Raw genomic sequence first — 115,343 nt, 5'->3', positions numbered from 1 at the left:
GTGCCCTTTTTCAATGATAAGAAAATTTGTAAGTCCTAATCGTTGCATGGCAGAACCAAAACCGATTCCTGCAGCGCCTGCACCGATAATTATGGTTTGATAATGTTTCATGTCTTCTCCTTGACAAAAATAAATGTGTAAGATAAAATACTTAACCAGTTAACAACAATACAGTTTAACAAATAAAAGAGTGTTTGTAAAGAAAGGACTATTTGTGTTTTTACTATTATGTATTTTATCGATGTGGCTCATGATTTTTGGGGTTGCATTCTATTACTTTGGGTCGCTACATCAATCATTGACTTCAAGGATTATTTATCAGTTTGTACTTACTGTTTTGCTAACGACAACAGCTTGGTTCATGGGTGCCTATTTTTTAGCATTTGAAGGTCATTTTAAAACTGTCTTTCAATTCCAAGAAGCAGATGGTAAACAAATTGTAAATTGTTTATTTCAACTTTGTTTCGCCCTTTACGCAGTAGTAATGCTTATTGGGTCAATTATTGATAGAGTTCAGACGAAGCGACTTTTATTAGCTGTTGTTTCTTGGCTTTTCTTGGTGTATACGCCCTTAGCTTATTTAATTTGGAATTCAGAGGGTGTTTTTGCAAAGATGGGAGTACTTGATTTTTCAGGCGGAATGGTCGTTCATTTATCTGCAGGGCTTTCTTCGTATATTTTAGCTCATGTTATTGGCAAGAGTGAACATCAGCACAATAAGGTTAAAAATGATAGTCTCTTTTTAGGAATGATACTTATTACATTTGGTTGGTTTGGATTTAATATGGGTCCAGTTGGTGAGTGGAATTCACAAGCCATTATGATACTTTTAAATACTATATTTGCTATTATAGGTGGTGGTTTGGCGTGGACATTGGCTGCTAAGTGGAATGGTGAGGAAGAGAAAACAGGAAGCTTATTGAATGGCATTATTGTTGGTCTTGTGACGAGTACAGCAGGAGTTGGGTATCTCTTAACTTGGCAATTATTAGCTGTAACATTCTTTGCATCCCTCTTCACCTACTTTGTAACGGATTACGTTGCGAAAGCTTTTGCCATTGATGATGTCGTTTCCTCCTTTGGAATGAATGGTATTGGGGGATTGTTGGGAAGTTTAGGAGTTGGTCTCTTTAAATTATCACATATGCCAGTTCAACTGTTAGCATTAGCTACCACAATTCTTTTGTCAATTATAATGACCTATATCATATCTAAAGCGATTTTTAGAAAATAATAAATAAGGTTGAGATGTACATCTCAACCTTATTTATTATTTTAGCAAGGAGAGTGACTAAATCGAATTATTATCATTTTCTTACTAGACAGCAACTGTACAAGGTTCTGAAAGTTAGTTGATTATTAATGATAGTTAGCATTTTTTAAGAATTGGAATACTTTTAAAAGGTGATTGTTTTAATTAGTTATAGTTGTTATTAAAAATCGTCTAACAGCAAGCATAGTTATCGGTGTAATTTACTGAATTTTTATTCAAAAAAACTTGACTTATGTATAAAGATGATTTATACTTGTTCCTATCATAATAAAAGGAAGATAGTTTATGTCAAAAAAAATAATATTAGGAATTTTATCTCTTTTATCTGTCGTTACTTTGGTGGCGTGTGGTTCATCAGACAAACAGCTACAAGATAAAGTTGAGAAAAAAGGGAAGTTAGTTTTAGCGGTGAGTCCAGATTATGCTCCCTTTGAGTTTAAAGCGCTTGTTAATGGGAAAGATAAAGTTGTCGGCGCAGATATTGAGTTAGCTCAAGCTATTGCTGATGAGCTTCATGTCAAACTAGAGGTATCTCCTATGAGTTTTGACAATGTTTTATCAAGTTTACAAACAGGTAAGGCTGATATGGCTATTTCTGGATTATCATATACTAAAGAGCGTGCTAAAGTCTATGATTTTTCAAAACCTTATTACACTACAGAAAATGCGGTTCTTGTTAGGAAGTCTGATTTAGGAAAATATACTTCAATCGAAAGCCTTAAAGGTAAAAAAATAGCAGTACAAAAAGGAAGTATCGAAGAGGGAGTTTCTAAGAAATCATTCAAAAATTCTCACGTCGTGTCACTGACAGCGATGGGAGAAGCGATTAGTGAGTTAAAATCAGGCAAGGTAGAAGCTGTTGATTTAGAAAAACCCGTAGCTGAAGGTTACTTGGCCCAGAATCCAGACCTTGTTCTTGCTAAGTTTGCCCTTAAAACAGGAGAAGGGGATGCTAAGGCTGTAGCTTTACCTAAAGACAGTGGAAAAATGTTGAAGACTGTTAACAAAGTGATAAAGAGACTTGAAAAAGAAGATAAATATAAAGTTTATATTTCAGATGCGGCTAAATTAACTGGCAATCAAGTTGAATAATATTAAAAAGCCTAGTCATAGGCTTTTTTGGATGTTATAATATGGCTTGACTAAGAATAATAGCATAAAGGCAGAGGAATATATGGTTCAGGGTTCAATTAATATTGAAAAATATAAAGATTTGGCGCTCCAAAAACAAGGCGAGCATCGTAAATTTTTAGCAAGTTTAAAAAAGAAAGCTCCTAAAAACTTAGATAAAATAGTCCAACAGATACATCAAGAGGTTTTTCAAGAAATTGATTGTACAGCATGTGCTAATTGTTGTAAAACTTTGGGTCCTCTATTTACAGAAGCTGATATTTCTAGGATTTCTAAACATTTCCGGATGAAGTTATCGGCTTTTGAAGATTTATTTTTAGAAGTAGATGAAGATGGAGATAAAGTATTTAAAGCGATGCCTTGTCCGTTTTTAGGCGATGATAACTTATGTAGTATATACGATGTCAGACCTAAAGCTTGTCGTGAATTTCCACATACTGATCGTAAGAAAATCTATCAAATTAATAACTTAACGATAAAAAATACTCTTACTTGTCCAGCGGCATACCTTTTTGTGGAAAAATTGAAATCACGTATAGGGAAATAATAACCCAGAGAAAGTATCATAAAAATATTGACAATCTGCTTTTATTTGGGTATCCTAGTAAGTGAACGTGAAAATGTTACAATATCTTGAGGAGGTGAAACATATGTCAAAAACAGTAGTACGTAAAAACGAATCACTTGACGATGCACTTCGTCGTTTCAAACGTTCTGTGACTAAAGCTGGTACTCTTCAAGAATCACGTAAACGTGAATTCTACGAAAAACCTTCTGTAAAACGTAAACGTAAATCAGAAGCAGCTCGCAAACGTAAAAAATTCTAATTAGATAGAATATGAAAAAACAGTTCAGAATTGAGCTGTTTTTTCATATATTATAACTATAAGTTAATAAAAAAACTCGGTAATGAACTGCACCCCAAAAGTTAGACAAAAAATCTAACGATTGGGGTGCTTTTCTGATGAAATTAAGTTATGAAGATAAACTAGAAATATACGAGTTAAGAAAGATCGGGATGTCCTGGTCTCAGATTAGTCAACGATATGATGTTCGTATCTCGAATCTTAAATACATGATAAAACTCATGGATCGGTATGGTGTAGAAATCGTCGAAAAAGGTAGAAATGAGTATTATCCACCTGAATTAAAGCAGGAAATGATAGATAAAGTCTTGATTCATGGTTGTTCTCAACTCTCTGTTTCTCTTGATTATGCTCTCTCTAATTGTTCTATACTCACAAATTGGCTTTCCCAATTTAAGAAAAATGGTTATACTATTGTTGAGAAAACAAGAGGGAGACCGAGTAAAATGGGACGTAAGCGTAAGAAAACTTGGGAAGAAATGACAGAGCTCGAGCGACTTCAGGAAGAAAATGAGCGCTTGAGAACGGAGAATGCCTTTCTAAAAAAGTTGAGGGATTTGCGCTTGAGGGACGAAGCCTTACAGAGCGAACGGCAGAAACAATTAGAGAAATGGTCACAGGAGGATTCCGACTAGACCTCTTACTTGAGATAACTAAGATAGCTCGTGCAACTTACTATTATCAACTAAAGAAACTGAATAAACCAGATAAAGACAAAGCAATCAAATCTGACATTCAATCCATTTATGATGAACATAGAGGAAACTATGGCTATCGTCGGATTTATTTAGAACTGCGAAATCGTGGCTTTGTCATCAACCACAAAAGGGTGCAAGGCTTGATGAAAAGTATGGGCTTGACTGCTCGTATTCGTCGTAAGCGCAAGTATGCCTCTTACAAAGGTGAGGTTGGTAAGAAGGCTGATAACCTGATTCAACGCCAGTTTGAGGGGTCGAAGCCCTATGAGAAGTGCTATACCGATGTGACGGAGTTTGCTTTACCTGAAGGGAAACTTTATCTATCGCCTGTTCTTGATGGCTATAACAGTGAGATAATTGATTTTACCCTGTCTCGGTCTCCTGCCTTGAAACAGGTTCAAACCATGCTTGAGAGGGCTTTTCCTGCGGCTTCATACAGCGAAACCATTCTCCACAGCGACCAAGGCTGGCAGTACCAGCACAAGTCCTACCATCAATTTCTGGAGGACAAAGGCATTCGTCCTTCTATGTCACGGAAGGGGAACAGTCCTGACAACGGTATGATGGAATCTTTCTTTGGGATTCTAAAGTCTGAGATGTTCTATGGCTTGGAGAAGTCTTACAAATCACTTGATGACCTTGAGCAAGCTATCACAGATTACATTTTTTACTACAACAACAAGCGAATCAAAGCAAAACTAAAAGGACTTAGTCCTGTGCAATACAGAACTAAATCCTTCACTTAAAATAAATTGTCCAACTTTTGGGGGTCAGTACAGTAATCCGAGTCTTTTATTATTTGTTAGCGAGTAAGTCGCGGATTTCAGCAAGTAATTGCTCTTGTGTTGGTTCAACAACTTCAATAATTTCTTCTTCAGCAGGTTTCTTAGCCATAACCTTGTTAGCAGCTTTAACGATGAAGAATAAAGTAGTACCAACGATTAAGAAATTAATAACTGCACTTAAGAAATTACCGTAAGCAACACCATTCCATGAAAGCTGTGCGATATTTGAAACGCCAGCAGCTTTTAATACAGGATTAAGGATAAGCGGTGTAATAACGTCTTTAACAAGTGAAGTGATGATAGCATTAAAAGCTGCACCTAAAATAACAGCAACAGCAAGGTCTAAAACATTACCCTTAAATAAAAATTCTTTTAGTTCTTTAATCATGTGAACAAGCTCCTTAATATTATTTAATTCACGTTCATTATAGCAGATTTCTTTTGAGAAATCCAAGTAATAGGTTTCAAATTATCTGTAAATTTTTATATTAAATCAGTGAAGAAGAAATCCTTGAAAAAGCTTTTGAAAAAATTTACACAGAAAAGAAAAAATGATATAATCAAATGTAAAACTATAATGGGTTATTTCTGTGGAGGTCATGACTTGGCAATTGATAAAGAAAAAATTTCTGAAATCAAGAACAGTGTTAACATTGTTGATGTCATCGGTGAAGTTGTCGGTTTGACAAAAACAGGACGCAATCATCTTGGTTTATGCCCATTTCATAAAGAAAAAACGCCATCTTTTAATGTTATCGAAGATAGGCAGTTTTTTCATTGTTTTGGTTGTGGTCGCTCTGGTGATGTCTTTAAATTTGTGGAAGATTACCAACATATTAGTTTTTTAGATAGTGTACAAGTTCTAGCTGAACGTTCAGGAATACCTCTAGATACTAATTTTAAGGGGCAAGTTCCTAAAAAACCTAAAGCTAATCAGTCGCTTTTAGATATTCATAGAGTTGCTTCGGGATTTTACCATGCCTATTTAATGACAACTAATGATGGTGAACGCGCTAGACAATACCTTGCCGAGCGCGGAGTGACAGAGGACTTAATTAAACATTTTCAAATAGGATTATCGCCGGGAGGGCAGGATTTTCTATATCGTCGTCTGGCAAAAGAGTTTGATGAAAAAACTTTGATGTCTTCTGGTTTGTTCAATTATTCAGAAAATAGCAATCAGTTTTACGATTCATTTAATAATAGAATTATGTTTCCGTTAACTAATGATATTGGTGAAGTCATTGCGTTTTCAGGACGAGTTTGGACTCAAGAGGACATTGATAGAAAACAAGCTAAATATAAAAATTCTCGTGCCACCCCTATTTTTAATAAGTCTTACGAGCTTTACCATTTAGATAAAGCGCGTGCTGTAATTAATAAAGCACACGAAGTTTACCTAATGGAAGGCTTTATGGATGTTATTGCAGCTTATCGTGCAGGAATTGAGAATGTTGTTGCTTCTATGGGGACCGCTTTAACCAATGAACACGTTAGACACCTTAAAAGATTTACTAAGAAAGTTGTTCTGACTTATGATGGTGATAGAGCTGGTCAAAACGCAATTGACAAGTCTTTAGAACTGCTATCAGATATGACTGTTGATATCGTTAGGATACCTAATAAAATGGACCCTGATGAATTTCTACAAGCAAATTCAGCAGAAGATTTTAAACAACTCTTAGAAAATGGGCGCATCAGTAATACAGAGTTTTATATCCACTACTTAAAGCCTGAAAACACCGATAATTTACAATCTGAAATTGCTTATGTTGAAAAAATAGCGAAATTAATTGCTAAATCTCCATCGATAACAGCACAAAATTCATATATTACAAAAGTGGCTGAACTCTTGCCAGATTTTGATTATTTTCAAGTAGAACAATCGGTTAATAACGAACGATTGCATCATAGAAGTCAACAGCAAGCTTCATCTTCAGTACAAACAAGTGCTACAGTGCAATTACCACAGACAGGTAAGTTATCAGCTATCACTAAAACAGAAATGCAATTGTTTCATCGATTATTGAATCATCCCTACCTGTTAAATGAATTCCGTAATAGGGATAATTTTTATTTTGATACAACAGAAATACAAGTTTTATATGAGTTGCTAAAAGAAAGTGGTGAGATCACGTCTTATGATTTATCACAAGAAAGTGACAAAGTTAATCGTACTTATTATATAATTTTAGAGGAACAATTACCTGTAGAAGTATCTATTGGAGAGATTGAAGCCGTCGAAAAGGCACGTGACCGTTTATTGAAAGAACGTGATTTAAGAAAACAAAGCCAGTTAATTAGACAATCTAGTAATCAAGGTGATGAAGAAGGAGCCTTGGCTGCATTAGAAAATTTAATTGCTCAAAAAAGAAATATGGAATGAGGAACCTATGGCAGAGAAAAAAGGAAATACAACTTTTAATGTTCAAGTTGCGGATTTTATTCGCAATCATAAAAAACAAGGTACTGCAATTGATGATGAGGTAACAGAAAAACTTGTTATTCCTTTTGTTTTAGATGCAGATCAAATTGATGATTTGTTAGAACGATTGACAGACGGTGGCATTTCAATCACAGATAAAGAAGGCAATCCTTCAACAAAGTATGTGGTAGAAGGGCCAAAACCTGAAGAATTGACTGATGAAGAGCTCATAGGAAGTAATTCTGCTAAAGTCAATGACCCAGTACGTATGTACTTGAAGGAAATTGGTGTTGTTCCTCTTTTAACGAATGAAGAAGAAAAAGAATTGGCTGTTGCGGTTGCTGAGGGAGATTTAATGGCTAAACAACGTTTAGCTGAAGCAAACCTTCGTCTTGTTGTCTCAATTGCAAAACGTTATGTTGGACGTGGAATGCAATTTCTTGATTTAATTCAAGAGGGTAACATGGGGCTCATGAAAGCTGTTGATAAATTTGATTATTCAAAGGGATTCAAATTTTCAACTTATGCAACATGGTGGATTCGTCAAGCTATAACACGTGCAATTGCAGATCAAGCACGTACGATTCGTATTCCTGTTCATATGGTTGAAACGATTAATAAATTGGTCCGTGAACAACGTAATCTTCTTCAAGAACTTGGTCAAGATCCAACTCCTGAGCAAATCGCAGAACGCATGGATATGACACCAGATAAAGTACGTGAAATCCTAAAAATTGCTCAAGAGCCGGTATCGCTAGAAACGCCAATCGGTGAGGAAGATGATAGCCATTTGGGTGATTTCATTGAAGACGAAGTTATTGAAAATCCAGTAGATTATACTACACGTGTTGTTCTTCGTGAGCAATTAGATGAGGTTTTAGATACTCTTACTGACCGTGAAGAGAATGTTCTTCGTTTACGCTTTGGTCTTGACGATGGTAAAATGCGTACGTTAGAGGACGTAGGTAAAGTATTTAATGTTACTCGTGAGCGCATTCGTCAGATTGAAGCTAAAGCCCTTAGAAAACTTCGCCATCCTAGTCGTAGCAAGCAACTTAAAGATTTCATGGAAGATTGATTGCTTCTCGATAATCGTTTTTAGAATAGGAAGTTTAGTTTCTAATAAAAATGATTTGCAAAGGAGTTATCTTAAAGACGGTATTAATATTTTCAGAGAGGTATTATAATGTCAGAAGTAAAGCAATATAGCGAAGAAGAAGTTGGAAAAATAAAAGATCGTATCCTAGAAGCTTTGGAGATGGTTATCGATCCTGAATTGGGAATAGATATTGTTAACCTTGGGTTAATTTATGAGATTCGCTTTGAAGATAACGGTCGAACTGAAATTGATATGACTTTAACGACTATGGGATGCCCGTTAGCAGATTTATTGACAGATCAAATTCATGATGTTATGAAAACAGTCCCAGAGGTAACTGAAACCGAGGTGAAATTGGTATGGTACCCAGCCTGGTCTGTTGATAAGATGAGTCGTTATGCTCGTATCGCTTTGGGAATTCGTTCATAAGATAAAGAGTAAAGGGATGAAATATTCCCTTTTTTAGTGTACAATAAACGAAGAATTAAAAGTTAAACTTATTTTTAAAGGAGCAAGGAATGATTTTAATTACAGGGGCAAACGGGCAATTAGGTAGTGAATTACGTCACCTTTTAGACGAACGAACTCAAGAGTATGTTGCTGTTGATGTAGCTGAAATGGATATTACAAATGCCGAGATGGTGGACAAAGTCTTTGAAGAGGTGAAGCCATCTTTAGTTTACCATTGTGCAGCTTACACAGCTGTTGATGCGGCAGAAGATGAAGGAAAAGAGCTAGACTTTGCAATCAATGTCACTGGTACAGAGAATGTCGCTAAGGCTGCTGCTAAACATGATGCAACACTTGTTTACATTTCGACGGACTACGTGTTTGATGGTGAAAAACCAGTGGGGCAAGAATGGGAAGTAGATGATCTGCCTGATCCCAAAACAGAGTACGGTCGTACAAAACGTATGGGTGAAGAGTTAGTTGAAAAATATACTTCAAAATTCTATACCATTCGCACAGCGTGGGTATTTGGTAACTATGGTAAAAACTTTGTCTTTACGATGCAAAACCTTGCAAAAACACACAAAACTCTAACTGTTGTTAACGACCAACATGGACGACCAACATGGACACGTACTTTGGCTGAGTTTATGACTTATTTAGCTGAAAATCAAAAAGATTTTGGTTACTATCATTTATCAAATGATGCTAAAGAAGATACAACATGGTATGATTTTGCGGTTGAAATCTTAAAAGACACAGATGTGGAGGTTAAGCCTGTTGATTCTAGTCAATTCCCAGCAAAAGCAAAACGTCCTTTAAATTCAACTATGAGTTTGGAAAAAGCGAAAGCAACAGGATTTGTGATTCCTACTTGGCAAGATGCTTTAAAAGAGTTCTACAAGCAGGAAGTTAAAAAATAAGATCAAAACAAAGAGTAGTAAGGCTAGAGAATCCTTTTAGCTTACTGCTCTTTTTAGCTAACTTTTCTAATTTATGGTATAATTGTATGGATTGTTTAGCTAGAATGGAGAAGATGATGCAAGATGTTTTCATTATAGGAAGTAGAGGGTTGCCAGCTCGTTACGGTGGTTTTGAAACTTTTGTTTCAGAATTGATTAATCATCAAAAAAGTTCCGACATAAAATACCATGTTGCATGCCTTAGTGATAAAGAACATCATACTCATTTTAACTTTGCTGACGCTGATTGTTTTACTATAAATCCTCCCCAATTAGGGCCAGCACGTGTGATTGCTTATGATATTATGGCCATTAATTATGCCCTTGACTTGGTTAAGACACATGATTTAAAAGAGCCTATTTTTTATATTTTAGGAAATACAATTGGTGCCTTTATTTGGCATTTTGCCAATAAAATACATAAAGTCGGTGGCTTATTGTATGTTAATCCGGATGGTTTAGAGTGGAAGCGATCAAAGTGGTCTCGTCCCACACAGCGTTATTTAAAATACGCCGAAAAATGTATGACTAAAAATGCAGACCTAATTATTTCTGATAATATTGGTATTGAAAATTACATTCAATCTACCTACTCTAATGTGAAGACAAGGTTCATTGCTTACGGTACAGAGATTAATTCTAGGAAATTATCGTCAGATGATCCACGTGTCAAACAGTTGTTTAAAAAATGGAATATTAAGTCTAAGGGTTACTATCTAATCGTTGGTCGATTTGTCCCTGAAAACAATTATGAAACGGCTATTAGGGAGTTCATGGCTTCAGATACTAAGCGTGATTTAGTTATTATCTGTAACCATCAAAATAACCCCTACTTTGAAAAGTTGTCCTTAAAGACAAACCTTCAACAAGATAAAAGAGTTAAGTTTGTAGGTACGCTCTATGAAAAAGATCTGCTGGATTATGTTCGTCAACAAGCCTTTGCTTATATTCATGGGCATGAAGTTGGCGGTACTAATCCAGGACTGCTTGAGGCTTTAGCTAATACTGATTTGAATCTTGTTCTAGATGTTGATTTCAACAAATCAGTAGCAGGTCTCTCAAGTTTTTACTGGACTAAAAAAGAGGGGGATTTAGCTAAGCTTATTAACGATAGTGATCAACAACAGGATTTATCTACTTACGGTGATCGAGCAAAAGCCATTATTCAAGAAAACTATACTTGGAAAAAAATTGTTGAAGAATATGAGGATTTGTTTTTAAATGAAAGTTAATATTTTAATGGCCACCTACAATGGAGAGAAGTTTCTGGCGCAGCAAATCGAAAGTATCCAAAAGCAAACCTTTAAAGAGTGGAACCTCCTAATCAGAGATGATGGTTCAAGTGACAAGACATGTGATATTATTAGAAACTTTACTGCTAAAGATTCTCGAATTCGTTTCATTAATGAAAATGAGCACCATAATTTAGGAGTTATTAAATCATTTTTTACGCTAGTTAATTACGAAGTTGCAGATTTCTATTTTTTTAGTGATCAAGATGATGTATGGTTGCCAGAAAAGTTATCTGTAAGTTTAGAGGCAGCAAAGCATAAAGCATCTGATGTACCATTACTTGTTTATACTGATTTGAAAGTTGTTAATCAAGAATTAAATATTTTACAAGACAGCATGATTCGGGCTCAATCGCACCATGCCAATACGACATTATTACCAGAACTAACTGAGAATACTGTTACTGGTGGGACTATGATGATAAATCATGCATTAGCTGAGAAGTGGTTTACTCCTAATGATATCTTAATGCATGATTGGTTTTTAGCACTCTTAGCAGCAAGTTTAGGAGAAATCATTTATTTGGATTTACCAACTCAACTATACCGTCAACATGACAATAATGTTTTGGGGGCGAGGACAATGGATAAGAGATTTAAGATACTTCGTGAAGGTCCTAAATCTATATTTACAAGGTATTGGAAACTTATCCATGACTCACAAAAGCAAGCTTCCTTAATTGTTGATAAGTATGGTGATATTATGACAGCTAATGATCTTGAGCTCATTAAATGTTTTATAAAAATTGACAAACAGCCTTTTATGACAAGATTAAGGTGGTTATGGAAATATGGTTATAGCAAAAATCAATTTAAGCATCAAGTTGTGTTTAAATGGTTGATTGCAACAAATTATTACAATAAGAGATAAGATGATGAAAAAAATTTTACTAGTGATACCTGCTTATAATGAAGAAGGTAGTATTGCAAAGACAGTCCAGACTATTGTAGATTTTAAGGCGTCTCGCTCACTACCTTTTGAGCTGGATTATATTGTTATTAACGATGGGTCAACCGATGGTACTCCAGAGTTATTAGATAGATTGGGTTTAAATCATATTGACCTTGTTCAAAATCTAGGTATTGGTGGCTGTGTGCAGACAGGATACTTATACGCTAATCGTAATCATTACGATGTTGCCGTTCAATTTGATGGTGATGGTCAACATGATATTAGAAGCATTGAAGATGTTGTTATGCCAATCTTAAATGACGAAGCAGATTTTGTTATTGGTTCTCGCTTTGTTGATAAAAAACATCAAAATTTTCAATCGACAGCAATGAGGCGTCTTGGCATAAATTTAATATCTGCTGCTATAAAATTAACGACGGGACACAAAGTCTATGATACAACAAGTGGTTATAGGGCAGCCAACGCGGCGCTAATAGCTTATTTATCGTGTCATTATCCAGTACAATACCCAGAGCCTGAATCAACTGCTCGGATTTTGAAAAAAGGCTATCGTTTGAAGGAAGTCACAGCTAATATGTTTGAACGTGAGGCAGGTACTTCAAGTATAAGTTCCCTAAAATCGATTTTTTATATGACGGATGTTTTAACATCAATTATTATTGCAGGGTTTATTAAGGAGGATGATAAATGAGTTTAGCATTGCAAATTGAAATGTTTATTTTAGCCATTGTCCTACTTTATATGATTATAAGAATGGTTAATAAAAACACATTTTCTGTTAAACGTTCTTTACCTTGGCTATTAGTTGGTTTAATTCTAGTCTTTATTAGTGTATTTCCTGGGGTGGTCTCATTTATCGCTCATCACCTTGGATTCGCTTTAACGATGAATTTCTTGTTATTTGGTGCTATTTTATTTCTGTTTTGTTTAGAATTATTTGATACTAGTAGCAATACCAAAAGAGATGAGCAAATTAAACGCCTGATTCAAGAGGTTTCTTTGTTGAAAAAAGAGATAGAGGATAGCACTTTAGATGAGTAAAAAACATATTTTTATTTGTCTGTTTTTCATGCTTTTTTTAGTAGGTTGCCAAAATAATAAAAAAGTAAAAACAGATAAAAAAGTAGATATTACAGCTTATTATTATCATAATAATACCCCGCAATACAGTGTTCAGATTAATGCTATTCATTTACAAACAGCATTGGATAAAGTGAGGACGGGGGAGTTTGAGAGCAAAGACTTTACACACTATACTTTTGATAGTATCAAGCGGAAGTACCAAGTTAGTGGTAAAAAAGTCCTTATGGATAATAACTATAGATTTGGTTCTGGTATAAAAAATACTAGACAGGATGCTATTGCTATTGTAAGGTTACTGCTTGAAAAGAATAAAGATTATTTAATTTACATGAATGGCTTAGAAGAGCCAAGTGTTTTATATAATCCAGAAAATAAACGTTATAAGTTCACAAATAACAAAGGAAAAGCAATTGGTAATATTCCAGTTGGTTTAACTGCTTTTGAAAACAGCGCAGAAACTCAAGAATATGTGTTGAAAAATATTCAGAAAAACGAAACGATTTATCTTGGTAATACCCGAGTAGATAATCCTCGAGTAACTGTTAATAACAAAAAAAGAGATACTATAGGAGTTGAATACGGTAAACGTATTACTTATAGGATTCCAATTTATTCAAAGCAGCTGACTGTCAGAGTTAGCCCTAATTTTGTAGTAGATAGTACTAATTATAATTACCGACTTTCTCAAGCGCCTATTATTGCGGAAGAAGGTAAAGAGGGACGTTTGTATCCAATAGATAGCAGTATTAGTGTCGATGGTGATAAAATTGTTTTAAATAGTAGTGGTGATGAAACAGAGCAAAAAGAATTATTACAAAATAGCCTGTATAAACTTCACTCTATTGATAAGTTAGACTTTGATTTGACAAATGCTGATATTAAAGAGTTAGAGATTACAGGACATGTTGCTTCAAAAAGAGATTATAATTTGTCTGTTGCTCAGGAAAAGAAAGGCGTCATAGAGACTAAACGGAGTCTAATTTCTGTTGATAATCAAAAACAAGATCAAGGGATTTTTGTCGAGGATTCTAAAGGCTATATAAAGACACCTAGTTTGAGCAGTTATGGTATAAATTTTGCCATGTATGACGACAATCAAAATAGATTATTGCAAGGTTCAGAGTATATTTTAGGAAGATTGAATGCAGATAAAAAAGTATCTCTATATCAACCTAATGGCTTTTGGATAAATACTCAAAAAACGATTAAGAGTTTAAATAAAGAATATCTTAACCAAAATGCTTACCATATTAGAGGAAATAACATTATAGGTATTGATGGCTATTCAAATGACATAGACTTGAATCCTAGGTTATGGGCTTATAACTATAAAAAACAAGTGAAAAGTAACCAATCATTATTTAAATTACGAGGTTTGTCTAATAAGTATAAGTATTTCTTAATACAGACAAAATCTCCAAAAGGCTACTTACAAAGCAATAAACCATTTTATTTTACAGTAAATAAAGATAGTGTTTCTAAAGCACAATTTGGTAACTATAATATAAATGGTTATATAATGGACATGCAGTACAACAAACAAGAATACAATGCACTTGCAAACACTCCAAAAGGTCAAAAAACAAAGAAAACTTTCAAACCCATGACCCTAGTGATTCTTTTTGCAGTAGCTTTATTTATTTTCTATATTACAGCTATAAGATTTGTATTTAAAAGAATGTGAGTTAACTGTTAGACAGAGGTAATTATGAAAGAAATGACGGTCTCAGAAATAAGAGAAGTTCAACTTGAAATGTTAGCTTATATTGATAAAGTTGCGCGTGATAATAAAATTGAATATTCTTTAGGCGGAGGCAGCCTACTGGGAGCAATGAGACATAAAGGATTCATTCCATGGGATGACGATATTGATTTGATGCTAGAAAGAAGCCAGTATGAGCGTTTGATGAAAGCATTAGCTGATGCTAATAATAGCGATTTTAAATTGCTACATCATTCTGTTGAAAAAAATCTATGGCCATTTGCCAAGCTGTATCACACAAAGTCAATGTACTTAAGTAAAACAGATAGAATTCATCCTTGGACAGGGATTTTTATTGATATCTTCCCACTTGACCGATTACCAGAGAGTGCAGAAGAACGTCAAAGATTCTTTAAAAAAGTTCACTCTGCTGCTGCAAATTTGATGTGTACGACTTACCCCAATTTTGCTAGCGGTTCCCGAAAGCTTTATGCAAATGCAAGGCTAATTTTGGGGCTACCCCGATTCATCGCTTATCACGGCCAAGCTAAAAAACGTGCTGAAATTGTTGATCAAGTGATGGAAACATATAATAATCAAGAGGTTCCTTACATGGGTTATACCGATTCAAGATATCGCTTGAAAGAATATTTTCCAAGAGAAATTTTTTCTGAGTATGAAGATGTTATGTTTGAAAACATTAAAACCCGAAAAATTAAAAATGAGCATGCTTATCTGAATCAATTATATGGGGGTAGTTATATGGAATTACCTCCAGAAAGTAAGAGAGAAAGTCATAGTTATTACACTTGGTACTGGAAAGAAGGTTAATGATGAATATTGGAGTTATTTTTGCAGGTGGTGTTGGTCGTCGCATGAATACCAAAGGTAAACCAAAGCAATTCCTAGAAGTGCATGGTAAACCCATTATTGTACACACAATTGATATTTTCCAAAATACAGAAGCTATTGATGCTGTAGTAGTTGTCTGTGTATCAGACTGGCTAGATTATATGAATAATCTGGTAGAGCGTTTCAACCTTACGAAAGTAAAAGCAGTTGTTGCAGGTGGAGAAACTGGCCAAATGTCAATTTTTAAGGGGCTTGAAGCCGCTGAACAGCTGGCTACAGATGATGCCGTTGTTTTAATTCATGACGGAGTACGTCCATTGATTAATGAAGAAGTTATTAATGCTAATATACAGTCAGTAAAAGAAACAGGAAGTGCGGTAACTTCAGTTCGTGCTAAAGAGACAGTTGTTCTAGTCAATGATTCTTCTAAAATATCTGAAGTTGTTGATCGTACTCGTTCCTTCATTGCTAAAGCGCCACAAAGTTTTTATCTATCAGATATCCTTTCTGTTGAACGTGATGCCATTAGCAAAGGGATTACTGATGCAATTGATTCTAGTACTTTGATGGGTATGTACAATCGTGAACTCACTATTGTTGAGGGACCATATGAAAATATCAAGATAACAACACCAGATGATTTTTATATGTTTAAAGCTTTGTATGATGCTAGAGAAAATGAACAAATTTATGGGATGTAATGATGATTAAATTTAGTAATAAAATTGTACAAGAAGATTTAGCACTTATTAGTAACCAAAATTATATTAATTGGGAAAGAATTGCTAATAAAGGCGTTTTAATAAGTGGTTCTAATAGTATGTTAGCGAGTTATATGGTATTTTTACTAGCCTATCTCAATGAGACAAGAAATTACCAAACGCAAATTATTGCGACAGCTAGAAACATTGAAAAAGCCCGTGATAAATTTTCAGATTTAGTTGGGAAAGATTATTTCACCTTAATTCCTTATGATGTAGAAGAACGCCTAGAGTATGATGGAAAAGTGGATTACATTATCCATGCAGCAAGCAATGCTAGTCCAACTGCTATTTTGAGTAATCCTGTTAGCATCATAAAAGCTAATACAATTGGTACATTGAATTTATTAGACTTTGCAAAGGAAAAAACAATTGAAAACTTCTTGTTCTTATCAACGCGTGAAGTATATGGAACATCTATTAAAGAAGTGATTGATGAAGAAGCTTATGGTGGATTTGATATTTTAGCTACTAGAGCTTGTTACCCAGAAAGCAAACGTATGGCTGAAACTCTACTGCAAAGTTACTATGATCAATATAAGGTACCCTTTACTATTGCTCGTATTGCACATTCATTTGGTCCTGGTATGGAGCTTGGTAACGATGGTCGTATTATGAATGATCTTTTATCGAATGTCATTGATGGCAAAGATATCGTTTTAAAAAGTAGTGGTACAGCAGAGCGTGCTTTCTGTTATTTAGCAGATGCTGTATCAGGGTTATTTACTATTTTATTAAATGGTGAAGTTGGTCAAGCTTACAATGTAGCAAATGAAGATCAACCCATTATGATTAAGGATTTGGCACAAAAGTTAGTTGATCTCTTTTCTGATAAAAATATTTCAGTAGTATTCGATATTCCTAAAACTATGAGTGCAGGTTATAGCAAAATGGGGAGAACACGTCTCACTATGGCCAAATTAGAAGCGTTGGGATGGAAGCGAGAAGTTTCTCTTGAATCTGGAATATTAAAAACAGTACAAGCATTTGAGGAGTAATATGGTAAAGACAGCAGTTTTAATGGCGACATACAATGGCGAAAAATTTATATCTGAACAACTTGATTCAATTCGCCAACAGACATTAAAACCAGATTATGTATTATTGAGGGATGATTGTTCAACGGATGAAACAGTCAATGTCGTCAATAACTATATCGCAAAACATGAGTTAGAAGGCTGGAAAATTGTTAAAAACGACAAAAACTTAGGCTGGCGTTTAAATTTTCGTCAATTACTTATTGATGTGTTAGCCTATGAGGTTGACTATGTCTTTTTTAGTGATCAAGATGATATTTGGTATCTTGATAAAAACGAACGACAGTTTGCCATTATGTCAGATAACCCTCAAATTGAGGTTTTGAGTGCAGACGTTGATATCAAAACGATGTCTACAGAAGCCAGTGTTCCACATTTTCTAACTTTTTCTTCTAGTGATAGAATCAGTCAGTATCCTAAAGTATATGATTATCAAACATTCCGTCCCGGATGGACCATTGCTATGAAGAGAGATTTTGCGCAAGCTATCGCTGATAATTGGACTTTTGGAGCTAATATTTCGCACGATAATCTTATCGAGACAACTGCCAGTATTATTGGAAATGGTTATAACCTTAACGAAAGCGTAGGAGTTCATATTCGATATGGAGGAAACGCAAGTGGTAATAGCAAATTTGTTTTGAATTGGAAGTCGCCTAAAACACAACATATCACAGGATTAAAAACATTTGTTGATTTTTACGAAACCATGCAGAAGGTTGTCAACAAATATCAAAATGATGTCGCTTTAAATCAACGCTTAGCCTTTGAAAAAGAAAGATTGGAAGCTTCTAAATTGTCATTAATTCATAATAGTGCTTTTGTGATTAAAAATTGGCGACTCTATAACTCTAATAGTGGACGTATGAGAGATTTATTATTTGCGTTTAAAAAGTAAGGAATAATATGGTAAAAACAGCAGTTTTGATGGCAACATATAATGGTCAAGGTTTCATCCACGATCAGCTAGATTCAATTAGAAATCAAACGTTGAGACCAGACTATGTCTTAATGAGGGACGATGGCTCTACTGATGATACTGTAAAGGTGGTTGAAGACTATATAAAAGAGCACCGTTTAGATGGTTGGTCAATAACTAGTAATGATAAAAATTTAGGTTGGCGTTTAAATTTTCGTCAATTACTTATTGATGTGTTAGCCTATGAGGTTGACTATGTCTTTTTTAGTGATCAAGATGACACATGGTATCATCATAAAAATAAGATGCAAGTTGATATTATGGAAGAACGCCAAGATATAAACCTTCTTAGCGCCGATATTGATATCAAAAAGTTATCAGAAGAGGCTACTATTCCCAATAATTTTAAGTTCAATGGTGAGGAAACAATTTCTAAGTATCCATTAGACTTTTCATATCATAACTATCGTCAAGGTTGGACTTTTTGTTTACGCAAGTCGTTTGTTGATCAAGTAATGACTTTTTACAGTGATAATTTAATTTTGTCACATGATAATCTTTTTGCAGGGGTATCTGGTGTCATTGGTTCAGGTTACAATTTAAACAGAAGTGTTGGTGAACATAAGCGACATGCTGAGAATGCAAGTGGGAATATCTTGAATATGAGCTCAAGTTACGAAAGGCATTTACAAGAACTGTATTTTGTTTTGAGTTACTATATCATCCTTGTACCATTTTTAGAAAAAAGTAGCTCTAGTCAATTAAGGGAAGCTAAAGCTTATCTGGATTTTAATCAGCAACGTTATAAAAATGCTCAAAATAAAGATTTTGTAGCAATACTTAAACAAATGATGACTAAAAAACGGTTCTATGATAGCTTTTCAAATCGCATTCGTGACTTGGTGTTTTTATTAAAAGATATAAAAAGGAGTTAATATGAACCTCAAAAAAGTTCGTCTATTTGAAAAGTTTTTTCTAGACAAGAACTTGCATAAAACATATTTTATATTAGGCTTAACGATTACTATTGTATTGAGCCTATTAATGCCATTTTTCAATGAACCTGATGGACAATACCATTTAGCTGTGTCTGGTCGTATTTCAAATAACATTATTGATACTTCTTACTATGGAGAATATAATATTGATTCAGGTATGAGACGACAATCGACCTCCTATAGAGATGGTACTAGATTTGAAAAATACTATTTAAATAAAGCCAATTTTGTTGATGGTAATCATTTGCCTCGTGAGATAAACTATTCTAAACATAACTTTGTTTTTTGGGGTCATCTTGTGCCAGCAGTTGGCTTATTTTTAGGCAAATTTGTGTATCCTTCTATGGGGGTAATGATTACAGTAGCAAGGTTATTTAGTTCCTTTGTCTCAATCACCTTGGTTGCCCTCATTATCCGGTATGTGAAAAAAGGAAAGTTAATCTACTTTGCTATTTTCCTCAGTCCCGTAGTTCTAAATTCATTTGCTAGTCTATCTTATGACTCGACTGGATATATTGTATTTGGAGCATTTTTATCGCTTTTGATAAATCTTTTAGTTGATAAATCGTTGACTAAAAATCGTAGTATTGCTCTTATAGGATTGATTCTTTTAGTCATTGTTGCATGTAAGCAGAATTACTGGCTGTTTTTATTGCTAGTAATACCGGTATTATTGCAGGTTAACAATCCTAAATTAATGGGCTATAATCAGAAGCTATCACATTTATTTCAAGGTCTTAAATCTAAAAAGCTATTTTGGCTATGTCTAACCTTTTTGTCACTTGCTATAGTTTATGTTCTGACCGCAAGACATGGTGGTGTCCTTGCTGTTTTAAGACGTTATGTAATGACATTTGGCTATAATTATGCTGGTATCAATATTTTAAGTAATGACATTACTTCCTGGCTTGCCTCTCCATATCCAAGTCAGAATTTTATTCCCACTTGGGTATCATCAGTATGGTATCTCATGGTCTTTCTAGTATGGTTTTCTGAAGAAAAATTTGTTAAGTCAAAAAATATGGGATTTCTTTTCTTAGCTAGTTTCTTTGTGGGAATTCTTGGTGTCTTTTTTATCATGTTAGAATATCGTGGAGCGCCAACAAGCTACATTGAAGGAGTTCAAGGACGTTACTTTACTGTTACATTGCTTTTGGTACAAGTTTTTGCATCAAGTATTCCAGCGCGTCTAAATGAGGCAGGAAGGAAAGTGGTGCCGTATGCGTTAACTGGCTTGGTAATTGTATCAAATGCCTTATTGTTATTTGATACTGTTATTAGTTTAATTATGAGGAGAAACTAATGAAACTTTTGAAAAATATGTTTTATAATACCTCATACCAGTTATTGACTTTGTTGTTACCTTTAGTAACAGTTCCTTATGTTTCCCGTGTACTATCTCCTCAAGGCATCGGTATTAATGCCTATACGAGCTCCATTGTCATGTACTTTACTTTATTTGGTGCTTTAGGGATATCTTTGTACGGTAATCGTGAGATAGCTTTTGTGCAGTCAAATAAGTATAAGAGAAGTAAGATATTTTGGGAATTAGTTGTATTAAAACTTGCCTCTGTATCTATAGCAACGTTATTATTCTTTGGATTTGTCTTACTTACAAACGAATGGCAATTATTCTATTTAATTCAAGGTATTAATTTATTAGCGACTGCAACTGATATTTCGTGGTATTTTATTGGAGTTGAAGACTTTAAGATAATTGTCATTCGTAATACCATTGTTAAGCTTATTACAGTTGTTTTGACCTTCTTAGTTGTGAAGACGCCAGATGACCTAGCACTTTATATGTTTTTAATTGCATTTGCATCATTACTCGGAAATTTAACAGTCTGGCATCATTTAAAGCATGAAATCATCAAGATACCATTTAGTAGATTAGATATCTTAATACATCTAAGACCAACTTTAATGTTATTTTTACCCCAAATCACCATGCAGATTTATCTCTCTCTTAACAAGAGTATGCTGGGAGCAATGGATAGTGTGGTCAGTGCTGGATATTTTGATCAATCTGATAAAATTATTCGTATTTTATTTACCATTGTTTCAGCAATCGGAGGAGTTTTCTTACCAAGGCTCTCCAGTCTATTTTCTTCAGGAAAAGAAAAGCAAGCTAAGGCTTTACTTTTGAAACTTGTTGATTTAAGCAATGCTATCTCAATGTTAATGATTGCGGGAGTGGTAGGAGTTTCGTCGACATTTGCCGTCTTCTTTTTTGGGAAAGGGTATGAAGCTGTCGGTCCGCTAATGGCTGTTGAGTCTTTGATGATCATTTGCATTTCTTATGGTAACGCTTTAGGGACACAGTATCTACTGGCTTCAAGACGTACAAAAGCTTACACAATGTCTGCAGTTATTGGACTTGTGGCAAATGTTGTGCTTAATATACTTTTAATACCAATTTTAGGTGCTATGGGAGCTATTATCTCTACAGTTATTACTGAATTTATTGTCTCCCTCTATCAAGCTATCTCTTTAAGAGATGTATTTACTTTTAAAGAATTAACAAGAGGAATGCTGCGCTATTTAATTGCTGCTACTCTTAGTGGAGCTGTACTTTATTATATCAATACTCAAATGTCAGTATCATTGGTAAATTATGTCATTCAAAGTTTAGTAGCAGTAACTATCTATGTCGGTATCGTTTTTATAACCAAAGCACCAGTCATTCAGTTATTTAGAGATTTTAGAAAAGAGCATAGAACATGAAATATTTAGCGGGTATTGTCACCTTTAACCCCAATATTGAACGCTTAGATCAGAACATTCGAGCAATTTATCCTCAAGTAAGCCATATCTACATCGTAGATAATGGCTCGAAAAATAAGGAAGAAATTTCTCAATTAGTGGCCGATTATAATGAAGAGGGGCACCTAACTGTTGATTATTTAACAGAAAATAAAGGAATTGCATATGCTTTGAACTGTATCGGTCAATTTGCAGTAGCACAAGAATTTGATTGGTTCTTGACTTTAGATCAAGATTCGGTTGTCCTAGGTGATTTGATAGATAATTATGAAAATTACCTTCTTTTACCTAAGGTCGGTATGTTATCTTGTTTGTATCAAGATATGAACCGTGAAGATTTAGTTATGCAAGAATTTGACTATAAAGAAATTGAAGAGTGTATTACTTCGGCTGCTTTAATGAAAACGAGCGTTTTTGAAGAAACATCTGGCTTTGCAGAAGAGATGTTTATTGATTTTGTTGACTCTGAAATGAATTATCGTCTGTCAGAGATGGGATATAAGACTTATCAGGTTAATTTTATTGGTCTTTTACACGAAATTGGACACTCTTCACGAGTTAAAAAATTTGGCCATGTTTTTCATGTATTGAATCATTCACCATTTCGAAAATATTACATGATACGCAATGCGATTTATATTATAAAAAAATATGGTAAGAAGAAGCGGCACAAATATTTAGTATTTATGCGAAATGAATTTGTTCGAGTGTTGGTAGCAGAAGAGCAAAAGAGCAAAAAATTAGTTGCTATGATTAAAGGCTTAAAAGATGGCTTATTGATGAAAGTGGATAAATATGGAAAATAAGGTAAAAACAGTTGCTGTTTTCTCAGGATATTATCTACCCTTCCTCGGAGGTATTGAACGTTATACAGATAAAATGACAGCAGATTTGGTTAAGCGTGGCTACCGTGTTGTTATTGTAACAACTAATCATGATGATTTACCGATTATAGATGAAGACAAGGGTAGAAAAATTTACCGTTTACCGACCAAAAATATTGTCAAGCAGCGCTATCCTATTATTAACAAAAATCGAGAATACAACACGCTGATGAAACATGTTTCAGATGAAAATATTGATTTTGTGATTTGTAATACACGTTTTCAGTTAACAACGCTAGAAGGGCTATCTTTTGCAAAGAAGCACCGTTTACCTAGTATTGTTTTAGACCATGGGTCAAGTCATTTTTCTGTCAATAATCGTTTTTTAGATTTCTTTGGAGCTATCTATGAACATCTTCTCACAGCGCGTGTTAAGCACTATCGTCCAGATTTTTATGCGGTATCTAAGAGAAGCGTTGAGTGGTTAAAACATTTTAATATAGAAGCTAAAGGAGTTATTTATAATTCGGTATCTGAAAGTCTAGGTTCTGATTTTGCTGACACGGCTTACCTTGAAAAATCTGCTGATGATATTTTCATCACTTATGCTGGTAGAATTATTAAAGAAAAAGGCATTGAATTGCTCTTAGAAGCATTTTCGATGTCACAGTACTCTGAAAATGTTTATTTACAGATTGCAGGAGACGGACCTGAATTAGCACATTTGAAAGAGAAATATCAGTCCAAACAGATTAACTTTTTGGGGAAATTAAACTTTGAACAGACTATGTCTTTAATGGCACAGACAGATATCTTTGTTTACCCATCAATGTATCCAGAGGGATTACCAACCTCTATTTTAGAAGCTGGTCTACTTTCGAGTGCTATTATTGCAACAGATCGCGGTGGAACAGTTGAAGTTATTGATAGCCCTGAGTTAGGAATCATCATGGAAGAAAATACTCAGTCACTCCATGAATCTCTTGATTTATTAGTAAAAGATAAGGCATTAAGAGAGAAACTACAACAGAATATTGCTAAAAGAATTAAAGAACATTTCACATGGGAAAAAACAGTTGAAAAGTTGGATTATATTATTCAAAAAGAACTTAATCTGTAATAGATTATGTCACTAAATTGACGCTATTGTCCTATTGATTCTTTTGTTTTAAATAATAAAAAAAGCCATATATCAATTTGATATATGGCTTTTTAATGCCTAGAATTCGAGCTTTCAAAAAGAAAATGACTTCGATGAGATTTTTCAAAAAATTATCAAAAATGTTAATTTAGCATAGACTTTTTTGAGAAAAAACACAGGACAAAAAATGAGTTTAAAGGTTAGAACTTTGATATAATATCTAAACGATAATTTAAGGTTCAGTTAAGGAAGTAATCGCGATGGAAGATTTAAAAAAATTAAAAAGAAAAGACTTGCTAGAAATTATGTTAGAACAGCAACTTCTTATTGAAAAACAAGAGAAAGAGATTCAGCAACTTAAAGAAGCGCTAGATGATAAAAAAATCAAAATTAGCAAAGCTGGTTCTATTGCCGAAGCTTCCTTAATGCTTAGTGGTATTTTTGAGACTGCTCAGTTAGCTGCAGATACCTATTTAGAAAACGTAAAGAATTTAGTAGATAAGAGAGGCGTAGACAATGAAAAGACAGATTAGTTCAGATAAATTATCTCAAGAACTGGATCGCGTAACTTATCAGAAACGCTTTTGGAGTGTCATTAAAAATACCATATACATCTTGATGGCGGTTGCCTCAATAGCCATTTTAATTGCGGTTTTATGGTTGCCTGTATTAAGAATCTACGGACATTCAATGAATAAGACTTTAAGTGCAGGTGATGTAGTCTTTACAGTAAAAGGTTCAAATTTTAAAACTGGAGACGTTGTCGCGTTTTACTACAATAATAAGGTCCTAGTCAAGCGGGTTATTGCAGAGTCAGGAGACTGGGTTAATATTGATTCTCAAGGGGATGTTTACGTGAATCAACATAAGTTGAAAGAACCATATGTTATTCATAAAGCACTCGGTAATAGTAATATAAAATACCCATATCAAGTACCTGATAAAAAAATTTTTGTATTAGGAGACAACCGAAAAACTTCAATTGATTCTCGAAGTACTTCTGTAGGAGATGTTTCAGAAGAACAAATTGTAGGTAAAATTTCTTTCAGAATATGGCCTCTAGGTAAGATTAGTAGTATCAATTAAGGTTAGGGAGGATGCAAAAATGCTAAAGAAGTGTCAAACTTTTATAATCGAATCATTAAAAAAGAAAAAACACCCTAAAGAGTGGAAAATTATCATGTGGTCATTGATGATCCTAACAACTTTTTTAACGACTTATTTTTTAATTCTACCAGCAATAACAGTTGAAGAAACTAAGACAGATGATGTGGGGATTACTTTAGAAAATAAAAATTCTAGCCAGGTAACTTCATCAACATCTAGTTCTCAATCAAGTGTTGAGCAGAGCAAGCCCCAGACTCCTGCTTCTAGTGTAACAGAAACATCATCTTCTGAGGAAGCTGCTTATCGTGAAGAACCATTGATGTTTAGAGGTGCAGACTATACTGTAACAGTGACTTTGACCAAAGAAGCTAAGATTCCTAAAAATGCTGATTTAAAGGTGACGGAATTAAAAGACAATTCAGCTACTTTTAAAGATTATAAGAAAAAAGCATTGACAGAGGTTGCTAAACAAGATAGTGAAATCAAAAATTTCAAACTCTATGACATTACTATTGAGTCAAATGGTAAAGAAGCAGAACCCCAAGCTCCAGTAAAAGTAGAGGTTAACTATGATAAGCCATTAGAAGCTTCAGATGAAAACCTTAAAGTTGTTCACTTTAAAGATGATGGTCAAACAGAAGTATTAAAATCTAAAGATACTGCAGAAACTAAGAACACTAGCAGTGATGTTGCTTTTAAAACAGATTCATTCTCCATTTATGCAATTGTTCAAGAGGATAATACAGAAGTTCCTAGGTTAACTTACCATTTTCAAAATAATGACGGAACTGATTATGATTTCCTGACAGCTTCAGGTATGCAAGTTCATCATCAAATTATAAAAGATGGAGAATCTCTAGGAGAAGTTGGGATTCCGACGATTAAAGCAGGAGAGCATTTTAATGGTTGGTATACCTATGATCCTACTACTGGAAAGTATGGTGACCCTGTTAAATTTGGTGAGCCAATAACTGTAACTGAGACAAAAGAAATTTGTGTTCGTCCATTTATGAGTAAAGTGGCGACAGTAACTTTATATGATGATTCTGCTGGTAAAAGTATTTTGGAGCGTTATCAAGTACCATTGGATAGTTCAGGAAACGGAACCGCGGATTTAAGTTCATTTAAAGTTTCACCACCCACTTCAACATTGTTATTTGTAGGTTGGTCTAAAACTCAAAATGGAGCTCCACTTTCTGAATCAGAAATTCAAGCATTACCTGTATCTTCAGACATAAGTCTTTATCCTGTCTTTAAAGAATCGTACGGTGTTGAATTCAACACAGGCGACTTATCAACAGGAGTTACCTATATTGCACCTCGTCGTGTGTTAACAGGCCAACCTGCTTCGACAATTAAGCCTAATGATCCAACGAGGCCAGGTTATACTTTTGCAGGGTGGTACACAGCTGCTAGTGGTGGGGCAGCCTTTGATTTTAATCAAGTCTTGACCAAGGATACGACGCTATATGCACATTGGTCGCCCGCACAAACAACCTACACGATAAACTACTGGCAACAATCAGCAACGGATAATAAAAATGCTACTGATGCGCAAAAGACATATGAGTACGCAGGGCAAGTAACACGATCAGGCCTATCTTTATCTAATCAGACGCTAACACAACAAGATATTAATGATAAACTACCGACTGGCTTTAAAGTTAATAATACGAGGACAGAAACTTCTGTCATGATAAAAGACGATGGTTCAAGTGTTGTTAATGTTTATTATGATAGAAAACTCATCACAATAAAATTTGCAAAATATGGCGGATATTCCTTGCCAGAATATTACTATTCGTATAATTGGAGCTCTGATGCTGATACTTACACAGGACTTTACGGTACAACCTTGGCCGCTAATGGTTATCAATGGAAGACGGGTGCATGGGGTTATTTAGCCAATGTTGGAAATAACCAAGTTGGAACCTATGGGATGAGTTATTTGGGTGAGTTCATTTTACCTAATGATACCGTTGATTCAGATGTTATCAAACTCTTTCCAAAAGGGAATATAGTTCAAACTTATCGGTTCTTCAAACAAGGTTTGGATGGCACTTATTCTTTAGCAGATACCGGTGGAGGTGCTGGGGCAGATGAATTTACCTTTACAGAAAAATATCTAGGGTTTAATGTTAAATATTATCAACGTTTATATCCTGATAATTACCTTTTTGATCAGTACGCAAGTCAAACGAGTGCAGGAGTAAAAGTTCCTATTTCAGATGAATACTATGATAGATATGGTGCCTACCACAAAGATTATTTGAACTTAGTGGTATGGTATGAACGTAATTCATACAAGATTAAATATTTAGATCCGCTTGATAATACAGAGCTTCCTAATTTTCCAGTAAAGGATGTTCTATATGAGCAAAATTTGTCCTCTTATGCCCCCGATACGACAACTGTTCAACCTAAACCTAGTCGACCAGGGTATGTTTGGGATGGTAAATGGTATAAAGACCAAGCACAAACACAAGTATTTGACTTTAACACGACTATGCCTCCTCATGATGTTAAAGTCTATGCAGGTTGGCAAAAGGTAACATATCGTGTCAATATTGATCCAAACGGAGGCCGATTATCAAAAACAGATGATACCTATTTAGATTTGCATTATGGTGATCGTATTCCGGATTATACAGATATTACAAGGGATTATATCCAAGATCCTTCAGGTACATATTATTATAAGTATGATTCACGAGATAAAGATCCCGACTCAACTAAAGATGCCTATTATACGACAGATACTAGTCTCTCAAATGTTGATACAACAACTAAGTACAAGTACGTAAAAGACGCTTACAAATTAGTCGGTTGGTATTATGTTAATCCAGATGGTAGTATTAGACCTTATAACTTTTCAGGTGCTGTAACTCAAGATATCAATTTAAGAGCTATTTGGCGAAAGGCTGGAGATTATCATATTATATACAGCAATGATGCTGTTGGTACAGATGGAAAGCCAGCATTGGATGCTTCTGGTCAGCAATTACAAACAAGTAATGAGCCTACTGACCCTGATTCCTATGACGATGGCTCCCATTCAGCCTTACTGAGACGTCCGACAATGCCAGATGGCTATCGTTTCCGTGGCTGGTGGTACAATGGTAAAATTTATAACCCATATGATTCCATTGATATTGACGCCCATTTAGCAGATGCTAATAAAAATATCACCATAAAACCTGTCATTATTCCAGTAGGAGATATCAAATTAGAAGATACCTCCATCAAATACAATGGTAACGGTGGTACTAGAGTAGAAAATGGTAATGTGGTAACACAAGTGGAGACACCGCGTATGGAGTTGAATAGCACAACTACAATTCCTGAAAACCAATACTTTACAAGGACAGGTTACAACCTTATTGGTTGGCATCATGATAAGGATTTAGCTGATACAGGACGTGTGGAATTTACAGCAGGTCAATCAATAGGTATTGATAACAACCCTGATGCAACAAATACCTTATATGCTGTTTGGCAACCTAAAGAATACACCGTCAGAGTAAGTAAAACTGTCGTTGGACTAGATGAAGATAAGACGAAAGACTTCTTGTTTAATCCAAGTGAAACGTTGCAACAAGAGAATTTTCCGCTGAGAGATGGTCAGACTAAGGAATTTAAAGTACCTTATGGAACTTCTATATCAATAGATGAACAAGCCTACGATGAATTTAAAGTATCTGAGTCAATTACAGAAAAAAATCTAGCAACTGGTGAAGCTGATAAAACTTATGATGCTACCGGCTTACAATCCCTGACAGTTTCAGGAGACGTAGATATTAGCTTTACCAATACACGTATCAAGCAAAAAGTACGACTACAGAAAGTTAATGTCGAAAATGATAATAATTTTTTAGCAGGTGCAGTTTTTGATATTTATGAATCAGATGCTAATGGGAATAAAGCTTCACATCCTATGTATTCAGGGCTGGTGACAAACGATAAAGGCTTGTTATTAGTGGATGCTAATAACTACCTCAGTTTGCCAGTAGGAAAATACTACCTAACAGAGACAAAGGCCCCTCCAGGGTACCTACTACCTAAAAATGATATATCAGTATTAGTGATTTCTACGGGAGTTACCTTTGAACAAAATGGTAATAATGCGACACCAATAAAAGAGAATTTAGTGGATGGAAGTACAGTATATACTTTTAAAATTACTAACAGTAAAGGAACAGAATTGCCTAGTACTGGAGGTATTGGAACACACATTTATATCCTAGTTGGTTTAGCTTTAGCTCTACCATCAGGATTAATATTATACTATCGAAAAAAAATATGAATTAATCATTCATCAATATGATTTTAGGAGAAAGATTTCAATGAAAAAGAAAATGATTCAATCGCTGTTAGTGGCGAGTTTAGCATTTGGTATGGCTGTATCACCAGTTACGCCGATAGCTTTTGCCGCTGAGACAGGGACAATTACAGTTCAAGATACTCAAAAAGGCGCAACCTATAAAGCATATAAAGTTTTTGATGCAGAAATAGATAATGCAAATGTATCTGATTCGAATAAAGATGGAGCTTCTTATTTAATTCCTCAAGGTAAAGAAGCTGAGTATAAAGCTTCAACTGATTTTAATTCTCTTTTTACGACAACTACTAATGGAGGGAGAACATATGTAACTAAAAAAGATACTGCGTCAGCAAATGAGATTGCGACATGGGCTAAATCTATATCAGCTAATACTACACCAGTTTCCACTGTTACTGAGTCAAATAATGATGGTACTGAGGTTATTAATGTTTCCCAATATGGATATTATTATGTTTCTAGCACTGTTAATAATGGAGCTGTAATTATGGTTACATCTGTAACTCCAAATGCTACTATTCATGAAAAGAATACTGATGCGACATGGGGAGATGGTGGTGGAAAAACTGTAGATCAAAAAACGTACTCGGTTGGTGATACAGTCAAATATACTATTACTTATAAGAATGCAGTCAATTATCATGGTACAGAAAAAGTGTATCAATATGTTATAAAGGATACTATGCCATCTGCTTCTGTAGTTGATTTGAACGAAGGGTCTTATGAAGTAACTATTACTGATGGATCAGGGAATATTACAACTCTAACTCAAGGTTCGGAAAAAGCAACTGGGAAGTATAACCTGTTAGAGGAAAATAATAATTTCACGATTACTATTCCGTGGGCAGCTACCAATACTCCAACCGGAAATACTCAAAATGGAGCTAATGATGACTTTTTTTATAAGGGAATAAATACAATCACAGTCACTTATACAGGAGTATTAAAGAGTGGAGCTAAACCAGGTTCAGCTGATTTACCAGAAAATACAAACATTGCGACCATCAACCCCAATACTAGCAATGATGACCCAGGTCAAAAAGTAACAGTGAGGGATGGTCAAATTACTATAAAAAAAATTGATGGTTCCACAAAAGCTTCATTACAAGGTGCTATATTTGTTTTAAAGAATGCTACGGGTCAATTTCTAAACTTTAACGATACAAATAACGTTGAATGGGGCACAGAAGCTAATGCAACAGAATATACAACAGGAGCAGATGGTATAATTACCATTACAGGCTTGAAAGAAGGTACATACTATCTAGTTGAGAAAAAGGCTCCCTTAGGTTACAATTTGTTAGATAACTCTCAGAAGGTTATTTTAGGAGATGGAGCCACTGATACGACTAATTCAGATAACCTTTTAGTTAACCCAACTGTTGAAAATAACAAAGGTACTGAGTTGCCTTCAACAGGTGGTATTGGTACAACAATTTTCTACATTATAGGTGCAATTTTAGTAATAGGAGCAGGTATCGTGCTTGTTGCTCGTCGTCGTTTACGTTCTTAATAAGATGGGCTAGCAAAGTGGTACAGATTTAAAATATATGAAAAAAATAAGACAACATTTAGTATCCATTTTGCTTGTCACTATAATTGCAGTGGGGGTAGGCTTAATGGCTTATCCTTCACTTGCTAATTATTGGAATTCATTTCACCAATCTCGAGCGATTATGGATTACCAAGACCGCGTAACGCATATGGATGAAAACGATTATAAAAAAATTATTAACCGAGCCAAAGAATATAATAAGCAATTTAAAACTTCAGGAATGAAGTGGCACATGACTAGCCAAGAGCGTTTGGATTATAATTCACAACTGGCTATCGATAAAACGGGTAATATGGGTTATATTTCAATTCCAAAGATAAACATAAAATTACCACTTTATCATGGTACAAGTGAAAAAGTGCTTCAAACTTCTATTGGTCATTTAGAAGGAAGTAGTCTTCCAATTGGAGGAGACTCAACTCATTCTATTTTATCAGGACATAGAGGTTTACCCTCTTCAAGGCTTTTTTCTGATTTGGATAAGTTAAAAGTTGGAGACCACTGGACAGTCAGTATCTTAAATGAAACATATACTTATCAAGTGGATCAAATCAGAACAGTTAAACCGGATGATTTGAGGGATTTACAAATTGTTAAAGGTAAAGACTACCAAACTTTGGTGACGTGTACACCATATGGCGTTAATACCCATCGGTTACTAGTGAGAGGACATCGTGTACCAAACGATAATGGTAACGCTTTGGTAGTAGCAGAGGCAATACAAATAGAGCCTATTTATATCGCACCATTTATCGCTATTTTCCTTACTTTGATTTTACTTTTAATCTCTTTAGAAGTAACTAGGAGAGCACGTCAACGTAAGAAAATTTTAAAACAAGCAATGAGAAAGGAAGAGAACAATGATTTATAAAAAGATCCTAAAGATAACTCTTCTCTTATTATTTAGTCTAAGTACTCAACTTGTGTCTGCTGATACCAATGATCAGATGAAAACGGGTTCTATTACTATACAAAATAAGTATAATAATCAAGGTATCGCTGGCGGTAATTTACTTGTTTACCAAGTAGCACAAGCTAAAGATGTTGATGGTAATCAAGTTTTTACTCTAACTACCCCATTTCAAGGTATTGGAATAAAAGACGATGATCTAACACAAGTAAACCTTGATAGTAACCAAGCCAAATACGTCAATCTACTAACAAAAGCTGTTCATAAAACTCAACCTTTACAAACGTTTGATAATTTACCGGCTGAAGGTATTGTTGCGAACAATCTTCCTCAAGGGATTTATCTATTTATTCAGACTAAAACGGCTCAAGGTTATGAACTAATGTCTCCCTTTATACTATCAATACCTAAGGATGGGAAGTACGATATTACAGCATTTGAGAAAATGAGCCCTTTAAATGCTAAACCTAAAAAAGAAGAGACAATTACTCCTACAGTAACACATCAGACAAAGGGAAAGCTTCCGTTTACTGGACAAGTATGGTGGCCAATACCTATACTAATTATGTCAGGACTTCTGTGTTTAATAATAGCTTTAAAATGGAGAAGAAGACGTGATTAGAAGATATTCAGCAAATTTTTTAGCTATACTCGGAATTATTCTGGTAAGTTCTGGAATCTATTGGGGTTGGTATAATATTAATCAGGCGCATCAAGCTGATTTAACTTCTCAGCATATTGTCAAGGTGCTTGATAAATCTATTACGCATCAAGTAAAGGGTTCAGAAAATGGAGAATTACCTGTAAAAAAGTTGGATAAAACAGATTACTTGGGAACTCTGGATATTCCGAACTTAAAACTGCATTTACCGGTAGCTGCTAATTATAGTTTTGAACAACTGTCTAAGACGCCTACAAGGTATTATGGTTCTTATTTAACTAATAACATGGTGATTTGTGCGCATAATTTTCCTTATCATTTTGATGCTTTAAAAAATGTAGATATGGGAACGGATGTTTATTTTACAACTACAACAGGGCAAATCTATCACTACAAAATCGGTAATAGAGAAATTATTGAACCAACAGCGATTGAAAAAGTTTATAAAACTGCCACATCAGACAATGATTGGGACTTAAGCTTGTTTACTTGTACAAAGGCAGGAGTAGCTAGAGTATTAGTGCGCTGTCAATTAATTGATGTTAAAAATTAATATTATACAATCTACTACTAATTAGTGATTAAAAAACTTGCAATTGCAAGTTTTTTTTGTTATGCTATAGGTGTCTTCAGGGCAGGGTGTAATTCCCGACCGGCGGTAATCGCTTCCAACTTATTTGTCAGTTGTGAAGCATCAGTCCGCGAGCGAAAGCTGATGTGGTGAGATTCCACAACCGACAGTAAAGTCTGGATGGGAGAAGACAAAGGTTTTTTTCGCGTACCTACGCTTACCTTTGGAGCTTCTTTCAATTTATTTAAATTGGAGGAATTTTTTTATGACAAATACACGTAAAATGGTGACAATCGCCATTCTTTCTGCCTTATCTTTTGTATTGATGATGGTTTCATTTCCATTAATACCAGGAGCAGAATTTTTAAAGGTTGATTTTTCAATCCTTCCGATGTTAGTTGCTTTTATTTTATTTGATTTGAAATCAAGTTATGGTGTACTCTTATTAAGATCACTTTTAAAAGTTATACTTGCTAATCGTGGTCCAGAAACCTTTATCGGTTTACCGATGAATATGGTTGCTCTAGCTCTATTTTTAGCAAGTTTCGCTATTTTCTGGAAAAATAGAGAGAGTGCAAAAGATTTTATTAAAGCTAGTTTATTTGGTACAGTTAGCTTGACTGTATCTATGGTAGCTCTCAACTATGTCTTTGCGATTCCTTTGTATGCTATATTTGCTAACTTTGATATCAGAACATTTATTGGTGTAGGCAATTACCTTTTAACAATGGTTATTCCATTTAATATCGTTGAGGGAATTTTAATTTCGATTGTTTTCTATCTAACTTACGTGGCTTGTTTGCCAATATTAGAAAGATATAAAAAGACTAATGTTATCTCGTCAAAATAGTAAACTTATTCAAGCATTTATTGCTATTATCTTATTTTTCAGTTTAGGATTGGTCATCAAATATTGGCCCGACACTGTAATCGCATTTGACCAAACTATTCAAGAAAGTGTTAGAGGACAGTTGCCAAATCTTTCTACAAGATTTTTTAAGTTAATCACTGTGGTTGGTAATACTGTAAGCCAGATAGCTATTGCGATTATGAGCGTCACTTTCTGTTACCTTAAGAAGTGGTATCCTCAAGCTAGATTTATCGCAGTAAATGCTATTATCTCTGGTATATGTATACTTTCTTTAAAACTTATTTTTCAAAGAGTGAGACCAACTTTAACCCATTTAGTATTTGCAGGTGGCTATTCGTTTCCCAGTGGGCACTCGATGGGAACATTTATGATATTTGGGAGTAGTATTATTTTATTGCAGTACTATATGCCTAAGAGTATATGGAAACTGTTGTGCCAAGGTACATTGGGTTTGCTCATTTTTTTAATTGGGTTATCTCGTATTTACCTAGGGGTTCATTTTCCGACAGATGTTTTAGCTGGTTTTATACTTGCTTATGGTATTTTGAATCTAACTGCGTATATCTTTTTATCCAAGGATTGGTTAAAGAAAGTGAAGTAAATAAAAGATTGGGACTAACTGACGTTCCAATCTTTTTTAGTTTTATTGTAGTAGTGAGGTTATTTTAGTTAAAATTGTGATACAATTATCCTATGAAAAAACGTTATCGTGCGATTAATGATTATTATCGAGAACTCTTTGGAGAAAAAATATTTAAATTACCTATAGATGCTGGTTTTGACTGTCCTAACAGAGATGGAACAGTTGCTAGAGGAGGGTGCACTTTTTGCACAGTTTCTGGTTCAGGGGATGCTATAGTTGCTCCAGAAGCTCCTATTCGTGAACAATTCTATAAAGAAATTGATTTCATGCATAGAAAGTGGCCTGAGGTTAATAAATACTTAGTCTATTTTCAAAATTTTACCAATACCCATGCTAAGTTAGAGATAATTAAAGAGCGTTACGAACAGGCTATTAATGAGCCAGGAGTTATCGGGATCAACATCGGAACAAGGCCGGATTGCTTACCTGATGAAACTATATACTATCTCGCTGAACTTTCTGAAAGAATGCATGTGACTTTAGAATTAGGCCTTCAGACAACTTATGAAGCAACTTCTGCATTAATAAATAGAGCACATTCATATGACCTTTACAAAAAAACTGTTAAGAGAGTACGAGAATTAGCTCCTAAAGTAGAAATCGTTTCTCACCTAATAAATGGTCTCCCAGGGGAGACACATGATATGATGGTGGAAAATGTTCGTCGATGTGTTACGGATAATGATATTCAGGGTATAAAATTACACCTTCTGCATCTTATGATTAATACAAGAATGCAGAGAGATTACCATGAAGGTCGTTTACGTTTGTTAAGTCAAGAAGACTATATTTCGATTATTTGTGACCAACTGGAGATTATTCCAAAACATATTGTTATTCACCGAATTACTGGTGATGCGCCACGTCATATGTTAATTGGACCGATGTGGAGCCTTAATAAATGGGAAGTGCTTAATGCCATTGACAAAGAAATGGAGAAAAGACAGTCATATCAAGGATGTAAAGTTGAGGTAAAACATGATTAAAAGACCAATTCATCTTTCTCATGATTTTTTAGCAGAAGTTATTGATAAAGAAGCAATAACGCTTGATGCAACTATGGGAAATGGGAATGATACTGTTTTTTTAGCGAAAAGTTCTAAAAAAGTTTATGCATTTGATATTCAAGAAGAAGCAATAGCAAAAACGAAAGCAAAGCTCACGGAGCAAGGGATCTCTAACGCTGAACTTATCTTGGATGGGCATGAAAATTTGGAACAGTATGTTCATACACCTTTAAGAGCGGCTATATTTAATCTGGGATACTTACCCTCAGCGGATAAAACAGTTATTACAAAACCACACACAACTATCAAGGCAATCAAAAACGTTTTAGACATTTTAGAAGTAGGTGGACGTCTATCACTTATGGTTTATTATGGTCATGATGGTGGAAAAAGTGAGAGAGATGCGGTGATAGCATTCGTGGAACAATTACCACAGAATAATTTCGCTACAATGCTTTATCAACCACTCAATCAAGTTAATACGCCCCCCTTTTTAATTATGGTAGAAAAGTTACAATCATATGAAAATGAGGTGTAACTATCTTTAGGCAATTAGCAAAAATGATAATTGCTATAAAAGCTAAATTCTCAAAGTAAGTTCCACCTCTAGTAGAAATGGAATTTAGTCTGATAAAAACCAATAAAAACCAACGAAAATCCGTCTCAGACTAAGTTCCGCTATGGTTGAAGTTAGTGTGAGACGTTTAGGTTGTATCAGTTAGTTGATTAGGTTAGATTTTGTCTTTTAATAGTTTGGGAGATTGGCAGACGTCTTCCGCAGTAATTTCCTCAATACCGAGTATACTTGCGATGTCTTTTCCGTAAGTAAAAGAGAATAGCTCATAAGCCGTTTTACCATTTAGAGCCTGTCTCTTAACGCTGTTGATATGAGATAGTGCCAGATTAATGTCCTCTTGAGTCAAGTTGTCGAAGGAAGTCCCCTTAGGCAGTATGTCTCTCACGAGGGTATGATTCTTCTCGATTCTTGCTTTCTGGTCAGACCGATTAGGGTCACAAAAGAAGAGTTGAGACTGTCCACAAACATCTATCTCAATATCATCCACTCTAGCGAATTCCCCACCATTATCCGTTAGGATAACAGGAAAGAGTTCGAAGAAGTCTCTCTTGTTATCATAGAGTGTCCTCTTAATGACCTGTATGTGTTTAGCAGTTTCGATAGCTGTCTTAGAATCCATCAGTTTGGCAAAGATGAAGTTACAGAAGGCGACATTGAAGGTGAGAAGGACCTTTCCACCAATCCGTCCAATAACCGTGTCCATTTCAAGCCAGGAGTTCAGCTCTGATTGGTTCATGTGTTCTATAAAATCCTCGTACCGTCGCCCTTCTTTAATCGCTTTTGGAATAGGAGGGAGTGTGCTCTTTCGCCTTTTTTTGAACTTCACAGCTCTGGGTAGGTCGATTGGTGTGATGGATAGGTAGCCTTTCTTGATGTGTCGATAAACGGTTGAAGAACTCACTTCTAGATCGTTGGTTTTGAGGATATGATAGATACGTTGGCCCTTCTTGACCCCATTAGAAAGCACTCTATCTATTTTCCAGAAGGTCTCTTTGTTCAAAGGGATTCCTTCTCTAGATTCAACTAAAAGTTTTTCATAGTTTCTTTGAGCTTGCTTAGCAAGATAGAAGGTCTTCTTGTAACCACAGTTGATCCTCCTCTTTGGACACCCATTACAAACATAGGGAGCTTTTCTTAGTAGCGGACAGTCTAGGCAGTCTTTGGTTGATTCTCTTAGTTGCTTATTTCGTTTGACTTCTTTTGCGATAGTAGTAGGGTGTTTCAGTAGATTAAGCCCGATGGCTTTAAAGGTTTCTCCTCTATCCAAACCAGATTGGATGTCATTACGGTCTGAGAGAGTTAGGTGTTTGTGTTTTGTCATGATGGATAAACTCATTTCTAACCCAAACGTCTCAGACTTAATTCCACCATAAAAATCCTTTTCACACTAACTTCCGGTTTTGGAGGGCAGACGGAACTTACTTTGAGAAATTACTAATTGCTATAAAATGCCATAAACAATATTATCGACTATGCGCTCAGTGCTATTATATGATATAATAATAGCATTATCTAATAGAAGAACAGTTGGTAGAGTTAATCGCTATCAGCTAAATTCAAATAATTTTTATTTAGGAGTAATTTTCCATGGAAGACCCTGGCAGTCAGAGTTTGTTACTACAATTTGTTATTTTATTAATATTAACCCTGTTTAACGCCTTCTTTTCAGCATCTGAAATGGCTTTAGTATCGCTAAACCGCTCTAAAGTAGAACAGAAAGCTGAAGAAGGGGACAAAAGGTATCGACGTCTTTTGGACGTTCTTGAAAATCCCAATAATTTTTTATCAACAATTCAAGTTGGTATTACTTTTATTAGCCTTTTGCAAGGGGCTAGTTTATCTGCCTCACTAGGACATGTGATTTCAGGATGGCTAGGAAATTCAGCAACAGCCCGTACAGCAGGGAGTATTATTGCGCTAATCTTTTTAACATATGTCTCTATTGTTCTAGGAGAATTATATCCTAAGCGTATTGCTATGAATTTGAAAGATCGTCTAGCGATTGTTTCAGCTCCCATTATTATCTTTCTGGGGAAAATAGTAAGCCCCTTTGTATGGTTGCTCTCAGCTTCAACTAACTTATTGAGTAGAATCACTCCGATGACTTTTGATGATGCTGACGAGAAGATGACACGTGATGAAATTGAATATATGTTGACGAATAGTGAAGAAACTTTGGATGCTGAAGAAATTGAGATGCTGCAAGGGATTTTCTCGCTAGATGAAATGATGGCGCGTGAAGTTATGGTTCCGCGTACTGATGCTTTCATGATTGACATCAACAATGATGCACAATCAAATATTGAAGGAATTTTATCACAAAACTTTTCTCGTGTCCCTGTTTATGATGACGATAAAGATAGAGTTGTTGGTGTTTTACATACCAAGCGCTTATTGGAAGCGGGCTTTAAAACTGGTTTTGATACTATCGACTTGCGAAAAATACTTCAGGAACCTCTTTTTGTTCCAGAAACGATTTTTGTAGATGATCTTTTAAAAGCATTACGCAACACTCAAAATCAAATGGCCATTTTACTAGATGAATATGGTGGCGTTGCTGGTTTAGTAACTCTAGAGGATTTATTGGAAGAAATTGTCGGCGAAATTGATGATGAAACAGATACAGCTGAACAATTTGTCAGGGAAATCGATGAGAATATCTATATTGTTCTAGGAACTATGACGCTTAATGAATTTAATGATTATTTTGAGACAGAGTTAGAAAGTGATGATGTTGATACAATTGCGGGTTATTATTTAACTGGTGTGGGTAGTATTCCAAACCAAGAGGAAAAAGTAGCTTACGAAGTAGACAGCAAAGATAAACGCATCACTTTGATTAATGATAAAGTTAAAGATGGTCGTATAACAAAATTGAAAGTGCTATTGTCTGATATAGAACAGAATATTGAAAAAGACTAAGATTACTTAGTCTTTTTTTCATGAAAATGATATAATAAAGTCATAAAAACGGTTACAAGGTGATGAAATGGCAGAAATAGACTATAAAAAAGTAACAGGAATGATCCATTCTACAGAAAGTTTCGGCTCTGTGGATGGGCCAGGTATTCGTTTTATCATTTTTATGCAAGGATGTAAAATGCGTTGTCAATACTGTCATAATCCTGATACTTGGGAAATGGAAACTAACAATTCAAAGGAACGCACCGTTGAGGATGTTCTAAAAGAAGCTCTTCGTTATAAACATTTTTGGGGAAAAGATGGAGGTATCACAGTTTCAGGTGGTGAAGCAATGCTGCGAATTGACTTTATTACAGCTCTCTTTATTGAGGCTAAGAAACTAGGTATTCATACGACGCTAGATACTTGTGGTTTTGCTTATCGAGCAACACCAGAATACCATGCTATCCTTGAAAAATTGTTAGATGTTACTGATTTGGTACTCCTTGACTTAAAAGAAATTGATCCAGAACAACATAAAATTGTAACTCGTCAGTCTAACAAAAATATTTTACAGTTTGCTAGATATTTATCTGATAGAGGTACTCCGGTATGGATTCGTCATGTTTTAGTTCCTGGATTGACTGATATTGATGACCATTTAAAACGTTTGGGTGAATTTGTCCAAACACTTGATAATGTCGATAAATTTGAAGTATTGCCTTATCATACTATGGGAGAGTTCAAATGGCGTGAATTAGGAATTCCGTATCCATTAGCTGGTGTGAAACCACCAACTCCAGAACGTGTTAAAAACGCTAAAGATATCATGAAAACAGAATCCTATACAGAATATCTAAAAAGAATTCAAAATTAGTTTTAAGTTGAATTTTATTCAACTTTTTTAGTTGCAAAGGGCTTCCTAGTAAGATTTTTTGCTAAGTTATTCAATTTTTGCTACAATAAGGTGAATATAAAAGAAGAGGTAAAAACATGTCTAAAATTTTAGTCTTTGGTCACCAAAATCCAGATTCAGATGCTATTGGATCATCAGTTGCTTTTGCATATCTAGCTAAAGAAGCTTGGGGGCTTGACACAGAGGCCGTTGCTTTAGGAACTCCAAATGAAGAAACAGCATATGTTTTAGATTATTTTGGTGTTCAAGCACCTCGAGTAGTAGAATCTGCAAAAGCAGAGGGTGTAGAGACAGTCATTTTAACTGACCATAACGAATTCCAACAATCTATTTCTGATATTAAAGATGTGACAGTTTATGGTGTTGTTGATCATCATCGTGTTGCTAACTTTGAGACTGCCAATCCGTTATATATGCGTTTGGAACCAGTTGGCTCAGCATCATCGATTGTTTACCGTATGTTTAAGGAAAATGGAGTATCAGTACCCAAAGAGTTGGCTGGTTTATTATTATCAGGTTTGATTTCAGATACTCTTCTTTTGAAATCACCAACAACTCATGCTTCAGATATTCCAGTTGCAAAAGAACTAGCAGAGCTTGCAGGTGTAAACTTAGAAGAATATGGTTTAGAAATGCTTAAAGCAGGTACTAACCTCTCAAGTAAGACTGCAGCGGAGTTAATTGATATTGATGCTAAAACATTTGAATTAAATGGAGAAGCTGTTCGTGTTGCACAAGTTAATACTGTGGACATTAACGATATTTTAGCACGTCAAGAAGAGATTGAAGTTGCTATTCAAGAAGCAATTGTCACAGAAGGTTATTCGGATTTTGTATTGATGATTACTGACATTGTTAATTCAAATTCAGAGATTTTAGCTCTCGGTTCAAATATGGCTAAAGTTGAAGCAGCTTTTGAATTTACACTTGAAAATAACCACGCTTTTCTTGCTGGGGCAGTATCACGTAAAAAACAAGTTGTTCCTCAATTGACAGAAAGCTACAATGCTTAATTAATCATGTAAAACGGGCTGCGTCCCGTTTTTTTAGTCATACATTTAGGAGCGTTTTTATGATATTAACGTTTAATCCAGGAAAGTTAGAAAGACAAGAGTTTTTTAAGGAGCTTATTAACTATCTTTGGATACATGATGATGTAACACTAAGACAAATAAAGTCCCACTTTACAGACTATTCTAAAATTGACCGTTTGTTAGAAGAATATATTAATCATGGATATATCCTTCGCCAAAATAAACGCTACAGCCTTAATCTTCCTTTTCTGAGTTCGCTGGATGGATTAGCATTAGATGATTTGGTTTTCATAGATTCTGCTAGTCAAATCTATCAGTTATTACAGAAGCGAAAATTTGTGACAAATTTAGATAACCAAACCAATCACTTGGTATTTGTAGAAGAGACAGATTTTGAAAGAAACACTTTGACTCTTTCTAATTATTTCTATAAACTAACTAACTGTTATCCACTTTCAAGAGAACAAAAAAAGCTTTATCAACTTTTAGGAGATGTTAATTCGGAATATGCTTTAAAATATATGTCAAGCTTTATATTGAAATTTCTTCGCAAGGATAGTGTTAAGCAAAAACGTACAGATATTTTTATCCAAGCTTTAGAATTACTTGGATATATTAGCTTAAACCAAGATACTACCTATCGTTTAAATGCTAAACTTGATGTTGAAGCTTTAAAGATTTACTTAACATAAAAAAAGACTGGAAGTTTGTCCAGTCTTTTTTAGTCAACTTTTGTCATCAACCAGAGAAAATAGGGGGCACCAATTATTGATACAACCAATCCAGTGGGTATACCTGTACCAACTAAGAGGAGACGACCTATAGTATCTGATACCAATAGGATAATAGCACCAATAAGAAGACAGCTAGGTAGTATAATTTTATGGTTATTTCCTAATAGTCGTCTACTTAAGTGCCCAGCGAGTAAGCCTATAAAAGTAATATTACCAATTAAGACGACGCTAATAGCAGCAAGGCTACTTGCCAGCATCAAAGTATATATTCTTTCCTTTTTTAAATGAAGCCCTAGAGCGAGAGCAGTCTGCTCGTTTAGGTTCATAATATTAAGGTGGCGACTGCGACTATATGCTAATCCCCATAACAAAATGAGAATCGGGATAAAAGTGATAATGGTAGTCCAGGAACTAATTGTAATTTTTCCACTAAGCCATTCAACGATCATATCCATTTTTTGATTATTAGACTGACTAATAATAGAAATCATAACGCCTGAAATCATTGTAGATATTCCGATACCAGTGATGATTAATCGTGTAGGGCTAATATTGTGATTTCTTCTGTATGACATAAGATAGACAAGAAAAATAGTTACCAACCCTCCAAACATAGCAAATAGGGGTAAAAAGTATAATATAGTTGGATTGCTAACATTAAATGTTCCTATGGTTAGAGCGATTACTAATCCAGCTCCAGCATTGATACCAAGAATACCGGAATCAGCTAGTGGATTTTTGGTTAATGTCTGTAATAGCAACCCAGCAATTCCTAAAGAAGCTCCCCCAAAGATACAGACAATAATACGAGGTAAACGAATGTTAGTAATGATAAAAAGGAAGGCATCATCAGATTTTCCACTTATTAGTTTTAAAACGTCAATAACGGAAGTATTAGCATAGCCAAGTGAAATTGATACTAGTATTAATAATAGTAGGATAATGACAGATGATATTAAAACAAAAGGAGCTTTATTTTTTTGAATCATAGATTTTTCCCTTTTCTAATTAACCATAGGAAACATGGAAGCCCTACGATACTGATTATAGAACTAATTGGTGTCTCTGAAGGGGGATTTATAATACGAGATGATAAGTCTACCCAGATCATGAAAGTAGCCCCTGAAAATCCTATTAAAGGTAATAACAGACGATAATCTTTGGGAATAAAAAGCTTAATAAAATGTGGAATAATCAATCCAATGAAAGAAACGGTTCCTATCAACGCGACTGATGAAGCCGATAAAAACAAAACAATAAGTAATAGAAACGCAGTCATTAATTGAGTTTTTTGTCCCAATGCTTTGGCCACAGATTCATTAAGGCTCAAGATAGTTAATTGATGTGCTAGGAGTTGTGAAATAAGTAAACCTAAAATAATGATAGGTGCTATTATGATTAGCATTTTCCAGTTAATTTGGGATAAACCACCTGCTTGCCAACCGATAACAGTTCGATTGAGTTTAAAGTATAATGTAACCACTTGTCCAACAGACGTAAAAAGTGTGGAGATCATCGCTCCAGCTAAAATGAGTCGTAGTTGGTGGTAACCCTTTTGCTTTGTATAAGAGAGTGTGAAGACTAAAAGACAAGAAATGACAGACCCTAGTAAGCAGACAATGAGAATCGTACTATAGTGCATGCTCCCTAAAAAAGCATATGCAACAACAAGGGCTAACCCAGCTCCGGCGTTAATACCTAGTAGTCCAGGATCAGCAATGGCGTTTCGAGTGACTCCCTGCATAATAGCACCTGCTTGTGACATAGCTGCACCTACTAAGATAGCTGCAATTATGCGTGGTAGTCTAATGTCAAAAATAACATCCTGAGCATTAGAGTTTTTTAAGGGATTTTTTAAAACAGTTATTAAATCACTAGTCTTGAAATTGATAGCACCAAATCGTAAGCTGGCGTAACAACCAATAAGAAATAGTATAAGTGTTATGAAAAAAACAAGCCAAAAATGATTTGACTTATTTTTTTGAACGAGTTTTTTTGAAGCTTTAAACATAAGAGGAGCTTTCTTTTAATTTGTATTTTCTTTGATAGCCTTTGTAAATGATTTTAATTGAGCTTCTAAAGATAGAGGGTCAGAGAAATAAAACACGTCGTAGTTACTTTCTATGATGTGCCCTTTTTTGACAGCTGGTAAATTCTTCCAGACATCACTTTCTTTAAGTGATGAAGCTGCTTTTTTAGTCGTTTTGTTTATATTAACAAGGGCATAATCTCCAACGTAATCACCGATTGCTTCTTGCGAAACGGTAAACCACCCTTTTTTAAAGACATCTTTTTTGACTTTTTCTGGGGCAGCATAACCTAGTGAATCATAGATTAGTTCTCCACCGCGTCCAAAATTATTACCATATAAATAGATATTTTTATCATAAAAATCCATAATAGTAAAAGTAGTGTTAGGCTTTAAGATATGGTGTAAATCTTTTTTGGCAGCGAGAGTTTTAGTTTTCCATTGGCTAACCCACTGATTAGCTTCTTTTTCTTTACCGAATACTTTCCCCAAGGCTGGCATCATATCTAAATAATTTTGTGCACCATATTTAATAACTAAAGTTGGTGCAATTTTTTTCAGAGTATTGATGTTTGGATCTTGATCGAAAACCATGATTAAATCAGGTTTTTGTGCGGCAATAGCTTCTGTATCATCAGCAGTTAATTTTTTAGCTTCTTTCAGTTGCTTACCAAAAACGGGGCTATCTTTTTCTAAGTCTAAACTGTAACTTGAAACATTAACACCTAGTTTTAATAAATACCCAGTGTAAGAATATGTAAAATTAATTACTTTTTTCGGATTTTCAGGAATTTTTCCATAATAGGTGAAGCCTTCAATTTTAGGCATTTTAGAAATAGTTGTTTTAGTGCTTTCTTCTTTAGTTTGTTGTCTGCAAGATACCAAAAAGAAGGTCAGTAGTGTGAGGACAATAATTCCAATTTTTTTCATAAGATAACATCTCCTAAATAATATTAATTTTGATCAGTTGATAATTGATAAGATAACAAAACAGGTTGTTTACTAATAGGGTCCTGAATGATATGAGCATCAATCTTAAAAATATCTTTGATAATATCTTTAGTCATGATCTGACTAGGACTACCTTCATAGATAATTTTACCGGTTTTCATTGCAACTAGATAATCAGAATAGCGCGCAGACAGGTTTAGGTCGTGTAGGACCATAATAATTGTTTTTTGCGTTTCGTTATTAAGTTTTTTGAGCAATTCTAAGACTTCTAATTGATGATTCATGTCAAGATAAGTTGTAGGTTCGTCTAAAAAGATAGTATCTGTATCTTGTGCTAAAGCCATAGCAATCCATACTTTTTGCCTCTGACCTCCTGAAAGGTCATCAACATCTCTATTAGCAAATTGCGCTACGTTAGTCATTTCCATCGCCCAATGGATTTTACTACGATCATCATTTGTCAAATTGCCAAGGTATTTTTGGTGTGGGAACCGTCCATAAGATATTAGTTCATAAACTGTTATCCCTTCAGTTGCTTCTAACACCTGTGGGAGAAGTGCAATCTTCTTAGCAATTTCCTTTGTGGGTAAATGTGCAATATCATGACCATCAATAGTGATAGTACCATCTTTTATTTTATGGATCCGTGTGAGAGCCTTCAAAAGAGTAGACTTTCCACATCCATTGGCACCAATAATCGTTGTTATTTTTTGGTTAAGTATACTGAGGGAAAGATTATTGATGATTTCTTTCTGATCGTAAGATACAATAATGTTTTCTGATTTTATGTGAGACATAGAGAACCTTTCTAGCAAAAAATTAAGTTCATTATAACATAGAAAAAAGGCTTACAAAAGCCTTTTTTAGCATTAATTAAGAAAAATGTGAACGAAATGATAATTATTTAGAATGATTCAAAATAGTATCAATAATCATTATTGTTTAGCTTTTTTTATCATTTAAGGTATTTTTTCGCAACTTCTAAATCTCCAGAGTAATTGTCACGATTTCCTTTGATAATTTGATAAGCATCTGCCCCTTTACCAGCGATAATAATTGCATCTAGTTTGCAATTAGTAAGAGTACTGGCATTAGCAATTGCTTCTTCTCGATCAATGATGATAGTAACCGGACGATTAATATGGCTTGCGATTTCTTGTGAGATAACTAAGGGATCTTCAAAATTAGGATCATCTGCAGTGAGTATCACTTGTAGATTAGGATGTTGATTAATGACATCTCCGAAGTCTTTACGACGGCTTTGACCTTTATTACCAGGAGCTCCGAGCACTAATATAATATCCCCTTTTTGGTGTTCCTCAACAACAGCTAATAATTTCTTCAAACTGTCTCCGTTGTGGGCATAGTCAACGAAAATCTTTGCGCCGTTGGTTTGTGTTAGGACTTCCATGCGGCCAGGGACGGTAGTTTGTGCAATTCCGTTTTTTATATCTTCAATTGAAACACCAAGTCGGAGACAAGCAAGTCCAGCTGCGAGAGCATTTTCTTGATTGAATTTTCCAATCAGGTTGATATTGTAGGTGTTCTCCAACTTTCCTTTGACATGGAAAGAAAAGGCCTGTGATTCTGTGATAACATTTTCAGAATAATCTCCATAGAAATCATGAGGAATATATTCTACCTGTTCTTTGACAATATTAAAATGATCCATCTGACTATTTACAACGACAGCATTGCTATTCTCCATCAAGAGCCGTTTGTGGAAAAAATAATCTTCGAATGTAGGGTGCTCGATAGGACCAATATGATCGGGACTAATATTTAAGAAAACGCCAACGTCAAAGGTTAAACCATAAACACGTTTGGTTAGGTATGCTTGGCTTGATACTTCCATGACTAAGTGTGTCATTTGATTCTCAACGGCTGTAGCCATCATCCGAAATAAATCAAGACTCTCGGGGGTTGTGAGATGTGATTTAAAGAAAGATTTACCATCTAATGTTGTGTTCATAGTTGAGAGCATAGCAGGACGATGGTTTACTTTTAGCATATGATAAGCAAAGTAAGCCGCAGTTGTTTTTCCTTTTGTTCCAGTAAAAGCTAGAAGTTTAAGTTTGTTTTGTGGGTTATTATAGAAAGACATAGATATCAAACTCATGGCTTTTTTGATATCATTGACTAATATCACTGGAATATCGGCGCCGTAATCTATCTCAGAAACGTAAAAAGAAAGGCCTGCTGTGATTGCAGAATCTAGATATTCTTTTTTAAAAGTGGCACCCTTAGCAAAAAATAAAGTATCAGATGAAATTTGACGACTATCATATGATAAGGCATTAAAAGTTACATTTTGTGTCCAGTTATAATAATAATGCTCATGAAACAAAATCTCTCTGAAATTATGGTCATTTTTTAAAATTTCTAAAATTTTATCTATTGTAATCATACTCCTTATTTTAGACTTTATGTTCTCGTTTTACAAGTCTAAGGTAAAAGTTTATAATAAAGTGATATTTCTGAGATTTTTGTCTTTTAAATGCTAAATAATATTGAAAATAGAAAGTTTACCATGTCACAAAAAACAACAAAAGTTAGTCAGCAAGAACAAATGGTCAAAGGGACGGCTTGGTTAACAGCAGGGAATTTCATTAGTCGCTTGCTGGGAGCCATCTATATTATCCCTTGGTATGTTTGGATGGGAAAGCATGCTGCCGAAGCAAATGCTTTATTTGGGATGGGATATGAAATCTATGCTTTATTTCTTTTGATATCAACTGTTGGAATTCCAGTAGCAGTTGCAAAACAAGTATCTAAGTATAACACTTTAGGTAAAGAAGAGATGAGCATTTATCTGGTTCGGAAAATCTTGCAGTTTATGCTGATTTTAGGTGGAGTTTTTGCATTAATTATGTATATTGGTTCACCTCTATTTGCTTCACTTAGTAAAGGAGGGCAAGAACTCGTTCCAATATTGCGTAGTCTAACTCTAGCTGTTTTAGTTTTTCCTTCAATGAGTGTTTTACGTGGTTTTTTTCAAGGTTTTAATAATTTAAAACCGTATGCCATTAGTCAAGTCGCTGAGCAGATTATACGTGTCATATGGATGTTATTAACTGCTTTCTATATTATGCGTCTAGGATCAGGAGATTATATTGCTGCTGTGACACAGTCAACATTCGCCGCCTTTGTCGGTATGTTTGCTAGTATAGCTGTGCTGCTTTATTTCTTATGGCGTTATAATATGCTATCTGCCTTGATTAGTAAAACTCCAGAGCACATTAAATTAGATACTAAAGAAATCCTAATTGAGACTGTTAAGGAAGCAATCCCTTTTATTATTACTGGTGCAGCAATTCAAATTTTCAAATTGATTGATCAGTTTTCATTTGGGAATACGATGGCGCTCTTTACGAATTATTCAAGTGAAGAATTACGGGTTATGTTTGCTTACTTTTCAAGCAACCCTGGTAAAGTTACGATGATTCTAATTGCTGTTGCTACCGCAATTGCTGGAGTTGGTATTCCATTGTTAACAGAGAATTTTGTTAAGAATGATAAAAAAGCCGCCGCTCGTTTGGTTGTTAATAATTTACAAATGTTACTAATGTTTTTACTGCCAGCTGTTGCAGGATCCGTTATTTTAGCAAAACCTTTGTATACAGTCTTTTATGGGTTACCACAGGGACAAGCTTTAGGGCTTTTTGTCATATCTCTTATTCAAACAATTATTTTATCTATTTATACTGTTTTAGCACCAATGCTACAAGCATTGTTTGAAAATCGTAAAGCTATTATTTACTTCCTATATGGTCTGGTGGCAAAAGTTATTTTACAAGTTCCCTCCATTTTCCTTTTCCATGCCTATGGACCACTTTTCTCAACGACAGTAGCTCTTTGTATCCCAGTAATTCTTATGTATTTGAAAATACATGAAATTACAGGATTTAAACGCCAAGCTATTCGTCGTACAAGTGCTTTAGTCCTTATTCTAACGCTATTGATGAGCTTTATTATTTCTATGATAATATGGTTAATGAACCTGGTTATTGTACCCGATAGTAGACTGGTAAGTCTAGTTTACATTATCGTTATCGGTGCAATAGGTTTAGGGGTATATGGCTTTATGGCACTGGCCACCCATCTACTTGATAAGATGATTGGTAGTCGTGCTCAAGACTTACGCCGAAAGTTGCACCTTAACTAATGAAAAAATAGGTTAGACAGAATTGTTTAACCTAGTTTTTTGACGACCAAAATTATTTGTGAAATTTTAAGGTAGTCACAATATAGTGAGCTTATTTTTATGTTATAATTAAATGGAGAAATATGAGGTGAAAGATGTCTTACGAAAAGCTTTTAGAACGATTTTTAACATACGTCAAAATAAATACAAGAAGTAATCCTAATAGTACACAAACGCCAACAACTCAAAGTCAAGTTGACTTTGCTTTAACAGTTTTAAAACCAGAAATGGAAGCAATTGGTTTAAAAGATGTTCATTATTTACCTTCTAATGGGTATTTGGTTGGAACCTTACCTGCTACAAGCGACCGCTTACGCCATAAAATAGGTTTTATATCCCATATGGATACAGCTGATTTCAATGCTGAAAATATTACTCCACAAATTGTTGACTATAAAGGTGGAGATATTGAACTTGGAGACTCAGGTTACATTTTAAGTCCGAAAGATTTTCCAAATTTAAATAATTACCATGGGCAAACATTGATTACAACAGATGGTAAAACCTTACTGGGAGCAGACGATAAGTCTGGTATAGCAGAAATCATGACAGCTATGGAATATTTGGCTTCGCATCCAGAAATTGAGCACTGTGAAATTAGAGTTGGCTTTGGACCAGATGAAGAAATTGGTATAGGTGCAGATAAATTTGATGTTAAAGATTTTGATGTTGATTTTGCCTATACAGTGGATGGTGGACCACTAGGAGAATTACAGTATGAAACCTTTAGTGCAGCTGGTTTGGAGCTTACATTTGAAGGACGAAACGTTCACCCTGGAACTGCAAAAAATCAAATGATTAATGCTTTACAGCTTGCTATAGATTTTCATAGTCAATTACCAGAAAATGAACGTCCTGAACAAACAGATGGCTATCAAGGATTTTATCACTTATATGATTTAAGTGGAACAGTTGATCAAGCTAAAAGTTCATATATCATTCGAGATTTTGAGGAAGTTAATTTCTTAAAACGTAAGCAATTGGCTCAAGCTATCGCTGATAATATGAATGAAGCATTACAATCTGAACGTGTAAAGGTTAAACTATACGATCAATATTACAACATGAAGAAAGTTATTGAAAAAGACATGACACCTATCAACATTGCTAAAGAAGTAATGGAAGAGTTAGACATCAAGCCGATCATAGAACCGATTCGTGGTGGTACAGATGGCTCTAAAATTTCCTTTATGGGAATCCCTACTCCTAATCTTTTTGCAGGTGGTGAAAACATGCATGGACGCTTTGAATTCGTTAGTCTACAAACAATGGAAAAAGCAGTTGATGTTATTTTAGGCATCGTTGCTAAGGATTAGTAAAGAAATATCAGATTGGAGTGGTTAAATGATAAAATTATTTGGGAAGATACGTTATCACTGGCAACCTGAACTTTCTTGGGCTATTATTTATTGGTCAATAGCCATTGCACCAATTTTTATTGGTTTATCTCTGCTATATGAAAGAACTGAGATTCCGAGTCAGGTATTTGTTCTATTTGCCATCTTTATTGTTTTAGTAGGCATTGGATTTCATCGCTATTTTGTTATTGAAGAAGATGGATATCTTAGGATTGTATCTTTTAACTTTTTAAGACGATCTAAGTTTCCAATTGAAGATATTGCTAAAATTGAGGTCACTAAATCAAGTGTCACTATCAAATTTAATAATAACCATGAGCGTATTTTTTACATGCGAAAATGGCCTAAAAAATATTTTTTAGATGCACTAGCTATTGAACCTAAATTTAAGGGAGAAGTGGAGCTTCTCGATAATTTGATTAAAATGGATTATTTTGAATGTTATCGCTACGATAAAAAAGCTCTTACAAAATCGTAAGAGCTTTGGTGGGACATGATTTAACTGCTAAAACAGTATCTTGATCAGAACTTGGAATTTCTTTTTCTAGGTTATCTGTATCGGAAAATTTAACGATACCATCATCTTGATAATCAAAAATATTTGAATATGTTTGGCAAAGCCCGCAGGCAATACATTTTTCTGGAATTAGTGCAACTTTCATAGTATTATTGTAATACTTATTGATACGATTAACAAGGGGGAAGTCATGGCGAAAAAACCATGGGAAAAAAAAGTTGTGGAAAACAATAGTCATAGAAAAGACAAAATTACAAGAACGAGTAGAGGTGTGGTGTCAAGTACTCCTTGGATTACCGCTTTCTTGAGTGCATTCTTTGTTATTGTCGTTGCTATTTTATTTATAGTATTTTATACTTCAAATAGAGGAGAAGACAGAGCAAAAGAAACTTCTGGTTTTTATGGTGCTTCAAGTCAAAAAGTTAATAGTTCTAAAACGAAAAAAGCATCTACAAGTAAGAAAACAACGTCATCATCAAAAACTAAAACTAGTGATAAATCAACAACATCTTCTAGTACAGTAGCAAGTTCGAGTGAGACATCGACATCATCTTCAGTAAACGGTGGAACAATCGTAGTTCAACCAGGTGAGGGAGCAGCCTCCATAGCTGCTCGTGCAGGTATCTCAGTTGCTCGTTTACAAGAACTTAATCCTGGTCATATGACCTCAGGGTATTGGTATGCTAATCCAGGCGATCCTGTGGTTGTAAATTAAGGGGAGGATTATGAACTCAATTAATATTGCTATTGATGGACCAGCATCAAGTGGGAAAAGTACTGTCGCTAAGATTATTGCTAAAAATTTGAATTACACTTACCTTGATACAGGTGCTATGTATCGTTGTGCTACTTATCTGGCTTTACAGCATGGATATGAAGCACAAGATGTTTCGAAAATTTTAGGACTCCTAGCTGAAAGACCGATTTCTTTTGGTAAAGCAGAAGATGGCAGCCAGACAGTCTTTCTTGGCACAGAAGAAGTTACTTTAGCTATCCGTCAAAACGATGTTACTAACAATGTCTCGTGGGTTTCTGCTATCCCAGAGATTCGAGAAGAGTTAGTAAACCAGCAGCGTCGTATAGCCAAAGATGGTGCTATTATAATGGATGGTCGTGACATAGGAACAGTTGTTTTGCCAGATGCAGAATTGAAGATTTTTTTAGTGGCTTCTGTTGATGAAAGAGCTGAGCGTCGCTTTAAAGAAAATCAAGAAAAAGGCATTGAGAGTGATTTTGAAACACTGAAATCAGAAATTGCTGCTCGTGATTATAAAGATAGCCATCGAGAAGTTTCACCATTAAAGGCAGCAGAAGATGCTATTGAATTTGATACTACAGGAGTATCAATTGAAGGTGTTGTAACTTTTATTCAAGAAAAAGCAGAAAAAATAATTGACATGAAGAATTAGTCATGATATACTAGTTGCAATGAGAAAAGCAGAAGTGAGAACTTCTCGCCTTGCGACTTAGGTTGTCTGGCCCAACATGTCAAGATTCCATCTAGGAAGATTATATGTGCGGGCTTGATTTATCAAGTCCGCTTTCGTTTTTCTCTAAAAAAATAAAGAGGTGAAGATCATAGCTAAAAAAGATCTATTCATTAACGATGAAATTCGCGTTCGTGAAGTTCGTCTGGTTGGTCTCGAGGGTGAACAATTAGGTATTAAACCATTGTCTGAAGCTCAAGCAATTGCAGATGATGCTAATGTTGATTTGGTTTTAATTCAGCCACAAGCTACACCACCTGTTGCGAAAATTATGGACTATGGTAAGTTCAAATTTGAGTATCAAAAGAAACAAAAAGAACAACGTAAAAAACAAAGCGTTGTTACTGTTAAGGAAGTTCGTCTTAGCCCAGTTATTGATAAAGGGGATTTTGAAACAAAACTTCGTAACGGTCGTAAGTTCCTTGAAAAAGGTAACAAAGTTAAAGTTTCTATCCGATTCAAAGGACGTATGATTACTCATAAAGAAATTGGAGCAAAGGTATTGGCGGAATTTGCTGAAGCGACACAAGATATCGCTATTATTGAGCAAAGAGCTAAGATGGATGGTCGCCAAATGTTTATGCAGCTTGCACCAATTCCAGACAAGAAATAATTGTCGACTTTATAGTATTATTTAAGAGGAGAATTTAAAATGCCAAAACAAAAAACACACCGCGCATCAGCTAAACGCTTTAAACGCACAGGTTCAGGTGGATTGAAACGCTTCCACGCGTTTACTTCACACCGTTTCCACGGTAAAACTAAAAAACAACGTCGTCATCTTCGTAAAGCTACTATGGTTTCATCAGGAGATTTCAAACGTATTAAAGCAATGCTTACTCGCCTTAAATAATAAGGTCTCTGTAAACATTTACTACATATTATAAAGGATTATTTGGAGGAAATATAAATGGCTCGTGTTAAAGGTGGAGTTGTTTCACGTAAACGTCGTAAACGCGTACTTAAATTAGCTAAAGGTTACTATGGTGCAAAACATATCTTGTTCCGTACTGCAAAAGAACAAGTAATGAATTCTTACTACTATGCATACCGTGACCGTCGTCAGAAAAAACGTGACTTCCGTAAATTATGGATCACTCGTATCAATGCGGCTGCTCGTATGAATGGTTTATCATATTCACAATTGATGCACGGTTTGAAATTAGCTGAAATCGAAGTTAACCGTAAAATGCTTGCTGATTTAGCAGTTAACGATGCAGCAGCTTTCACAGCTCTTGCAGATGCAGCTAAAGCTAAACTTGGTAAATAAGAAATAAAAAAGTTGGGTCTGCCTAACTTTTTTTAATTACTAGAAAGAAAGTACCTATATTATAATTTAAGTGAAAAGTTTCGTTCTATATATGTAGAATGAAACTTTTTTTGTTTTATTCCGATACCTTTATTATTGTTATAATTTTCCTTTTTGATTTTTATTGTTTTATAGTATTATTCCGTATAAAAAGCACCTCAATCGTTGGATTGAGGTGTGGATTAAACTTTAAATGGTAAAGATTATTTTTTAGATGTTTTATGTGTCTTATTAGGATCTTGCAATTCCAAGTAACTTGGAGCGTGGAAGAGATCAACTGTTGATTTGTTGTTATGTTTGCTGTATATGCTTGTTGAACGATCTTTCAATTTACGTTCTTTAGCTTTGAGTGCTTTAAGAGAATGTGTGTAATTGAATTTTTCAACTTCTACAGTTTTCAAACCATTGTTTTCATCAAATCGTAGTAAATCTCCAGTTTGAATCGAATCACTTGTAGATAATTGTTTATTAGTAGCATCTCGAATAGTTTTTATTTCAGCTTTAGTTGTTTCATCAGGATTTGTGATTTCTTGTCCTGAATCAGTGTAATAGAGATGTCCACTATAGTTAGTGTATTTAGGAGTAATATACTGACCAGTTGTTCTCATAGCGACCATTTGTTTATTATCTTTAGATAACAAGTCTTGTCCTAACTGAGTATATTTAGACGTGTCTATCCCTAGAATATGAAGTAAGGTTGGTAAATTATCTACCTCACCACCGTATGTATTACTGATAAAACCTTTTGAATAGCCAGGAATGTGGATCATATATGGAACACGTTGTAACATAGCGTTGTCGTATTCAGACCATGTTTCAGGGTCTTTACCTAATAATTCAGCTAAGCTAGGATTGCGTGTATTAGAAATACCGTAGTGATCCCCATACATTACAATAATAGAATTATCATACACACCAGCAGCTTTTAGATATTCAAAAAATGATTTAAGAGCTGTATCAAGGTAGTTTGCTGTGGCGAAATAACCGTTAATCGTTTCATCGTTAGTCTTTGCAAGTGGGAATCCCTCTTCGTCAGACTCTCCCTTCAAACTTGTGTAAGGGTAATGGTTACTTACTGTAATAAATTTAGTATAAAACGGTTGTTGCATGTGCTCTAGATATTTGATAGAGTCAGCAAACATATATTTATCATTCAAACCGTATTGGAATGAATTATCTTTGGTTTGTTTTGAGAAGTAGCTAGAGTCAAAGAAGTAGTCATAACCCCACTGTTTGTAAGCATTATTTCTATTCCAAAATGTTCCGACGTTTCCGTGGAAGACCGCACTACTGTAACCTCCATTTTGAGCTAAGATATGTGGAGCAGCAAATTGTGTATTTTCACCACCATAATTAACCATGAATGAACCACTACTTAGACCAAAAAGTGAGTTTTCCATGAGTGTCTCAGCATCGGATGTCTTACCAGCTTTGACTTGATGGAAGAAGTTAGAGAAGGAGATAGTCTCTTTCGAATGATAAAGGCTGTTAATAAATGGAGTAACCACATGTTCTTTACCATCAACATTTAATTTATAGTCAATCAAGAATTGTTGAAAACTCTCCAAATGAATCATGATAACGTTTCGCCCTTTTCCGATACCATAATATTCTGGATTGGGTTTGGCATAATGCTCTGCTACATATTTTTTGGCAGTCGCTAATTCTTGTGCAGTGGCACCATTTCTTTCTTTCTGTGCTTGATAAGTTTGATTACCACTATAAATCGAAAATGATGGCAAGCCAAGAGCTTTAACAATATAGGTGTTTGAAAAACCACGACTTAGTAGTTCTGGACGATCAATTTCAGCTAAGAATAAGTTAATTGAAAAGAGTAAACCAGACAAAGCTGTGATAGAAAAACTAGCACGTTTATTAAATGGACGATTATCTAAGTGGATTTTCTTGGTTGCAAATAAGAAAATAAGGATAATGAAATCGAAAACGTAGACAAGATCCCAAATTCTCAATAGATTAAGAGCAGAGTCTCCAAGGCCAGCCGAAGTTTTACTACTAGCCAAGACAGCGCTAACTGTAATGAAATCGGAAAACTCTCTATAGTAGATTGCGTTTGCAATTAGAAGGATATTTACGATAGCATAGGTGATAAAAGCGGTAATATAAAAAGCTTTGGTTCGCTTAACATATAAGGCCAAACCTATGATTAAGAGTCCTAAGGGGATGGGGTTTATAATGGTCAAAAACAACTGATAGGAATTTTCTAAACCTAAATTAAAATCAGTATGGTAAGCCCAAATTGTCTTTAACCAATATATAACTACTAACAATAAAATAAAGCCGAGTCGTGTATTGATCGCACGGCTAGCAAAATCTTTAATTTTTTTCACAGTAGGAACTTCCTTTAATTTTTTTCCTAAAGATAAAATCTCAGATTAAATTATAACATAAAATTTTGTAACATACGGTAAAGAAAGGTCGAATTCAGTATGAAAAAAGATAAAAATTTGTTATAATACTGTTTATGAATAAACTTAAAGTGAATTCTGTCGTTGAAAGAAAAATCAAATCAGGTGCTCAGTTACTGGAAAAAAAAGATTTTGATACCAGTTTAGTTAACCAGTTGGTTCAACTTTTTTCACAGTCAAATCAATTCTTAGGGATGGCCTATCTTTCACCACAAAATAAAGGGATTGGTTGGTTACTATCAAGACAAATTTTTGATTTTAACCATGATTACTTTGTATCGCTATTCGAAAAATCTAGAGAGAAGCGTCAAAAATTTGAAAAATCTAGCCAAACAACAGCCTACCGCTTGTTTAATCAGGATGGAGATAACTTTGGTGGCCTAACTATAGATTTTTATAGTGACTATGCTCTTTTTTCGTGGTACAATGAATTTGTTTATACTAATCGACAAATGATTGTTGCAGCCTTTAAGCAGGTCTATCCTAATATTAAAGGGGCATATGAAAAAATTCGTTTCAAAGGTTTAGACTTTGAAAGTGCTCATTTGTACGGTCAAGAGGCTCCTGAATCATTTTTGATTTTAGAAAATAATATCAAATATAGTGTCTTTTTGAATGATGGGTTAATGACAGGTATTTTCCTTGACCAACATGATGTCAGAAAAGCCTTAGCAACTAATCTATCAGAAGGTAAAAAAGTTCTAAATATGTTTTCATACACTGCGGCTTTTTCTGTAGCTGCAGCTGTTGGAGGAGCATTAGAGACAACTTCTGTTGATTTAGCAAAACGCTCGCGTGAACTTTCAAAAGCACACTTTGATGCTAATCAGATTGTCACAGATAACCATCGATTTATCGTTATGGATGTTTTTGAATATTATAAGTATGCCAAAAGAAAACATCTATCATATGATGTGATTGTTATTGATCCACCAAGTTTTGCTCGAAATAAAAAACAAACTTTTTCGGTTACTAAAGATTACTATAAATTAATTGAACAAGCTTTAGATATTTTAGCCCCTGGTGGAACTATCATTGCATCAACTAACGCAGCTAATCTAACCGTATCACAATTTAAGAAACAATTGGAAAAGGGGTTTGGTAAAGCTTCACATAATTACATTAGCTTACAGCAGTTGCCTGAAGATTTCACTGTAAATGATAAGGACCAACAAAGTAATTATTTAAAAGTATTTACAATAAAGGTAAAATAATGAAAATAGTAGTACCAGTAATGCCTCGCAGTCTTGAAGAGGCTCAAGAAATAGATTTATCAAAATTTGATAGTGTTGATATTATTGAATGGCGAGCTGATGCCTTACCAAAGGATGACATTATTAATGTAGCTCCAGCTATTTTTGAGAAATTCGCAGGTCATGAAATTATTTTTACTCTTCGTACAACGCGTGAAGGTGGTAATATTGTCTTATCTGATGCTGAGTATGTTGAGTTAATCCAGAAAATTAATTCTATCTACAATCCAGATTATATTGATTTTGAGTATTTTTCACATAAAGAAGTTTTTCAAGAAATGCTAGAATTTCCAAATTTAGTCCTGTCTTATCACAATTTTCAAGAGACACCGGAGAATATTATGGAGATATTTTCAGAATTAACAGCCCTAGCACCACGAGTTGTGAAAATCGCAGTAATGCCAAAGAATGAACAAGATGTCTTAGACGTTATGAATTACACTCGCGGTTTCAAGACTATTAATCCTGATCAAGTTTATGCGACGGTATCTATGAGTAAAATTGGACGTATTTCTCGTTTTGCTGGTGATGTAACTGGATCTAGTTGGACATTTGCATATTTAGATTCATCTATCGCACCCGGACAAATTACTATTTCAGAGATGAAGCGTGTCAAAGCATTGCTTGACGCTGACTGATACGAGATAACAAAATGTTAAATATACTGATGAGATCCCTAGCAATTGCTTAGGGTTTTTGTCTTATTAAAACAAACATGAGAGGACATTAGAATGCAGGTTGAAGTTGACTTACCGAATCACCCTTATCATATTAAAATTGAAGAAGGATGTTTTTCTGAGGCTGGTGACTGGGTATCACATTTATGGCAGAAACAAATGATAACTATTATTACAGATAGTAATGTAGAAATATTATACGGGGAGTCGCTTGTCAACCAGTTAAAAAAACAAGGTTTTACAGTACATGTTTTTAGTTTTGCTGCGGGTGAAGCTAGTAAAACTTTGGAAGTTGCTAATCGTATTTATGGTTTTTTAGCAAAGCATCATATGACCAGAAGTGATGGGATCATTGCACTTGGTGGAGGCGTCGTCGGAGATTTAGCAGCGTTTGTTGCTTCTACTTATATGCGGGGAATCCATTTTCTTCAAATTCCAACTAGTTTAACAGCACAGGTTGATTCTTCCATTGGCGGAAAAACAGGAGTCAACACTTCATTCGCTAAAAATATGGTAGGTACTTTTGCACAACCTGATGGTGTACTGATAGATCCTGTTACTCTAAAAACATTGGGCAATCGTGAATTAGTTGAAGGTATGGGAGAAGTCATCAAATATGGCTTGATTGATGATATAAAACTCTGGCATATCTTAGAAGAGATGGATGGGTCTATTGATAGTATCCTTGATAATGCATTAGCTATTATTTATCACTCTTGTCAAGTTAAACGAAAGCATGTTTTAGCTGATCAATATGATAAAGGGTTAAGGATGCATTTAAATTTTGGCCACACTATCGGTCATGCTATCGAAGTACATGCTGGCTATGGAGAAATAATGCATGGAGAAGCTGTTGCAATTGGAATGATCCAGCTTTCTCGTGTGGCTGAGCGTAAAAATCTTATGCCAAGAGGTATCAGTCAAGATATTTATAATATGTGTTTAAAATTTGGCCTTCCGGTCCACTATGCAGAATGGGATAAGGACGTCTTATTTAACATATTGAGTCATGATAAAAAAGCAAGTGGACAATTTATTAAAATTGTTATACTGCCTCAATTAGGTAGTGCAACAGTCCACCAAATACCTTTAGAAGAAATGAGAGATTATTTGGAGAAATAGATGAGATATTTAACTGCTGGTGAGTCACATGGACCTAGTTTAACAGCTATTATCGAAGGGATTCCTGCGGGACTGAAATTATCTGCTAAAGATATTAATGAAGATTTAAAACGCCGCCAAGGTGGTTATGGTCGTGGGAATCGAATGAAAATTGAAACTGATCAAGTGATCATTAGTTCTGGTGTGCGCCATGGAAAAACCTTGGGTTCACCTATTACACTGACAGTAACTAATAAGGATCATAGCAAATGGCTGGACATCATGTCAGTCGAAGACATTGAAGAGCGTCTAAAGCAAAAACGTCGTATTAAGCATCCTAGACCTGGGCACGCAGATTTAGTAGGTGGAATCAAATACCGATTTGATGATTTGAGAAATGCTTTAGAGCGTTCTTCGGCTCGTGAGACCACAATGCGAGTAGCTATTGGTGCGATTGCTAAACGTATCTTGAAAGAAATTGGTATCGAAATTGCTAACCATATTGTAGTTTTCGGTGGCAAGGAGATTACTGTCCCTGATAAGCTAACAGTTCAACAAATCAAAGTGTTATCTAGTCAATCGCAAGTAGCTATCGTCAATCCATCATTTGAACAAGAAATTAAGGATTATATTGACAGTGTGAAAAAGGCTGGAGATACTATCGGAGGAGTGATTGAAACTATCGTTGGAGGAGTTCCCGTTGGTTTAGGCTCTTATGTACACTGGGATAGAAAGTTAGATGCTAAGATAGCGCAAGCAGTTGTATCTATCAATGCTTTTAAAGGTGTTGAATTTGGTCTAGGTTTTAAGTCAGGGTTTTTAAAAGGAAGTCAAGTAATGGACTCCATATCATGGACAAAGGACCAAGGTTACATACGTCAGTCAAATAATTTAGGCGGTTTTGAAGGCGGTATGACTAATGGAGAGCCTATTGTCGTTAGGGGAGTAATGAAGCCAATTCCTACGCTTTACAAGCCACTAATGTCAGTTGATATTGATACTCACGAGCCTTATAGAGCTACAGTGGAACGTTCTGATCCCACGGCACTTCCGGCTGCAGGTGTCGTTATGGAAGCTGTAGTAGCCACCGTCCTGGTGACAGAAGTGCTAGAAAAATTTTCTTCAGACAACATGTATGAACTAAAAGAAGCTGTAAAACTATATCGCAATTATGTTAATCATTTTTAAGTGAAAACTAGTAGCATTCAATTGCAAAAAAAGGTATAAAAGTCTACAATAGTGGTAAGTTCAAGTAGAAAAAGGAGTAACTTATGGCTAATGTATATGATTTAGCAAATGAATTAGAACGTGCTGTTCGTGCTTTACCAGAATACCAAGCAGTTTTAACTGCAAAAGCAGCTATTGAAAATGATGCGGATGCACAAGTGCTTTGGCAAGACTTTTTGGCTACCCAATCAAAAGTTCAAGAAATGATGCAATCTGGCCAAATGCCAAGTCAAGAAGAACAAGATGAAATGTCTAAACTTGGGGAAAAAATTGAATCCAATGACCTTTTAAAAGTTTATTTTGACCAACAACAACGGTTGTCTGTCTATATGTCTGATATCGAAAAAATTGTCTTTGCACCCATGCAGGACTTGATGTAATAGTATAAAAGAGAGAGCTCCTTGAGTTTTCTCTTTTATGCTATTTACATTCAGAGCATCCTAATTGCTGCGCTTTTACATTATTGCATTATCCTATAAAAATGTATTTTTATACTTTTTTTGAGAGCGGCTATTTATTTTTAGACTTAGTCATGTCTCTAAATACCCCTAGTTAGTGATAAAAACAAGGTTTTTATAGGATAAGGAGGTAAGAATATTAAAATATAAACATCATAAATATTTATATTTTGTTTTTTTATAATAAAAATGTGTTGTAGATTAAATTATAAAACCAGAAAACTAATTTTATATTTTTTATAATTTACTGAAAATTAACATATAATGATGATAGTGATTTGAAATATACAATAGTAGCGAAGAAGAACACTATGAAATACTTTGAATAATAGTAGTAAAAAATAAGTGTTAAAAAAACTGAAATTTTATATCCAATTTGATTAAAGTATGTTATAATACGAAAAGTGTTTTTAAAAACACCTTATTTAGATTAGAAAGAAGCAATAGTTGATTTAATTTTCAGAAGAGAGGAAGAATTGTTTATTGTAGCTTTTTAAGATAGGAGGGGTCTTTATAGGCAAATATGCTATTTATTGATGATGTTTCAAGCAATATTTTAGAACTTGAAATAACAAAGTAGTATTTTGTTATAGCTATATTTGAGAATTCTTAGAATTAGAAAAGTTTTTTATATAGCATTATTTTTTAAATATGGAGGAAAAATGTTAAAAAAGCAGTTTGGAAACTTTGGTGAAAAATCACGCAAAGTTCGAGTTAAAATGAGGAAATCAGGTAAGCACTGGGTCAAAAGTGTTATGACACAAATTGGCTATGTTATCCTTTCGAGGTTTAGCGGTAAAGAGAAAAGCTCTAAGGTTCAAACTACTAGTGAAGATTTAAGCAGAACTAAAACGTCTGCTAGCATCCTAACAGCAGTCGCAGCTCTTGGAGCTGTAGTTGGAGGGACGACAGACACAACTTCTGTCTCAGCTGAAGAAACACCTACTGCAACAGAACTTACAGGAAATGAAAAAACATTAGCTACTGCTGAAACTGTAGTGGTTGCGCCAGAAGTAAAAACTGTAAACTCAGATTCTTCATCACATTCAACAAGTGAATCACAATCAATGTCAACTAGTACCTTGCAATCTACCAGCGCCTCATTATCTGCCAGTGAATCACTAATGGATTCTACCTCTGCTTCTTTATCTGAGTCTAGCTCGTTATCAGAATATAGTTCTTTATCTCTATCTAGTAGTGAGAGTGTCTCAGGATCAGAATCAGTTCAATCATCAGAAGCGGCAACGACCGCTAGAGTTCAACCGAGAGCGATGAGAGTTGTATCTAGTGCTTCAGATATGGAAACTTTACCAGCAGCATTAATCTCTGGTGAAGGAGATGTAACAACTGTTCAAGGACAAGATGTAACAGATAAGTTACAAAATTTAGATATAAAGCTCTCTGGAGGAGTGCAAGCAAAAGCAGGTGTTATAAATATGGATAAGTCAGAAAGTATGCACATGTCTTTAAAATTCACTATTGATTCTGTGAATAGAGGTGATACTTTTGAAATTAAGTTATCAGATAATATCGATACAAATGGAGCTTCTAACTATTCTATTGTAGAACCTATAAAATCACCTACGGGTGAGGTCTATGCGACTGGAATTTATGATTCTCAAAAAAAATCTATAGTCTATAGTTTTACAGATTTTGCGGCTTCAAAAAATAATATTAATGGAATATTAGATATTCCATTATGGCCAGATGATACGACAGTTCAAAACACAAAAGAAGATGTTCTTTTTTCGGTAAAAATAAAGGATCAAGAGGCTACAATTAAAGAAACAGTGAAATATGATCCACCGGTAAGAATTGATTTTGCAGGGGGAGTAAGTGTAGATTCTCGAATAACCAACATTGATGATGTGGGAAAAAAGATGACTTATATAAGTCAAATTAATGTAGATGGAAAATCACTCTATAATTACAACGGGTTATATACTAGGATATATAATTATAGCAAAGAGAGTACAGCAGATTTAAAGAATTCAACGATAAAAATCTATAAAACCACCTCGGATAATATTGTAGAGAGTATGGTACAGGATTATTCAAGCATGGAGGATGTAACTAGTAAGTTTGCAAATAGTTACCCAGAAAAAGGGTGGTATGATATTTATTGGGGGCAGTTTATTGCATCAAATGAAACGTATGTAATTGTTGTAGAAACACCATTTACTAATGCAGTAACTTTGAATACTACTTTATCAGATTATAATGAGAACAATGGTGTAGAACATAATCATACTTACTCATCTGAATCGGGATATTCAGATGTAAATGCTCAAGAAAGAAAAATTTTATCCGAATTAGTAAGTAGCTCAGAATCAGTATCAAGTTCAGAATCGGTATCTAATTCCGAATCTATTTCAACTTCTGAATCGGTATCTAACTCCGAGTCTATTTCAAGTTCCGAATCGGTATCAAGCTCAGAATCTATTTCAACTTCTGAATCGGTATCAACTTCAGAGTCTATTTCAAGCTCCGAGTCAGTATCAAGTTCAGAATCGGTATCAAGCTCAGAATCTATTTCAAGTTCCGAATCGGTATCTAACTCCGAGTCTATTTCAAGCTCCGAATCGGTATCTAACTCCGAGTCTATTTCAAGTTCCGAATCGGTATCTAATTCTGAATCTATTTCAAGTTCCGAATCGGTATCAAATTCAGAGTCTATTTCAAGTTCCGAATCGGTATCAAACTCCGAGTCTATTTCAAGTTCCGAGTCAGTATCAAGCTCAGAATCTATTTCAAGTTCCGAATCGGTATCTAACTCCGAGTCTATTTCAAGTTCAGAATCGGTATCAACTTCAGAGTCTATTTCAAGTTCCGAATCGGTATCAAATTCAGAGTCTATTTCAAGTTCAGAGTCAGTATCAAGTTCCGAGTCAGTATCAAGCTCGGAATCTATTTCAACTTCAGAATCGGTATCTAACTCCGAGTGTATTTCAAGTTCCAAATCGGTATCTAATTCTGAATCTATTTCAAGTTCCGAATCGGTATCAAATTCAGAGTCTATTTCAAGTTCCGAATCGGTATCAAACTCCGAGTCTATTTCAAGTTCAGAGTCAGTATCAAGCTCAGAATCGGTATCAAACTCCGAGTCTATTTTAAGTTCCGAATCAGTATCAAGCTCAGAATCTATTTCAAGTTCAGAATCTATTTCAAGTTCAGAGTCAGTATCAATGAGTACTACAGAGTCTCTAAGTGAATCAGAAGTATCAGGGGATTCTGAAATTAGCTCAAGTACAGAATCATCAAGTCAATCTGAATCGATGAATCATACTGAAATTAAATCCGATTCCGAATCTCAACACGAAGTTAAGCATCAAGTATTACCAGAAACAGGTGATAACTCGGCTTCAGCATTAGGTCTGTTAGGTGCAGGATTGTTGTTAGGAGCTACTAAATCTCGCAAGAAGAAAAAAGATTAATTTTCAAAGTGATATTTAGATGATAAATCGAAAGTACTTTCGATTTATCACTTAAGATAGTAAGTAGTTATACTGTCTTAAGTGATAAATTGATTTGAAAAGGGAAAAAATGATTGGAAAATTATATTATAGCTATAGAAAGTCAACGCTATTAAGAAGTATTTTATGGACTATTTTAATTGTTGGTGTATATATGTTAGGACAACGTGTTTTATTATCCACTGTTCCTTTATCACATCAAGAGATAAAACTAGCAGTAGATCAACATTTACTCAATAACTTTTCAGCAGTAAGTGGTGGGAGTTTTAATAAATTAAATGTTTTCACACTGGGGTTGAGTCCATGGATGTCAAGTATGATTATTTGGAGATTCGTTTCCTTATTTTCGTGGGCAAAAAATGCAACGAAGCGAAAAGCAGAAGTAGCTCAATATACTTTAATGCTTACTATCTCAGTTATACAAGCATATGGTGTTTCAGGAAATCAATTTATAAAAAGCTCTTTATTAGGTTCTTATAGTGATATTGTTTTTAAAGCATTGACAATGGTCTTGTTAATAAGTGGCTCATTTGTGTTAATGTGGCTTGCTAATCTCAATGCTTCTAAAGGGCTAGGAGGAAGTATTGTTATCATATTAGTGAGCATGCTCCAAGCAACGACTACTGGAATAATAACTTATTTTGAACAGTCACATTTTAGTATTATGGATCTGCTGGGAACTATTATAGCTATAAGTATAATACTTAGTGTTTTATTATTAATCTCAACGGTGGTTTATAGGGCAGAATATCGTATACCTATTAGGCGTATTGATATCGTTAGTAAATTTGCCCAAGATACCTATATTCCTATTCGCATAAATCCAGCAGGGTCCTACCCTTTCATGTATGGGATGACATTAATGATGCTTCCAACGTTTATAATTCAAGCATTGTTACTTGCTTTTCCAAACGAGCGATTATTGATTCAGATCTCGTCAATGATTGCAATTAATAAGCCTTTAGGTATTGGACTTTTTGTTATATTATTATTTATTTTGAGCATTGGATTTGCATATTTTAATTACGACCCGTATAATATTGCAAAAAATATGCGTCAACGGGGGGAATATTTTCAAAATGTAACTCCAGGAGCTGCTACTCAACGTTTTTTACAAGAAAAAATTAGTATCATGGCAGTAGTTGGAGCAATTTTTACGGTTATTATGGGAGGTCTCCCAATGTTGGCTGTGGTGGGGAAGACAAACCAAGTTAGTATTGCAATGATCGTCATTAATATTTATATTATTTCAACTTTTATGCTCAGTATTATTGAGCAAGTTAATACCTTGAAGTTGTGGGGCAGTCACCGAAATATTATTTAAGGAGCAATCATGTTTTATTTTATTCCTTCGTGGTACAATTCTGATCAAAAGTGGCATAATGAAGCTCCTATCTGGTATCGTGTATTGGAGAACATGACTTTTGATGATACTGTTAGTCAGGTTAGAATGTTTCAGAATGCAGATGAGGAAGTGCGTTTACTTCTATTTAGTTATAATCCTCAGTTGAGATACATGCTTCATGAAGAGAGTATGTTGGCTGTCTCTTATTGGTCTTTTTTTGACGATATTCAAAATATTCAACAAAAAGAGATTAAGTTAATTAATTTTAAAGAACTGAATTGGCCTAAAGGGACTTATTTTGTTTATACACCTTTTTTAGTATTAGCTAAACATGGTGGCGAGATTATTGCACGTATCCAATTTGCGGAAAATGGGAATTTACTACTGATTGAACTTTTAATAGATGGTGTGCTTGATAAGATTATGATATTTGACGATCGTGGTTTTGTATCCAGTATCAAATATTTCAAACAAAATAGATTAATTTATCAAGATTATTTAAATCAAAATGGTGTTTGGCAAATTCGAGAGTATGCTTCAAAATTTCCGAGAATAGTAGTTAATCCAATGTCTGATAAGGTGTTTAATTTTACTGAGTATGATGATTGGGATACTCTTATTCGAGAGAGAATATTGGTTTTAAAAAAACTAGAAGTGACTCCAGATGATTATATTATAGTAGCAGTAAACGATATTCATAACAATTTAGTCAGAAAATCATTTCCAGATCAAAAGAAAATTTTCTCATTTTTTGGTGAACGCTATTCATTTGATAATCGACTCGACTTTAATGAACTTCTTGATGAAGGTGAATTGTTTATTGCTGAAAGCGAAAAAATAGAACGGTTATTGATTACTTCATTACAAGAGAAAAATTATTCGTCAAACTATGTTGAGAATCACATTAGCCGTATTCCCCCTTTTGATACTCGTTTGAGACTCGGACAGAGCCAAAATATTGAAGAGCTTATTGCATATTTACTTGTAGATGATCTTTCTCAAACTTATTTAAGTGAAGTTTTAGACCAATTATTAGCAAAAATGGAAGTTAATCCGTCATTAGAGTTGAAAATAGTCAGCTATAAAAATGATTATGATATGACTTCTCTAAAAGAACAAGTTAAGGACAAAATATTGTCTTCTAAAAATCCAGATTATTTTTTTACCTCTCTTTCTTTGGAAGATGAGAATCATTTTAAGGAAGAACAAAAAACTAAAATTCGTGGCATTAGTTTTGATATATATACAAATGAAAATCAAATTATAGATGCTCTAGATACTGCTAGGTTAGTTATTGATTTAAGAGATGATCCAGACCTATATACTCAAATTGCTGCTCTGAGTTCTGGAATTCCTCAAATCAATAAAGTTCACACTAATTATGTAGAACACCAGAAGAATGGCTGGATTATTAGTGACTCTACAGAACTCAATAATGCAATTGACTATTATTTTGATGGACTAATGAATTGGAATAAATCGTTAGTTTACAGCGTAAAAAAAATGGGTGATTATACAAGCGGTAAGATATTACAGCGCTGGCGAAAATTATTAGAAAAAGAATAATATGGAAAAATTAAAAATTTTGCAGATTGGTGAGGAACCATGGGATGCTGATTTAATAACTCCAGACAATATTGAATGGTTATACTGTAATGGAAATGCTATTCAAATTTTCTTAGAGAAATTAAAAAGTAAAGAGTTAGAAAAAAATAATGTTGAATATATTGGTAAAACTTCAACTAATGAAGTTAAATTATGGTTTAATGCGGTCATTTTAACTAGTGAGGTTAGCGAATTGCAATTGAACCTACTTTCAGATTGCTTAGAAGCGCATACACTCTTTTACGACGAGGATTTTCAACTCGATTTTTGCTCAGAAAACGGTATATTTAAACGTAAGGTTTTGAGACCACTACCATTTAATGGATCAAGGAAAGAAAAAATTATTTTCCTAAGCCGTACTCTTTTTTCGGAACAATATGGTGCAAAATTGAAGGTTTCTGACATAGATCTAAATCCTGATTTTAAGGGAGAGATAATATATGAAGGCAATAGCTCTATTTGTTTTTCAGGGAATTTTGGAGAAGATTTTCAACCTCTATTCTCATTTCGCTATAATTTATCCTCTACTGATAAAGCGATAGAAATATGGCAAGAATATCAAAAATTGCAAGGTGATAATAGTATTATGATAGAAGTCATTCAATACCAAAAAGGATCACTTGATTTGATATTAAATACAAAATACCTTTCAGAAAATGATTTGGCTGATCCATATATTTTAGAATATGATGAATCAGTTGGTTTTTCATCAATTTCTATCTTTGCTAGAGGTGACGGAGTGGTGAGATTTGGTGCACTACATTGGCGATATTCGCGTAAAGGTTTGGGTCAATTTTTAATCGGTGGAGAAAGGTACAGTGATTCCAAAAGGCAAGAGTTTATCTACTATTTTAACCCTGGAGATATGAAACCTCCATTGAATGTTTATTTTTCAGGTTTTCGAGGAGCCGAAGGTTTTGAGGGTTTTTACATGATGAAACGTTTGGGAGCTCCGTTTCTCTTAATTGGTGATCCAAGGATTGAAGGTGGAAGCTTCTACCTAGGTACTTCAGAATACGAAAGTGAATTAGAAAATGTTTTACAAAAATATTTAGATTACCTACAATTTGATCATTGTCAACTTATTTTATCAGGTTTATCTATGGGAAGTTTTGGTGCCCTTTATTATGGTTCTACTTTTTCCCCCCATGCTATAGTTGTGGGGAAACCCTTTACAAATTTAGGCGATATGGTAGTAAATTTAAAATTAAGAAGACCAGATGATTTTGAAACGAGTATGGATATTCTCCAAAATATTATTGGTTCTCAAAACGATGAAGCTATTAATCAATTTAATCAAAAATTTTGGAATAAGTTTAAGCGTTCTAATTTTGAAAAAACGCAGTTTGCTATATCTTATATGAAACATGATGATTATGATAGAAATGCAACTCCAAGGCTGATTGATTATTTTTCTAAAACTAACACCCTGTTGTATGCAAGTGGATATGCTGGGCGACATAATGATAATAGTCAATCAATAAATAATTGGTTTACTTCTCAGTATAAAACAATTCTCAGTGATGATTTTGGGAGAGTGTTTAGTGATTAAAAAAAGAATACAGAAGGTGCTTTGGACTGATAGTAGCAATGTTTATCTTTATGGTTCGACTATAAAGTATTTGGAGCATAATCGTGTTTTTTTTGAGAATCTAAGATTCTCTACAGGAAAAACAATCAAAAAATGGCTTTCTAAAACGAATTTTCAAGCTAATAGAACGTTGCCAGAGCTTACCTTACTAAAACCTAATCATACCTATGAGTTGGTATCAAAATTAACTACTGTGCCTGAGGGATGCGTGATTATTCAGATAAATTTTTATAATCGTCAAAAAGAAAAAATAGGTTTTTCTATTATTCGAGATCACTCCTCAGATTTTATAGTTCCTGATGACACATATTTTTATGATATTTCTCTTATTGGTGCGGGTTGTATAAGTGTAGAATTTTGTTACCTAGAATTATTTGAAGTAATTGAGACTCAAGAAGAAAAAGATGGTATTGAACTAAACAGTTATGTTGAAAGCAGCTTACCATCAGAGCTTGAACTTATTAGAACGTTGATAGCATTTTCTAAGGATAAAAAATGAAAAAAGTTGTTGTTAAACCCAAAATCTCTATTCTAAATAAATTGAGATTGCAAAGAATTCAAAAAATTGTAAACGAGATAAATAATAAAAAAGTGTACTACGCTCAATTATCAGATAAGGAGTTAAGCCATCAAACTTTAATATTAAAAAATAGACTTTCAAGTGGAGAAAGTCTAGATGATATTCTTGTTGATGCTTTTGCTGTGATAAGAGAGGCTAATAAAAGAATTTTAGGTTTGTTTCCATATGATGCTCAGGTTATGGGTGCTATTGCTCTTCATCAAGGAACGATAGCTGAAATGAAAACGGGAGAAGGAAAAACATTAACTGCAACTATGCCCTTGTATCTGAATGCTTTAACTAGCAAGGGAGCAATCTTAGTGACGACCAATGATTATTTGGCAAAACGAGATGCATTAGAGATGGGAAAAGTATATCAATTTCTAGGTATGACAGTTGGTATTAATGTTTTTGATAAAAAAGAAGAAGCAGATGCGACTATTAAGAGAGAAGTATATGAATCTGATATTACTTATACTACTGCAGGTGCCTTAGGTTTCGACTATCTCGTTCACAATCTGGCTAGTAATAAACTAGAACAATTTCTAAGACCTTTTCATTTTGTTATCGTTGATGAAGCAGACTCTGTTTTGTTAGATATTGCTCAAACACCCTTAATTATAGCGGGAGATCCTCGTGTACAATCTAATCTCTATGGTATCACTAATAATTTTGTACTCACTCTTAAGGAAAATGATGAATATATCCATAAAGCTAAGGATAAAATTGTCTATCTTACTGAGAAGGGTGTAAGTTACGCAAAACAGTACTTCAATATTTCAGAATTATATAATGATGAGTATTGGGAATTAAATAGACATATAAACCTAGCATTGCGTGCTCATTGTTTGTATAAAAGAGATTATGATTATGTAGTTAAAAATAATGAAGTAAAATTGTTAGATAACGCAACAGGTCGTGTTATGGAAGGCACAAAACTTCAATCAGGGATTCACCAAGCTATTGAAGCAAAAGAAGATGTTGCTTTGACAAATGAATCTAGGGCAATTGCTTCAATAACGTATCAAAGTCTCTTTAATATGTTCCCAAGGTTGTCTGGGATGACAGGAACTGGAAAATCTTCTGAAGATGAACTTATAAAAACTTACCACCTGCCTGTTATTGTTATACCAACAAATTTTCCGATCAAACGAGTAGATCTTGCCGATAAAATATATGTTAGCTTACCAGAAAAGTTGCAAGCTACTATAGATGATGTTAAACAAAGACATAGTAAAGGTCAGCCAGTATTGTTAATTTCTGGAACAGTTGAAATTGCTAACATTTATTCAAAGTTATTGCTGCGAGAAGGCATTGCCCATAATACCTTAACAGCTGATAATGTTGTTAAAGAGGCACAAATTATAAAAGAAGCGGGACAAAAAGGTTCAGTAACATGTGCAACAGTTCTTGCTGGTCGTGGAACAGATATTAAACTAGGTGAAGGGGTTAGAGAATTAGGAGGACTTGCAGTTATAGGAACGGAAAGGATGCCTAATTTACGTATGGACTGGCAGCTTAGGGGCCGTTCGGGGCGTCAAGGAGACCCAGGGATTAGCCAATTTTATGTGTCGCTAGAGGATGAATTAATTGTTTCTCATTCTCCGGAATGGGTGATAAAGTATTTAAAAAAATATTCTCGTAAAGAAACTTCAAATTACTATATGGTACCTAGAAAGAAACGCTTTTTTTATCAAATAGTTAAAAATGCTCAACTCAGAAGTGAAGATAAAGGTGTATCTTCTAGGGAGCAAACTATTAAGTTCGGAGAGAGCTTGCGTATACAGCGTGAAAATATTTATCAATTACGAAATGAATTAATAGCTGATAGTTCCATTGTGGTTGATGGTGTGATAAAAATTATTCAGGATAATTTTAACGATATTGCTAATGATAAGGATTTAACGGAACATTCTTTACGAAGATATATATTAGAAAATCTTACCTATAAATTTAAATATTTCCCTGATGAATTTGACGTTCATAATTCTGACGATGTATTTAAATTATTGATTGACATATTTGATAGAGAATTTACTGCAAAGAAAACTAAACTTCAAAGTGATAATGAATTTGATAATTTCGTCAGAATATCGATATTAAAGGCTATTGACAAATCGTGGATAGAAGAAGTGGATAGCCTACAGCAATTAAAGGGAGTTGTAACCAATAGAGGTATCGGTCAACGAGATATTATTCAAGAATATTATAAAGAATCGCTTAATTCTTACTATAAGATGGGAAAAGAAATAAGATATTCTATCGTTAAGAATATTATGTTAAGTACAATTTCAAAAGCAAGTGATGGAAGTTACTCAATATATTATGTATAAAGGAAAACGGAGTTAATGGTAGTTTATAATTTGAATAGAGGGATAGGTTGGGCAAGTAGCGGTGTAGAGTATGCTCAAGCATATCGTTCAGAAGTTTTTAGAAAGTTAGGTGTTGAAGCTAAATTTATTTTTACTGATATGTTTCAGAATGAAAATATAGAGCACCTTACTCGAAATATCGGCTTTGAAGACAATGAGATTATATGGCTTTATACTTTTTTTACTGATTTAACAATTGCTGCAACTTCTTATTCACTGCAACAATTGAAAGAAAGTTTTTCACTACCGATTGATAGGACTGAGAAAAACGGTAAAATAATATCATTTTTTTTTAAAGGAAGTAGTATTGTAGTTACAGTTATGCTTAACGATGAATCTAGTAACATCGTCCAAAGGGTAGAGTATCTTATGGGGGGAAAGCTTGTTAGAAAAGACTACTACTCATATACTAAAATGTTTTCAGAATATTATGCTCCCGAAGATATAGGTCCATGCCTGTATCAGCGTACATTTTATAATGAAGATGGAAGTGTTGCATATGAAGAAAATGTAGATGGCGAGAATAGTATTTTTAAATTCAAAGAAACTATACTATATTCTAAAGAAGAATTAGTTGGATACATGTTAGAAAAATTACAATTAACGAATAGTGATCTAATCTTGTTAGACCGCTCTACAGGCATTGGGCAAGCTGTTCTAAGGAATAAAGGAAATGCTAAAGTAGCTGTTGTTGTTCATGCAGAGCATTATAATGTTAGCGCAACTGATGAAACTACGATTTTATGGAATAATTATTATGACTATCAATTTTCAAATGCTGATAGCATAGATGCTTTTATCACCTCAACAGAAACGCAAACTAAGACGTTGATTGATCAATTTAAAAAGTATTTAAATATTGAACCGGTCGTTTATACAATTCCTGTAGGAAGTTTATCAAAATTACAGAGAAAAGAGTGGCATGAAAGAAAAGCTTTTTCGTTGTTAACTTGCTCACGTCTAGCTTCGGAAAAACATATTGATTGGTTAATTAATGCTGTGGTAGAAGCTAATAAAGTAATTCCTGAATTAACCTTTGATATTTATGGTGAAGGTGGCGAACGGCAAAAGTTACAAGAAATAATTGCTAAAAATAAGGCAAATAATTATATACGATTAATGGGGCATAAAAACCTATCTTCTGTTTATAAAGATTATCAAGTTTATTTATCGGGTTCTACCAGTGAAGGTTTTGGTTTAACCTTGATGGAGGCAATCGGATCGGGGCTTCCGATAATTGGTTTAGATGTTCCGTATGGTAATCAGACCTTTATTGAAAATAATTTGAATGGCTACCTTATTCCAAGGGAAACACCAGATAATCCTCAACAAATATCAACTGCTTTTGCTCAGTATATTGTTGCTTTATTTAATTCTAAAGATATTTGTAAAAAACACGAGTATTCTTATAGAATAGCTAGTAGATTTTTAAATGATAAAATTATAGAAAATTGGAGTTTTTTTTTGAGGAGGTTATTAAATGATTATACTATTTGATTTCTTTGATAAGAAAAGCAAAGATCTATATTATTCTTTAATTACTTCAGGTTTACATGGAAATGCTGTGGTCATTAATGACGATGGTTTTCTTCCACAAAATATAAATTCTCCTTATTCATTTTTTTGTAATATGGAAGGGAAAAATGGGAATCCTCTTTATTTTAACCAAGTCCCACTCCCTGACCTTTGGGAGATAAAGGGAAATAATATAGAGGCTGAAATTTGGGATTTTAGTATTAAAAGAGCTAAAATTTTTTATCAAGAGCCGAAGTATAAACGTCAAGTAAAAAATATTGATTGGTTTGACAATAATAAAAAAGTGAGATACACAGATCATTATAATCGCTTCGGATGGTGTTTTGCACGTACACATTTTGATAAGAATCAAAATGTGACTACAAAATCTTATTTCGATAAGGATGGTAAAGAAGTTATTGTTGAAAATTTTAGAACAGGAGTTATAATCCTTAATTGGCTAAATAAAGATTATTTTTTTGATAATCGAGTTGCATTCTTAAATTTTTATTTTAGCCTTATGGGTTGGAACTTGTCTCGAATATGGTACAACTCCTTATCAACTCCATTTTTCGTTTCTTACCGGATGACTTATCCAGGAGAAGATATTTTATTTTGGCAAGAAGATATAGAGGATACTATTCCTGCTAATATGCGCGTGTTATTAGAAAGTACGAATACTAGAACTCAGAAAGTAATTGTTCAAAAGAAAAATACATATCATAAAATAAAGTCAATGTTACCTAAAGAACAACAAGAAAAAATTGGTTATTTAGGCTTTATATATCCTAATAAAAAGAACAATAAGGGTAGGAAAGATATTTTTATTTTGACAAACTCTGACCAAATTGAACATTTAGAAGTGTTGGTTCATCACTTGTCTGATTATCATTTTCATATTGCAGCGTACACAGAAATGTCTTTTAAGTTGATGTCATTTAGCCAAGAACAAAATGTAACGCTATATCCGAATATTTCAAGAACTGATTTAGACAACTTATTTGAAATCTGTGATATTTATTTTGACATTAATCATGGAAATGAAGTTGATGATGTTATTAGAAGGGCATTTGAATATAATCACCTTATCTTTGCTTTTGATAATACCTGTCATAACAGAGAGTTAGTATTAGATAGCAATATCATTTCTCACACAACCTGTGAACAATTGATAAATTTAATGAAAAATTTATCAGGCTCCATTATGTATTTGCTAGAGCAACAAAGAGAACAAACAAGTAATGAAACAAAAGAGCGTTATAAAGAAATATTAGGAGGGTATGGAAATGCCTAAAAGAAATGAATTACTCAATAAAGAAATTAAAATGAGTATTGATAAACTTAGATATAAAGAACCAGAGAGTGAACATGACAAGCGACCTACTTTTTATTTGGTAGTACTTATACTTGTTACTGTAGCAGTTATATTGTCGTTATTTAAATATTTTTTATAGATTCCTATTAATGGTAGAAAAGAAGCCTGTTGTTTTTTAGATAGGGGAAGTGTGTGAGGACATATATTACAAACTTGAATGGACATTCAATCACTAGTACAGCACAAATAGCTCAAAACATGGTAACAGATATAGCAGTAAGCTTAGGTTTTCGTGAGCTGGGAATACATTCTTATCCGATTGATACTGATTCTCCTGAGGAAATGAGTAAGCGTTTAGATGGAATCTGTTCCGGACTTAGAAAAAATGATATTGTCATATTTCAGACACCTACATGGAACACTACAACTTTTGATGAAAAATTATTTCACAAATTAAAAATATTTGGTGTAAAGATTGTTATTTTTATACATGATGTTGTACCGCTAATGTTTGATGGAAATTTTTATTTGATGGATAGAACTATAGCTTATTATAATGAAGCAGATGTTTTAATAGCCCCTAGTCAAGCAATGGTCGATAAGCTTCAAAGTTATGGCTTGACAGTAAAAAAAATCTTAGTTCAAGGAATGTGGGATCATCCCACCAATATTACTTTACAAGCAGTTAATCATAAGAAGCTTGTTCATTTTCCTGGGAACCCAGAGCGGTTTAACTTCATAAAGAATTGGAGAATTCCTACCGAGTTACATGTTTATACTGACCATAACATGCAATTACCCACCACTGTGGTTAAAGAGCCATATCAATCGGACGAACAATTAATTATGAAAATGAGCGAAGGGGGATATGGCTTAGTCTGGATGGATGACCGTGATAAACAATATCAATCTCTTTATTGCCCTTACAAACTGGGCGCTTATATAGCAGCAGGAATTCCAGTGATTATTCAAAAAGGTATTGCTAATCAAGATATAATAGAAAAAAATAATTTGGGATTTATTATTGAAAAAATTGATGATATTAGTAATATAGTTGAAAGTACTACTGAAGAGGAATATATGGAAATTGTTAGCGATGTCAGGCGGTTTAATCCTTTAGTTAGACAAGGATATTTTACGCGAAAACTATTAACCGATGCAGTATTTAGTGCATTAAATAGCATGTGAGGGGAATATGAAAGAACTAGAAGAAATCGTAGTTTTCCCTATAAACAAAAGTTTGGATTACATTTTGGAAAATCATTCGTCAGTTATTCGCTTTGGGGACGGTGAATTTGACATTATAATGGGAAAATCGATTCCTTATCAAGATTACAACCCAGAGTTAGCAGATAGGTTATTGCAACTTCTTCATAAGCAAAGTACGAATGATCTATTAGTATGTCTTCCAGATATGTTTCAAAATCGACAAAGATATAATCAATCGGCACAACTTTTTTGGAAAAATCATTTTCAAAAATTTGGCAATTTCTATAGGCAACATTGTTATCAAGATTGGTATGGTTCTTCTTTTATTTCAAGGCCATATATGGACTTACAAGATAAGGAGTCTGCTGTAGAATCATTTAAAAAATTAAAGTTACTTTGGGACAAACGCGATATTTTGGTAGTTGAAGGGGAAACTTCGCGGTCGGGTGTAGGTAATGATCTTTTTAATAATTGCAATAGTTTAAAAAGGATTATTTGTCCTTCTAAAAATGCTTATATAAAATATGATGAAATTCTTGAGGCTGTTGAAAGATATGCTCAAGGGAGGATAATCTTATTGATGCTAGGTCCGACTGCAAAAATTTTAGTAAGAGATTTATCTGATAGAGGATTTCAAGCCATTGATATCGGTCATATTGTTTCTGAATATGAATGGTATAAGATGGGAGCTACTCAAAAAATAAAATTTTCTCATAAACACACCGCTGAGTTTAACGATGATGAAAATATTAATTTAATTGACAGTCAGAATTATATTGATGAGATTGTTAAAACAATAACTATCGATGATACTGAATTCAGGGATACTGAATTAATATCAATCATACTTCCTGTCTATAATATGTCTGGTTCTTTATCAAGGTGTTTAGATTCTATCCTTAGGCAAGTTTACTCAACTTTTGAGGTGATCTTAGTCAACCATGGTTCTACAGATGGAAGTGGTAATATTTGCGAGAAATATGCGATGAAGGATGAGCGTATTCGTTTATTTCATGAAGAACATCAAGTTATTACATCTGTATGGAACTTCGCATTAGAGAAATCTAAAGGGAAGTATGTTACTTTTGTGAATCCAGATGATTTTCTTGATGAGTCTTACTTAAATTATCTTTACAATAAATTAAGAGCTAATAAATCTGATATCTCAGCAACCACCTATACTTTTTTTAATGAAGAGGAAAAATGCTTTGTTTATTTTGCAACAGATGATAATTATTTTGAGAAAACATTCTTTGCTCAAGAATGGTTAGAGCAAGAACATAGTTACCACGATAATTTAAAACAAATATTTCCTCTCCTTTCTATGAAGCTCTTTAGAAAATCACTTTTTAACAATATCACTTTTCCTTTAGAAGATTTAACAGGAGAATACACACTGTATAATGTTTATTTGCTATCAAGGCACATTACATTTTCTCATATTGGTTTATACATAACCTCTCAAGTTTTCTCTCATACTGAAATAAAAAGATTCACGGGACATGATATAGAGAAGATGCTATCTAGAAAGGAAGAGAGGTTAGCCCTGTTAACAATGGTAGGGTTTAATTCTGAGAAATACATCAAAAATTATAAGGAAACTTTATTAAATTATCAAAGTGAGTCGTTGAATATAGGTGATATTAATTTATATAATAAAATTAAGCAAAAGATTGCATTGATAGATTATTGTTACTAGAAATAATTTTAACAGCAAGTTAGGATATGATAATCGGTAATATAAATTGTTTACGTAGCAGAAAATTGTGACTGTAAACACTTTGTGATAGAGTATAGGTATCAATGATTCAAGGAGAGAGTAATGTCAAAACAATATGATTATATCGTTATTGGTGGAGGTAGTGCAGGCAGTGGTACCGCTAATAGGGCAGCCATGTATGGAGCAAAAGTCCTGTTAATTGAAGGTGGACAAGTAGGTGGAACTTGTGTTAACTTAGGTTGTGTACCTAAGAAAATCATGTGGTATGGTGCACAAGTTTCTGAGACACTCCATAAGTATAGTTCAGGTTATGGTTTTGAAGCCAATAATCTTAGTTTTGATTTTACTACTCTAAAAGCTAATCGCGATGCTTACGTGCAGCGGTCTAGACAGTCGTATGCCGCTAATTTTGAGCGTAATGGGGTCGAAAAGATTGATGGATTTGCTCGTTTTATTGATAACCATACTATTGAAGTGAATGGTCAGCAATATAAAGCTCCTCACATTACTATTGCAACAGGTGGACACCCTCTTTACCCTGATATTATTGGAAGTGAACTTGGTGAGACTTCTGATGATTTTTTTGGATGGGAGACCTTACCAAATTCTATATTGATTGTTGGGGCGGGCTATATCGCGGCAGAACTTGCTGGAGTGGTTAATGAATTAGGCGTTGAAACCCATCTTGCATTTAGAAAAGACCATATTCTACGCGGATTTGATGACATGGTAACAAGTGAGGTTATGGCTGAAATGGAGAAATCAGGTATCTCTTTACATGCTAACCATGTACCTAAATCTCTTAAACGCGATGAAGGTGGCAAGTTGATTTTTGAAGCTGAAAATGGGAAAACGCTTGTCGTTGATCGTGTAATATGGGCTATCGGCCGTGGACCAAATGTAGACATGGGACTTGAAAATACCGATATTGTTTTAAATGATAAAGATTATATCAAAACAGATGAATTTGAGAATACTTCTGTAGATGGCGTGTATGCTATTGGAGATGTTAATGGGAAAATTGCCTTGACACCGGTAGCAATTGCAGCAGGTCGTCGCTTATCAGAAAGACTTTTTAATCATAAAGATAACGAAAAATTAGATTACCATAATGTACCTTCAGTTATTTTTACTCACCCTGTAATTGGGACGGTAGGACTTTCAGAAGCAGCAGCTATCGAGCAATTTGGAAAAGATAATATCAAAGTCTATACATCAACTTTTACCTCTATGTATACGGCTGTTACCAGTAATCGCCAAGCAGTTAAGATGAAGCTCATAACCCTAGGAAAAGAGGAAAAAGTTATTGGGCTTCATGGTGTTGGTTATGGTATTGATGAAATGATTCAAGGTTTTTCAGTTGCTATCAAAATGGGGGCTACTAAAGCAGACTTTGATGATACTGTTGCTATTCACCCAACTGGATCTGAGGAATTTGTTACAATGCGCTAACGCTATCAAAGAATACAAAAAAAGCTAGGGAACCTAGCTTTTTTAAGGTGTTGTTGTATTTTCAATAGTTGAGGTATCGGTAGTAGTATTATTTGTTTGATCATTGTTAGTACTAGATGATGTTTGATCGTTATTGGCAGCAGAATTTGAACTGCTACTCGGAGTACTACTAGCAGAGGAATTTTCTAGTGTTTGGCTGGATGATGCCCTTGTCTCATCTTTTTCAGTAGAAACTTGGTTACTAGAATTTTGTCCACTTTCTCTTATAATGACGGTTTTTGAAGTAGAAGAATCAGTCTTACTAGAGTCTTTGTGATTATTAATCGCATTAGTAATAGTAATAGAGGCAACGATAATACTTAAAACACTACCGACTAATGCAATTGTTTTTTGAAGTGCAGAAAAACCTGTTTTTATATGCTTAGCGGGTGATTGAGTTGAATCAGTATTAGTCTTAGTAGACTTTTTCTGTTGTCTTGAATATCCTTTTGACATGACGCCCTCCTTAAATGTACATCAACTATTATATGATTTTATCCTAAAAAAAGCTAAAGAAAAAATAATTTAAAACATTTAAATAAGCAACCTAGGTTATTAAGCTAAGCTATGTTAGTGTAATAGGTAGTGAGTTTTGTGATAAATTATGAGAATTATCATAAATATTGTTTTGGGATGTTCACAAACTAATATAAATAGTAGGAAAATTATGCTATAATAACACTGATTGACTTTAGAAGGACAGATTTATGATTTATTTTGATAATTCGGCAACTACTATTCCCTATCCAGAAGTTTTAAGGACTTATCAAGAAGTAGCTAGTAAAATCTATGGAAACCCCTCAAGTTTACATGAGCTAGGAACAACATCTTCTCGGATTTTAGAGGCTAGCCGTAAACAAATTGCTAGTTTACTTGAGCTTAAAGCAAATGAAATTTTCTTTACCTCTGGTGGTACAGAGGCCGATAATTGGGTTATTAAGGGTCTTGCGTTTGAGAAACAACATTTTGGAAATCATATTATTGTTTCTGATATCGAACACCCAGCTGTTAAAGAGTCTGCTAAATGGCTTGGAGAGTATGGGTTTGAGATTGATTATGCGCCAGTAGATGATAAAGGATTTGTAGACGTAGAAGCACTGGTCAAATTAATTAAACCAGAAACGATTCTTATTTCAATTATGGCAATAAACAATGAAATTGGTTCTATTCAGCCAATAAAAGCTATTTCAGACTTGTTGTCAGATAAACCTACTATATCGTTTCATGTTGATGCTGTTCAAGCAATAGGTAAGATACCGACTAAAGATTATTTGACTGAGCGAGTTGATTTTGCATCTTTTTCTAGTCATAAATTTCACGGCGTTCGTGGGGTTGGCTTTCTATATATTAAAGAAGGAAAACGTATTTCACCATTACTAACAGGTGGTGGACAAGAATCTGATTTACGTTCAACTACTGAGAATGTCGCAGGGATTGCAGCTACTGCTAAAGCTTTACGAATGGTTATGGACAAGGAAGTAGTAGCTATTCCTAAAATAAGTAAAATGAAAACCATTATTCATGATGAATTAGCCAAATATGAGGATATTACGTTATTTTCGGGTAAGGAAGGTTTTTCACCTAACATTATCACGTTTGGTATCAAGGGTGTCCGAGGAGAAGTTCTTGTCCATGCCTTTGAGGGACATGATATTTTTATCTCGACAACTAGCGCTTGCTCTTCTAAAGCAGGTAAACCAGCAGGAACTCTTATAGCAATGGGAATTTCAACTAAGTTAGCCCAAACTGCTGTACGTATCAGCTTAGATGATGATAATGATATGGGACAAGTAGAGCAATTTTTAACTATTTTTAAACAAGTTTATGAAAAAACTAAGAAAGTTAGAGGATAAGATGCAGTATTCAGAAATTATGATTCGTTATGGAGAACTCTCTACTAAGAAGAAAAACCGTATGCGCTTCATCAATAAGTTAAAAAATAATATGGAGCATGTACTCTCCATTTATCCAGATGTTTCAGTAAAAACAGATCGTGATAGAGGACATGTATATCTCAATGGTACAGATTATCATGAAGTTGCAGAGTCCTTAAAAGAGATTTTTGGTATCCAAGCTTTTTCTCCATCTTTTAAAGTAGAAAAAAATGTTGATACATTGGTAAAAGCTGTCCAGGAAATTATGACTTCCGTTTATAAAGATGGGATGACTTTTAAAATTACCGCAAAACGTAGTGACCACTCATTTGAATTGGATAGCCGTGCTCTAAATCATACTTTAGGAGATGCCGTTTTTTCAGTCTTGCCAAATATTAAGGCTCAGATGAAGCAACCAGATATCAATCTTAAAGTCGAGATACGAGATGAGGCTGCTTATATTTCATATGAGGATATTAGGGGTGCAGGAGGATTACCGGTAGGAACATCTGGGAAAGGGATGCTGATGTTGTCTGGTGGGATTGATTCTCCGGTAGCAGGTTACCTAGCGTTAAAACGTGGTGTAGATATAGAAGCAGTCCATTTTGCAAGTCCTCCTTATACTAGCCCAGGTGCATTGAAAAAAGCACATGATTTAACACGTAAATTGACAAAATTTGGTGGTAATATTCAATTTATTGAAGTTCCATTCACAGAAATTCAAGAGGAAATTAAGGAAAAAGCTCCTGAAGCCTACTTGATGACGTTAACACGTAGGTTTATGATGCGTATTACAGATCGTATTCGTGAGGACCGAAATGGTCTTGTTATTATTAACGGTGAAAGTTTAGGGCAGGTGGCAAGCCAAACGCTAGAAAGTATGCAAGCTATTAATGCTGTCACTGCAACACCGATTATTCGTCCTGTGGTCACGATGGATAAGCTAGAAATTATTGATATTGCTCAAAAAATAGATACTTTTGATATTTCAATTCAACCATTTGAGGATTGCTGTACAATTTTTGCACCAGATCGCCCAAAAACTAACCCTAAAATTAAGAATACAGAACAGTATGAGAAACGTATGGATGTAGAAGGTCTGGTAGAGAGGGCAGTTGCAGGGATTATGGTAACTACTATTCAACCTCAAGCAGATAGTGATGATGTTGATGACTTGATTGACGATTTATTATAATGAATTTTTAAACTACAGATTTACTCTGTAGTTTTTTATTAAAATGATTGTGCTGTCATAAGGTTATAAAAAATGCTATAATACGAATAAAGGAGGCAAGTATGGCAAGAATCCCTTATCAAAAAACACTTATTTTTTGTGTAGCCGTTATTATTGCTATTTTTATTTTGGGGTTATCTAAGGATTTAGCACAATCTAAAGGGCAAAAGGTTGCAAATAATAATACTGTAAAAACAGCACGTGTGGTTGCAAACGGAGATATTTTGCTGCACGATGTACTATATGCCAGTGCGCGCCAACCCGACGGCACTTATAATTTTACTCCTTATTTTAAAGAGGTAAAATCTTGGATTGAGAGCGCTGATTTAGCGATTGGTGATTATGAAGGGACGATTAGTTCAGAATATCCTTTAGCGGGCTATCCTTTATTTAATGCTCCTAATGAGATTGCAACTACTATGAAAGAAACTGGATATGATGTCGTTGACTTAGCACATAATCATATTCTGGATTCACAACTGGCAGGTGCTATCAATACTGTCAAGACTTTTAATCGTCTGGGATTGGATACTATTGGGGTTTATTTAAAGGATAGAAATAAAGAAGATATCTTAATTAAGCGTGTAAATGGTATTAAAATTGCTATTTTAGGTTATTCGTATGGCTACAATGGTATGGAAGCTAATGTTTCAAAGAGTGACTATGAAAAACATATGTCTGATTTAGATACTAAAAAGATTAAGCAAGATATTAAAAAGGCTGAAAAAGAAGCAGATATCACCATTGTCATGCCACAGATGGGGATAGAATATCAAAAAAAACCTACTACAGAACAAGTAATACTTTATCATAGTATGATTAAATGGGGGGCAGATATTATATTCGGAGGACACCCTCACGTTGTTGAACCGTCTGAAGTGATAAAAAAAGATGGCCAGAAAAAATTTATTATTTACTCTATGGGAAATTTTATTTCAAATCAGCGTTTAGAAACGGTTGATGATATCTGGACAGAAAGAGGATTATTAATGGATGTAACCATAGAGAAAAAAGGTCAAAAAACAGTAATTAAAAAAGTTAAGGCGCATCCAACACTAGTAGAAGCAAAAGCAAATGGCCGTTATGTTGAAGAAGGCTTTCCAGCTTATGATTATAGGACGCTAGTTTTAGAGGATTATATTGAAGGTGGTAAGAAACGTTCTACAATTGATCAGACTATGAAAGATAAAGTTGATAAAGCATATAAGGAAATGAATGAGTTAGTTAATTTGAAGTGGTAAAGTTGATAATTTTATTTTGTTTTATCTTGCATAAAAAAAGAGTTTATGATAAAATTTGAATGTTGACTAAATGCACATCCTGTGCAACCGCGCGAAAATCGTTAGATTAAGTAGGGCAAGGCTCTCACGATTTATAGGCGAGTCTTCACAGAGGGAAACCTCACAAGAAATTTTTATAGGAGGTGCATCATGAGCACATACGCAATCATCAAAACTGGTGGTAAACAAGTTAAAGTTGAAGTAGGACAAGCTATCTACGTTGAAAAACTTGACGTTGAAGCAGGAGCAGAAGTTACATTTAACGAAGTTGTTCTTGTTGGTGGTGAAACAACTAAAGTTGGTACTCCAGTTGTTGAAGGAGCTACTGTTGTTGGTACTGTTGAAAAACAAGGCAAACAAAAGAAAGTTGTTTCTTACAAATACAAACCTAAAAAAGGTAGCCACCGTAAACAAGGTCACCGTCAACCTTATACAAAAGTTGTTATCAACGCAATCAACGCTTAATTTTTCATGATTAAAGCAACTTTTACTCGTAATCAATCAGGCTATCTTTATAGTGCTGAAATCAGCGGTCATGCTGGTAGTGGCGAGTACGGCTTTGATGTGATTTGTGCAGCTGTTAGTACTTTATCAATTAATTTTATTAATTCATTAGAGGCTTTAACAACCTGCCAAGCGCAATTGATTATCAATGACGTTGAAGGTGGTTATATGAAGATAGATTTATCTTCTATACCACAACATAAAGAGGATAAGGTTCAATTATTATTTGAGTCTTACCTTCTTGGAATGACTAATCTGTCTAAAGATTCTTCTGAATTTGTTAGTACAGTAGTCATGACACACTAATTTAAGAGAGGACACAACATTATGTTAAAAATGAATCTTGCTAACTTGCAACTTTTCGCCCACAAAAAAGGTGGAGGTTCTACATCAAACGGACGTGATTCACAAGCAAAACGTCTTGGAGCTAAAGCAGCTGACGGACAAACAGTATCAGGTGGATCAATTCTTTACCGTCAACGCGGTACACACATCTATCCAGGTGCTAACGTTGGACGTGGTGGGGACGATACACTTTTTGCTAAAGTTGAAGGTGTTGTTCGTTTCGAACGTAAAGGACGCGATAAAAAACAAGTGTCTGTTTACCCAATCGCAAAATAATGCCTAGTTAAGACTTTATGACTATTCATAAGGTCTTTTATTATTGTCAGAGCTTTCATTTTGTAACAAAAGACAATATGTTAAGAGATTTATCATTAATACTCATAAACTTTGTTGTTCTTTTATAGTGAAATAGTCCTAATTCATGAAGAATTTTCCGCAAGGATAGTTATTTTTTGGTATAATGAAGGGTACTAAAATGAGGAAGTGATAAAATGAATATTCAACAACTGCGTTATGTTGTTGCTATCGCAAATAGTGGTACTTTTCGTGAAGCAGCTGCAAAACTATTTGTTAGTCAGCCAAGTTTATCTGTTGCCGTTCGTGATTTGGAAACAGAATTAGGGTTTCAGATTTTTACGCGTACAACTACTGGTGCAGTGTTGACCAATCAAGGCATGACTTTTTATGAGAATGCTTTAGAAGTTGTGAAAAGCTTTGATTCATTCGAAAAACAGTTTTCGCAATCTGAAGCTACAGAGCAAGAATTCTCAATAGCAAGTCAACATTATGATTTTCTACCTCCTTTAATCACAGCGTTTTCAAAATGTAATGATAATTTTAGCTATTTCCGTATTTTCGAATCAACAACAATACGTATCTTAGATGAAGTTGCTCAAGGGAATAGCGAAATAGGTATCATTTATATCAATAGTCAAAATAAAAAAGGTCTACTTCAGCGGTTGGACAAATTGGGGTTAGAGTTTGTAGAGCTTATTCCTTTTAAAACTCATATTTATCTTGGGAAAGACCATCCCTTGGCTAGTAAAACATCTCTGATAATGACAGATTTAGAAGGATTACCAACCGTACGTTTTACACAGGATAGAGATGATTATCGGTATTACTCGGAGAATTTTGTGGAAGTACTTGATAGTTCTGTTACCTATAATGTTACTGATAGAGCAACATTAAATGGTATTTTAGAAAGAACCCAAGCTTATGCGACGGGCTCAGGATTCTTGGATAGCCGCAGTGTGAATGGTATCACTGTTATTCCATTAGAAGATCATCTAGATAACCAAATGATTTATATCAAACGAAAAGATCGTAATTTATCTCAGATGGCTTTAAAATTTGTTGCTGTTATGGAAGAGTATTTTAAGGGATTTAATTCATAGGAGAAGTAATGAGAAAGATTATTATACCAATAATAACTATTTTGTTGATTGCTTTAGATCAACTATCTAAGTTATGGATTGTTAAACATATTGAACTAAACCAAATTAAGGAATTCATTCCAAATATCGTTAGTCTAACTTATCTGAGAAATTATGGTGCTGCATTTTCTATTTTGCAAAATCAACAATGGCTTTTTACCTTAATTACAATCTTTGTTGTTTGTGTTGCTATTATTTATTTGATGAAACATATTAATGGAAGTTATTGGTTATTAATTTCTCTAACCTTAATCATCTCTGGTGGATTAGGAAACTTTATAGATCGCTTAAGATTAGGTTATGTCGTTGATATGGTGCATTTAGATTTTATTAATTTTGCTATCTTTAATGTAGCAGACTCATATCTGACAATCGGTATTATTTGCTTAATGATTGCACTTTGGAAAGAGGAAAGTAATGGAAATCACAATTAAAATAGCAGGAGTTAGGCTAGATAAAGCTTTAGCTGATAATTCTGAACTGTCGCGTAGTCAAGCTAATGAAGAAATTAAAAAAGGGATTGTGTTAGTAAATGGACAAGTAAAAAAAGCGAAATATACTGTTCAAGAAGGAGATCGGATTACTTTTGATATTCCTAAAGAGGAAGTACTAGATTATCAAGCTGAAAATATCCCTTTAGATATTATCTATCAAGATGATGACGTTGCTGTGGTTAATAAGCCGCAAGGGATGGTTGTTCACCCTTCTGCAGGCCACAGTTCGGGCACCTTAGTTAACGCCTTGATGTATCATATTAAGGATTTATCATCAATTAATGGCGTTGTTCGCCCAGGGATCGTTCATCGTATTGATAAAGATACTTCTGGTTTATTGATGGTTGCAAAAAATGATAGAGCTCACCAAGTGTTGGCTGAAGAGTTGAAAGATAAAAAATCGCTTCGTAAATATTTAGCAATTGTGCATGGTAATTTACCAAATGATCGAGGCGTGATTGAGGCTCCGATTGGTAGAAGTGATAAAGATCGTAAGAAGCAAGCCGTGACTGCTAAAGGTAAGCCAGCAATAACTCGTTTTCATGTTTTAGAACGTTTTGGTGATTATACCTTAGTTGAATTGTCATTGGAGACAGGTCGAACGCACCAAATTCGGGTTCATATGGCTTATATTGGCCATCCTCTAGCCGGTGATCCTGTCTACGGTCCCCGCAAGACTTTAGGGGGTAAAGGACAGTTTTTGCATGCACAAACACTAGGTTTTACGCACCCTAGTAACGGAGAGAATTTGATTTTTTCAGTAGAGGTTCCGGAAATTTTTCAGACAACTTTAGACAAGTTGAGAAAAAATTAAGTTTTTCTTGAAAAATACTTTTACCATTTGCTATAATATAAGCAAATCATTCCTTTAACCTTATCCAGTGAGATAGTTAAGGAGAAACTTCAGACTAAATCAATGCCTGAGCGGCTTTGTCATTCTAGAGAGTCTCCTTTTGAAGGGGCTCTTTTATCTTAGAGAGGATACTGCAATGAAAAGAAAAGAAATTATTGATGATGTGACCATGAAACGTGCTATTACACGTATTACCTACGAAATTATAGAACGTAACAAAAATTTAGATAATATTGTTTTAGCAGGCATTAAAACAAGAGGTGTTTTTTTAGCCAAACGCATTCAAGAACGTTTGAAGCAATTAGAAAATTTAGATATTCCCGTTGGAGAATTGGATACTAAACCTTTCCGTGATGATATGAAAGTTGAAGTTGACACCACAACTATGCCAGTTGACATCACTGATAAAGATATTATATTAATTGATGATGTTCTCTATACAGGTCGCACTATTCGAGCTGCTATTGATAATCTTGTTAGTTTGGGGCGTCCGAGTCGTGTCAGTTTAGCTGTATTAATTGACCGTGGGCATCGTGAACTACCCATTCGTGCAGATTATGTGGGGAAAAATATTCCAACAAGTCAATTTGAAGAAATTCTAGTTGAAGTGATGGAACATGATGGTTACGATCGTGTGAGTATTATTGATCCGAGTTAAGTAGACGACTATTATTTACGATGATTTTATAGAAGGGGAAGAACCACAATGGCAAAAAAATTGTTAATTCTAGAGGATGGTACGGTTTTTGAAGGACTATCCTTTGGTTCATCTCTTGATGTAACTGGCGAATTAGTTTTTTGTACGGGGAATACCGGCTATCAGGAAATAATAACGAATCCTTCACATAATGGAAAAATTTTAGTTTTTACCTCACCGCTAATAGGAAATTATGGTATTCATCGTAGTTACTCTGAAGCCATTATTCCCACTTGTTTAGGAGTTGTTGTTGCAGAGTATTCCAGATGTGTAAGTAGCGATACTAGCAAGATGAATCTAGATGAATTTTTGAAAATGAAAAAGGTTCCTGCAATGTCGGGGGTCGATACAAGGTATTTGATGCAAGTTATTAAAGAAAAAGGATTTGTAAAAGCTACTTTAGCAGAAGCAGGTGATGTTTTATCACATTTACAAGATCAATTAATAGCGACAGTATTACCGACAAATAATGTGGAACAAGTTTCGACAAAAACAGCTTATCCGTCGCCTGCTAGCGGTCGAAATATTGTTGTACTTGATTTTGGCCTTAAACATTCTGTTTTGAGAGAATTGTCTAAACGTCAGTGTGACGTGACTGTCATTCCCTACAATACGTCTTTAGAAGGTATCAAAAATCTATACCCAGAAGGTATCATATTATCTAATGGTCCGGGAAATCCAGAAAAGCTTCAGGAAGTCTTAAACACTATTAAAGAATTACAAAAATCTGTTCCTATGTTAGGTATTGGTTTGGGGCATCAATTAATTGCCATGGCAAATGGTGCAGAAATTATGAGACTCCCAGTTGCTAAGAAGGGGCCAAATTATCCCATGAGAGATATTGCTACGGGGCGTTTAGAAACAGTTATTCAGTTTAATCATTTTACCGTTAACCGGCTAAATCTTCCGCATGATTTACTGGTAACACACGAAGGTTTGAATGATCAAGAGATTGTTGCTCTAAGGCACCGCTCATTTCCAGTGATGTCCGTGCAATTTTACCCAGAGGCTGCTCCAGGCCCTCATGATGTGACCTATTTTTTTGATGAATTTTTAGAAATGATTGGATCACGCGCTTAAACATAAGGTATTATTTAAAGTCAGTCGGTGAGCTGATTAATAAGGAGGTGCGTATATGCTAAATACAAAGGATAAACAGCCTATTTTGCTTATTATTTTCGGACAGAAAATGAAAGAATATGACGATTTAATTAGATCAACTGTTGAGAGGTTATCTAAAAGGAATAGACCTGTTAGTATTCTTATCTCGAAGGAGCTAAACCATGTGATTCACCATTATGATGCACAATTTGAAAATCTTGAGACGCTTGTGGGGTATATAAATACACATGAAGATAGTTTGATTTATCCCCTTTGCTTAGATAAAAATCATGAGCTATTTCAAGAGTTTTTAGCGTGGCAGAGTCATTATTCAAGGCAGTATATCAGTGATAATTTATCAGAAAAAAGTGTTCAGGCAATAGACAATAATCAAGACTTTGTGCAAGTAGATTGTTTAGTAATGAGAGACTCTTTGAATAATTGTTTATATGTCTCTGATTTAGAATATATTGAATCTAATAAAACAACTGGTAAGTCTCTAGCGATTGTACCAAGTCAAACTTTATCCGATGCTGCTAGGCAAACAATTCGAGATGTTGCATTTGATGTGTGTCGAAAGGCAAACATTATTGGAGTATGTTACTTTAGTTTCTTAATAGATTTGAACAGTTTGGATTATCATATAATTAGCTTATCATCTGGTTTGTCTTATCAAAGCATTTTATTTGAGACTATTACGACCTATCCTGTTTTAGAGATAGCAACTAAATTGACAGTGGGATATACTTTTAGTCAACTGAAGCATTCTTATTACCCAAATACCTCTGCCTTTTTAGAGCCGCAATTAGACTATGTAGCTACCGTATCTTTTAGTTTTGAAAAAGTTGACTATATCTTTTTTGCTCGTAATATAGAGCAATTATTTTTAAATTTACTCGAGGCTAGCAGTCATGATCATTTTCCATTTCTGAGTGATATTAGCGAGGAAGATTTGATGTTTGCTTTGATTCAGAAAAAAGAAAATCGTCTAGCTTATCTTTTAGAGGCTTTTAGACGTGGCTTTGATTTGTATGATTTATCCTCAGTTACTAAAATCAACCCTTTTTACTTAGATAAATGTTTACATATTGTAGAGTTGTATGAAAACCTGAATAAAAGCCAATATAATGTAGATATTTACAAGGATGCTAAAAGGTATGGTTTTTCGGATGACTATATTGCTAGTAGTTGGCAAATATCTTTGATAGACATGTTAGAATATCGAAAAAAACATAGTGTCGCACCTGTTCTGAAGCAAGTCGAACAAAGTTCTGGTGTTCTAACTGGCCATCAAATTCAGTATTTTCGAAGCTATGATTGGCATTCAGACTACAGTTCTAGCGGTTGTCAAAAGGCTTTGATAATGGTAGACAAGGGTTATTCCCTAGTAAAATTAAATGAGTTAATTAAGCAAATCAAACAAACTCATTTAGAATTATTAATTGTTACCAATCAACCTCTCCTCATAGAACAATTAAATGATACATCTATAATTTTTGACACTATAGGTATTGAGACCATATTAACAATTATGGGTATAGAAGAGGTGGAAGAAGTGTATTTATTGGGAGAAAGTCAAGCAGACATGTTTTCAAAAATGAAAAATTTTTCTATCTCTTGTCAGTCTATTTAGCAATTCTTAATAAAAGCTGAGATATAGATCTCAGCTTTTATTTGTGGTAAAAAGTAAAGTACTTTCAATTTTGTAAGTTCTTTCTATGAGCAAAATAGTATACTTAATGAGTAAAAATATTATTTTTAAAGAATTTTCTTGACAATATTATTTAAAAATAATACACTTGTTCTATATTAATAATACAAACAGGAGATGGACATGAGTAAACGACAAAATTTAGGGATTAGTAAAAAAGGAGCAATTATATCAGGGCTCTCAGTGGCACTAATTGTAGCAGTAGGTGGCTTTTTATGGGTACAATCTCAACCTAATAAGAGTGCAGTAAAAACTAATTACAAAGTTTTTAATGTTAGAGAAGGAAGTGTTTCGTCCTCAACTCTTTTGACAGGAAAAGCTAAGGCTAATCAAGAACAGTATGTGTATTTTGATGCTAATAAAGGTAATCGAGCAACTGTTACAGTTAAAGTGGGTGATAAAATCACAGCTGGTCAGCAGTTAGTTCAATATGATACAACAACTGCACAAGCAGCCTACGACACTGCTAATCGTCAATTAAATAAAGTAGCGCGTCAGATTAATAATCTAAAGACAACAGGGAGTTTTCCAGCTATGGAATCAAGTGATCAATCTTCATCATCATCACAAGGACAAGGGACTCAATCGACTAGTGGTGCGACGAATCGTCTACAGCAAAATTATCAAAGTCAAGCTAATGCTTCATACAACCAACAACTTCAAGATTTGAATGATGCTTATGCAGATGCACAGGCAGAAGTAAATAAAGCACAAAAAGCATTGAATGATACTGTTATTACAAGTGACGTATCAGGGACAGTTGTTGAAGTTAATAGTGATATTGATCCAGCTTCAAAAACTAGTCAAGTACTTGTCCATGTAGCAACTGAAGGTAAACTCCAAGTACAAGGAACGATGAGTGAGTATGATTTGGCTAATGTTAAAAAAGATCAGGCTGTTAAAATAAAATCTAAGGTCTATCCTGACAAGGAATGGGAAGGTAAAATTTCATATATCTCAAATTATCCAGAAGCAGAAGCAAACAACAATGACTCTAATAACGGCTCTAGTGCTGTAAATTATAAATATAAAGTAGATATTACTAGCCCTCTCGATGCATTAAAACAAGGTTTTACCGTATCAGTTGAAGTAGTTAATGGAGATAAGCACCTTATTGTCCCTACAAGTTCTGTGATAAACAAAGATAATAAACACTTTGTTTGGGTATACAATGATTCTAATCGTAAAATTTCCAAAGTTGAAGTCAAAATTGGTAAAGCTGATGCTAAGACACAAGAAATTTTATCAGGTTTGAAAGCAGGACAAATCGTGGTTACTAATCCAAGCAAAACTTTCAAGGATGGGCAAAAAATTGATAATATTGAATCAATCGATCTTAAGTCTAATAAGAAATCAGAGGTGAAATAATCGTGACAACTAATCGAAAAGAACTGATTAGATTGCATCAGATTGTTAAAAGTTATCAAAATGGGGATCAAAAACTTCAAGTCTTAAAGAACATTGATTTGACGGTTTATGAAGGTGAATTTCTTGCAATCATGGGGCCATCTGGCTCAGGGAAATCCACACTAATGAATATTATTGGCTTGTTGGATTCCCCAACTTCAGGAGATTATAGTTTAAATGGTAAACGTGTCGAAGAACTAAGTCAAACAAAATTAGCTCAAGTTCGAAATAAGGAAATCGGTTTTGTCTTTCAACAATTTTTCTTGTTATCTAAACTAACGGCTTTGCAAAATGTTGAATTACCCTTAATTTATGCGGGTGTAGCTCCTAAAAAGCGTAAAAATTTAGCAAAACAATTTTTAGATAAAGTTGAATTGAGAGAGCGTATGAACCATCTGCCAACAGAATTATCTGGGGGACAGAAGCAACGTGTAGCAATCGCGCGTGCTTTGGTGAATAGCCCATCTATTATTCTAGCAGATGAGCCGACTGGTGCCTTGGATACAAAGACGGGTGAGCAAATTATGCAGTTCCTAACGGAATTAAATCAAGAAGGTAAAACCATTATCATGGTAACTCATGAACCAGAAATCGCCGATTATGCGACACGTAAAATTGTTATTCGTGATGGCGAAATTACAGCAGATACTACTGATAGTATTAGAATTGATTAAGGGGAGATTCGATTATGGAAAATTGGAAATTTGCCCTATCATCGATTCTAGGGCACAAGATGCGTGCTTTTCTGACCATGTTAGGGATTATCATTGGGGTTGCATCAGTTGTGTTAATTATGGCCTTAGGTAAGGGCATGAAAGATTCGGTTACAAATGAGATTACAAAGTCTCAGAAGAATCTTCAAATTTATTATAAAACAAAAGAAGACCAAAAAAATGAGGATAACTTTGGAGCTCAAGGGGCTTTCATGCAAGGTAGTGATACCAACCGTAAGGAACCAATTATTCAAGAATCATGGTTAAAAAAGATTGCTAAGGAAGTAGATGGTGTTAGTGGCTACTATGTAACCAATCAAACAAATGCTCCAGTAGCTTACCTTGAAAAAAAGGCAAAGACGGTTAATATAACAGGAATTAACCGCACTTACCTTGGTATCAAAAAGTTCAAAATTAAAAGTGGTCGTCAATTCCAAGAGGAGGATTATAACCAATTCTCGAGAGTTATTTTACTAGAAGAAAAATTAGCTCAGAGATTATTTCAGACAAATGAAGCAGCGTTAAATAAAGTGGTGACTGTAAAAAATAAATCTTACTTAGTAGTGGGGGTTTATTCGGATCCAGAAGCTGGCTCAGGTTTATATGGAAGTAATTCTGATGGGAATGCTATTTTAACCAATACACAGTTAGCTTCGGAGTTTGGTGCTAAAGAAGCAGAAAACATATATTTTCATCTTAATGATGTGTCGCAATCCAATCGCATTGGTAAAGAAATAGGCAAACGTTTAACAGACATTAGCCATGCTAAGGATGGGTACTATGATAATTTTGATATGACATCTATAGTTAAATCTATCAATACCCAAGTTGGTATTATGACAGGTGTTATTGGAGCGATTGCAGCAATTTCTCTCCTAGTTGGTGGTATCGGAGTGATGAATATTATGTTAGTCTCTGTAACTGAGCGCACGAGAGAAATTGGCCTTCGTAAAGCCCTTGGGGCAACTCGACGTAAAATTTTAGCTCAATTTTTAATTGAATCAATGGTCTTAACGATTTTGGGTGGGTTAATTGGGTTATTACTAGCCTATGGAGGTACGATGTTAATTGCTAATGCGCAAGATAAGATTACTCCTTCTGTGTCACTTAACGTGGCTATAGGCAGTTTAATTTTCTCAGCATTTATTGGAATTATATTTGGTTTATTACCTGCTAATAAAGCTAGCAAATTAAACCCAATTGATGCTTTACGATATGAATAAAAAAACATGTACTCTGTCAAGATTTTTTCTTGACAGAGTTTGTATTTATGTTATACTTAGTAAGGTAAAGTTGTTAGTTAAGCTATCAACGACCAAATATAAAGAAAAAGAAAAGAGACTATTTAAAAATGGCAGTAAAAATCCGTTTAACTCGTATGGGTTCTAAGAAGAAACCTTTCTACCGTATCAATGTTGCAGATTCACGTGCACCACGTGACGGACGTTTTATTGAAACTGTTGGAACATACAACCCATTAGTTGCAGAAAACCAAGTTACAATCAAAGAAGAACGTGTTCTTGAATGGTTATCAAAAGGTGCACAACCTTCAGATACAGTTCGTAACCTTCTTTCAAAAGCTGGAGTTATGACTAAATTCCACGATCAAAAATTCTCAAAATAATAAAAGCCTATGGATACCATTGAAAATCTCATTATTGCTATTGTGAAACCTTTGATTTCACAACCAGATCAGTTAACCATAAAAATTCAGGATGGCCCAGAATTTTTAGAGTACCATCTTGATTTAGATACCCAAGACATCGGTCGTGTTATCGGCAAAAAGGGTCGTACAATTACAGCGATAAGGTCGATTGTCTATTCGGTACCAACACAAGGGAAAAAAGTAAGACTCATCATTGATGAGAAAGAATAATTTATTCTAAAAGATAGGAACTTCCTGTCTTTTTTGTTATATCTACACAAAAATTGTGAGTTTTTTAGTCTTTTAGAATATAATGGATGTGAAAGGGAATTTTCTGATTTTTTATTAAGGAGGATAAGATATTGCTATTTGATTTTCTCGAAGAAAAAATAAAACTGAAAGCATACCTGATGACCGCCTTACTTGATGATGGAGAAATTAACCTTGATCACTTTAAAACAGAATATGCTTTGAGTGAAAAGATTTTACAAGGTCTTATTTCGGAACTACAAATACTTTATTCTGATTTCTACCTTGTTGTCAAAAGTAGAACAATGGTATTGTTCCATTACGAAACACTTTCTAAGCTAGAGACTTTGCATACCATTTATCGAGAGTCTAATACGTTACAGTTTTTGGCATATTTTATTGCTCCTCAAAATGTCAGTTTTTCTGAATTCACGGCTAAGAAATTCATATCCGTCGCAAGTGCCTACCGAATAAAGAAAAACTGTAAACTTTATTTGGAGAGTGTTAAGTTATCAATACAAAAAAATAAAGTGACAGGTCCAGAATATCAGATTAGGCTGCTGATTGCTTTGTTACAGTATCATTTTGGTTTTATTATTTATCCTTTTGATGCTACAAGTGAGGTAATGATAAGGGATTTTATTGAATACTCGAATTTTAAAGGGTGTGACTACGACCTTAAAGACTTATCTGAAGAATATTACTATTTTTATATTTTGGTGAATTTAGTTTGGAAAAGAAAAGAATATAAAGTAGAAATTCCTCAAACAGAATCCTTTAATCAACTAAAAAAATCTATTCTCTACATGGAGTTATCCAAAGCAGCTCAAAAGAGTATTGCTATACATCTTGGTATAGAGTTGAATGAAGGTTTACTTGATTATCTATATTTAGTGTTTTGTATTAGTGATGGTCCTCTATTTAGCAATCGAGATGATATCAATATCAACGAAGAATTTATTTTTGCTTCTTATAAGATATCAAAGTCTAAAGCCTTTAAGAATTTTTGTGGTCGATTATTGGGTAGAGAATTTATTGACTCGCAGCATTTTAAAGATATTAATGCCTATTTTTTGAGACATTTTATTTGTTATTGTTATTATTTTATTCCTGATTTTTATTTTTTAAATACATCAAGGCTGAGCTATTCTAAGGATTTATATCACCTATTAGATAAAGGTCTGGCTGATATTTTTAACCTTAAAGGAGGGAATTTAACTTTTTCAAAACATGAGACAGTGCTACTAACAATGCAATTATCTAACTTAATAGAGACTTTCTTAGCTCCTCTTTCTGTATATGTAATTTCATCTAGTAATATTAGATTACAAACCTATCAAGTAATGTTAAACCAATATTTTACATCTAAGATAGCGGAATTCTTTTTTGTAAACTATCAAACGACTCAGATAGATGAAAAATTACTAAAAAAAGCAGATATCATTATTGCTGAGAGACGCTATATATCTTCTTTAAAAAATGACTCAGGTGTGGCTATACAAGATATATTAGAAATTGGGATGAATAATAAGCAGTACCATGAACTACTTTTACAAGCTATTATCGAAAAAAGGGACCAAAAAGTTTTTGAATATATTTCAAAAATGAAACATAAAATACTTTGATAGACTCTATATGAGCTTTATTAAAAGGGATAAAATCGAAATTTAAAATTTAATTCGAAAAGATATTGACAGTAATCTAGAATTTCGATATACTAGATTTTGTCTTTTGGGGTATAGCCAAGCGGTAAGGCAAGGGACTTTGACTCCCTCATGCGTTGGTTCGAATCCAGCTACCCCAGTTTCACATGGTCCGTTGGTCAAGGGGTTAAGACACCGCCTTTTCACGGCGGTAACACGGGTTCGAATCCCGTACGGACTATCGTGGCCAGTTGCATTTTAGCGGCTGGTTTTTCTTTTATTTTCAAAAATATCGGAGTTACTATGGAATACTTTAACGTTGGAAAAATTGTCAATACACAAGGATTACAAGGCGAAATGCGTGTATTAAGCGTGACTGACTTTGTAGAAGAACGCTTTAAAAAAGGTCAAGTGTTAGCTTTATTCGATGAAAAGAATCAGTTTGTTATGGATATTGAAATTGCTAGTCATCGTAAGCAGAAGAATTTTGACATTATAAAATTCAAAGGAATGTATCATATTAATGATATTGAAAAATATAAAGGTTTCACACTGAAGGTGGCAGAGGATCAACTGAGCGACCTTAAAGATGGTGAATTTTATTATCATGAAATTATTGGCTTAGATGTCTATGAAGGGGAAGAGCTGATTGGAAAAATCAAAGAAATTTTACAACCAGGAGCAAATGACGTTTGGGTTGTGGAACGTCATGGAAAACGTGATCTTTTATTACCCTATATCCCGCCAGTAGTATTAGAAGTGGACCTTTCTAATCAGCGTGTTCAAGTTGAATTGATGGAAGGTTTAGATGATGAAGATTGATATTTTAACTTTATTTCCTGAAATGTTTGCCCCTCTGGAACATTCTATAGTTGGTAAGGCAAAAGAAAGAGGACTTCTTGAAATTAATTATCACAATTTCAGAGAAAATGCTGAGAAGTCTCGACATGTTGATGATGAGCCTTACGGTGGGGGGCAAGGGATGCTTTTACGTGCTCAACCTATTTTTGATACAATTGATAAAATAGATGCTCAAAAAGCACGTGTTATTTTGCTAGACCCAGCGGGCAGAACATTTGATCAGGATTTTGCAGAAGAACTATCCAAAGAAGATGAATTAATTTTTATTTGTGGTCACTATGAAGGTTATGATGAACGTATAAAATCATTAGTAACAGACGAAGTATCTTTGGGAGATTTTGTTCTTACGGGAGGAGAATTGGCGGCTATGACAATGGTCGATGCTACCGTTCGTCTGATTCCAGAAGTTATAGGTAAAGAAACAAGTCATCAGGATGATTCATTTTCATCGGGCCTATTAGAATATCCTCAGTATACGCGCCCATATGATTATTTAGGCATGACAGTTCCTGATGTTCTCATGAGTGGTCATCATGAGAACATCCGAAAATGGCGTTTAGAACAAAGTTTGCGAAAAACACTAGAACGTCGACCAGACTTGTTAGAAAATTATGCAATGACGGATGAAGAGAGACTTATCTTAGAGAAAATTAAAACAGAAATAGAAAGAACAGATACAGTAAATGAACAAAACAATTTATGATATCACTATTGTAGGAGGCGGACCAGTAGGTCTCTTTGCTGCTTTTTATGCTGGACTACGCGGAGTATCCGTTAAAATTATTGAAAGCCTTTCGGAATTAGGAGGCCAGCCAGCTATCCTTTATCCTGAGAAAAAAATCTATGATATTCCTGGTTATCCGGTGATTACTGGACGTGAATTAATTGATAAACATATTGAACAATTAGAGAGATTTAAAGACTCTATTGAAATCTGTTTAAAAGAAGAAGTTTTATCATTTGAAAAAGTAGATGATGTTTTCACAATTCAAACAGATAAAGATCAACATTTGTCACGTGCTATTGTTTTTGCTTGTGGCAACGGTGCTTTTGCTCCGCGTTTACTAGGTTTGGAAAATGAAGAAAATTATGCAGATAATAATTTATTCTATAACGTTACAAAGTTAGAACAGTTTGCAGGTAAACATGTTGTTATTTGTGGTGGAGGCGACTCAGCTGTTGATTGGGCCAATGAATTAGATAAGATTGCAGCTAGTGTAGCGATTGTTCATCGTAGAGATGCTTTTAGAGCGCATGAGCATAGTGTGGATATACTAAAGGCATCAGGTGTTAGAATTTTAACCCCTTATGTCCCAATTGGTTTAAATGGAGATAGTCAGAGAGTTAGCAGCTTGGTCGTTCAAAAAGTTAAAGGTGATGAAGTAATTGAATTACCTTTAGACAACTTGATTGTTAGTTTTGGCTTTTCTACTTCTAATAAAAATTTACGTTATTGGAATTTGGATTATAAACGGTCTAGTATCAATGTTTCTTCACTTTTTGAGACGACTCAAGAAGGCGTGTATGCTATTGGAGATGCTGCTAATTATCCAGGAAAGGTAGAATTGATTGCAACAGGATATGGGGAAGCACCAGTCGCTATAAACCAAGCTATCAATTATATTTATCCTGATCGAGATAACCGTGTAGTCCATTCAACATCATTGATAAAATAACTATAAATAAAACTGATAAGTTTATAAAAAAGGATTATATATATTGTTAAAAAAATAACAAAACTTCCTATTTATTTTGTGATATAATTAACTTTGTCGTTATGAATGATATTAAATAAATGAAGCGAGGTATTTTATGACAAATACGGTAACACCAAAAGAGACGGCTGGCTCTTTTATCAATAAAGTGTTAGGTGGGACAGCAACTGCAATCGTTGTAGCACTCATCCCAAATGCTATCCTAGCCACTTTTTTGAAACCATTTTTATCTTACGGACTTGCTGCAGAGTTCTTACACATCGTGCAGGTATTCCAATTTTTCACACCAATTATGGCAGGATTTTTGATTGGTCAACAGTTTAAATTCACCCCAATGCAACAGCTTGCTGTTGGAGGTGCTGCATATATTGGTTCTGGTGCGTGGGCTTACACAGAAGTTATTCAAAAAGGAGTTGCTACTGGTAGTTTCCAATTGCGTGGGATTGGTGATCTCATCAATATGATGCTAACAGCAGCTTTAGCAGTTTTAGCAGTTAAGTGGTTTGGTAATAAATTTGGTTCCCTAACCATTATCTTGTTACCTATTATCATAGGTACAGGCGTAGGCTATTTAGGATGGAAATTACTCCCTTACGTTTCATATGTGACAACACTTATTGGTCAAGGAATTAATTCTTTTACTACTTTACAACCAATTGCGATGTCAATTCTAATTGCGATGGCTTTTTCAATGCTTATTGTAAGTCCTATTTCAACAGTAGCGATTGGTCTAGCGATTGGTCTTAATGGTATGTCAGCAAGTGCAGCTTCAATGGGAGTTGCTTCAACAACAGCAGTGCTAGTTTGGGCAACGATGAAGGCTAATAAGTCTGGAGTTCCAATTGCTATTGCTTTAGGTGCAATGAAGATGATGATGCCAAATTTCCTAAAGCATCCAGTAATGGCGATTCCAATGCTTATGACTGCTACAGTAAGTTCTCTAACAGTCCCATTGTTTAAATTGGTGGGGACACCAGCTTCGTCTGGTTTTGGGCTTGTTGGTGCAGTAGGTCCGATTGCTTCATTTGAAGCAGGAGCAAGTATGTTGATTGTTATCTTATCTTGGCTCGTTATTCCTTTTGCAGTAGGTTTTGTATCACACAAAATTTGTAAAGACATTCTGAAACTTTATAAAGACGATATTTTCGTTTTTGAAGGTCAAAATTAATTTGGAGGTTGTATGTTAGTTTATATTGCTGGTTCAGGCGCTATGGGATGTCGTTTTGGATATCAAATTTCTAAAACAAATCATGATGTTATTTTACTTGATAATTGGGCAGACCATATTATGGCTATTAAAGAAAATGGCTTGAAGGTAACAGGTGATACAGAGGACCTTGTTAAACTTCCTATCATGAAGCCAACTGATGCGACAGAAGAAGCAGATTTAATTATTTTGTTTACTAAAGCAATGCAGTTGCCAAATATGCTTCAAGATATTAAAAAAATTATTGGTAAGAAAACAAAGGTCTTATGTCTTTTAAATGGATTAGGACATGAAGATGTCATTCGTCAATATATCCCTGAACACAATATTTTGATGGGAGTAACAGTTTGGACTGCAGGGTTGAAAGGACCAGGGCATGCTCATCTGGAAGGAGTTGGTTCTGTAAATCTTCAAAGTATCGATCCTAACAATCAAGAAGCAGGTCATCGCGTTACTGAATTGCTTAATGAAGCAAAATTACAGGCTACTTATGACGAAAATGTTTTGCCAAATATTTGGAGAAAAGCTTGTGTTAACGGAACGATGAATTCAACTTGCGCCTTGCTAGATTGTACAATTGGTCAACTCTTTGCTAGTGAAGACGGCGTAAATATGGTACATGAAATTATCCATGAATTTGTTACTGTTGGAAAAGCAGAAGGTGTAGAGCTTGATGAAGAAGAAATAACAAAGTACGTTATGGATACATCTGTTAAAGCAGCCCATCATTACCCTTCAATGCATCAAGACTTAGTTCAAAATCAGCGCTTAACTGAAATTGATTTCTTAAATGGCGCAGTGAATAAAAAAGGTGAAAACCTAGGCATTGATACACCTTACTGTCGATTAATCACACAATTAATTCACACTAAAGAAAATGTACTTAGCATAAAATAATAATCAACCGGGAGAATAGTGCCCGGTTTTTTGATATGCTTAATGATAATGATTTTGTTATACTAAGAATAATAAGAGTTGGGTATTTTTTTCGAGAAGTATTTACAGTATAAAATATTACATTTGTATTACAAATATTTCTAAAATATGTTGACATGTTACAAAAAGGATATTATAATAGTAGTGTAAATAAATAAGGAAGTAGGTGTTTATGATGAAAAAAGGACAAGTAAATGATACTAAGCAATCTTACTCTCTACGTAAATATAAATTTGGTTTAGCATCAGTAATTTTAGGGTCATTCATAATGGTCACAAGTCCTGTTTTTGCGGATCAAACTACATCGGTTCAAGTTAATAATCAGACAGGCACTAGTGTGGATGCTAATAATTCTTCCAATGAGACAAGTGCGTCAAGTGTGATTACTTCCAATAATGATAGTGTTCAAGCGTCTGATAAAGTTGTAAATAGTCAAAATACGGCAACAAAGGACATTACTACTCCTTTAGTAGAGACAAAGCCAATGGTGGAAAAAACATTACCTGAACAAGGGAATTATGTTTATAGCAAAGAAACCGAGGTGAAAAATACACCTTCAAAATCAGCCCCAGTAGCTTTCTATGCAAAGAAAGGTGATAAAGTTTTCTATGACCAAGTATTTAATAAAGATAATGTGAAATGGATTTCATATAAGTCTTTTGGTGGCGTACGTCGATACGCAGCTATTGAGTCACTAGATCCATCAGGAGGTTCAGAGACTAAAGCACCTACTCCTGTAACAAATTCAGGAAGCAATAATCAAGAGAAAATAGCAACGCAAGGAAATTATACATTTTCACATAAAGTAGAAGTAAAAAATGAAGCTAAGGTAGCGAGTCCAACTCAATTTACATTGGACAAAGGAGACAGAATTTTTTACGACCAAATACTAACTATTGAAGGAAATCAGTGGTTATCTTATAAATCATTCAATGGTGTTCGTCGTTTTGTTTTGCTAGGTAAAGCATCTTCAGTAGAAAAAACTGAAGATAAAGAAAAAGTGTCTCCTCAACCACAAGCCCGTATTACTAAAACTGGTAGACTGACTATTTCTAACGAAACAACTACAGGTTTTGATATTTTAATTACGAATATTAAAGATGATAACGGTATCGCTGCTGTTAAGGTACCGGTTTGGACTGAACAAGGAGGGCAAGATGATATTAAATGGTATACAGCTGTAACTACTGGGGATGGCAACTACAAAGTAGCTGTATCATTTGCTGACCATAAGAATGAGAAGGGTCTTTATAATATTCATTTATACTACCAAGAAGCTAGTGGGACACTTGTAGGTGTAACAGGAACTAAAGTGACAGTAGCTGGAACTAATTCTTCTCAAGAACCTATTGAAAATGGTTTACCAAAGACTGGTGTTTATAATATTATCGGAAGTACTGAAGTAAAAAATGAAGCTAAAATATCAAGTCAGACCCAATTTACTTTAGAAAAAGGTGACAAAATAAATTATGATCAAGTATTGACAGCAGATGGTTACCAGTGGATTTCTTACAAATCTTATAGTGGTGTTCGTCGCTATATTCCTGTGAAAAAGCTAACTACAAGTAGTGAAAAAGCGAAAGATGAGGCGACTAAACCGACTAGTTATCCCAACTTACCTAAAACAGGTACCTATACATTTACTAAAACTGTAGATGTGAAAAGTCAACCTAAAGTATCAAGTCCAGTGGAATTTAATTTTCAAAAGGGTGAAAAAATACATTATGATCAAGTGTTAGTAGTAGATGGTCATCAGTGGATTTCATACAAGAGTTATTCCGGTATTCGTCGCTATATTGAAATTTAAAGCTAAATCTTTTTAGATTTAGCTTTACTAATATTATGTGTGTTGGAAAAAACAGTGGAGATTTACGTCAAAATTATATTATTTGGATAGTATCGAATAGATAGAATGTGGAGAAAAGTAGGAAATAGTTAAGAAAGGTATTTATGACGCTTCGAGAATTAACAATAGAAGAATTTAAAGAACATTCAGGAAATTATGATTCACAATCATTTTTACAAACACCTGAGATGGCTAAACTTTTAGAAAAACGCGGCTATGATGTTAGGTATTTGGGATATCAAGTAGAAAATAAACTAGAGATAATCAGTTTATCTTATATTATGCCAGTCACTGGTGGTTTTCAAATGAAAATTGATTCAGGACCAGTTCATTCAAATTCTAAGTATCTAAAACAATTTTATAAAGCATTGCAAGGCTATGCCAAATCCAACGGTGTTCTAGAATTAATAGTTGAGCCTTTTGATGATTACCAATTATTCACTAGTTCGGGAGTTCCTAGTAATCAGGGAAATGATAATCTGATTGAAGATTTTACCAGTTCAGGTTATCACCATGATGGTTTAACAACTGGTTTTACTGGTAAATATTTATCTTGGCACTATGTTAAAAATTTAGAAGGTGTCACTTCTGAAACGTTACTATCTTCATTCTCTAAGACAGGACGAGCTTTGGTTAAGAAAGCAATGTCTTTTGGAATCAAGGTTCGCGTTCTTAAACGTGATGAGCTACATTTATTTAAAGAGATAACAACTTCTACGTCAAATAGACGTGATTATATGGATAAGTCCTTAGATTATTATCAAGATTTTTACGATAGCTTTGAAGGCAAGGCTGAATTTGTGATTGCCACTTTAAATTTTAGAGAATACGACCATAACTTGCAAATAAAAGCTGAAGCATTGGAAAATAAGCTTAAATTGCTTGATGAACGTTTTAGGGAAAATGCAGACTCTCCTAAGTATCATAGGCAACGCTCTGAAATAATTAATCAACTGGCTAGTTTTGAAACACGACGACAAGAAGTTCAGTCATTTATTCAAAAGTATGATAACCAAGACGTTGTTTTAGCTGGTAGTCTATTTGTTTATAGTCTTAAGGAGACAGTTTATTTCTTTTCAGGATCCTACACAGAATTTAATAAATTTTATGCACCAGCAGTTCTTCAGGAATATGTTATGCAAGAGGCTCTCAAAAGAGGTTCTACTTTCTATAACCTCCTAGGTATTTAGGGAACTTTTGATGGTTCAGATAGTATTCTTCGCTTTAAACAGAATTTTAATGGTTATATCATTCGTAAAATGGGAACTTTTAACTATTATCCAAGTCCTTTTAAATACAAAGGAATTCAGCTTCTTAAAAAGGTTTTGAAGAGAAATTAAAGTATTTGTAAAAGCTAATCTTTAGATTAGGCTTTTTTAGTTTATTGATAGTTTTTGGAAGAAAATGCTTGACATTGAAAGAAAAAGAGATATAATTAAATTGCAAACGATTTCAATTCAAGGAGGGACTATGCTAAAGTCAAAGAGAAAAGAAATTATCTTATCACGACTTGAGCAAAATAAGAGTGTTACTTTAGATGAATTAACGTCTATCTTAGAGACTTCTGAATCTACAGTTCGCAGGGATTTAGATGAACTTGAATCTGAAGGTTTTTTAAAAAGGGTGCATGGTGGTGCTGAATTACCATACTCACTTGGCCAGGAATTAAGTAATCAAGAAAAATCTATCAAAAACGTTCAAAAAAAATTGGATATTGCTAGACAAACTGCAAAGCTGATAGCAAAGCAAGATGTTATATTTATTGATGCCGGAACTACGACAGAATTATTAATTGATTTTCTCCCTCACGAGCAATTAACGGTGGTGACGAATTCTATTCATCATGCTGCAAAGTTAGTTGATAGAGGGATAAAAACAATCATTATCGGAGGAGCGGTTAAACATTCAACAGATGCTAGTATTGGCCAGGTAGCCATTAATCAGATTAGGCAGATAACGGTTGACAAAGCTTTTCTGGGGATGAATGGTATAGATGAAGTTTATTTAACTACACCAGATTTAGAAGAAGCTGCTATTAAAGAAGCTATTATTAATAATAGTCAACAAACCTTTATTCTAATGGATTCATCTAAAATTGGACAAGTTACATTTGCTAAAGTGAAAGAGATAAATGACATTAATTTAGTAACTAATAAGACTGATTCAGAACTTATGACAATAATAAAAGAGAAAATGAAGGTGATTCAAGTATGATTTATACAGTAACATTAAATCCATCGATTGATTTTATTGTTCGTCTAGATACACTATTGTTGGGTAGTGTTAACCGTATGACTAGCGATGATAAATATGTAGGTGGTAAAGGAATTAATGTTAGTCGCATATTAAAACGCTTAAAAATTGACAATACTGCTACAGGTTTTATCGGTGGATTTACAGGACATTTTGTTGAAGATGGACTTGTATCAGAAGGTATCAAAACTGACTTTGTTTCTGTTAATGAAGATACACGTATCAACGTTAAAGTAAAAGCAAAAATTGAAACTGAAATCAATGGCGGGGGTCCTAGGATAACAAATGAACAACTTCATCGTCTAGAGAAACTTCTTTCGAGACTAACACCTGAGGACACAGTAGTTTTCGCAGGTTCAGCACCAGCTAGCCTTGGAAATAAGGTCTATAATACATTGATTCCAATTGCTAAAAAGACAGGAGCGGAAGTTGTTTGCGATTTTGAAGGTCAGACACTTTTAGACGCTCTTGCTTATCAGCCTCTTTTAGTAAAACCGAATAACCATGAATTAGCAGATATTTTTGGCGTAGAGCTAGAAGGTCTGCCTGATATCGAAAAATATGCACATAAGATTCTAGATAAAGGAGCTAAGAATGTTATCGTTTCTATGGCAGGGGATGGTGCATTGTTAGTAACTCCAGAAGCTTCATATTTTGCAAAACCGATTAAGGGTGAAGTGAAAAATTCCGTTGGGGCTGGTGATTCAATGGTAGCTGGCTTTACAGGAGAATTTGTTAAGTCAAAAAATCCAGTAGAAGCACTAAAATGGGGCGTAGCTTGTGGTACAGCAACCACTTTCTCAGATGATTTAGCAACAGCTGAGTTTATCCAAGATATTTATAATAAAGTTGAGGTAGAAAAATTATGAAAATCCAAGACCTACTAAAAAAAGAAGTTATGATTATGGATTTAAAAGCAACCAGTAAAGAGGCTGCAATTGATGAAATGATTACAAAATTAGTTGACACAGGTGTTGTGACAAACTTTGCTATTTTTAAAGATGGTATCATGAAGCGTGAGGCACAAACATCAACTGGATTAGGTGATGGTATCGCTATGCCACATAGTAAAAATGCTGCCGTTAAAGAAGCTACTGTCCTTTTTGCAAAATCTGCATCAGGTGTTGATTACGAAGCACTTGATGGACAGCCAACTGATTTATTCTTTATGATTGCTGCGCCAGATGGTGCTAATGATACGCATTTAGCTGCCTTGGCAGAACTATCTAAATATCTTTTAAAAGAAGGGTTCGCTGATCAATTACGTCAAGCAAAAACGCCAGATGACATTATTGCTACTTTTGATAGTAATAGCATTTCTCAAGAAACAGTAGCTCCACAAACAGTACAATCAACAAGTAAAGGTTCAGATTATATTGTTGCAGTAACAGCTTGCACTACGGGAATTGCCCACACGTATATGGCAGAAGAAGCTTTAAAGAAAAAAGCAGCTGAAATGGGTGTAGGTATTAAAGTTGAAACAAATGGCGCTTCTGGTGTAGGAAATAAGTTGACTTCAAGTGATATTGCAAGGGCTAAGGGTGTTATTATTGCAGCAGATAAGGCTGTAGAGATGGATCGTTTTGATGGCAAACCTTTGGTATCACGTCCGGTAGCTGATGGTATTAAAAAAAGTGAAGACTTAATTAACATTATTCTCGATAATAAGGCACAAACCTATCATGCAAAAAATCAAAATGATAAACAATCAGGTGAATCTGATGGAAAATCAGGCTTAGGCTCTGCTTTTTATAAACACCTTATGGGTGGTGTATCACAAATGTTACCATTCGTTATTGGTGGTGGTATTATGATTGCGATTGCTTTCCTTTTTGATAACATACTTGGTGTACCAAAAGACCAATTAAGTAATTTAGGTTCATACCATGAAATTGCAGCCTTATTCAAAAATATCGGTGGCGCAGCATTTGCATTTATGTTACCAGTATTGGCAGGTTATATCGCTTATTCAATAGCTGAAAAACCAGGACTAGTAGCTGGCTTCGTAGCTGGTTCAATTGCATCAAGTGGACTGGCATTCGGTAAAGTACCTTTTGCAGAAGGTGGGAAAGCAACCTTAGCATTAGCAGGTGTGCCATCAGGTTTCTTAGGGGCTTTAGTAGGTGGTTTCTTAGCTGGTGGAGTTATCCTACTACTTAGAAAATTACTTTCAGGTCTCCCAAAATCGCTTGAAGGTATTAAATCAATTCTTCTATACCCATTGTTAGGTGTTTTGATTACAGGTTTCTTGATGTTGCTCGTAAACATTCCAATGGCAGCTATCAACACAGCTCTTAACACTTTCTTACAAGGTTTATCTGGTAGTTCAGCAGTCTTGATGGGCTTACTAGTTGGTGGTATGATGGCTGTAGATATGGGTGGGCCTGTTAATAAAGCAGCTTATGTTTTTGGTACAGGTACTCTTGCAGCAACTGTTGCAAATGGCGGCTCTGTTGTTATGGCAGCTGTAATGGCTGGAGGAATGGTTCCACCGTTAGCAGTATTTGTGGCAACTTTATTATTTAAAGATAAATTTAATAATGAAGAACGTCAATCTGGTCTAACAAATATCGTTATGGGGTTATCTTTTATCACTGAAGGTGCTATTCCGTTTGGTGCTGCTGACCCAGCTCGTGCAATCCCTAGCTTTATTGTAGGTTCAGCCTTAACTGGAGCACTTGTTGGTTTAGCTGGTATCAAGTTGATGGCTCCTCATGGAGGGATTTTTGTCATCGCATTAACAAGTAATCCTTTACTTTATATTCTATTTATTCTAATTGGAGCGATAGTCTCAGGTGTACTCTTTGGCTTGTTCCGTAAAACAAAATAGTTAATCTCAACTTATCCAAATTTACATTGAATAAAAGGTGAATAAACTATCGTTATTGGGTCTATTCGCCTTTTTATGTTGTAAAAGAATGGTAGATTAATCATTAATAATTGCTAATCTTTTTTCAATAGGATATGATTTATTTAAGCAAAAAAATGGATAATATGATTGAGGAAAGGAGGTAAGCAATGATTAAATGGAATGAAAAAGAAACAAAACTAGTTGATACAAGTTTTTCAATTATGTTGTATCTAAAAACGCTATTTGCAGTCGGACAAGTAGTAGCTGGCGTTTTATTATATTATTTTAAACCTACACAAATAAAACATCTCCTATTTCTTTTAACTGAAGGTGAAGTTCACGGTGGGATTCATGGTTTTATTTCTGCTCATTTCTTGAAAATAAGCAGTTATATTAATGATTCGGCTAGTCATTTAGCCGCTATCTATCTATTAATTCATGGCGGTATCAAATTAGTAGCACTTATTTTATTACATAAAGAGAAATTATTTGCTTACCCTTTATCAATTTTAGTTTTCGTTGGGTTTATCATTTTCCAACTAAGGGAATATTTTTCTAGTCATAGCATTTTAATGATTTTTCTATGTGTATTTGATGTTATCATGATAATTTTAACATGGTTAGAATATCAGAAAATGAAATTGAATTTTTCAAAAAGGTGACTTCCCCCATGCCTTAGCGCTTGTTTTTATAAGCGCTTTTTTGCTACAATATGACTATGAAAACTATTGAAGAAATTTACAAAAATTATCTTAATATCCCCTATATCTCACCTGAAAGAGACTTAGCTGAAATTAATTTTAGTAAAGTTGTTCCTAGGAAAAATATGGAAGAAACTAGTGAAGGACTCTTGCCTGGAGATATTATCTTATTATGGCGTATACAGTTTGGAACTTTCACAACTGAAACAAGTTTTTCAAAATATTTTGAATACATTTATGGTATAAATGGAAAAGAACACCTAGAATTTTTAATAAAAAATGGATTTGTAAGAATGGAGTCACCGCTTGATTCTTTAGATCACTTATCTGCTCCACTTTTAAAACTATTCTTAAAAGAAAAAAACGTAAAAGGCTTGTCAAAGATGAAACGCTCTGATTTAGATCAGGCAATAGCTATTGCTTTTACAGAAGAGGAATTAGGGAAGTTGTTTGTTGTCAGAGGGTTGGCACTTACAGAAAAAGGTTTAGCAGCCTTGAGTAACAATCAAGAAGTGATTGATAGACATCCTAAGAAGAAGTTCTAGATTCCCACCTGCTTTAAGAATCTACAAATTTATGCTATAATAATACATATTGTCTATCAAGGAGAAAATACATGGAAGTCATTCGTGAACAAGAATTTGTCAATCAATACCACTATGATGCGCGCAATTTAGAATGGGAAGAGGAAAATGGTACCCCAAAAACAAATTTTGAAGTTACTTTCCAATTAGCTAATAGAGATGAAGCAGCAAAAGTAACGAGCATTGTAGCAGTGTTACAATTTGTTATTGTACGTGATGAGTTTGTTATTTCTGGTGTCATTTCACAAATAGCTCATATCCAAGGGCGCCTTATCAATGAGCCTAGTGAGTTTAGTCAAGATGAAGTTGAGAATCTAGCAGCTCCTCTTTTAGAAATCGTTAAACGTCTGACTTATGAAGTTACAGAAATTGCTTTAGATAGACCAGGAGTAACATTGGAGTTTAATAGTTAATGAAATTAGCACTTATTACGGATACCTCAGCTTACTTGCCTGAGGCTATCGAAAATCATGAAGATGTCTATGTTTTAGATATTCCAATTATCATTGATGGTAAAACTTATATTGAGGGACAAAATCTGACATTAGACCAATATTATGATAAGCTAGCGGCATCAAAAGAATTACCTAAAACAAGTCAGCCTAGCTTAGCTGAACTAGATGATCTCTTATGTCAATTGGAGAAAGAAGGGTATACACACGTCCTTGGTTTATTCATTGCAGCGGGGATATCAGGTTTCTGGCAGAATATTCAGTTTCTTATTGAAGAACATCCAAATTTGACAATTGCTTTTCCGGATACTAAAATAACTTCAGCACCACAGGGCAATTTAGTTAGAAATGCTTTGATGTGTTCACGTGAAGGGATGGATTTTGATGTCATAGTTAACAAGATACAATCACAAATTGAAAAAATTGAAGGATTTATTGTTGTTAATGATTTGAATCATCTAGTAAAAGGTGGTAGATTGTCAAACGGTTCAGCTATCATTGGTAACCTTTTAAGTATCAAGCCGGTCTTACATTTTAATGAAGAAGGTAAAATCGTTGTCTATGAGAAAGTGCGTACAGAGAAAAAAGCCTTAAAACGCTTGGCTGAGATTGTCAAAGAAATGACAGCAGATGGTGAATATGATATTGCTATTATTCACTCTAGAGCACAAGATAAGGCAGAACAATTATATAATTTGTTAGCTAAAGCTGGTCTTAAAGACGATTTAGAAATTGTATCATTTGGTGGCGTTATTGCAACTCATCTTGGTGAAGGTGCGGTTGCCTTTGGTATTACCCCAAAAAATTGATGTGTGATAAAAAGAGTTGCTTGGAGGTTGATCCTTATTGCAGATATCAAAGAAGAAGTTAGGAGATTCTTTTTTGATAATTTGAGTAGGTAGGGAGTGTCCCTTAGGCAGTTCTTTTTGTTTCTGAATCCATTTATAAGAAATAATAATGCGACTTTAGTTCGTTTAGATTTGGAATAGTATGATGAGATTAAATTATTTGCCTTCTGAGTTTCAGAAGGCTTTACCAATATTAAAAAAGATAAAAAAAGCCGGTTATGAAGCATACTTTGTAGGTGGTAGTGTTCGGGATGTTTTACTTGACCGTCCAATTCATGATGTTGATATAGCAACGTCATCTTATCCAGAAGAAACAAAGCAGATTTTTAAAAGGACAGTTGATGTTGGTATTGAACATGGAACAGTCTTAGTATTGGAAAAAGGTGGTGAATATGAGATTACCACTTTTAGGACTGAGGAGGTTTATGTTGATTATAGGCGTCCGAGTCAGGTCAATTTTGTTAGGTCGCTAGAAGAAGATCTAAAACGTCGAGATTTCACAGTTAATGCCTTTGCTTTAAATGAAGATGGAGAAGTTATTGATCTCTTTCATGGATTGGATGATTTAGATAATCACCTTCTTAGAGCAGTAGGACTCGCCAGTGAGCGTTTTAATGAAGATGCTCTTCGAATTATGCGAGGTTTGCGTTTTTCTGCTAGTCTAAATTTTGATATCGAAACAACAACTTTTGAGGCAATGAAAAAGCACGCGCCATTATTGGAGAAAATATCTGTTGAGCGTTCTTTTATTGAATTTGATAAACTTCTATTAGCACCTTATTGGCGTAAAGGAATGCTGGCACTAATAGATAGTCATGCTTTTAATTATCTACCATGCTTAAAAAATAGGGAATTACAATTAAGCGCCTTTTTGTCCCAGTTAGATAAAGATTTTTTATTTGAGACATCAGAACAAGCTTGGGCATCACTCATCTTGAGTATGGAAGTTGAACACACAAAGACTTTTTTAAAAAAATGGAAGACATCAACTCACTTTCAAAAAGATGTTGAGCATATAGTGGATGTTTATCGTATTCGTGAACAAATGGGATTGACTAAAGAACATCTTTATCGTTATGGAAAAACTATAATAAAACAAGCGGAAGGTATTCGCAAAGCAAGAGGCTTGATGGTTGATTTCGAAAAAATAGAACAACTAGATAGTGAGTTAGCTATCCATGATAGGCATGAGATAGTTGTCAATGGTGGCACCTTAATCAAGAAATTAGGAATAAAACCTGGTCCACAGATGGGAGATATTATCTCTCAAATTGAATTAGCCATTGTTTTAGGACAACTGATTAATGAAGAAGAGGCTATTTTACATTTTGTTAAGCAGTACTTGATGGATTAGAGAGGATTATATGAGCGATTTTTTAGTAGATGGATTGACTAAGTCGGTTGGTGATAAGACGGTCTTTAGTAATGTTTCATTTATCATCCATAGTTTAGACCGTATTGGGATTATTGGTGTCAATGGAACTGGAAAGACAACACTATTAGATGTTATTTCGGGTGAATTAGGTTTTGATGGTGATCGTTCCCCTTTTTCATCAGCTAATGATTATAAGATTGCTTATTTAAAACAAGAACCAGACTTTGATGATTCTCAGACAATTTTGGACACCGTACTTTCTTCTGACTTAAGAGAGATGGCTTTAATTAAAGAATATGAATTATTGCTTAATCACTACGAAGAAAGTAAGCAATCACGTCTAGAGAAAGTAATGGCAGAAATGGATTCTTTAGATGCTTGGTCTATTGAGAGCGAAGTCAAAACAGTATTATCCAAATTAGGTATTACTGATTTGCAGTTGTCGGTTGGTGAATTATCAGGAGGATTACGAAGACGTGTTCAATTAGCGCAAGTATTATTAAATGATGCAGATTTATTGCTCTTAGACGAACCTACTAACCACTTAGATATTGACACTATTGCATGGTTAACGAATTTTTTGAAAAATAGTAAAAAGACAGTGCTTTTTATAACTCATGATCGTTATTTTCTAGACAATGTTGCAACACGTATTTTTGAATTAGATAAGGCACAGATTACAGAATATCAAGGCAATTATCAGGATTATGTCCGACTTCGTGCAGAACAAGACGAGCGTGATGCTGCTAGTTTACATAAAAAGAAACAGCTTTATAAACAGGAACTAGCTTGGATGCGTACTCAGCCACAAGCTCGTGCAACGAAACAACAGGCTCGTATTAATCGTTTTCAAAATCTAAAAAACGATTTACACCAAACAAGCGATACAAGCGATTTGGAAATGACATTTGAAACAAGTCGAATTGGGAAAAAGGTTATTAATTTTGAAAATGTCTCTTTTTCTTACCCAGATAAATCTATCTTGAAAGACTTTAATTTGTTAATTCAAAATAAAGACCGTATTGGCATCGTTGGAGATAATGGTGTTGGAAAGTCAACCTTACTTAATTTAATTGTTCAAGATTTACAGCCGGATTCGGGTAATGTCTCTATTGGTGAAACGATACGTGTAGGTTACTTTTCACAACAACTTCATAATATGGATGGCTCAAAACGTGTTATTAATTATTTGCAAGAGGTTGCAGATGAGGTTAAAACTAGTGTCGGTACAACAAGTGTGACAGAACTATTGGAACAATTTCTCTTTCCACGTTCGACACATGGAACACAAATTGCAAAATTATCAGGTGGTGAGAAAAAACGACTTTACCTTTTAAAAATCCTGATTGAAAAGCCTAACGTGTTACTACTTGATGAGCCGACAAATGACTTAGATATTGCTACATTAACTGTTCTTGAAAATTTTTTACAAGGCTTTGGTGGTCCTGTGATTACAGTTAGTCACGATCGTTACTTTTTAGATAAAGTGGCTAATAAAATTATTGCATTTGAAGATAACGATATCCGTGAATTTTTTGGTAATTATACTGATTATTTAGATGAAAAAGCATTTAATGAGCAAAATAATGAAGTTATCAGTAAAAAAGAGAGTACCAAGACAAGTCGTGAAAAGCAAAGTCGTAAAAGAATGTCTTACTTTGAAAAACAAGAATGGGCGACAATTGAAGACGATATGATGATATTGGAAAATACTATCACTCGTATAGAAGATGATATGCAAACATGTGGTAGTGATTTTACAAGGTTATCTGATTTACAAAAGGAATTAGATGCAAAAAATGAAGCACTTCTAGAAAAGTATGACCGTTATGAGTACCTTAGTGGGTTAGACACATGATTATCCGTCCGATTATTAAAAATGATGACCAAGCAGTTACACAATTAATTCGACAGAGTTTACGCGCCTATGATTTAGATAAACCTGGTACAGCATATTCAGACCCTCACTTAGATCACTTGACCTCATACTACGAAAAAATAGAGAAGTCAGGATTCTTTGTCATTGAGGAGAGAGATGAGATTATTGGCTGAAGCGGCTTTGGTCCGCTGAAAAATCTAATTGCAGAGATGCAGAAGGTGTACATTGCAGAACGTTTCCGTGGTAAGGGGCTTGCTACTGATTTAGTGAAAATGATTGAAGTAGAAGCTCGAAAAATTGGGTATAGACAACTTTATTTAGAGACAGCCAGTATTTTGAGTAGGGCAACTGCGGTTTATAAGCATATGGGATATTGTGCCTTATCGCAACCAATAGCAAATGATCAAGGTCATACAGCTATGGATATTTGGATGATTAAAGATTTATAAGTTGAAAGTGGATTAGTGAACATGGATTAATTATTTTGAGATAAGAGGAAAGAAAAGGAGACATATATGGCATATATTTGGTCTTATTTGAAAAGGTACCCAAATTGGTTATGGCTTGATTTACTAGGAGCTATGCTTTTTGTGACGGTTATCCTAGGAATGCCCACAGCCTTAGCGGGTATGATTGATAATGGCGTTACAAAAGGTGATCGGACTGGAGTTTATCTGTGGACGTTCATCATGTTTATATTTGTTGTACTAGGTATTATTGGGCGTATTACGATGACTTACGCATCTAGTCGCTTAACGACAACAATGATTAGAGATATGCGTAATGATATGTATGCTAAGCTTCAAGAATACTCCCATCATGAATATGAACAGATAGGTGTATCTTCACTAGTGACACGTATGACAAGCGATACTTTTGTTTTGATGCAATTTGCTGAAATGTCTTTACGTTTAGGCCTAGTAACTCCTATGGTAATGATTTTTAGCGTGGTTATGATACTAATTACGAGTCCATCTTTGGCTTGGCTTGTAGCGGTTGCGATGCCTCTTTTGGTAGGAGTCATTTTATATGTAGCTATAAAAACAAAACCTTTATCTGAAAGACAACAGACTATGCTTGATAAAATCAATCAATATGTTCGTGAAAATTTAACAGGGTTACGCGTTGTTAGGGCCTTTGCAAGAGAGAATTTTCAATCACAAAAATTTCAAGTCGCTAACCAACGTTACACAGATACTTCAACTGGTCTTTTTAAATTAACAGGGCTAACAGAACCACTTTTCGTTCAAATTATTATTGCAATGATTGTGGCTATCGTTTGGTTTGCTTTGGATCCCTTACAAAGAGGTGCTATTAAAATAGGGGATTTAGTTGCTTTTATCGAATATAGCTTCCATGCTCTCTTTTCATTTTTGCTATTTGCCAATCTTTTTACTATGTATCCTCGTATGGTGGTATCTAGCCATCGTATTAGAGAGGTAATGGATATGCCGATTTCTATTAATCCTAATACCGAAGGTGTTACGGATACGAAACTTAAAGGGCATTTAGAATTTGATAATGTAACATTCGCTTATCCAGGAGAAACAGAGAGTCCCGTTTTGCATGATATTTCTTTTAAAGCTAAGCCTGGAGAAACAATTGCTTTTATTGGTTCAACAGGTTCAGGAAAATCTTCTCTTGTTAATTTGAT

108 protein-coding genes, 2 tRNA genes, 2 pseudogenes, 1 riboswitch and 2 other annotated features (2 of these 115 cut by a window edge) are annotated in these 115,343 nt (G+C 34.5%); of the genes and pseudogenes, 101 read left to right on the top strand and 11 right to left on the bottom strand.

Annotated elements, in window-relative coordinates; translation table 11 throughout:
- Positions 1-111 carry the 5' portion of an NAD(P)/FAD-dependent oxidoreductase gene (locus A6J68_RS08775; protein ID WP_000683741.1) on the bottom strand. 1,017 nt of this gene lie to the left of the window's left edge, so the window shows 111 of its 1,128 coding nt (coding positions 1-111); the start codon lies at positions 109-111; its stop codon lies off the left edge, out of view.
- A 103-nt stretch (positions 112-214) separates the two neighbouring features.
- On the opposite strand from A6J68_RS08775, the gene A6J68_RS08770 reads away from it, so the two are divergent.
- The 5 genes from A6J68_RS08770 (at position 215) to A6J68_RS08745 (ending at position 4,714) form a co-directional block, all read left to right on the top strand.
- Positions 215-1,234 carry an ammonium transporter gene (locus A6J68_RS08770; protein ID WP_001873999.1) on the top strand — a complete coding sequence of 340 codons (1,020 nt, stop codon included), beginning with the start codon at positions 215-217 and terminating at the stop codon, positions 1,232-1,234.
- 324 nt (positions 1,235-1,558) lie between these two features.
- Positions 1,559-2,365, top strand: a complete 807-nt coding sequence (locus A6J68_RS08765) for a transporter substrate-binding domain-containing protein (protein WP_000037656.1) — start codon at positions 1,559-1,561, stop codon at positions 2,363-2,365.
- An 82-nt stretch (positions 2,366-2,447) separates the two neighbouring features.
- Positions 2,448-2,951, top strand: a complete 504-nt coding sequence (locus A6J68_RS08760) for a YkgJ family cysteine cluster protein (RefSeq protein ID WP_000249815.1) — start codon at positions 2,448-2,450, stop codon at positions 2,949-2,951.
- A 103-nt stretch (positions 2,952-3,054) separates the two neighbouring features.
- Positions 3,055-3,231, top strand: a complete 177-nt coding sequence (gene rpsU / locus A6J68_RS08755) for a 30S ribosomal protein S21 (protein WP_000048058.1) — start codon at positions 3,055-3,057, stop codon at positions 3,229-3,231.
- A 137-nt stretch (positions 3,232-3,368) separates the two neighbouring features.
- A protein-coding gene (locus A6J68_RS08745) for an IS3-like element IS861 family transposase (protein WP_370657101.1) occupies positions 3,369-4,714 on the top strand; the annotation gives its coding sequence in 2 pieces (ribosomal slippage) (positions 3,369-3,825 and positions 3,825-4,714; 1,347 coding nt in all).
- A 49-nt stretch (positions 4,715-4,763) separates the two neighbouring features.
- Here the strand turns inward: A6J68_RS08745 and mscL are convergent.
- Entirely contained in the window at positions 4,764-5,141 is a 378-nt protein-coding gene (gene mscL, locus A6J68_RS08740; RefSeq protein ID WP_000588846.1) for a large conductance mechanosensitive channel protein MscL, read from the bottom strand.
- Positions 5,142-5,330: 189 nt separating this feature from the next.
- Here mscL and dnaG point away from each other — a divergent pair, with 189 nt between their 5' ends.
- From dnaG to A6J68_RS08595, 29 genes are all read left to right on the top strand, one after another.
- Entirely contained in the window at positions 5,331-7,139 is a 1,809-nt protein-coding gene (dnaG, locus tag A6J68_RS08735; RefSeq protein ID WP_000540259.1) for a DNA primase, read from the top strand.
- Between the two features lie 7 nt (positions 7,140-7,146).
- Positions 7,147-8,256 carry an RNA polymerase sigma factor RpoD gene (rpoD, locus tag A6J68_RS08730; RefSeq protein WP_000818341.1) on the top strand — a complete coding sequence of 370 codons (1,110 nt, stop codon included), beginning with the start codon at positions 7,147-7,149 and terminating at the stop codon, positions 8,254-8,256.
- A 108-nt stretch (positions 8,257-8,364) separates the two neighbouring features.
- A complete protein-coding gene (locus A6J68_RS08725; RefSeq protein WP_000005640.1) occupies positions 8,365-8,706 on the top strand; it encodes a metal-sulfur cluster assembly factor in 342 nt (113 codons plus the stop codon).
- 89 nt (positions 8,707-8,795) lie between these two features.
- On the top strand, positions 8,796-9,650 hold the full coding sequence (gene rfbD, locus A6J68_RS08720; RefSeq protein WP_000600896.1) for a dTDP-4-dehydrorhamnose reductase: 855 nt from the start codon (positions 8,796-8,798) through the stop codon (positions 9,648-9,650).
- 116 nt (positions 9,651-9,766) lie between these two features.
- Entirely contained in the window at positions 9,767-10,921 is a 1,155-nt protein-coding gene (gene cps2T / locus A6J68_RS08715; protein WP_001154391.1) for a beta 1-4 rhamnosyltransferase Cps2T, read from the top strand.
- Complete coding sequence (locus A6J68_RS08710; RefSeq protein WP_000867340.1) at positions 10,911-11,852, top strand: glycosyltransferase family 2 protein; 942 nt, start codon at positions 10,911-10,913, stop codon at positions 11,850-11,852. The genes cps2T and A6J68_RS08710 overlap by 11 nt, the downstream gene beginning before the upstream one ends.
- Before the next feature lies 1 nt (position 11,853).
- Positions 11,854-12,585 (top strand): glycosyltransferase family 2 protein, encoded by a 732-nt coding sequence (locus tag A6J68_RS08705; protein WP_000976127.1) that lies wholly within the window; start codon positions 11,854-11,856, stop codon positions 12,583-12,585.
- Entirely contained in the window at positions 12,582-12,935 is a 354-nt protein-coding gene (locus A6J68_RS08700) for a DUF2304 domain-containing protein (protein ID WP_000050394.1), read from the top strand. Before A6J68_RS08705 ends, A6J68_RS08700 begins: the two co-directional genes overlap by 4 nt.
- On the top strand, positions 12,928-14,661 hold the full coding sequence (locus A6J68_RS08695) for a SpaA isopeptide-forming pilin-related protein (RefSeq protein ID WP_000037459.1): 1,734 nt from the start codon (positions 12,928-12,930) through the stop codon (positions 14,659-14,661). The genes A6J68_RS08700 and A6J68_RS08695 overlap by 8 nt, the downstream gene beginning before the upstream one ends.
- A gap of 24 nt (positions 14,662-14,685) precedes the next feature.
- Positions 14,686-15,510: a LicD family protein gene (locus A6J68_RS08690; RefSeq protein ID WP_000661823.1), complete on the top strand. Its 825-nt coding sequence runs from the start codon at positions 14,686-14,688 to the stop codon at positions 15,508-15,510.
- Positions 15,510-16,232, top strand: coding sequence for an IspD/TarI family cytidylyltransferase (locus A6J68_RS08685; protein WP_000981011.1), 723 nt, complete (start codon positions 15,510-15,512; stop codon positions 16,230-16,232). Before A6J68_RS08690 ends, A6J68_RS08685 begins: the two co-directional genes overlap by 1 nt.
- Positions 16,232-17,290 (top strand): NAD-dependent epimerase/dehydratase family protein, encoded by a 1,059-nt coding sequence (locus A6J68_RS08680; protein WP_000972791.1) that lies wholly within the window; start codon positions 16,232-16,234, stop codon positions 17,288-17,290. Before A6J68_RS08685 ends, A6J68_RS08680 begins: the two co-directional genes overlap by 1 nt.
- A gap of 1 nt (position 17,291) precedes the next feature.
- The gene (locus A6J68_RS08675) at positions 17,292-18,227 is read left to right on the top strand and encodes a glycosyltransferase family 2 protein (protein WP_000241097.1); all 936 of its coding nucleotides are present in this window, start codon (positions 17,292-17,294) and stop codon (positions 18,225-18,227) included.
- Positions 18,228-18,235: 8 nt separating this feature from the next.
- The gene (locus tag A6J68_RS08670; protein ID WP_000241104.1) at positions 18,236-19,183 is read left to right on the top strand and encodes a glycosyltransferase; all 948 of its coding nucleotides are present in this window, start codon (positions 18,236-18,238) and stop codon (positions 19,181-19,183) included.
- 1 nt (position 19,184) lies between these two features.
- Positions 19,185-20,549, top strand: coding sequence for a DUF2142 domain-containing protein (locus A6J68_RS08665; RefSeq protein ID WP_001049710.1), 1,365 nt, complete (start codon positions 19,185-19,187; stop codon positions 20,547-20,549).
- The gene (locus tag A6J68_RS08660) at positions 20,549-21,973 is read left to right on the top strand and encodes an oligosaccharide flippase family protein (RefSeq protein WP_000771251.1); all 1,425 of its coding nucleotides are present in this window, start codon (positions 20,549-20,551) and stop codon (positions 21,971-21,973) included. Before A6J68_RS08665 ends, A6J68_RS08660 begins: the two co-directional genes overlap by 1 nt.
- Positions 21,970-22,818: a glycosyltransferase gene (locus A6J68_RS08655; protein WP_000875982.1), complete on the top strand. Its 849-nt coding sequence runs from the start codon at positions 21,970-21,972 to the stop codon at positions 22,816-22,818. The genes A6J68_RS08660 and A6J68_RS08655 overlap by 4 nt, the downstream gene beginning before the upstream one ends.
- A complete protein-coding gene (locus A6J68_RS08650; protein WP_000428962.1) occupies positions 22,808-23,956 on the top strand; it encodes a glycosyltransferase family 4 protein in 1,149 nt (382 codons plus the stop codon). Before A6J68_RS08655 ends, A6J68_RS08650 begins: the two co-directional genes overlap by 11 nt.
- A gap of 281 nt (positions 23,957-24,237) precedes the next feature.
- Positions 24,238-24,510 (top strand): hypothetical protein, encoded by a 273-nt coding sequence (locus tag A6J68_RS08645; RefSeq protein ID WP_000389766.1) that lies wholly within the window; start codon positions 24,238-24,240, stop codon positions 24,508-24,510.
- Positions 24,494-25,063: a signal peptidase I gene (gene lepB, locus A6J68_RS08640; protein WP_000828633.1), complete on the top strand. Its 570-nt coding sequence runs from the start codon at positions 24,494-24,496 to the stop codon at positions 25,061-25,063. The genes A6J68_RS08645 and lepB overlap by 17 nt, the downstream gene beginning before the upstream one ends.
- Positions 25,064-25,082: 19 nt before the next feature.
- Complete coding sequence (locus tag A6J68_RS08635; RefSeq protein ID WP_000913265.1) at positions 25,083-29,387, top strand: InlB B-repeat-containing protein; 4,305 nt, start codon at positions 25,083-25,085, stop codon at positions 29,385-29,387.
- A 40-nt stretch (positions 29,388-29,427) separates the two neighbouring features.
- A complete protein-coding gene (locus A6J68_RS08630) occupies positions 29,428-30,936 on the top strand; it encodes a SpaH/EbpB family LPXTG-anchored major pilin (RefSeq protein ID WP_000728388.1) in 1,509 nt (502 codons plus the stop codon).
- Between the two features lie 37 nt (positions 30,937-30,973).
- Complete coding sequence (locus A6J68_RS08625; protein ID WP_032456235.1) at positions 30,974-31,849, top strand: class C sortase; 876 nt, start codon at positions 30,974-30,976, stop codon at positions 31,847-31,849.
- The gene (locus A6J68_RS08620) at positions 31,839-32,510 is read left to right on the top strand and encodes a hypothetical protein (protein WP_000639479.1); all 672 of its coding nucleotides are present in this window, start codon (positions 31,839-31,841) and stop codon (positions 32,508-32,510) included. The genes A6J68_RS08625 and A6J68_RS08620 overlap by 11 nt, the downstream gene beginning before the upstream one ends.
- Positions 32,503-33,102: a sortase gene (locus A6J68_RS08615; protein ID WP_000621246.1), complete on the top strand. Its 600-nt coding sequence runs from the start codon at positions 32,503-32,505 to the stop codon at positions 33,100-33,102. Before A6J68_RS08620 ends, A6J68_RS08615 begins: the two co-directional genes overlap by 8 nt.
- Positions 33,103-33,170: 68 nt before the next feature.
- Positions 33,171-33,316: riboswitch (FMN riboswitch) on the top strand.
- A 69-nt stretch (positions 33,317-33,385) separates the two neighbouring features.
- Positions 33,386-33,970: an ECF transporter S component gene (locus tag A6J68_RS08610; RefSeq protein ID WP_000185809.1), complete on the top strand. Its 585-nt coding sequence runs from the start codon at positions 33,386-33,388 to the stop codon at positions 33,968-33,970.
- Complete coding sequence (locus A6J68_RS08605) at positions 33,951-34,592, top strand: phosphatase PAP2 family protein (protein WP_000952714.1); 642 nt, start codon at positions 33,951-33,953, stop codon at positions 34,590-34,592. The genes A6J68_RS08610 and A6J68_RS08605 overlap by 20 nt, the downstream gene beginning before the upstream one ends.
- Before the next feature lie 92 nt (positions 34,593-34,684).
- Positions 34,685-35,620 carry a TIGR01212 family radical SAM protein gene (locus tag A6J68_RS08600; protein WP_000747788.1) on the top strand — a complete coding sequence of 312 codons (936 nt, stop codon included), beginning with the start codon at positions 34,685-34,687 and terminating at the stop codon, positions 35,618-35,620.
- Positions 35,613-36,179, top strand: coding sequence for a tRNA (mnm(5)s(2)U34)-methyltransferase (locus A6J68_RS08595; protein ID WP_000596037.1), 567 nt, complete (start codon positions 35,613-35,615; stop codon positions 36,177-36,179). Before A6J68_RS08600 ends, A6J68_RS08595 begins: the two co-directional genes overlap by 8 nt.
- A 193-nt stretch (positions 36,180-36,372) precedes the next feature.
- On the opposite strand, the gene A6J68_RS08590 is transcribed toward A6J68_RS08595, so the two are convergent.
- Positions 36,373-37,539 (bottom strand): IS30-like element ISSag9 family transposase, encoded by a 1,167-nt coding sequence (locus tag A6J68_RS08590; protein ID WP_000160598.1) that lies wholly within the window; start codon positions 37,537-37,539, stop codon positions 36,373-36,375.
- A gap of 266 nt (positions 37,540-37,805) precedes the next feature.
- On the opposite strand from A6J68_RS08590, the gene A6J68_RS08585 reads away from it, so the two are divergent.
- The 4 genes from A6J68_RS08585 (at position 37,806) to A6J68_RS08570 (ending at position 41,761) form a co-directional block, all read left to right on the top strand.
- Positions 37,806-39,140 carry a hemolysin family protein gene (locus A6J68_RS08585; RefSeq protein ID WP_000389987.1) on the top strand — a complete coding sequence of 445 codons (1,335 nt, stop codon included), beginning with the start codon at positions 37,806-37,808 and terminating at the stop codon, positions 39,138-39,140.
- A 67-nt stretch (positions 39,141-39,207) separates the two neighbouring features.
- Complete coding sequence (gene pflA / locus A6J68_RS08580; protein WP_000807702.1) at positions 39,208-39,996, top strand: pyruvate formate-lyase-activating protein; 789 nt, start codon at positions 39,208-39,210, stop codon at positions 39,994-39,996.
- A gap of 116 nt (positions 39,997-40,112) precedes the next feature.
- Complete coding sequence (locus tag A6J68_RS08575; RefSeq protein WP_000036019.1) at positions 40,113-41,048, top strand: manganese-dependent inorganic pyrophosphatase; 936 nt, start codon at positions 40,113-40,115, stop codon at positions 41,046-41,048.
- 59 nt (positions 41,049-41,107) lie between these two features.
- The gene (locus A6J68_RS08570) at positions 41,108-41,761 is read left to right on the top strand and encodes a DUF1803 domain-containing protein (protein ID WP_000604059.1); all 654 of its coding nucleotides are present in this window, start codon (positions 41,108-41,110) and stop codon (positions 41,759-41,761) included.
- 29 nt (positions 41,762-41,790) lie between these two features.
- On the opposite strand, the gene A6J68_RS08565 is transcribed toward A6J68_RS08570, so the two are convergent.
- The 5 genes from A6J68_RS08565 to A6J68_RS08545 all read right to left on the bottom strand — a co-directional run bounded on the left by A6J68_RS08565 (position 41,791) and on the right by A6J68_RS08545 (position 47,190).
- On the bottom strand, positions 41,791-42,792 hold the full coding sequence (locus A6J68_RS08565; RefSeq protein WP_000615141.1) for a FecCD family ABC transporter permease: 1,002 nt from the start codon (positions 42,790-42,792) through the stop codon (positions 41,791-41,793).
- Positions 42,789-43,814, bottom strand: coding sequence for a FecCD family ABC transporter permease (locus tag A6J68_RS08560; protein WP_000471518.1), 1,026 nt, complete (start codon positions 43,812-43,814; stop codon positions 42,789-42,791). Before A6J68_RS08560 ends, A6J68_RS08565 begins: the two co-directional genes overlap by 4 nt.
- Positions 43,815-43,829: 15 nt before the next feature.
- A complete protein-coding gene (locus A6J68_RS08555) occupies positions 43,830-44,762 on the bottom strand; it encodes an ABC transporter substrate-binding protein (protein ID WP_000719465.1) in 933 nt (310 codons plus the stop codon).
- Positions 44,763-44,785: 23 nt separating this feature from the next.
- Positions 44,786-45,580 carry an ABC transporter ATP-binding protein gene (locus tag A6J68_RS08550; protein ID WP_000018278.1) on the bottom strand — a complete coding sequence of 265 codons (795 nt, stop codon included), beginning with the start codon at positions 45,578-45,580 and terminating at the stop codon, positions 44,786-44,788.
- 158 nt (positions 45,581-45,738) lie between these two features.
- Positions 45,739-47,190, bottom strand: coding sequence for a UDP-N-acetylmuramoyl-L-alanyl-D-glutamate--L-lysine ligase (locus tag A6J68_RS08545; protein ID WP_000628277.1), 1,452 nt, complete (start codon positions 47,188-47,190; stop codon positions 45,739-45,741).
- Between the two features lie 123 nt (positions 47,191-47,313).
- Here A6J68_RS08545 and A6J68_RS08540 point away from each other — a divergent pair, with 123 nt between their 5' ends.
- From A6J68_RS08540 to A6J68_RS08530, 3 genes are all read left to right on the top strand, one after another.
- Positions 47,314-48,948 carry a polysaccharide biosynthesis protein gene (locus tag A6J68_RS08540; protein ID WP_000080013.1) on the top strand — a complete coding sequence of 545 codons (1,635 nt, stop codon included), beginning with the start codon at positions 47,314-47,316 and terminating at the stop codon, positions 48,946-48,948.
- A 134-nt stretch (positions 48,949-49,082) separates the two neighbouring features.
- Entirely contained in the window at positions 49,083-50,303 is a 1,221-nt protein-coding gene (pepT, locus tag A6J68_RS08535) for a peptidase T (RefSeq protein ID WP_000119582.1), read from the top strand.
- 28 nt (positions 50,304-50,331) lie between these two features.
- A complete protein-coding gene (locus A6J68_RS08530) occupies positions 50,332-50,823 on the top strand; it encodes an EbsA family protein (protein ID WP_000593175.1) in 492 nt (163 codons plus the stop codon).
- Here the strand turns inward: A6J68_RS08530 and A6J68_RS08525 are convergent.
- Positions 50,810-51,007, bottom strand: a complete 198-nt coding sequence (locus A6J68_RS08525; protein WP_000861358.1) for a ferredoxin — start codon at positions 51,005-51,007, stop codon at positions 50,810-50,812. The two genes, A6J68_RS08530 and A6J68_RS08525, sit on opposite strands and share 14 nt — an antisense overlap.
- A gap of 45 nt (positions 51,008-51,052) precedes the next feature.
- Between A6J68_RS08525 and A6J68_RS08520 the strand changes: the two genes are divergently transcribed.
- From A6J68_RS08520 to rplT, 5 genes are all read left to right on the top strand, one after another.
- Positions 51,053-51,577, top strand: coding sequence for an SAG1386/EF1546 family surface-associated protein (locus A6J68_RS08520; protein ID WP_001085534.1), 525 nt, complete (start codon positions 51,053-51,055; stop codon positions 51,575-51,577).
- A 10-nt stretch (positions 51,578-51,587) separates the two neighbouring features.
- Complete coding sequence (gene cmk, locus A6J68_RS08515; protein WP_001084720.1) at positions 51,588-52,271, top strand: (d)CMP kinase; 684 nt, start codon at positions 51,588-51,590, stop codon at positions 52,269-52,271.
- 20 nt (positions 52,272-52,291) lie between these two features.
- Positions 52,292-52,417: a sequence feature (ribosomal protein L20 leader region), on the top strand.
- Positions 52,418-52,431: 14 nt separating this feature from the next.
- Positions 52,432-52,962 carry a translation initiation factor IF-3 gene (gene infC / locus A6J68_RS08510; RefSeq protein ID WP_000691023.1) on the top strand — a complete coding sequence of 177 codons (531 nt, stop codon included), beginning with the start codon at positions 52,432-52,434 and terminating at the stop codon, positions 52,960-52,962.
- 39 nt (positions 52,963-53,001) lie between these two features.
- Positions 53,002-53,202, top strand: coding sequence for a 50S ribosomal protein L35 (gene rpmI / locus A6J68_RS08505; protein WP_001125939.1), 201 nt, complete (start codon positions 53,002-53,004; stop codon positions 53,200-53,202).
- A 57-nt stretch (positions 53,203-53,259) separates the two neighbouring features.
- Entirely contained in the window at positions 53,260-53,619 is a 360-nt protein-coding gene (gene rplT, locus A6J68_RS08500) for a 50S ribosomal protein L20 (RefSeq protein WP_000124839.1), read from the top strand.
- A 242-nt stretch (positions 53,620-53,861) separates the two neighbouring features.
- On the opposite strand, the gene A6J68_RS08495 is transcribed toward rplT, so the two are convergent.
- Entirely contained in the window at positions 53,862-56,006 is a 2,145-nt protein-coding gene (locus A6J68_RS08495) for an LTA synthase family protein (RefSeq protein ID WP_000721266.1), read from the bottom strand.
- A 134-nt stretch (positions 56,007-56,140) separates the two neighbouring features.
- On the opposite strand from A6J68_RS08495, the gene A6J68_RS08490 reads away from it, so the two are divergent.
- From A6J68_RS08490 to gorA, 17 genes are all read left to right on the top strand, one after another.
- On the top strand, positions 56,141-57,298 hold the full coding sequence (locus tag A6J68_RS08490; protein ID WP_001037594.1) for a class I SAM-dependent rRNA methyltransferase: 1,158 nt from the start codon (positions 56,141-56,143) through the stop codon (positions 57,296-57,298).
- Positions 57,298-57,975, top strand: a complete 678-nt coding sequence (gene aroD / locus A6J68_RS08485; protein WP_000707048.1) for a type I 3-dehydroquinate dehydratase — start codon at positions 57,298-57,300, stop codon at positions 57,973-57,975. Before A6J68_RS08490 ends, aroD begins: the two co-directional genes overlap by 1 nt.
- Before the next feature lie 93 nt (positions 57,976-58,068).
- On the top strand, positions 58,069-59,136 hold the full coding sequence (gene aroB, locus A6J68_RS08480; RefSeq protein ID WP_001195728.1) for a 3-dehydroquinate synthase: 1,068 nt from the start codon (positions 58,069-58,071) through the stop codon (positions 59,134-59,136).
- Entirely contained in the window at positions 59,137-60,303 is a 1,167-nt protein-coding gene (gene aroC, locus A6J68_RS08475) for a chorismate synthase (RefSeq protein ID WP_001269902.1), read from the top strand. It begins immediately after the preceding gene.
- Positions 60,304-60,386: 83 nt separating this feature from the next.
- Positions 60,387-60,722, top strand: a complete 336-nt coding sequence (locus tag A6J68_RS08470; protein WP_000024622.1) for a YlbF/YmcA family competence regulator — start codon at positions 60,387-60,389, stop codon at positions 60,720-60,722.
- A 740-nt stretch (positions 60,723-61,462) separates the two neighbouring features.
- Entirely contained in the window at positions 61,463-64,234 is a 2,772-nt protein-coding gene (locus A6J68_RS08465; RefSeq protein ID WP_105253175.1) for an Ig-like domain-containing protein, read from the top strand.
- 109 nt (positions 64,235-64,343) lie between these two features.
- Positions 64,344-65,597 (top strand): accessory Sec system protein translocase subunit SecY2, encoded by a 1,254-nt coding sequence (gene secY2, locus A6J68_RS08460; RefSeq protein ID WP_000579592.1) that lies wholly within the window; start codon positions 64,344-64,346, stop codon positions 65,595-65,597.
- Positions 65,598-65,606: 9 nt separating this feature from the next.
- Positions 65,607-67,184, top strand: a complete 1,578-nt coding sequence (gene asp1, locus A6J68_RS08455; RefSeq protein ID WP_000499155.1) for an accessory Sec system protein Asp1 — start codon at positions 65,607-65,609, stop codon at positions 67,182-67,184.
- A 1-nt stretch (position 67,185) separates the two neighbouring features.
- Entirely contained in the window at positions 67,186-68,775 is a 1,590-nt protein-coding gene (asp2, locus tag A6J68_RS08450) for an accessory Sec system protein Asp2 (RefSeq protein ID WP_000413126.1), read from the top strand.
- Entirely contained in the window at positions 68,768-69,313 is a 546-nt protein-coding gene (gene asp3, locus A6J68_RS08445; RefSeq protein WP_000592614.1) for an accessory Sec system protein Asp3, read from the top strand. Before asp2 ends, asp3 begins: the two co-directional genes overlap by 8 nt.
- Positions 69,310-71,706, top strand: coding sequence for an accessory Sec system translocase SecA2 (secA2, locus tag A6J68_RS08440; protein WP_000758330.1), 2,397 nt, complete (start codon positions 69,310-69,312; stop codon positions 71,704-71,706). Before asp3 ends, secA2 begins: the two co-directional genes overlap by 4 nt.
- 15 nt (positions 71,707-71,721) lie before the next feature.
- The gene (gene gtfA / locus A6J68_RS08435) at positions 71,722-73,242 is read left to right on the top strand and encodes an accessory Sec system glycosyltransferase GtfA (RefSeq protein ID WP_000262050.1); all 1,521 of its coding nucleotides are present in this window, start codon (positions 71,722-71,724) and stop codon (positions 73,240-73,242) included.
- Positions 73,226-74,554, top strand: coding sequence for an accessory Sec system glycosylation chaperone GtfB (gene gtfB, locus A6J68_RS08430; protein ID WP_000584700.1), 1,329 nt, complete (start codon positions 73,226-73,228; stop codon positions 74,552-74,554). The genes gtfA and gtfB overlap by 17 nt, the downstream gene beginning before the upstream one ends.
- A complete protein-coding gene (locus A6J68_RS11520; protein ID WP_017284851.1) occupies positions 74,547-74,714 on the top strand; it encodes a hypothetical protein in 168 nt (55 codons plus the stop codon). Before gtfB ends, A6J68_RS11520 begins: the two co-directional genes overlap by 8 nt.
- A 53-nt stretch (positions 74,715-74,767) precedes the next feature.
- Entirely contained in the window at positions 74,768-75,763 is a 996-nt protein-coding gene (locus A6J68_RS08425; protein WP_001261474.1) for a sugar transferase, read from the top strand.
- A gap of 7 nt (positions 75,764-75,770) precedes the next feature.
- A complete protein-coding gene (locus tag A6J68_RS08420; RefSeq protein WP_000661028.1) occupies positions 75,771-77,483 on the top strand; it encodes an SP_1767 family glycosyltransferase in 1,713 nt (570 codons plus the stop codon).
- A gap of 123 nt (positions 77,484-77,606) precedes the next feature.
- Positions 77,607-78,956, top strand: coding sequence for a glutathione-disulfide reductase (gorA, locus tag A6J68_RS08415; RefSeq protein WP_000043874.1), 1,350 nt, complete (start codon positions 77,607-77,609; stop codon positions 78,954-78,956).
- 42 nt (positions 78,957-78,998) lie between these two features.
- On the opposite strand, the gene A6J68_RS08410 is transcribed toward gorA, so the two are convergent.
- Positions 78,999-79,451 carry a DUF6556 family protein gene (locus A6J68_RS08410; protein ID WP_000033715.1) on the bottom strand — a complete coding sequence of 151 codons (453 nt, stop codon included), beginning with the start codon at positions 79,449-79,451 and terminating at the stop codon, positions 78,999-79,001.
- A gap of 251 nt (positions 79,452-79,702) precedes the next feature.
- Between A6J68_RS08410 and A6J68_RS08405 the strand changes: the two genes are divergently transcribed.
- The 38 genes and pseudogenes from A6J68_RS08405 to A6J68_RS08220 all read left to right on the top strand — a co-directional run.
- Positions 79,703-80,848 (top strand): cysteine desulfurase family protein, encoded by a 1,146-nt coding sequence (locus A6J68_RS08405; RefSeq protein ID WP_000638893.1) that lies wholly within the window; start codon positions 79,703-79,705, stop codon positions 80,846-80,848.
- A gap of 1 nt (position 80,849) precedes the next feature.
- Positions 80,850-82,064 carry a tRNA uracil 4-sulfurtransferase ThiI gene (gene thiI, locus A6J68_RS08400; RefSeq protein WP_001200106.1) on the top strand — a complete coding sequence of 405 codons (1,215 nt, stop codon included), beginning with the start codon at positions 80,850-80,852 and terminating at the stop codon, positions 82,062-82,064.
- A gap of 101 nt (positions 82,065-82,165) precedes the next feature.
- Complete coding sequence (locus A6J68_RS08395; protein ID WP_000101233.1) at positions 82,166-83,344, top strand: CapA family protein; 1,179 nt, start codon at positions 82,166-82,168, stop codon at positions 83,342-83,344.
- Positions 83,345-83,419: 75 nt separating this feature from the next.
- Positions 83,420-83,499 (top strand) — a sequence feature (ribosomal protein L21 leader region).
- 34 nt (positions 83,500-83,533) lie between these two features.
- Positions 83,534-83,848: a 50S ribosomal protein L21 gene (rplU, locus tag A6J68_RS08390; protein WP_000109135.1), complete on the top strand. Its 315-nt coding sequence runs from the start codon at positions 83,534-83,536 to the stop codon at positions 83,846-83,848.
- 6 nt (positions 83,849-83,854) lie between these two features.
- Positions 83,855-84,193 (top strand): ribosomal-processing cysteine protease Prp, encoded by a 339-nt coding sequence (locus A6J68_RS08385; RefSeq protein ID WP_000588481.1) that lies wholly within the window; start codon positions 83,855-83,857, stop codon positions 84,191-84,193.
- 21 nt (positions 84,194-84,214) lie between these two features.
- On the top strand, positions 84,215-84,508 hold the full coding sequence (gene rpmA, locus A6J68_RS08380) for a 50S ribosomal protein L27 (protein ID WP_000916503.1): 294 nt from the start codon (positions 84,215-84,217) through the stop codon (positions 84,506-84,508).
- Positions 84,509-84,723: 215 nt separating this feature from the next.
- Positions 84,724-85,629 carry a LysR family transcriptional regulator gene (locus A6J68_RS08375; protein ID WP_001025683.1) on the top strand — a complete coding sequence of 302 codons (906 nt, stop codon included), beginning with the start codon at positions 84,724-84,726 and terminating at the stop codon, positions 85,627-85,629.
- 8 nt (positions 85,630-85,637) lie between these two features.
- Complete coding sequence (gene lspA, locus A6J68_RS08370; protein ID WP_001226250.1) at positions 85,638-86,102, top strand: signal peptidase II; 465 nt, start codon at positions 85,638-85,640, stop codon at positions 86,100-86,102.
- The gene (locus tag A6J68_RS08365; RefSeq protein ID WP_000406594.1) at positions 86,086-86,976 is read left to right on the top strand and encodes an RluA family pseudouridine synthase; all 891 of its coding nucleotides are present in this window, start codon (positions 86,086-86,088) and stop codon (positions 86,974-86,976) included. Before lspA ends, A6J68_RS08365 begins: the two co-directional genes overlap by 17 nt.
- A gap of 175 nt (positions 86,977-87,151) precedes the next feature.
- A complete protein-coding gene (gene pyrR / locus A6J68_RS08360; protein WP_000823056.1) occupies positions 87,152-87,673 on the top strand; it encodes a bifunctional pyr operon transcriptional regulator/uracil phosphoribosyltransferase PyrR in 522 nt (173 codons plus the stop codon).
- Between the two features lie 48 nt (positions 87,674-87,721).
- Complete coding sequence (locus tag A6J68_RS08355; protein ID WP_001085246.1) at positions 87,722-88,792, top strand: carbamoyl phosphate synthase small subunit; 1,071 nt, start codon at positions 87,722-87,724, stop codon at positions 88,790-88,792.
- A 55-nt stretch (positions 88,793-88,847) separates the two neighbouring features.
- Complete coding sequence (locus A6J68_RS08350; RefSeq protein ID WP_001869278.1) at positions 88,848-90,446, top strand: carbamoyl phosphate synthase large subunit; 1,599 nt, start codon at positions 88,848-88,850, stop codon at positions 90,444-90,446.
- 201 nt (positions 90,447-90,647) lie between these two features.
- On the top strand, positions 90,648-91,892 hold the full coding sequence (locus A6J68_RS08345) for an efflux RND transporter periplasmic adaptor subunit (RefSeq protein WP_000044613.1): 1,245 nt from the start codon (positions 90,648-90,650) through the stop codon (positions 91,890-91,892).
- Positions 91,893-91,894: 2 nt separating this feature from the next.
- A complete protein-coding gene (locus A6J68_RS08340) occupies positions 91,895-92,605 on the top strand; it encodes an ABC transporter ATP-binding protein (RefSeq protein ID WP_000210672.1) in 711 nt (236 codons plus the stop codon).
- A gap of 14 nt (positions 92,606-92,619) precedes the next feature.
- A complete protein-coding gene (locus A6J68_RS08335; RefSeq protein WP_000432854.1) occupies positions 92,620-93,867 on the top strand; it encodes an ABC transporter permease in 1,248 nt (415 codons plus the stop codon).
- Between the two features lie 128 nt (positions 93,868-93,995).
- The gene (gene rpsP, locus A6J68_RS08330; protein WP_000268757.1) at positions 93,996-94,268 is read left to right on the top strand and encodes a 30S ribosomal protein S16; all 273 of its coding nucleotides are present in this window, start codon (positions 93,996-93,998) and stop codon (positions 94,266-94,268) included.
- A gap of 9 nt (positions 94,269-94,277) precedes the next feature.
- A complete protein-coding gene (locus A6J68_RS08325) occupies positions 94,278-94,520 on the top strand; it encodes a KH domain-containing protein (RefSeq protein WP_000379626.1) in 243 nt (80 codons plus the stop codon).
- A gap of 131 nt (positions 94,521-94,651) precedes the next feature.
- Positions 94,652-96,163 (top strand): M protein trans-acting positive regulator PRD domain-containing protein, encoded by a 1,512-nt coding sequence (locus A6J68_RS08320; protein ID WP_000895685.1) that lies wholly within the window; start codon positions 94,652-94,654, stop codon positions 96,161-96,163.
- Between the two features lie 107 nt (positions 96,164-96,270).
- Positions 96,271-96,342, top strand: a tRNA-Gln gene (locus tag A6J68_RS08315).
- 8 nt (positions 96,343-96,350) lie between these two features.
- Positions 96,351-96,422 (top strand) — tRNA-Glu (locus A6J68_RS08310).
- A 62-nt stretch (positions 96,423-96,484) separates the two neighbouring features.
- Positions 96,485-97,003, top strand: coding sequence for a ribosome maturation factor RimM (rimM, locus tag A6J68_RS08305; RefSeq protein WP_000455620.1), 519 nt, complete (start codon positions 96,485-96,487; stop codon positions 97,001-97,003).
- Positions 96,990-97,745 carry a tRNA (guanosine(37)-N1)-methyltransferase TrmD gene (gene trmD, locus A6J68_RS08300; protein ID WP_000975542.1) on the top strand — a complete coding sequence of 252 codons (756 nt, stop codon included), beginning with the start codon at positions 96,990-96,992 and terminating at the stop codon, positions 97,743-97,745. Before rimM ends, trmD begins: the two co-directional genes overlap by 14 nt.
- Positions 97,726-98,718, top strand: coding sequence for an NAD(P)/FAD-dependent oxidoreductase (locus tag A6J68_RS08295; RefSeq protein WP_001044158.1), 993 nt, complete (start codon positions 97,726-97,728; stop codon positions 98,716-98,718). Before trmD ends, A6J68_RS08295 begins: the two co-directional genes overlap by 20 nt.
- 136 nt (positions 98,719-98,854) lie before the next feature.
- Positions 98,855-99,925 (top strand): PTS sugar transporter subunit IIC, encoded by a 1,071-nt coding sequence (locus tag A6J68_RS08290; protein ID WP_000185920.1) that lies wholly within the window; start codon positions 98,855-98,857, stop codon positions 99,923-99,925.
- A gap of 12 nt (positions 99,926-99,937) precedes the next feature.
- Positions 99,938-100,861: a 2-dehydropantoate 2-reductase gene (locus tag A6J68_RS08285; RefSeq protein WP_000964162.1), complete on the top strand. Its 924-nt coding sequence runs from the start codon at positions 99,938-99,940 to the stop codon at positions 100,859-100,861.
- 211 nt (positions 100,862-101,072) lie between these two features.
- The gene (locus A6J68_RS08280; protein WP_000976038.1) at positions 101,073-102,707 is read left to right on the top strand and encodes an SH3 domain-containing protein; all 1,635 of its coding nucleotides are present in this window, start codon (positions 101,073-101,075) and stop codon (positions 102,705-102,707) included.
- A 143-nt stretch (positions 102,708-102,850) separates the two neighbouring features.
- Positions 102,851-104,086 (top strand): annotated as a pseudogene (locus tag A6J68_RS08275) (aminoacyltransferase).
- 130 nt (positions 104,087-104,216) lie between these two features.
- Positions 104,217-104,960 (top strand): DeoR/GlpR family DNA-binding transcription regulator, encoded by a 744-nt coding sequence (locus A6J68_RS08270; protein WP_000920254.1) that lies wholly within the window; start codon positions 104,217-104,219, stop codon positions 104,958-104,960.
- Positions 104,957-105,868, top strand: a complete 912-nt coding sequence (gene pfkB, locus A6J68_RS08265) for a 1-phosphofructokinase (RefSeq protein ID WP_000640758.1) — start codon at positions 104,957-104,959, stop codon at positions 105,866-105,868. The genes A6J68_RS08270 and pfkB overlap by 4 nt, the downstream gene beginning before the upstream one ends.
- Positions 105,865-107,829 (top strand): fructose-specific PTS transporter subunit EIIC, encoded by a 1,965-nt coding sequence (locus tag A6J68_RS08260; protein ID WP_000701401.1) that lies wholly within the window; start codon positions 105,865-105,867, stop codon positions 107,827-107,829. The genes pfkB and A6J68_RS08260 overlap by 4 nt, the downstream gene beginning before the upstream one ends.
- A 188-nt stretch (positions 107,830-108,017) precedes the next feature.
- Positions 108,018-108,512: a DUF2127 domain-containing protein gene (locus A6J68_RS08255; RefSeq protein WP_000598909.1), complete on the top strand. Its 495-nt coding sequence runs from the start codon at positions 108,018-108,020 to the stop codon at positions 108,510-108,512.
- Between the two features lie 50 nt (positions 108,513-108,562).
- Entirely contained in the window at positions 108,563-109,096 is a 534-nt protein-coding gene (locus tag A6J68_RS08250; protein ID WP_000178078.1) for a hypothetical protein, read from the top strand.
- 71 nt (positions 109,097-109,167) lie between these two features.
- Positions 109,168-109,548 (top strand): DUF1149 family protein, encoded by a 381-nt coding sequence (locus tag A6J68_RS08245; protein WP_000452062.1) that lies wholly within the window; start codon positions 109,168-109,170, stop codon positions 109,546-109,548.
- A complete protein-coding gene (locus A6J68_RS08240) occupies positions 109,548-110,396 on the top strand; it encodes a DegV family protein (protein WP_000761620.1) in 849 nt (282 codons plus the stop codon). Before A6J68_RS08245 ends, A6J68_RS08240 begins: the two co-directional genes overlap by 1 nt.
- A 184-nt stretch (positions 110,397-110,580) precedes the next feature.
- On the top strand, positions 110,581-111,789 hold the full coding sequence (locus A6J68_RS08235) for a CCA tRNA nucleotidyltransferase (RefSeq protein ID WP_001238954.1): 1,209 nt from the start codon (positions 110,581-110,583) through the stop codon (positions 111,787-111,789).
- Between the two features lie 10 nt (positions 111,790-111,799).
- Positions 111,800-113,668, top strand: a complete 1,869-nt coding sequence (locus tag A6J68_RS08230) for an ABC-F family ATP-binding cassette domain-containing protein (protein WP_001279328.1) — start codon at positions 111,800-111,802, stop codon at positions 113,666-113,668.
- Positions 113,665-114,138: pseudogene (locus A6J68_RS08225) on the top strand (GNAT family N-acetyltransferase). The gene A6J68_RS08230 and the pseudogene A6J68_RS08225 overlap by 4 nt, the downstream one beginning before the upstream one ends.
- A gap of 66 nt (positions 114,139-114,204) precedes the next feature.
- On the top strand, positions 114,205-115,343 hold the 5' portion of the coding sequence (locus A6J68_RS08220; protein ID WP_000323510.1) for an ABC transporter ATP-binding protein. The gene runs 601 nt beyond the window's last position; only the first 1,139 of its 1,740 coding nucleotides appear in the window; its start codon is at positions 114,205-114,207; its stop codon lies off the right edge, out of view.

This window comes from Streptococcus sp. 'group B', from assembly GCF_002073795.1.
GTDB lineage: Bacteria > Bacillota > Bacilli > Lactobacillales > Streptococcaceae > Streptococcus > Streptococcus agalactiae.
The sequence above is the reverse complement of the archived record's forward strand: the minus strand, read 5'-3'. Positions and strand labels throughout refer to the sequence as shown.

Excerpts from the sequence above, each read along its gene's own strand:
- A6J68_RS08765 (WP_000037656.1), top strand. The coding sequence starts at position 1,559 with ATGTCAAAAAAAATAATATTAGGAATTTTATCTCTTTTATCTGTCGTT.
- A6J68_RS08760 (WP_000249815.1), top strand. The coding sequence starts at position 2,448 with ATGGTTCAGGGTTCAATTAATATTGAAAAATATAAAGATTTGGCGCTC.
- rpsU (WP_000048058.1), top strand. The coding sequence starts at position 3,055 with ATGTCAAAAACAGTAGTACGTAAAAACGAATCACTTGACGATGCACTT.
- mscL (WP_000588846.1), bottom strand. The coding sequence starts at position 5,141 with ATGATTAAAGAACTAAAAGAATTTTTATTTAAGGGTAATGTTTTAGAC.
- dnaG (WP_000540259.1), top strand. The coding sequence starts at position 5,331 with ATGGGTTATTTCTGTGGAGGTCATGACTTGGCAATTGATAAAGAAAAA.
- rpoD (WP_000818341.1), top strand. The coding sequence starts at position 7,147 with ATGGCAGAGAAAAAAGGAAATACAACTTTTAATGTTCAAGTTGCGGAT.
- A6J68_RS08725 (WP_000005640.1), top strand. The coding sequence starts at position 8,365 with ATGTCAGAAGTAAAGCAATATAGCGAAGAAGAAGTTGGAAAAATAAAA.
- rfbD (WP_000600896.1), top strand. The coding sequence starts at position 8,796 with ATGATTTTAATTACAGGGGCAAACGGGCAATTAGGTAGTGAATTACGT.
- cps2T (WP_001154391.1), top strand. The coding sequence starts at position 9,767 with ATGCAAGATGTTTTCATTATAGGAAGTAGAGGGTTGCCAGCTCGTTAC.
- A6J68_RS08710 (WP_000867340.1), top strand. The coding sequence starts at position 10,911 with ATGAAAGTTAATATTTTAATGGCCACCTACAATGGAGAGAAGTTTCTG.
- A6J68_RS08705 (WP_000976127.1), top strand. The coding sequence starts at position 11,854 with ATGATGAAAAAAATTTTACTAGTGATACCTGCTTATAATGAAGAAGGT.
- A6J68_RS08700 (WP_000050394.1), top strand. The coding sequence starts at position 12,582 with ATGAGTTTAGCATTGCAAATTGAAATGTTTATTTTAGCCATTGTCCTA.
- A6J68_RS08695 (WP_000037459.1), top strand. The coding sequence starts at position 12,928 with ATGAGTAAAAAACATATTTTTATTTGTCTGTTTTTCATGCTTTTTTTA.
- A6J68_RS08690 (WP_000661823.1), top strand. The coding sequence starts at position 14,686 with ATGAAAGAAATGACGGTCTCAGAAATAAGAGAAGTTCAACTTGAAATG.
- A6J68_RS08685 (WP_000981011.1), top strand. The coding sequence starts at position 15,510 with ATGATGAATATTGGAGTTATTTTTGCAGGTGGTGTTGGTCGTCGCATG.
- A6J68_RS08680 (WP_000972791.1), top strand. The coding sequence starts at position 16,232 with ATGATGATTAAATTTAGTAATAAAATTGTACAAGAAGATTTAGCACTT.
- A6J68_RS08675 (WP_000241097.1), top strand. The coding sequence starts at position 17,292 with ATGGTAAAGACAGCAGTTTTAATGGCGACATACAATGGCGAAAAATTT.
- A6J68_RS08670 (WP_000241104.1), top strand. The coding sequence starts at position 18,236 with ATGGTAAAAACAGCAGTTTTGATGGCAACATATAATGGTCAAGGTTTC.
- A6J68_RS08665 (WP_001049710.1), top strand. The coding sequence starts at position 19,185 with ATGAACCTCAAAAAAGTTCGTCTATTTGAAAAGTTTTTTCTAGACAAG.
- A6J68_RS08660 (WP_000771251.1), top strand. The coding sequence starts at position 20,549 with ATGAAACTTTTGAAAAATATGTTTTATAATACCTCATACCAGTTATTG.
- A6J68_RS08655 (WP_000875982.1), top strand. The coding sequence starts at position 21,970 with ATGAAATATTTAGCGGGTATTGTCACCTTTAACCCCAATATTGAACGC.
- A6J68_RS08650 (WP_000428962.1), top strand. The coding sequence starts at position 22,808 with ATGGAAAATAAGGTAAAAACAGTTGCTGTTTTCTCAGGATATTATCTA.
- A6J68_RS08645 (WP_000389766.1), top strand. The coding sequence starts at position 24,238 with ATGGAAGATTTAAAAAAATTAAAAAGAAAAGACTTGCTAGAAATTATG.
- lepB (WP_000828633.1), top strand. The coding sequence starts at position 24,494 with ATGAAAAGACAGATTAGTTCAGATAAATTATCTCAAGAACTGGATCGC.
- A6J68_RS08635 (WP_000913265.1), top strand. The coding sequence starts at position 25,083 with ATGCTAAAGAAGTGTCAAACTTTTATAATCGAATCATTAAAAAAGAAA.
- A6J68_RS08630 (WP_000728388.1), top strand. The coding sequence starts at position 29,428 with ATGAAAAAGAAAATGATTCAATCGCTGTTAGTGGCGAGTTTAGCATTT.
- A6J68_RS08625 (WP_032456235.1), top strand. The coding sequence starts at position 30,974 with ATGAAAAAAATAAGACAACATTTAGTATCCATTTTGCTTGTCACTATA.
- A6J68_RS08620 (WP_000639479.1), top strand. The coding sequence starts at position 31,839 with ATGATTTATAAAAAGATCCTAAAGATAACTCTTCTCTTATTATTTAGT.
- A6J68_RS08610 (WP_000185809.1), top strand. The coding sequence starts at position 33,386 with ATGACAAATACACGTAAAATGGTGACAATCGCCATTCTTTCTGCCTTA.
- A6J68_RS08605 (WP_000952714.1), top strand. The coding sequence starts at position 33,951 with ATGTTATCTCGTCAAAATAGTAAACTTATTCAAGCATTTATTGCTATT.
- A6J68_RS08600 (WP_000747788.1), top strand. The coding sequence starts at position 34,685 with ATGAAAAAACGTTATCGTGCGATTAATGATTATTATCGAGAACTCTTT.
- A6J68_RS08595 (WP_000596037.1), top strand. The coding sequence starts at position 35,613 with ATGATTAAAAGACCAATTCATCTTTCTCATGATTTTTTAGCAGAAGTT.
- A6J68_RS08590 (WP_000160598.1), bottom strand. The coding sequence starts at position 37,539 with ATGACAAAACACAAACACCTAACTCTCTCAGACCGTAATGACATCCAA.
- A6J68_RS08585 (WP_000389987.1), top strand. The coding sequence starts at position 37,806 with ATGGAAGACCCTGGCAGTCAGAGTTTGTTACTACAATTTGTTATTTTA.
- pflA (WP_000807702.1), top strand. The coding sequence starts at position 39,208 with ATGGCAGAAATAGACTATAAAAAAGTAACAGGAATGATCCATTCTACA.
- A6J68_RS08575 (WP_000036019.1), top strand. The coding sequence starts at position 40,113 with ATGTCTAAAATTTTAGTCTTTGGTCACCAAAATCCAGATTCAGATGCT.
- A6J68_RS08570 (WP_000604059.1), top strand. The coding sequence starts at position 41,108 with ATGATATTAACGTTTAATCCAGGAAAGTTAGAAAGACAAGAGTTTTTT.
- A6J68_RS08565 (WP_000615141.1), bottom strand. The coding sequence starts at position 42,792 with ATGATTCAAAAAAATAAAGCTCCTTTTGTTTTAATATCATCTGTCATT.
- A6J68_RS08560 (WP_000471518.1), bottom strand. The coding sequence starts at position 43,814 with ATGTTTAAAGCTTCAAAAAAACTCGTTCAAAAAAATAAGTCAAATCAT.
- A6J68_RS08555 (WP_000719465.1), bottom strand. The coding sequence starts at position 44,762 with ATGAAAAAAATTGGAATTATTGTCCTCACACTACTGACCTTCTTTTTG.
- A6J68_RS08550 (WP_000018278.1), bottom strand. The coding sequence starts at position 45,580 with ATGTCTCACATAAAATCAGAAAACATTATTGTATCTTACGATCAGAAA.
- A6J68_RS08545 (WP_000628277.1), bottom strand. The coding sequence starts at position 47,190 with ATGATTACAATAGATAAAATTTTAGAAATTTTAAAAAATGACCATAAT.
- A6J68_RS08540 (WP_000080013.1), top strand. The coding sequence starts at position 47,314 with ATGTCACAAAAAACAACAAAAGTTAGTCAGCAAGAACAAATGGTCAAA.
- pepT (WP_000119582.1), top strand. The coding sequence starts at position 49,083 with ATGTCTTACGAAAAGCTTTTAGAACGATTTTTAACATACGTCAAAATA.
- A6J68_RS08530 (WP_000593175.1), top strand. The coding sequence starts at position 50,332 with ATGATAAAATTATTTGGGAAGATACGTTATCACTGGCAACCTGAACTT.
- A6J68_RS08525 (WP_000861358.1), bottom strand. The coding sequence starts at position 51,007 with ATGAAAGTTGCACTAATTCCAGAAAAATGTATTGCCTGCGGGCTTTGC.
- A6J68_RS08520 (WP_001085534.1), top strand. The coding sequence starts at position 51,053 with ATGGCGAAAAAACCATGGGAAAAAAAAGTTGTGGAAAACAATAGTCAT.
- cmk (WP_001084720.1), top strand. The coding sequence starts at position 51,588 with ATGAACTCAATTAATATTGCTATTGATGGACCAGCATCAAGTGGGAAA.
- rpmI (WP_001125939.1), top strand. The coding sequence starts at position 53,002 with ATGCCAAAACAAAAAACACACCGCGCATCAGCTAAACGCTTTAAACGC.
- rplT (WP_000124839.1), top strand. The coding sequence starts at position 53,260 with ATGGCTCGTGTTAAAGGTGGAGTTGTTTCACGTAAACGTCGTAAACGC.
- A6J68_RS08490 (WP_001037594.1), top strand. The coding sequence starts at position 56,141 with ATGAATAAACTTAAAGTGAATTCTGTCGTTGAAAGAAAAATCAAATCA.
- aroD (WP_000707048.1), top strand. The coding sequence starts at position 57,298 with ATGAAAATAGTAGTACCAGTAATGCCTCGCAGTCTTGAAGAGGCTCAA.
- aroB (WP_001195728.1), top strand. The coding sequence starts at position 58,069 with ATGCAGGTTGAAGTTGACTTACCGAATCACCCTTATCATATTAAAATT.
- aroC (WP_001269902.1), top strand. The coding sequence starts at position 59,137 with ATGAGATATTTAACTGCTGGTGAGTCACATGGACCTAGTTTAACAGCT.
- A6J68_RS08470 (WP_000024622.1), top strand. The coding sequence starts at position 60,387 with ATGGCTAATGTATATGATTTAGCAAATGAATTAGAACGTGCTGTTCGT.
- A6J68_RS08465 (WP_105253175.1), top strand. The coding sequence starts at position 61,463 with ATGTTAAAAAAGCAGTTTGGAAACTTTGGTGAAAAATCACGCAAAGTT.
- secY2 (WP_000579592.1), top strand. The coding sequence starts at position 64,344 with ATGATTGGAAAATTATATTATAGCTATAGAAAGTCAACGCTATTAAGA.
- asp1 (WP_000499155.1), top strand. The coding sequence starts at position 65,607 with ATGTTTTATTTTATTCCTTCGTGGTACAATTCTGATCAAAAGTGGCAT.
- asp2 (WP_000413126.1), top strand. The coding sequence starts at position 67,186 with ATGGAAAAATTAAAAATTTTGCAGATTGGTGAGGAACCATGGGATGCT.
- secA2 (WP_000758330.1), top strand. The coding sequence starts at position 69,310 with ATGAAAAAAGTTGTTGTTAAACCCAAAATCTCTATTCTAAATAAATTG.
- gtfA (WP_000262050.1), top strand. The coding sequence starts at position 71,722 with ATGGTAGTTTATAATTTGAATAGAGGGATAGGTTGGGCAAGTAGCGGT.
- gtfB (WP_000584700.1), top strand. The coding sequence starts at position 73,226 with ATGATTATACTATTTGATTTCTTTGATAAGAAAAGCAAAGATCTATAT.
- A6J68_RS11520 (WP_017284851.1), top strand. The coding sequence starts at position 74,547 with ATGCCTAAAAGAAATGAATTACTCAATAAAGAAATTAAAATGAGTATT.
- A6J68_RS08420 (WP_000661028.1), top strand. The coding sequence starts at position 75,771 with ATGAAAGAACTAGAAGAAATCGTAGTTTTCCCTATAAACAAAAGTTTG.
- gorA (WP_000043874.1), top strand. The coding sequence starts at position 77,607 with ATGTCAAAACAATATGATTATATCGTTATTGGTGGAGGTAGTGCAGGC.
- A6J68_RS08410 (WP_000033715.1), bottom strand. The coding sequence starts at position 79,451 with ATGTCAAAAGGATATTCAAGACAACAGAAAAAGTCTACTAAGACTAAT.
- A6J68_RS08405 (WP_000638893.1), top strand. The coding sequence starts at position 79,703 with ATGATTTATTTTGATAATTCGGCAACTACTATTCCCTATCCAGAAGTT.
- thiI (WP_001200106.1), top strand. The coding sequence starts at position 80,850 with ATGCAGTATTCAGAAATTATGATTCGTTATGGAGAACTCTCTACTAAG.
- A6J68_RS08395 (WP_000101233.1), top strand. The coding sequence starts at position 82,166 with ATGGCAAGAATCCCTTATCAAAAAACACTTATTTTTTGTGTAGCCGTT.
- rplU (WP_000109135.1), top strand. The coding sequence starts at position 83,534 with ATGAGCACATACGCAATCATCAAAACTGGTGGTAAACAAGTTAAAGTT.
- A6J68_RS08385 (WP_000588481.1), top strand. The coding sequence starts at position 83,855 with ATGATTAAAGCAACTTTTACTCGTAATCAATCAGGCTATCTTTATAGT.
- rpmA (WP_000916503.1), top strand. The coding sequence starts at position 84,215 with ATGTTAAAAATGAATCTTGCTAACTTGCAACTTTTCGCCCACAAAAAA.
- A6J68_RS08375 (WP_001025683.1), top strand. The coding sequence starts at position 84,724 with ATGAATATTCAACAACTGCGTTATGTTGTTGCTATCGCAAATAGTGGT.
- lspA (WP_001226250.1), top strand. The coding sequence starts at position 85,638 with ATGAGAAAGATTATTATACCAATAATAACTATTTTGTTGATTGCTTTA.
- A6J68_RS08365 (WP_000406594.1), top strand. The coding sequence starts at position 86,086 with ATGGAAATCACAATTAAAATAGCAGGAGTTAGGCTAGATAAAGCTTTA.
- pyrR (WP_000823056.1), top strand. The coding sequence starts at position 87,152 with ATGAAAAGAAAAGAAATTATTGATGATGTGACCATGAAACGTGCTATT.
- A6J68_RS08355 (WP_001085246.1), top strand. The coding sequence starts at position 87,722 with ATGGCAAAAAAATTGTTAATTCTAGAGGATGGTACGGTTTTTGAAGGA.
- A6J68_RS08350 (WP_001869278.1), top strand. The coding sequence starts at position 88,848 with ATGCTAAATACAAAGGATAAACAGCCTATTTTGCTTATTATTTTCGGA.
- A6J68_RS08345 (WP_000044613.1), top strand. The coding sequence starts at position 90,648 with ATGAGTAAACGACAAAATTTAGGGATTAGTAAAAAAGGAGCAATTATA.
- A6J68_RS08335 (WP_000432854.1), top strand. The coding sequence starts at position 92,620 with ATGGAAAATTGGAAATTTGCCCTATCATCGATTCTAGGGCACAAGATG.
- rpsP (WP_000268757.1), top strand. The coding sequence starts at position 93,996 with ATGGCAGTAAAAATCCGTTTAACTCGTATGGGTTCTAAGAAGAAACCT.
- A6J68_RS08325 (WP_000379626.1), top strand. The coding sequence starts at position 94,278 with ATGGATACCATTGAAAATCTCATTATTGCTATTGTGAAACCTTTGATT.
- rimM (WP_000455620.1), top strand. The coding sequence starts at position 96,485 with ATGGAATACTTTAACGTTGGAAAAATTGTCAATACACAAGGATTACAA.
- trmD (WP_000975542.1), top strand. The coding sequence starts at position 96,990 with ATGATGAAGATTGATATTTTAACTTTATTTCCTGAAATGTTTGCCCCT.
- A6J68_RS08295 (WP_001044158.1), top strand. The coding sequence starts at position 97,726 with ATGAACAAAACAATTTATGATATCACTATTGTAGGAGGCGGACCAGTA.
- A6J68_RS08290 (WP_000185920.1), top strand. The coding sequence starts at position 98,855 with ATGACAAATACGGTAACACCAAAAGAGACGGCTGGCTCTTTTATCAAT.
- A6J68_RS08285 (WP_000964162.1), top strand. The coding sequence starts at position 99,938 with ATGTTAGTTTATATTGCTGGTTCAGGCGCTATGGGATGTCGTTTTGGA.
- A6J68_RS08280 (WP_000976038.1), top strand. The coding sequence starts at position 101,073 with ATGATGAAAAAAGGACAAGTAAATGATACTAAGCAATCTTACTCTCTA.
- A6J68_RS08270 (WP_000920254.1), top strand. The coding sequence starts at position 104,217 with ATGCTAAAGTCAAAGAGAAAAGAAATTATCTTATCACGACTTGAGCAA.
- pfkB (WP_000640758.1), top strand. The coding sequence starts at position 104,957 with ATGATTTATACAGTAACATTAAATCCATCGATTGATTTTATTGTTCGT.
- A6J68_RS08260 (WP_000701401.1), top strand. The coding sequence starts at position 105,865 with ATGAAAATCCAAGACCTACTAAAAAAAGAAGTTATGATTATGGATTTA.
- A6J68_RS08255 (WP_000598909.1), top strand. The coding sequence starts at position 108,018 with ATGATTAAATGGAATGAAAAAGAAACAAAACTAGTTGATACAAGTTTT.
- A6J68_RS08250 (WP_000178078.1), top strand. The coding sequence starts at position 108,563 with ATGACTATGAAAACTATTGAAGAAATTTACAAAAATTATCTTAATATC.
- A6J68_RS08245 (WP_000452062.1), top strand. The coding sequence starts at position 109,168 with ATGGAAGTCATTCGTGAACAAGAATTTGTCAATCAATACCACTATGAT.
- A6J68_RS08240 (WP_000761620.1), top strand. The coding sequence starts at position 109,548 with ATGAAATTAGCACTTATTACGGATACCTCAGCTTACTTGCCTGAGGCT.
- A6J68_RS08235 (WP_001238954.1), top strand. The coding sequence starts at position 110,581 with ATGAGATTAAATTATTTGCCTTCTGAGTTTCAGAAGGCTTTACCAATA.
- A6J68_RS08230 (WP_001279328.1), top strand. The coding sequence starts at position 111,800 with ATGAGCGATTTTTTAGTAGATGGATTGACTAAGTCGGTTGGTGATAAG.